The organism is Pseudoalteromonas sp. BDTF-M6, from assembly GCF_018334135.1.
Lineage (GTDB): Bacteria > Pseudomonadota > Gammaproteobacteria > Enterobacterales > Alteromonadaceae > Pseudoalteromonas.
Window position 1 is genome coordinate 345,752 of record NZ_JAGXTQ010000004.1, and the last position, 115,343, is coordinate 461,094.

At 49.0% G+C, this 115,343-nt stretch carries 113 protein-coding genes, 1 tRNA gene and 1 riboswitch (2 of these 115 running past the window's edge); of the genes, 40 read left to right on the forward strand and 74 right to left on the reverse strand.

Annotation, left to right across the window (positions count from 1 at the left end; all coding sequences use genetic code 11):
• Both KD147_RS11450 and KD147_RS11455 read right to left on the reverse strand, forming a co-directional pair.
• Positions 1-31, reverse strand: partial view of a TonB-dependent receptor domain-containing protein gene (locus KD147_RS11450; RefSeq protein ID WP_212547948.1) — the 5' end (the start) only. 1,814 nt of this gene lie to the left of the window's left edge; 31 of the gene's 1,845 nt are visible here — the first part of the coding sequence; it begins with the start codon at positions 29-31; its stop codon lies off the left edge, out of view.
• A gap of 41 nt (positions 32-72) precedes the next feature.
• A riboswitch (cobalamin riboswitch) is annotated at positions 73-228 on the reverse strand.
• An 81-nt stretch (positions 229-309) separates the two neighbouring features.
• Positions 310-792: a YajQ family cyclic di-GMP-binding protein gene (locus KD147_RS11455; protein WP_105253900.1), complete on the reverse strand. Its 483-nt coding sequence runs from the start codon at positions 790-792 to the stop codon at positions 310-312.
• A 131-nt stretch (positions 793-923) separates the two neighbouring features.
• Between KD147_RS11455 and KD147_RS11460 the strand changes: the two genes are divergently transcribed.
• Entirely contained in the window at positions 924-1,277 is a 354-nt protein-coding gene (locus KD147_RS11460) for a VanZ family protein (RefSeq protein ID WP_212547949.1), read from the forward strand.
• Positions 1,256-2,173: a ketopantoate reductase family protein gene (locus KD147_RS11465; RefSeq protein ID WP_212547950.1), complete on the forward strand. Its 918-nt coding sequence runs from the start codon at positions 1,256-1,258 to the stop codon at positions 2,171-2,173. Before KD147_RS11460 ends, KD147_RS11465 begins: the two co-directional genes overlap by 22 nt.
• Here KD147_RS11465 and thiI read toward each other — a convergent pair.
• Together thiI and KD147_RS11475 are read right to left on the reverse strand one after the other, a co-directional pair.
• Entirely contained in the window at positions 2,154-3,611 is a 1,458-nt protein-coding gene (thiI, locus tag KD147_RS11470) for a tRNA uracil 4-sulfurtransferase ThiI (RefSeq protein WP_212547951.1), read from the reverse strand. The genes KD147_RS11465 and thiI overlap by 20 nt on opposite strands.
• A gap of 148 nt (positions 3,612-3,759) precedes the next feature.
• A complete protein-coding gene (locus KD147_RS11475) occupies positions 3,760-4,401 on the reverse strand; it encodes a TetR/AcrR family transcriptional regulator (protein WP_212547952.1) in 642 nt (213 codons plus the stop codon).
• A gap of 150 nt (positions 4,402-4,551) precedes the next feature.
• Here KD147_RS11475 and coaD point away from each other — a divergent pair, with 150 nt between their 5' ends.
• Both coaD and KD147_RS11485 read left to right on the forward strand, forming a co-directional pair.
• Positions 4,552-5,034: a pantetheine-phosphate adenylyltransferase gene (gene coaD / locus KD147_RS11480; protein ID WP_105253904.1), complete on the forward strand. Its 483-nt coding sequence runs from the start codon at positions 4,552-4,554 to the stop codon at positions 5,032-5,034.
• Positions 5,031-6,434 (forward strand): capsule assembly Wzi family protein, encoded by a 1,404-nt coding sequence (locus KD147_RS11485; protein ID WP_212547953.1) that lies wholly within the window; start codon positions 5,031-5,033, stop codon positions 6,432-6,434. The genes coaD and KD147_RS11485 overlap by 4 nt, the downstream gene beginning before the upstream one ends.
• Here the strand turns inward: KD147_RS11485 and KD147_RS11490 are convergent.
• The 10 genes from KD147_RS11490 to argC all read right to left on the reverse strand — a co-directional run bounded on the left by KD147_RS11490 (position 6,399) and on the right by argC (position 14,989).
• Positions 6,399-6,908 (reverse strand): hypothetical protein, encoded by a 510-nt coding sequence (locus tag KD147_RS11490; RefSeq protein ID WP_212547954.1) that lies wholly within the window; start codon positions 6,906-6,908, stop codon positions 6,399-6,401. The two genes, KD147_RS11485 and KD147_RS11490, sit on opposite strands and share 36 nt — an antisense overlap.
• The gene (locus KD147_RS11495; RefSeq protein ID WP_212547955.1) at positions 6,909-7,412 is read right to left on the reverse strand and encodes a hypothetical protein; all 504 of its coding nucleotides are present in this window, start codon (positions 7,410-7,412) and stop codon (positions 6,909-6,911) included.
• A gap of 250 nt (positions 7,413-7,662) precedes the next feature.
• Complete coding sequence (locus tag KD147_RS11500; RefSeq protein ID WP_212547956.1) at positions 7,663-8,202, reverse strand: hypothetical protein; 540 nt, start codon at positions 8,200-8,202, stop codon at positions 7,663-7,665.
• Between the two features lie 38 nt (positions 8,203-8,240).
• On the reverse strand, positions 8,241-8,807 hold the full coding sequence (locus KD147_RS11505) for a hypothetical protein (RefSeq protein WP_212547957.1): 567 nt from the start codon (positions 8,805-8,807) through the stop codon (positions 8,241-8,243).
• Between the two features lie 20 nt (positions 8,808-8,827).
• On the reverse strand, positions 8,828-9,034 hold the full coding sequence (locus KD147_RS11510; RefSeq protein WP_212547958.1) for a hypothetical protein: 207 nt from the start codon (positions 9,032-9,034) through the stop codon (positions 8,828-8,830).
• A 151-nt stretch (positions 9,035-9,185) separates the two neighbouring features.
• Positions 9,186-11,051, reverse strand: a complete 1,866-nt coding sequence (argH, locus tag KD147_RS11515; protein ID WP_212547959.1) for an argininosuccinate lyase — start codon at positions 11,049-11,051, stop codon at positions 9,186-9,188.
• 14 nt (positions 11,052-11,065) lie between these two features.
• Positions 11,066-12,265 carry an argininosuccinate synthase gene (locus KD147_RS11520; RefSeq protein ID WP_105188383.1) on the reverse strand — a complete coding sequence of 400 codons (1,200 nt, stop codon included), beginning with the start codon at positions 12,263-12,265 and terminating at the stop codon, positions 11,066-11,068.
• 9 nt (positions 12,266-12,274) lie between these two features.
• Positions 12,275-13,192, reverse strand: a complete 918-nt coding sequence (locus tag KD147_RS11525; RefSeq protein WP_212547960.1) for an ornithine carbamoyltransferase — start codon at positions 13,190-13,192, stop codon at positions 12,275-12,277.
• A gap of 8 nt (positions 13,193-13,200) precedes the next feature.
• Positions 13,201-13,971 (reverse strand): acetylglutamate kinase, encoded by a 771-nt coding sequence (gene argB, locus KD147_RS11530; RefSeq protein ID WP_212547961.1) that lies wholly within the window; start codon positions 13,969-13,971, stop codon positions 13,201-13,203.
• Between the two features lie 10 nt (positions 13,972-13,981).
• Positions 13,982-14,989, reverse strand: a complete 1,008-nt coding sequence (gene argC / locus KD147_RS11535; RefSeq protein ID WP_212547962.1) for an N-acetyl-gamma-glutamyl-phosphate reductase — start codon at positions 14,987-14,989, stop codon at positions 13,982-13,984.
• A 226-nt stretch (positions 14,990-15,215) separates the two neighbouring features.
• Between argC and argE the strand changes: the two genes are divergently transcribed.
• The gene (argE, locus tag KD147_RS11540) at positions 15,216-16,361 is read left to right on the forward strand and encodes an acetylornithine deacetylase (protein WP_212547963.1); all 1,146 of its coding nucleotides are present in this window, start codon (positions 15,216-15,218) and stop codon (positions 16,359-16,361) included.
• Between the two features lie 76 nt (positions 16,362-16,437).
• Here argE and KD147_RS11545 read toward each other — a convergent pair whose 3' ends face one another.
• The 13 genes from KD147_RS11545 to KD147_RS11605 all read right to left on the reverse strand — a co-directional run bounded on the left by KD147_RS11545 (position 16,438) and on the right by KD147_RS11605 (position 27,734).
• Positions 16,438-17,406 (reverse strand): PstS family phosphate ABC transporter substrate-binding protein, encoded by a 969-nt coding sequence (locus KD147_RS11545; RefSeq protein ID WP_105253916.1) that lies wholly within the window; start codon positions 17,404-17,406, stop codon positions 16,438-16,440.
• An 88-nt stretch (positions 17,407-17,494) separates the two neighbouring features.
• Positions 17,495-18,826 (reverse strand): phosphate regulon sensor histidine kinase PhoR, encoded by a 1,332-nt coding sequence (phoR, locus tag KD147_RS11550; RefSeq protein ID WP_212547964.1) that lies wholly within the window; start codon positions 18,824-18,826, stop codon positions 17,495-17,497.
• Positions 18,827-18,893: 67 nt separating this feature from the next.
• Complete coding sequence (gene phoB / locus KD147_RS11555) at positions 18,894-19,583, reverse strand: phosphate regulon transcriptional regulator PhoB (protein WP_105188390.1); 690 nt, start codon at positions 19,581-19,583, stop codon at positions 18,894-18,896.
• A gap of 436 nt (positions 19,584-20,019) precedes the next feature.
• Entirely contained in the window at positions 20,020-21,084 is a 1,065-nt protein-coding gene (gene fba, locus KD147_RS11560) for a class II fructose-bisphosphate aldolase (protein WP_105213364.1), read from the reverse strand.
• A 145-nt stretch (positions 21,085-21,229) separates the two neighbouring features.
• Positions 21,230-22,408 carry a phosphoglycerate kinase gene (locus KD147_RS11565; protein WP_105253918.1) on the reverse strand — a complete coding sequence of 393 codons (1,179 nt, stop codon included), beginning with the start codon at positions 22,406-22,408 and terminating at the stop codon, positions 21,230-21,232.
• A gap of 41 nt (positions 22,409-22,449) precedes the next feature.
• Complete coding sequence (epd, locus tag KD147_RS11570; protein ID WP_105253919.1) at positions 22,450-23,460, reverse strand: erythrose-4-phosphate dehydrogenase; 1,011 nt, start codon at positions 23,458-23,460, stop codon at positions 22,450-22,452.
• Positions 23,461-23,625: 165 nt separating this feature from the next.
• Complete coding sequence (gene ampE / locus KD147_RS11575) at positions 23,626-24,474, reverse strand: beta-lactamase regulator AmpE (RefSeq protein WP_105253920.1); 849 nt, start codon at positions 24,472-24,474, stop codon at positions 23,626-23,628.
• Between the two features lie 17 nt (positions 24,475-24,491).
• On the reverse strand, positions 24,492-25,064 hold the full coding sequence (gene ampD, locus KD147_RS11580) for a 1,6-anhydro-N-acetylmuramyl-L-alanine amidase AmpD (RefSeq protein WP_212547965.1): 573 nt from the start codon (positions 25,062-25,064) through the stop codon (positions 24,492-24,494).
• A 37-nt stretch (positions 25,065-25,101) separates the two neighbouring features.
• A complete protein-coding gene (locus KD147_RS11585) occupies positions 25,102-25,359 on the reverse strand; it encodes a hypothetical protein (protein WP_105253922.1) in 258 nt (85 codons plus the stop codon).
• Positions 25,360-25,464: 105 nt separating this feature from the next.
• Positions 25,465-26,475: an NAD(P)H-dependent glycerol-3-phosphate dehydrogenase gene (gene gpsA, locus KD147_RS11590; RefSeq protein WP_212547966.1), complete on the reverse strand. Its 1,011-nt coding sequence runs from the start codon at positions 26,473-26,475 to the stop codon at positions 25,465-25,467.
• 3 nt (positions 26,476-26,478) lie between these two features.
• Positions 26,479-26,958 carry a protein-export chaperone SecB gene (gene secB / locus KD147_RS11595; protein WP_105253924.1) on the reverse strand — a complete coding sequence of 160 codons (480 nt, stop codon included), beginning with the start codon at positions 26,956-26,958 and terminating at the stop codon, positions 26,479-26,481.
• A 67-nt stretch (positions 26,959-27,025) separates the two neighbouring features.
• Positions 27,026-27,283, reverse strand: coding sequence for a glutaredoxin 3 (gene grxC / locus KD147_RS11600; protein ID WP_105253925.1), 258 nt, complete (start codon positions 27,281-27,283; stop codon positions 27,026-27,028).
• Between the two features lie 19 nt (positions 27,284-27,302).
• Complete coding sequence (locus tag KD147_RS11605; protein ID WP_105188400.1) at positions 27,303-27,734, reverse strand: rhodanese-like domain-containing protein; 432 nt, start codon at positions 27,732-27,734, stop codon at positions 27,303-27,305.
• Positions 27,735-27,883: 149 nt separating this feature from the next.
• On the opposite strand from KD147_RS11605, the gene gpmM reads away from it, so the two are divergent.
• Genes gpmM through KD147_RS11625 form a run of 4 tightly spaced genes read left to right on the forward strand, consistent with a single transcriptional unit; the run spans position 27,884 to position 32,692 of the window.
• Positions 27,884-29,419, forward strand: a complete 1,536-nt coding sequence (gene gpmM, locus KD147_RS11610; RefSeq protein WP_105253926.1) for a 2,3-bisphosphoglycerate-independent phosphoglycerate mutase — start codon at positions 27,884-27,886, stop codon at positions 29,417-29,419.
• Positions 29,420-29,430: 11 nt separating this feature from the next.
• Positions 29,431-30,585 carry a murein hydrolase activator EnvC family protein gene (locus tag KD147_RS11615; protein ID WP_212547967.1) on the forward strand — a complete coding sequence of 385 codons (1,155 nt, stop codon included), beginning with the start codon at positions 29,431-29,433 and terminating at the stop codon, positions 30,583-30,585.
• A 32-nt stretch (positions 30,586-30,617) separates the two neighbouring features.
• On the forward strand, positions 30,618-31,820 hold the full coding sequence (locus KD147_RS11620; RefSeq protein WP_212547968.1) for a S41 family peptidase: 1,203 nt from the start codon (positions 30,618-30,620) through the stop codon (positions 31,818-31,820).
• Between the two features lie 59 nt (positions 31,821-31,879).
• Complete coding sequence (locus KD147_RS11625; protein ID WP_212547969.1) at positions 31,880-32,692, forward strand: divergent polysaccharide deacetylase family protein; 813 nt, start codon at positions 31,880-31,882, stop codon at positions 32,690-32,692.
• Positions 32,693-32,765: 73 nt separating this feature from the next.
• On the opposite strand, the gene tkt is transcribed toward KD147_RS11625, so the two are convergent.
• Entirely contained in the window at positions 32,766-34,757 is a 1,992-nt protein-coding gene (tkt, locus tag KD147_RS11630) for a transketolase (protein ID WP_105253931.1), read from the reverse strand.
• A gap of 348 nt (positions 34,758-35,105) precedes the next feature.
• On the opposite strand from tkt, the gene metK reads away from it, so the two are divergent.
• Entirely contained in the window at positions 35,106-36,257 is a 1,152-nt protein-coding gene (gene metK, locus KD147_RS11635) for a methionine adenosyltransferase (protein ID WP_105253932.1), read from the forward strand.
• 46 nt (positions 36,258-36,303) lie between these two features.
• Here metK and KD147_RS11640 read toward each other — a convergent pair whose 3' ends face one another.
• Positions 36,304-36,978, reverse strand: coding sequence for an START domain-containing protein (locus tag KD147_RS11640; protein ID WP_212547970.1), 675 nt, complete (start codon positions 36,976-36,978; stop codon positions 36,304-36,306).
• Positions 36,938-38,461 (reverse strand): CYTH and CHAD domain-containing protein, encoded by a 1,524-nt coding sequence (locus tag KD147_RS11645; protein ID WP_212547971.1) that lies wholly within the window; start codon positions 38,459-38,461, stop codon positions 36,938-36,940. Before KD147_RS11645 ends, KD147_RS11640 begins: the two co-directional genes overlap by 41 nt.
• Before the next feature lie 189 nt (positions 38,462-38,650).
• Between KD147_RS11645 and KD147_RS11650 the strand changes: the two genes are divergently transcribed.
• Positions 38,651-39,241 (forward strand): TIGR04211 family SH3 domain-containing protein, encoded by a 591-nt coding sequence (locus KD147_RS11650; RefSeq protein ID WP_105253935.1) that lies wholly within the window; start codon positions 38,651-38,653, stop codon positions 39,239-39,241.
• 50 nt (positions 39,242-39,291) lie between these two features.
• Here the strand turns inward: KD147_RS11650 and KD147_RS11655 are convergent, their stop codons facing one another.
• The gene (locus KD147_RS11655; RefSeq protein ID WP_105253936.1) at positions 39,292-39,774 is read right to left on the reverse strand and encodes an Lrp/AsnC ligand binding domain-containing protein; all 483 of its coding nucleotides are present in this window, start codon (positions 39,772-39,774) and stop codon (positions 39,292-39,294) included.
• Between the two features lie 285 nt (positions 39,775-40,059).
• On the opposite strand from KD147_RS11655, the gene putA reads away from it, so the two are divergent.
• Positions 40,060-43,863 carry a bifunctional proline dehydrogenase/L-glutamate gamma-semialdehyde dehydrogenase PutA gene (gene putA, locus KD147_RS11660; protein ID WP_105253937.1) on the forward strand — a complete coding sequence of 1,268 codons (3,804 nt, stop codon included), beginning with the start codon at positions 40,060-40,062 and terminating at the stop codon, positions 43,861-43,863.
• An 84-nt stretch (positions 43,864-43,947) separates the two neighbouring features.
• Here the strand turns inward: putA and KD147_RS11665 are convergent, their stop codons facing one another.
• Both KD147_RS11665 and KD147_RS11670 read right to left on the reverse strand, forming a co-directional pair.
• Positions 43,948-45,021, reverse strand: coding sequence for a general secretion pathway protein GspB (locus KD147_RS11665; protein WP_212547972.1), 1,074 nt, complete (start codon positions 45,019-45,021; stop codon positions 43,948-43,950).
• A 9-nt stretch (positions 45,022-45,030) separates the two neighbouring features.
• On the reverse strand, positions 45,031-45,954 hold the full coding sequence (locus KD147_RS11670; protein ID WP_105254006.1) for an ExeA family protein: 924 nt from the start codon (positions 45,952-45,954) through the stop codon (positions 45,031-45,033).
• Positions 45,955-46,119: 165 nt separating this feature from the next.
• Here KD147_RS11670 and KD147_RS16950 point away from each other — a divergent pair, with 165 nt between their 5' ends.
• Complete coding sequence (locus tag KD147_RS16950) at positions 46,120-47,226, forward strand: tRNA nucleotidyltransferase/poly(A) polymerase-related protein (protein ID WP_105253940.1); 1,107 nt, start codon at positions 46,120-46,122, stop codon at positions 47,224-47,226.
• A gap of 56 nt (positions 47,227-47,282) precedes the next feature.
• Here the strand turns inward: KD147_RS16950 and KD147_RS11680 are convergent, their stop codons facing one another.
• The 3 genes from KD147_RS11680 to folB are packed head-to-tail and all read right to left on the reverse strand — an operon-like array spanning position 47,283 to position 48,921.
• The gene (locus KD147_RS11680) at positions 47,283-48,086 is read right to left on the reverse strand and encodes an undecaprenyl-diphosphate phosphatase (RefSeq protein WP_105253941.1); all 804 of its coding nucleotides are present in this window, start codon (positions 48,084-48,086) and stop codon (positions 47,283-47,285) included.
• Positions 48,083-48,565: a 2-amino-4-hydroxy-6-hydroxymethyldihydropteridine diphosphokinase gene (gene folK, locus KD147_RS11685; RefSeq protein WP_212547973.1), complete on the reverse strand. Its 483-nt coding sequence runs from the start codon at positions 48,563-48,565 to the stop codon at positions 48,083-48,085. The genes KD147_RS11680 and folK overlap by 4 nt, the downstream gene beginning before the upstream one ends.
• 2 nt (positions 48,566-48,567) lie before the next feature.
• The gene (gene folB, locus KD147_RS11690; protein WP_105253943.1) at positions 48,568-48,921 is read right to left on the reverse strand and encodes a dihydroneopterin aldolase; all 354 of its coding nucleotides are present in this window, start codon (positions 48,919-48,921) and stop codon (positions 48,568-48,570) included.
• Positions 48,922-49,092: 171 nt separating this feature from the next.
• Between folB and plsY the strand changes: the two genes are divergently transcribed.
• The gene (plsY, locus tag KD147_RS11695; protein ID WP_212547974.1) at positions 49,093-49,704 is read left to right on the forward strand and encodes a glycerol-3-phosphate 1-O-acyltransferase PlsY; all 612 of its coding nucleotides are present in this window, start codon (positions 49,093-49,095) and stop codon (positions 49,702-49,704) included.
• A gap of 21 nt (positions 49,705-49,725) precedes the next feature.
• On the opposite strand, the gene tsaD is transcribed toward plsY, so the two are convergent.
• Positions 49,726-50,742 (reverse strand): tRNA (adenosine(37)-N6)-threonylcarbamoyltransferase complex transferase subunit TsaD, encoded by a 1,017-nt coding sequence (gene tsaD, locus KD147_RS11700; protein ID WP_212547975.1) that lies wholly within the window; start codon positions 50,740-50,742, stop codon positions 49,726-49,728.
• Positions 50,743-50,938: 196 nt separating this feature from the next.
• Here tsaD and rpsU point away from each other — a divergent pair, with 196 nt between their 5' ends.
• The 11 genes from rpsU to KD147_RS11755 all read left to right on the forward strand — a co-directional run bounded on the left by rpsU (position 50,939) and on the right by KD147_RS11755 (position 63,045).
• Positions 50,939-51,154: a 30S ribosomal protein S21 gene (gene rpsU / locus KD147_RS11705; protein ID WP_105188416.1), complete on the forward strand. Its 216-nt coding sequence runs from the start codon at positions 50,939-50,941 to the stop codon at positions 51,152-51,154.
• 21 nt (positions 51,155-51,175) lie between these two features.
• Positions 51,176-51,622, forward strand: coding sequence for a GatB/YqeY domain-containing protein (locus KD147_RS11710; RefSeq protein WP_212547976.1), 447 nt, complete (start codon positions 51,176-51,178; stop codon positions 51,620-51,622).
• A 149-nt stretch (positions 51,623-51,771) separates the two neighbouring features.
• Complete coding sequence (dnaG, locus tag KD147_RS11715) at positions 51,772-53,544, forward strand: DNA primase (protein ID WP_105253947.1); 1,773 nt, start codon at positions 51,772-51,774, stop codon at positions 53,542-53,544.
• Between the two features lie 124 nt (positions 53,545-53,668).
• Positions 53,669-55,516, forward strand: coding sequence for an RNA polymerase sigma factor RpoD (rpoD, locus tag KD147_RS11720; protein ID WP_212547977.1), 1,848 nt, complete (start codon positions 53,669-53,671; stop codon positions 55,514-55,516).
• A gap of 86 nt (positions 55,517-55,602) precedes the next feature.
• Positions 55,603-56,481, forward strand: coding sequence for a 50S ribosomal protein L11 methyltransferase (gene prmA, locus KD147_RS11725; RefSeq protein ID WP_212547978.1), 879 nt, complete (start codon positions 55,603-55,605; stop codon positions 56,479-56,481).
• 276 nt (positions 56,482-56,757) lie between these two features.
• The gene (gene dusB, locus KD147_RS11730) at positions 56,758-57,723 is read left to right on the forward strand and encodes a tRNA dihydrouridine synthase DusB (RefSeq protein ID WP_105253950.1); all 966 of its coding nucleotides are present in this window, start codon (positions 56,758-56,760) and stop codon (positions 57,721-57,723) included.
• 26 nt (positions 57,724-57,749) lie between these two features.
• On the forward strand, positions 57,750-58,040 hold the full coding sequence (gene fis, locus KD147_RS11735; RefSeq protein ID WP_010374122.1) for a DNA-binding transcriptional regulator Fis: 291 nt from the start codon (positions 57,750-57,752) through the stop codon (positions 58,038-58,040).
• Between the two features lie 208 nt (positions 58,041-58,248).
• Positions 58,249-59,835 (forward strand): bifunctional phosphoribosylaminoimidazolecarboxamide formyltransferase/IMP cyclohydrolase, encoded by a 1,587-nt coding sequence (purH, locus tag KD147_RS11740; RefSeq protein WP_105253951.1) that lies wholly within the window; start codon positions 58,249-58,251, stop codon positions 59,833-59,835.
• Between the two features lie 106 nt (positions 59,836-59,941).
• Positions 59,942-60,763 (forward strand): class I SAM-dependent methyltransferase, encoded by an 822-nt coding sequence (locus KD147_RS11745; RefSeq protein ID WP_105199446.1) that lies wholly within the window; start codon positions 59,942-59,944, stop codon positions 60,761-60,763.
• Between the two features lie 12 nt (positions 60,764-60,775).
• The gene (gene purD, locus KD147_RS11750; RefSeq protein WP_212547979.1) at positions 60,776-62,059 is read left to right on the forward strand and encodes a phosphoribosylamine--glycine ligase; all 1,284 of its coding nucleotides are present in this window, start codon (positions 60,776-60,778) and stop codon (positions 62,057-62,059) included.
• 155 nt (positions 62,060-62,214) lie between these two features.
• Positions 62,215-63,045, forward strand: a complete 831-nt coding sequence (locus tag KD147_RS11755; RefSeq protein WP_212547980.1) for a DUF2797 domain-containing protein — start codon at positions 62,215-62,217, stop codon at positions 63,043-63,045.
• Here the strand turns inward: KD147_RS11755 and KD147_RS11760 are convergent.
• Positions 62,993-65,521: an EAL domain-containing protein gene (locus KD147_RS11760; RefSeq protein ID WP_212547981.1), complete on the reverse strand. Its 2,529-nt coding sequence runs from the start codon at positions 65,519-65,521 to the stop codon at positions 62,993-62,995. The genes KD147_RS11755 and KD147_RS11760 overlap by 53 nt on opposite strands.
• A 73-nt stretch (positions 65,522-65,594) precedes the next feature.
• Here KD147_RS11760 and KD147_RS11765 point away from each other — a divergent pair, with 73 nt between their 5' ends.
• Positions 65,595-65,870 (forward strand): hypothetical protein, encoded by a 276-nt coding sequence (locus tag KD147_RS11765; protein ID WP_105253956.1) that lies wholly within the window; start codon positions 65,595-65,597, stop codon positions 65,868-65,870.
• Positions 65,871-65,885: 15 nt separating this feature from the next.
• Here the strand turns inward: KD147_RS11765 and KD147_RS11770 are convergent, their stop codons facing one another.
• The 5 genes from KD147_RS11770 to KD147_RS11790 form a co-directional block, all read right to left on the reverse strand.
• Complete coding sequence (locus KD147_RS11770) at positions 65,886-66,818, reverse strand: histone deacetylase family protein (RefSeq protein ID WP_212547982.1); 933 nt, start codon at positions 66,816-66,818, stop codon at positions 65,886-65,888.
• Between the two features lie 100 nt (positions 66,819-66,918).
• Positions 66,919-68,475: a serine hydrolase gene (locus KD147_RS11775; RefSeq protein WP_212547983.1), complete on the reverse strand. Its 1,557-nt coding sequence runs from the start codon at positions 68,473-68,475 to the stop codon at positions 66,919-66,921.
• Between the two features lie 58 nt (positions 68,476-68,533).
• The gene (locus tag KD147_RS11780; RefSeq protein ID WP_212547984.1) at positions 68,534-69,046 is read right to left on the reverse strand and encodes a gamma-glutamylcyclotransferase family protein; all 513 of its coding nucleotides are present in this window, start codon (positions 69,044-69,046) and stop codon (positions 68,534-68,536) included.
• Positions 69,043-69,669 (reverse strand): LysE family transporter, encoded by a 627-nt coding sequence (locus KD147_RS11785; RefSeq protein ID WP_105253960.1) that lies wholly within the window; start codon positions 69,667-69,669, stop codon positions 69,043-69,045. Before KD147_RS11785 ends, KD147_RS11780 begins: the two co-directional genes overlap by 4 nt.
• Entirely contained in the window at positions 69,666-70,445 is a 780-nt protein-coding gene (locus KD147_RS11790; protein WP_212547985.1) for a hypothetical protein, read from the reverse strand. The genes KD147_RS11785 and KD147_RS11790 overlap by 4 nt, the downstream gene beginning before the upstream one ends.
• 211 nt (positions 70,446-70,656) lie before the next feature.
• On the opposite strand from KD147_RS11790, the gene KD147_RS11795 reads away from it, so the two are divergent.
• On the forward strand, positions 70,657-70,986 hold the full coding sequence (locus KD147_RS11795) for a 5-carboxymethyl-2-hydroxymuconate Delta-isomerase (protein WP_105254008.1): 330 nt from the start codon (positions 70,657-70,659) through the stop codon (positions 70,984-70,986).
• Here the strand turns inward: KD147_RS11795 and KD147_RS17025 are convergent.
• The gene (locus tag KD147_RS17025) at positions 70,983-71,906 is read right to left on the reverse strand and encodes an amidohydrolase family protein (RefSeq protein ID WP_212547986.1); all 924 of its coding nucleotides are present in this window, start codon (positions 71,904-71,906) and stop codon (positions 70,983-70,985) included. The genes KD147_RS11795 and KD147_RS17025 overlap by 4 nt on opposite strands.
• On the reverse strand, positions 71,887-72,615 hold the full coding sequence (locus KD147_RS11805) for an SDR family NAD(P)-dependent oxidoreductase (protein WP_105253962.1): 729 nt from the start codon (positions 72,613-72,615) through the stop codon (positions 71,887-71,889). The genes KD147_RS17025 and KD147_RS11805 overlap by 20 nt, the downstream gene beginning before the upstream one ends.
• Positions 72,616-72,689: 74 nt before the next feature.
• On the opposite strand from KD147_RS11805, the gene KD147_RS11810 reads away from it, so the two are divergent.
• On the forward strand, positions 72,690-73,082 hold the full coding sequence (locus KD147_RS11810; RefSeq protein WP_105253963.1) for an acyl-CoA thioesterase: 393 nt from the start codon (positions 72,690-72,692) through the stop codon (positions 73,080-73,082).
• A 3-nt stretch (positions 73,083-73,085) separates the two neighbouring features.
• Here KD147_RS11810 and KD147_RS11815 read toward each other — a convergent pair whose 3' ends face one another.
• Entirely contained in the window at positions 73,086-73,499 is a 414-nt protein-coding gene (locus KD147_RS11815; RefSeq protein WP_212547987.1) for an META domain-containing protein, read from the reverse strand.
• A gap of 178 nt (positions 73,500-73,677) precedes the next feature.
• On the opposite strand from KD147_RS11815, the gene KD147_RS11820 reads away from it, so the two are divergent.
• Both KD147_RS11820 and KD147_RS11825 read left to right on the forward strand, forming a co-directional pair.
• Positions 73,678-75,249, forward strand: a complete 1,572-nt coding sequence (locus tag KD147_RS11820; RefSeq protein ID WP_249319201.1) for a S41 family peptidase — start codon at positions 73,678-73,680, stop codon at positions 75,247-75,249.
• Positions 75,249-75,620: a hypothetical protein gene (locus KD147_RS11825; protein ID WP_212547989.1), complete on the forward strand. Its 372-nt coding sequence runs from the start codon at positions 75,249-75,251 to the stop codon at positions 75,618-75,620. Before KD147_RS11820 ends, KD147_RS11825 begins: the two co-directional genes overlap by 1 nt.
• Before the next feature lie 54 nt (positions 75,621-75,674).
• Here KD147_RS11825 and KD147_RS11830 read toward each other — a convergent pair whose 3' ends face one another.
• From KD147_RS11830 to KD147_RS11845, 4 genes are all read right to left on the reverse strand, one after another.
• Positions 75,675-76,850, reverse strand: a complete 1,176-nt coding sequence (locus tag KD147_RS11830; protein ID WP_212547990.1) for a mandelate racemase/muconate lactonizing enzyme family protein — start codon at positions 76,848-76,850, stop codon at positions 75,675-75,677.
• Between the two features lie 12 nt (positions 76,851-76,862).
• On the reverse strand, positions 76,863-77,630 hold the full coding sequence (locus tag KD147_RS11835) for a class II aldolase/adducin family protein (RefSeq protein WP_105254009.1): 768 nt from the start codon (positions 77,628-77,630) through the stop codon (positions 76,863-76,865).
• Positions 77,631-77,758: 128 nt separating this feature from the next.
• The gene (locus KD147_RS11840) at positions 77,759-78,058 is read right to left on the reverse strand and encodes a c-type cytochrome (RefSeq protein ID WP_442792640.1); all 300 of its coding nucleotides are present in this window, start codon (positions 78,056-78,058) and stop codon (positions 77,759-77,761) included.
• A 158-nt stretch (positions 78,059-78,216) separates the two neighbouring features.
• Positions 78,217-78,759: a DUF2058 domain-containing protein gene (locus KD147_RS11845; RefSeq protein ID WP_105253969.1), complete on the reverse strand. Its 543-nt coding sequence runs from the start codon at positions 78,757-78,759 to the stop codon at positions 78,217-78,219.
• Between the two features lie 211 nt (positions 78,760-78,970).
• Between KD147_RS11845 and KD147_RS11850 the strand changes: the two genes are divergently transcribed.
• Positions 78,971-80,113, forward strand: coding sequence for an MFS transporter (locus KD147_RS11850; RefSeq protein WP_105253970.1), 1,143 nt, complete (start codon positions 78,971-78,973; stop codon positions 80,111-80,113).
• Here KD147_RS11850 and KD147_RS11855 read toward each other — a convergent pair.
• Positions 80,059-80,604 carry a prolyl-tRNA synthetase associated domain-containing protein gene (locus tag KD147_RS11855; RefSeq protein WP_212547991.1) on the reverse strand — a complete coding sequence of 182 codons (546 nt, stop codon included), beginning with the start codon at positions 80,602-80,604 and terminating at the stop codon, positions 80,059-80,061. The genes KD147_RS11850 and KD147_RS11855 overlap by 55 nt on opposite strands.
• Positions 80,604-80,996: a hypothetical protein gene (locus KD147_RS11860; protein WP_212547992.1), complete on the reverse strand. Its 393-nt coding sequence runs from the start codon at positions 80,994-80,996 to the stop codon at positions 80,604-80,606. The genes KD147_RS11855 and KD147_RS11860 overlap by 1 nt, the downstream gene beginning before the upstream one ends.
• A gap of 153 nt (positions 80,997-81,149) precedes the next feature.
• Here KD147_RS11860 and KD147_RS11865 point away from each other — a divergent pair.
• The 4 genes from KD147_RS11865 (at position 81,150) to KD147_RS11880 (ending at position 84,698) form a co-directional block, all read left to right on the forward strand.
• Positions 81,150-81,225, forward strand: a tRNA-Ala gene (locus KD147_RS11865).
• A 549-nt stretch (positions 81,226-81,774) separates the two neighbouring features.
• Entirely contained in the window at positions 81,775-82,638 is an 864-nt protein-coding gene (locus KD147_RS11870; RefSeq protein ID WP_212547993.1) for a DMT family transporter, read from the forward strand.
• Positions 82,635-83,354 carry a glycerophosphodiester phosphodiesterase gene (locus KD147_RS11875; protein ID WP_212547994.1) on the forward strand — a complete coding sequence of 240 codons (720 nt, stop codon included), beginning with the start codon at positions 82,635-82,637 and terminating at the stop codon, positions 83,352-83,354. Before KD147_RS11870 ends, KD147_RS11875 begins: the two co-directional genes overlap by 4 nt.
• A gap of 123 nt (positions 83,355-83,477) precedes the next feature.
• Positions 83,478-84,698, forward strand: a complete 1,221-nt coding sequence (locus KD147_RS11880; protein ID WP_249319207.1) for a methyl-accepting chemotaxis protein — start codon at positions 83,478-83,480, stop codon at positions 84,696-84,698.
• Positions 84,699-84,784: 86 nt separating this feature from the next.
• Here the strand turns inward: KD147_RS11880 and KD147_RS11885 are convergent, their stop codons facing one another.
• Both KD147_RS11885 and proB read right to left on the reverse strand, forming a co-directional pair.
• The gene (locus KD147_RS11885; protein ID WP_105253975.1) at positions 84,785-86,032 is read right to left on the reverse strand and encodes a glutamate-5-semialdehyde dehydrogenase; all 1,248 of its coding nucleotides are present in this window, start codon (positions 86,030-86,032) and stop codon (positions 84,785-84,787) included.
• Positions 86,029-87,135: a glutamate 5-kinase gene (proB, locus tag KD147_RS11890; protein WP_105253976.1), complete on the reverse strand. Its 1,107-nt coding sequence runs from the start codon at positions 87,133-87,135 to the stop codon at positions 86,029-86,031. Before proB ends, KD147_RS11885 begins: the two co-directional genes overlap by 4 nt.
• Before the next feature lie 544 nt (positions 87,136-87,679).
• Here proB and KD147_RS11895 point away from each other — a divergent pair.
• Positions 87,680-89,530 carry a cation:proton antiporter gene (locus KD147_RS11895; protein ID WP_105253977.1) on the forward strand — a complete coding sequence of 617 codons (1,851 nt, stop codon included), beginning with the start codon at positions 87,680-87,682 and terminating at the stop codon, positions 89,528-89,530.
• Between the two features lie 107 nt (positions 89,531-89,637).
• On the opposite strand, the gene rpmG is transcribed toward KD147_RS11895, so the two are convergent.
• From rpmG to radC, 3 genes are all read right to left on the reverse strand, one after another.
• Complete coding sequence (gene rpmG / locus KD147_RS11900) at positions 89,638-89,793, reverse strand: 50S ribosomal protein L33 (RefSeq protein ID WP_099643121.1); 156 nt, start codon at positions 89,791-89,793, stop codon at positions 89,638-89,640.
• A 12-nt stretch (positions 89,794-89,805) separates the two neighbouring features.
• On the reverse strand, positions 89,806-90,042 hold the full coding sequence (gene rpmB, locus KD147_RS11905) for a 50S ribosomal protein L28 (RefSeq protein WP_010364213.1): 237 nt from the start codon (positions 90,040-90,042) through the stop codon (positions 89,806-89,808).
• 336 nt (positions 90,043-90,378) lie between these two features.
• Complete coding sequence (gene radC / locus KD147_RS11910; RefSeq protein ID WP_212547995.1) at positions 90,379-91,053, reverse strand: RadC family protein; 675 nt, start codon at positions 91,051-91,053, stop codon at positions 90,379-90,381.
• A gap of 116 nt (positions 91,054-91,169) precedes the next feature.
• On the opposite strand from radC, the gene coaBC reads away from it, so the two are divergent.
• The gene (gene coaBC, locus KD147_RS11915) at positions 91,170-92,357 is read left to right on the forward strand and encodes a bifunctional phosphopantothenoylcysteine decarboxylase/phosphopantothenate--cysteine ligase CoaBC (protein ID WP_502710228.1); all 1,188 of its coding nucleotides are present in this window, start codon (positions 91,170-91,172) and stop codon (positions 92,355-92,357) included.
• 95 nt (positions 92,358-92,452) lie between these two features.
• Positions 92,453-93,040, forward strand: a complete 588-nt coding sequence (slmA, locus tag KD147_RS11920) for a nucleoid occlusion factor SlmA (RefSeq protein WP_105253980.1) — start codon at positions 92,453-92,455, stop codon at positions 93,038-93,040.
• A 5-nt stretch (positions 93,041-93,045) separates the two neighbouring features.
• Here slmA and zapE read toward each other — a convergent pair whose 3' ends face one another.
• Complete coding sequence (zapE, locus tag KD147_RS11925) at positions 93,046-94,191, reverse strand: cell division protein ZapE (RefSeq protein ID WP_349304694.1); 1,146 nt, start codon at positions 94,189-94,191, stop codon at positions 93,046-93,048.
• A gap of 54 nt (positions 94,192-94,245) precedes the next feature.
• Between zapE and rsuA the strand changes: the two genes are divergently transcribed.
• Complete coding sequence (gene rsuA, locus KD147_RS11930) at positions 94,246-94,944, forward strand: 16S rRNA pseudouridine(516) synthase RsuA (RefSeq protein WP_212547997.1); 699 nt, start codon at positions 94,246-94,248, stop codon at positions 94,942-94,944.
• Positions 94,945-95,032: 88 nt separating this feature from the next.
• Positions 95,033-96,397 (forward strand): MBL fold metallo-hydrolase RNA specificity domain-containing protein, encoded by a 1,365-nt coding sequence (locus KD147_RS11935; protein WP_212547998.1) that lies wholly within the window; start codon positions 95,033-95,035, stop codon positions 96,395-96,397.
• Between the two features lie 257 nt (positions 96,398-96,654).
• On the opposite strand, the gene galE is transcribed toward KD147_RS11935, so the two are convergent.
• The 16 genes from galE to KD147_RS12015 form a co-directional block, all read right to left on the reverse strand.
• Complete coding sequence (gene galE, locus KD147_RS11940; protein ID WP_212547999.1) at positions 96,655-97,668, reverse strand: UDP-glucose 4-epimerase GalE; 1,014 nt, start codon at positions 97,666-97,668, stop codon at positions 96,655-96,657.
• Between the two features lie 18 nt (positions 97,669-97,686).
• Complete coding sequence (locus KD147_RS11945; protein WP_212548000.1) at positions 97,687-98,688, reverse strand: NAD-dependent epimerase; 1,002 nt, start codon at positions 98,686-98,688, stop codon at positions 97,687-97,689.
• A 12-nt stretch (positions 98,689-98,700) separates the two neighbouring features.
• Positions 98,701-99,867 (reverse strand): nucleotide sugar dehydrogenase, encoded by a 1,167-nt coding sequence (locus KD147_RS11950; protein ID WP_212548001.1) that lies wholly within the window; start codon positions 99,865-99,867, stop codon positions 98,701-98,703.
• Between the two features lie 170 nt (positions 99,868-100,037).
• On the reverse strand, positions 100,038-100,913 hold the full coding sequence (gene galU, locus KD147_RS11955; protein WP_283247845.1) for a UTP--glucose-1-phosphate uridylyltransferase GalU: 876 nt from the start codon (positions 100,911-100,913) through the stop codon (positions 100,038-100,040).
• Positions 100,914-100,987: 74 nt separating this feature from the next.
• On the reverse strand, positions 100,988-102,925 hold the full coding sequence (locus KD147_RS11960) for a polysaccharide biosynthesis protein (protein ID WP_212548003.1): 1,938 nt from the start codon (positions 102,923-102,925) through the stop codon (positions 100,988-100,990).
• A 114-nt stretch (positions 102,926-103,039) separates the two neighbouring features.
• Positions 103,040-103,588: a sugar transferase gene (locus KD147_RS11965; protein ID WP_212548004.1), complete on the reverse strand. Its 549-nt coding sequence runs from the start codon at positions 103,586-103,588 to the stop codon at positions 103,040-103,042.
• Complete coding sequence (locus KD147_RS11970) at positions 103,589-104,533, reverse strand: UDP-glucose 4-epimerase family protein (RefSeq protein WP_349304695.1); 945 nt, start codon at positions 104,531-104,533, stop codon at positions 103,589-103,591.
• Between the two features lie 285 nt (positions 104,534-104,818).
• Positions 104,819-105,943 carry a glycosyltransferase family 4 protein gene (locus KD147_RS11975; RefSeq protein ID WP_212548006.1) on the reverse strand — a complete coding sequence of 375 codons (1,125 nt, stop codon included), beginning with the start codon at positions 105,941-105,943 and terminating at the stop codon, positions 104,819-104,821.
• Positions 105,944-106,070: 127 nt separating this feature from the next.
• Positions 106,071-107,180: a glycosyltransferase family 4 protein gene (locus tag KD147_RS11980; RefSeq protein WP_349304696.1), complete on the reverse strand. Its 1,110-nt coding sequence runs from the start codon at positions 107,178-107,180 to the stop codon at positions 106,071-106,073.
• Between the two features lie 4 nt (positions 107,181-107,184).
• The gene (locus KD147_RS11985) at positions 107,185-108,180 is read right to left on the reverse strand and encodes an EpsG family protein (RefSeq protein WP_212548008.1); all 996 of its coding nucleotides are present in this window, start codon (positions 108,178-108,180) and stop codon (positions 107,185-107,187) included.
• Between the two features lie 14 nt (positions 108,181-108,194).
• Positions 108,195-109,301, reverse strand: a complete 1,107-nt coding sequence (locus KD147_RS11990) for a glycosyltransferase (RefSeq protein WP_212548009.1) — start codon at positions 109,299-109,301, stop codon at positions 108,195-108,197.
• 34 nt (positions 109,302-109,335) lie between these two features.
• The gene (locus KD147_RS11995) at positions 109,336-110,553 is read right to left on the reverse strand and encodes a lipopolysaccharide biosynthesis protein (protein WP_212548010.1); all 1,218 of its coding nucleotides are present in this window, start codon (positions 110,551-110,553) and stop codon (positions 109,336-109,338) included.
• Positions 110,543-111,670, reverse strand: coding sequence for a N(5)-(carboxyethyl)ornithine synthase (locus KD147_RS12000; protein WP_212548011.1), 1,128 nt, complete (start codon positions 111,668-111,670; stop codon positions 110,543-110,545). Before KD147_RS12000 ends, KD147_RS11995 begins: the two co-directional genes overlap by 11 nt.
• A complete protein-coding gene (locus KD147_RS12005; RefSeq protein WP_212548012.1) occupies positions 111,663-112,673 on the reverse strand; it encodes an ATP-grasp domain-containing protein in 1,011 nt (336 codons plus the stop codon). Before KD147_RS12005 ends, KD147_RS12000 begins: the two co-directional genes overlap by 8 nt.
• A 59-nt stretch (positions 112,674-112,732) precedes the next feature.
• A complete protein-coding gene (locus KD147_RS12010) occupies positions 112,733-113,689 on the reverse strand; it encodes a Wzz/FepE/Etk N-terminal domain-containing protein (protein WP_212548013.1) in 957 nt (318 codons plus the stop codon).
• A 12-nt stretch (positions 113,690-113,701) separates the two neighbouring features.
• Positions 113,702-115,343 carry the 3' portion of an SLBB domain-containing protein gene (locus KD147_RS12015; RefSeq protein WP_212548014.1) on the reverse strand. The gene runs 1,046 nt beyond the window's last position, so the window shows 1,642 of its 2,688 coding nt (coding positions 1,047-2,688); its start codon lies beyond the right edge, outside the window — the gene reads right to left on this strand; it ends in the stop codon at positions 113,702-113,704.

Here is a 115,343-nt window from a genome sequence, read left to right on the forward strand (position 1 = left end):
AAGACAACGCCACCTTGGTTTTGCTATACATGTAGATCCCTTAACCCGCGCCCACCGCACAGGATTATAATTGGTTAGATAAGCGTTATGGCCGGTCTCCGGACTGATTGGCAAATACCAAAATCACCGTTGCGGGGGCAGCGTAGGATTCACACCTACTTCCCGATTATCCCTGAGCACATAACCAATGGGCGAGTTCTGCAAGGCACCATAACAAGGCGGCGTTATTGTGCGCAGTAAGGAGGGGAAAGTCAATGGACGTCTATACATCCATTGACGAAATAATTACAACCGTAGAGACGGGCTGTTTTAGTCGCGGAAGTTCTTGAACTGGAACGGCTGACCTAGATCGGCTTCGCGCACCACCTGCATGGCGGCCTGAAGATCGTCACGCTTTTTACCCGTTACTCGTACTTCTTCGCCTTGAATTGCGGCTTGCACCTTGATCTTGCTGTCTTTAATGGCTTTTACCAGCTTCTTGGCCACGTCTTTTTCAATACCCTGCTTCATAACCACCTTACGGGTTACGTATTTACCATGCAGGTCGGCTTTTTGGATCTCAAAGCTGTTTACGTCAAGACCGCGCTTGGATGCTTTGCTGGCAAAGATATCAAACAGTTGCATAACTTGCTGCTCGGCTTCGGCGGTTAATTCGATTTGCTCGTTGTTAAGCTCAATTTTGGCATCGACACCACGAAAGTCAAAGCGCGTTTCCAGTTCGCGTTTGGCGTTTTCAACGGCATTTTTTGCTTCGCTCATATCGATTTCAGAGACGATATCAAATGAAGGCATGGGGGCTCTCCTAAACTTAAATTTTTGTGATTATACCCTGAGATTTACAATTTTGTGCATTGGTACACAGTGAATTCAGTTTTTAGTTTGTTATACTGCCTGCGTTTTCACCAGATTTTAAGGTAGTGATAGTGACGCGCCGTGTCTATAAGGGGTTGTTTTTAATTAGCCTAGTTGTTTTTACTTTGCTGTTTGCCAAAGAAGTTAAAGGCGCGGCGGTAAACCTGTTTCCACACATAGATAAGGTCGCCCACTTTGGTATTTTCTTTATCCTTGCTTTTATTATGGATAAAGCCTTTAAAATTCCCTTTATCGTCCAGGTTATTCTGCTTAGCCTTTACGGCGCCGCCATCGAATGGATGCAAGGCATGCTGCCCCACCGTCAGGCTTCTGTCGCCGACTTTGTCGCCGATGCTTGTGGCGCCGCCAGCTACTTTGTTCTGCACTATATTTGGCAAACACGATGGCAAAAAAAGAACAGCTAACGCCGGTTTATATCTTAGGTCCGGGCGCCCTTGGCCTGGCCTTTGCCAAACTTTTTAGTGACCACCGCCCGGTCACCCTACTGACCAAGCCCCACCACCCACAACGGTATCAATACAGTTATCAGGCGCACAGCGAAGCCTTGCAGGTTCAGTCTTGCCCCCTTCCCTCAGGAGAACGGGTGCCACAGCAAATAAGCGAACTCTGGCTTTTTACCAAGGCCCACCAGGTTGTTGAGGCGCTTACGGCACTTCTGCCGGCACTTAAAAAAGACGCCCAGATTATTATCAGCCATAACGGCATGAGCGATTTAAACGAGCTGAACCAGCTGTTGGGGCCGCAGCAGGCGCTCTATTTTATGCTGACCCAACAAGCGGCCTATAAACCGGCGGCGGATAAGGTGGTGCATGTAAGTCAGGGCCTAAGCACGCTCGGAGCCGCCAACAAGGTGGCACAGCAATGCCTGGCAAGACAACTGCCGTTGTGGCAGCAACAAATACCGAATCTGGTGGGCAGCGACAATATCCACCGCGCCCGCTGGCAAAAGCTGCTGGTCAACCTAGCCATTAATCCGGTGGCTACCTGGCGACAGCAGCGCAATGGCGCCCTGCGTGCACCCGAGTATGCCAGCGACATTATGGCGCTGATGCAAGAGGCCATAGGCGTGGCCAGGGCTCAGGGTCTGGATTTCTCTTTGCTGCAGGCGCTTAATTTGGCGTATCGAGTCATGGCGCAGACCGCAGATAATCGCTGCTCTATGCTGCAAGATAAGCTCTTGGGAAGGGAAACGGAAATTGATGCCATGTGCGGCTATGTGTCTAAAACGGCGCAGCAATTAGGCTTGGCTGCGCCGGTTAATCAGCTTTATTATCAGCGTATTAAGGGCGATACACCTTAACGGTTTTAAAGCCATTTTCATGCAGAATAAGGGCCTGCAACTGACTCATCACGCCCTTGGCACAGTAAAGGTAATATTCCTTATCCTGAGGCAGATCGCCGAACTTGGTGGCAAGGCGGAAAAACGGCAGGTGCACGACCTCGATGCCGTCCAGCTCAAGTGGATTGGCGTCTTCTTCCTCCGGCGAACGAATATCCACCACAACCGCACCCGACGGCAACTGCGAGACCGATTCCGCTTCTTTCACTTCTTCCCTGGCCTGGGTTTCTATGTCACGCACATCCATGATGGTGGCGTTGGCCACGACCGTATCAAGTACCTCAAAGTCAAAGTTTTGCTCTTGTTTCTCAATCACATCAAGCTTGGCCTTAACCGTAGGCTTGCGCGAGATCACACCACAGTACTCGGGCATAGCCTCGGCCATTTCCGCGGTGCCGATGGCGCGAGCGATATCGATGATCTCCTGCTTATCGTGCTGAATAAGCGGGCGCAGGATCAGGGTGTCGGTTACCCGGTCTATTACGCTCAGGTTAGCCAGGGTTTGGCTTGAAACCTGACCTATGCTTTCCCCGGTTACCAGGGCTTGAACACCGAGTTTTTCGGCCACCTGGCTGCCGGCACGCATCATCATGCGCTTAAGCACCACACCCATTTGCGAGTCTTCGATATTTTCCAAAATCTCAGCCACCACGGGCTCGAAATCAACGGTGATAAACTTCACCTTGTGAGTGGAGCTAAAGCGCGACCAGATATAATGGCTGGCTTGCTTAACACCGATTTCATGAGCGGCGCCGCCGAGATTAAAGAACAAGAAATGAGTGCGGGCACCCTTGCGGAACATTTGATAACTGGCCACACCCGAATCGAAACCGCCTGACATCAGTGACAGCACGTCTTCTTGCGTTGGCAATGGGAAGCCGCCCATGCCTTTGTGGGCGTGAGTTACTATGTAGGCGCGCTGGTCCTTGATTTCGATCTTTACCGTCACTTCCGGGCGACTCAGTTTTACCCGCGCCCCTTCAACGTGCTGGTTTAAGCCGCCACCTACATAACGCTCCACATCGGTGGAGGTAAAGTCATGCTGACCCTGGCGCTTACAACGCACACAGAAGGTTTTACCGGCGATTTGATCGGCAAGTAACAGCTGAGCCTGCTGGTAGATATCATCCAAAGTGGTAAATTCCACCTCGGTCACTTCGTTAAACAGCACGATACCGGGAATACGGCCCAAGGCGTCAGCCATCTCGGCACGCACCGCGTCATCAGCGCTCAGGGATTCAACCGTGAGGTTATCCCAGTTGTTGCGTACCTTTACCTGCTCATCAATGCGACGCATCATGATCTTGATGTTGTTTTCCAAAACCTTGGTAAAACGCTTGCGAACAGACTTACTCTTGATCGCAATCTCCGGGTGCAACTTAACAATAAACTTGATCATGACTTACTCGTAGCGGCTCAATAAAGGCCAACGGCTAACAGACACATGCCATTTTCCGCGACCATGGATTCAAAGCGCGCGATTATAACAAAACAGCGCGCTTACGGAAATAATAGCGAAGATGTTGCAACTACGCTGCTTTAAGCCACTAGAGGTTTTCCTGACGTAGCTGATAGGTTTGCTTTAATGCCGCTAATTGTTCGCGGCCGGCGTCGGTAGCGAAGGCGGAAAACAGGGTGATCACCTTAAGTAGACCTTGATATATATCACCACGATTAAGCTCGCCACTTTGGCGTCTGGCCTTGATATATGGGGTCCAAAAACTCACGGTCAGCTTAAGCATATGGGTGAGCTCCGCCGCATCTTCATCGGCAATGGCAATAATACCCTTGTTGTTTAACACCAGGACTATGTCTTTTACCTGCTCAAACAGTCTTTGTTGGAATTGAATGTAGTCGGCCTTTAATTCCGCATCGCGGGCGAGAATGTCGGTCATGTTGTCGTAGAAGAAGTGGAAATTCCACATCAGCTCGAACAAGGCATCAAAATAATGGGTTAACTGACTCAACACTTCAACATCGTCTTGCAGCGGCTTGAACTGAGTGTCCAGGTGCTGACGATAGAGCACAAAAATATGCCGCAAGATATCTTCTTTATTTTTAAAGTGATAGTAAAGATTACCCGGGCTTATGCCCAAATGGGCGGCGATATGATTGGTGGTGATGGCGCGTTCGCCGTGGCGATTAAACAATTCAATGCTCGCCTGAATAATGCGTTCCTTAGTACTCATATTTACTTCTACCCAGCTTTTTATCGCTAGCAGTATAAACAATCTTGGCTTGGCTGAACAATGACTCCTTGAATGTCGCTAATTTGGGGCTGGCAACCAAGGCAAAGATTGTTAAAATGCGCTCAGCACCTTAGAAAAATGAGAACGATAATGAAGGTAACCGCACTTTATCCTGGCACCTTTGACCCTTTAACCAATGGCCATCTGGATCTAATTGAGCGCGCAGCAAAAATGTTTGACAGTGTGATAGTGGCAATCGCCCACAACCCAAACAAAAAGCCCTGCTTTAGCCTCGATGAACGAGTCGCCTTGGCACAAAAAATCGTTGCCCATTTGGACAATGTCAGTGTGATTGGCTTTAGCGGCTTATTGGCCGATTTGGCCAAGACGCAAAAAGCGAATGTGCTGGTGCGCGGCATTCGCGCCGTGTCTGATTTCGAATACGAGTTTCAGCTCGCCAATATGAATCGCAGGTTGAACCCCGACTTAGAAAGCGTGTTTCTTACCCCTGCGGAGGAAAATACCTTTATTTCCTCAACCCTAGTCAAGGAAGTCGCATTGCATGGCGGCAATGTATCAGAATTTGTTGCGCCCGAAGTGGCCGCAGCATTAAAGGAAAAACTATCAAAATGACCCTATCTCGTTGTGCGCTAGCTCTTAGCGCCTCCTTGTGTGCCGCTCAGGCTCACGCTAGTCCCTGGATTGATCCCGACTCAGCACTGCTACGCAGCTCGATTGATATGTTGGTAAATCAAGGCGTTATTAACCGCCCCGTAAACACCTATCCGCTGATGTGGAAAGGCATTGCCGGCGATTTACAGGCCGTGTCGGTGCAAGAGTTAACGCCTCAGGCGCGGTTTGCGTATCACCATGTACAACATGCACTGAAATATGCGCAGCAAGGCACGGTTTCCCGCGTGCGCGTATTTACCAATTCCGAGCCGCACACAATTCAAGGCTTTGGCCCTCGAAACCAGGCAAAAAGTGGCATAGAAACCAGTGGCAGCCTCACGGGTAAAACCGCCAGCGCCAAGGTGAGTGTCAGCTACCGCGACGACAGCAATGACGGCGAATATGTTAATTACGATGGCAGTTATGTCGCCGCGCTGTTAGGCAATTGGTCGCTCAGTGCCGAAAAAATTCATCACTGGTGGGGACCCGGTCAGGAAAATGCCCTGGCGCTGTCAAACAATGCCCAAGCCATGACCGGCGTACGCCTAACTCGCCACGATACCAACTACTATGGCCCAAGCTGGCTTGCCTTTATCGGTGCTTGGAACTTCACCGCCATTGCCGCCAAGCAGCAAAGCCAGGTGAGTAAAATTGGCGAAGAAAAAGTCGAAGACGGCGATTTCTGGGGCTGGCGCTTCAGTGCGACCCCCATTCAAGGCCTTGAACTTGGCTTAAGCCAAACCAAGAGCGAATGGTTGCACTACCCCGACTCACTAAGCGGTATGGTGATAAACGCAGACGAACTGGCCGACGAGCAAAAGCTCAGCAGCCTGGATATTAAATACTCGACCCTTATCGGCACGGTGCCCGTGTCCATCTATGGCGAATATGCCGGCCACATTGAATCCGCCCTAATCGCCGAAGACGGCGCCTTTACCTTGGGTGCGCAAACCCACTATGGTACTGAGCAGGCGCTGCTCAGCGGTTATATCGAGTACACGGATACCAGCAGCGAGTGCGTATCGCACTTACCCGAGTACAACTGTAACTATGGCAACCTGGGTATCGCACAAGGCTACCAGCATAGAGAGCAAAACCTAGGCCCGGCCATAGGCGCGGATGCCGAAGCTCTGACGCTTGGGGCCACCTATCATCGCATAGGCGGCTATGGTGCACACCTTAAGCTTGGTCGCATCGAAAAAGAGCAGATGGATACCGATATTTCTCGTCTTGAGATAGGCTATCAGCAGGGGATATTTGGCGCCTTAGTCAATATCACCGGGCATTTGTGGCGTGAGTCCAATGCTCTTGACTCGGATACCCACTCAGCCGTGAGCATGGCGCTGGAATACCGTTTTTAATAAACGGCCAGCGCGGCACAGGCCGAGGAAGTCCCGGTTAACCACCAGCACAATTATCATCAAGGCATCATTCAAATTGATGCCTATCGAATATAGACTCCATAGCCACCAAGGCTCCCTATTGCCCTGAATGACTATATCTAAATGCATCACTATGTGCAGCATGGCATTAAGCACCAACCCCACAGCACAGTAATAAAGCGCAGGTATTTTTACCCGCCTCCCTTGAACAAAAAACAATGCGACTAAAGTCAACAAGTCTGCACTAGCCCAGAAGGGATACTTATAGTAATCCATCTCTACAACAGAGGTAGCAAAGTAAGAAAGGTTAATCGTTAAACAAAGCCATAAGGGCGATCGCGGTCGATACTTAACCTCGGAGTAACTGACAAGGTTAAACAGTAGCGCCATCATAAAGCCCCAGTTTACAAAGGTGCTCAATAAAGGACCCAATTCAGGACCAGCAAAAAGCATTTAGTCTAGTCCTTTATTTAAATTATTATCGCGCCTTACGCAAGCTTTTAACCAACCCCCTAACCGGCAAAGCCCTAAGAAGTCTCTATTAACAACCAGCACGATAATCATTAGAGCATCATTCAAATTGATACCTACCGAATACAGACTCCAGAGCCACCAAGGGTCATAGTTACCTCTGATATTTAAATCAATATAGAGCAAGAGATGCAATAAGCCATTTATGGATAGACCGAAAGCACAATAATACAAGGCAACGATTCGATTACGGCTTCTCTGAACCCAGTACATCACACCGATAGTAATGAAATCTGCTAATGCCCAGGGTAAATATTGGAAAGTGCTTCTTTCCATAAAGGACGTACTAAGGTATGAAATGTTGATGATGGCGGATATCCACAAAGGGGAATTAGCGCGCTTTACAGACTCTGAGTAGCTTACCAGGTTAAAAAGCAGTGCCATCATAAAACCCCAGTTGATAAAGGCTGCGATCAGCTTACCCATTTCACCGGATTCGTAAAATCGCACTAGAATATTAGGGTCCAGTAGCATTGGCTCAACTTTCCGTTGCCGTAGATAAGATTTGCGAGGCTATTGGCACTATTTCACCTAGAAAGAAGGGATTATTAAACGGAATTCAAAAACACTCAGAATATAACACCATATTAACAGTACAGCTAGAAACCCTGGCCTTCTCGAAGAAGTAAGCATCTGAATTTAGTCAATAGAAGCGTACAATCTCCACGGCTTTTTACTAACTATTCGGAGCAAATCCTAGCCATTTCCCTCTTAAGCCCCTTGCAGCACGGCACAATCCTAAAAAGTCCCTATTTATAATTAAGGCAGTGATAATGATGGCGTCAATCACATTGACGCTTAGGGGGTAGAGGCTCCACAACCACCAATATTCTTCAGTCCCTGTAATATAGAGGTCGTAATACACCCAAAGGTGAAGAAGGCCGTTAACGGTGAGACCAGCGATGCAATAGTAGAGTGCGGCTATTTTCTTTTTTCTTAATTGCACCAAGTAGAGAAGTAGTATGGTGGCCGCATCGGCAAGGGACCAGTATAGATACATGTAGCGGTCCCACTCTAGGTAATAGGTGCTTAAGTAAGATAACACCAAGACCATACATAACCGCAAAGGAGACGAGTCGCGTTTTTCCGGGGCGGAATAACTCACCACATTGAAGAGCAGCGCCATCATCAGGCCCCAATTGATGAACACATTGAAAAGCCGAGCTATGTCCTCGAAGCTAAAAAGTAAGAATATTTCTTTTAATGAAAAAGCCACTGTGAATGTTTCTTACTCGAGTCTACTCTGAGGGGGGGTTACTGACTCTGTTGGATCTGAAAGGGTTGGGTAAATTTATTGAGAAACGATGAAGACTGGTTTTTAACCCGCTGTTTAACATAGTTTTTGAGAGAAATAAGACCAAGGATATCTCTATCAACTATCAAAACAATGATCATTAATAAATCTACGATATTTACCCCAATAGAGTAAAAAGACCAAAACCACCAAGGCTCTGAATTCCCTTTAACCGCGAGGTCATAATGCATGCAGAGGAACAAAACAGAGTTAAAAATTAACCCTGACACCACATAAAATACACCTGCTGAGCGATTGGATTTCACGAAATAACAAACTAGGAATATAAGAAAGAGTGTAATTAAATCGTAGATTAGCCAAACTAAGTATATTTCAGAGCCACTAAAAATGTTGTAAAAGTGATCACTAGTAAAATACGAGATGAACATAAGGATGCTGACACCCACTAATTGAATGTCTTTTTTTGCTTTAAAACCTAAAAGCATTAAATTGAAAAACATAGCCATAAGGAAGCCCCAGACTACAAAGCCCCCCATAAAAACCGCTAAACTTTTTTCAAAGTACATCCGTCATCTCGTTATTGAACCTAATTTTCGCTTTTCTTGTCAGGCTGCACAGAACCACCGCCGCGCTGAATTTCCGCTTCACTTGCGGCTACAGCATCACTTGATAAAGTTACTGTATCAGATTGTAGCGTCTGAGTGCTAGTAGTTTGCACTGTAGGTTGTTGAGTTTGCTGCTGTAACTTGGTGTAAGCTTGAGCTTGAATTTGTGTGTTGGCATTAACTTGCATAGTTAATCTCCTTTATAAACTAAGTTAAATTTTTATTAACACCAGTGTCAAAGTAACACACCTGGTGCCGCTGTCACACTACAAAGAATAATCTTAGCGACTAATATAGTTAATGCAGAACGCGTGCCAAAGTTAGCAACGCGTTCTTACTTTAAGCAATTAGCTTACATGGTATCTCACCCAAGGAAGCATGTTGGAGGTAGAAGTCCATGGCAACCTCGTCGCAATTCTCCTTGCGCAGGCAGAGTTCGCAGTCTTTCATCACCTTTTCCGGTAAGCTGTCTTTGCTGCTTTGCTCAAAACCAAGTTTAGCAAAGAAATTGGGTACACGCGTTAATACGATCACTCTTTTCAGCGCCAATTTTTTGGCTTTGATGAGCAAATGATCCACCAGCATACGTCCCTGCCCTTTAACACCGCATTCTGGGTTTACCCCTAGCGAGCGAATCTCTGCCAAGCCGGTATCATAGATATACAGGGATGCACAGCCAGTGACCTTGCCATTTACCTCGGTGACCGCAAACTCATTTATCGAATGCACCATGTCACTTTTAGCACGCGGCAAATTCTCGCCGACCTTGGCCCAGTACTGAATTAACTCGCTGATGGCTTCAACATCATTCAAGTTGGCATCGCGTACCGTGATGCAGTGCTGTTGCTTAGCATGCTTAATGGCGTGCGCAACCTGCTGCGGCGAGGTGCCGCCCAAGGCCTTACGCGCCTGCAAGCAAGCATCCAATTCAAGAACAGGATACACATCCTCGTCGATAACACCGCTGACCGCTTGGAATTGCGCTAGCGTCAGTTGTTCCAGACTTTTACCTTCACCGATAGCTACCTGCACCAATTGACCGACGATATGATGCCCTTCACGGAAAGGGATCCCTTTAGCAACCAGGTAGTCGGCCAGCTCGGTGGCATTGGCATGGCCGCCTTGAGCCGCCGCTCTGGTTTTATCACCATTAACCTTAATGCCGTTGATGCAGGATTGTGCCATATGCAAACAAGCCAACCAGGTTGGTAGCGCATCGAACAGGCCTTCTTTGTCCTCTTGCATATCCTTGTTATAAGCCAGCGGCAAAGATTTAAGTGTCATCATCATGGCACTCATGGCGCCAAACACCCGTCCGGTTTTGCCACGGATCAATTCCAGGGCATCGGGGTTTTTCTTTTGCGGCATCAATGACGAGCCGGACGTGACGTTATCCGCCAGCTCAACAAAACCCGCTTCGCCGGAGTTATAGAAGATCAGATCCTCGGCAAAACGAGACAGGTGCAGCATGGAAATTGACGCCGTGCTCAATAGCTCAACCACGAAGTCTCTGTCCGACACAGCATCTAAACTGTTGCGCGTTGCCTGGGCAAAACCCAGATCCTGAGCCAGTAACTCACGGTCAATGGCGTAGGCGGTCCCGGCCAGGGCACCGCTGCCCAAAGGGCATTGATCCATGCGCTTAACGGCATCTTGTAGACGACCTGCGTCACGCTCTAGCATTTCCACATAAGCCATACACCAGTGACTAAAGAGCACCGGCTGGGCCCGTTGCAAATGCGTATAGCCAGGTAGAACTGTACCAAATTCCCGCTCGGCTAATGCGAGTAGCGACTGCTTGGTGGCAATAAGGGCATCGGCAATGGTACTGGCAGTTTGCTTGCACCAAAGGCGAAAGTCGGTGGCCACCTGATCGTTGCGGCTGCGCCCGGTGTGCAATTTCTTACCGAGATCGCCCACCTTACTTATCAACGCCGCCTCAACATGAGAGTGAATATCTTCTTCACCACTTAGCGCGACACTGCCTGGATTAGCCTGAACCTCTTCAAGCAGTTCATACAATGCCGCCACCAAGCGCTGGTGCTCGTCATCGGTCAACACGTTAACGCGATTTAACGCTCCCGCCCATGCCACAGAGCCAATAATGTCTTGCTCCGCCATCACATAGTCAAACGGCAAAGAATCGTTAAACTGTTTAAATGCTTCATCTGGACCCGATGAAAACCGTCCGCCCCAAAGTGCCATTGCCTTCTCCTACCTTACTTCTTCAACGCCGATATTCTGCTTGATAGCGAGAACAAACGAATAAAGCCTTCGGCGTGTGATTGGTCGTATACATCATCGGCGCCAAAGGTAGCGAAATCTTCGCTATATAGGCTGTTTGGTGATTTCTTCTGCACCGCGACAACCTGACCCTTGTACATCTTCAACACCACTTCACCACTGGCAAACTCGGCAAAAGCCTCGGCCGCCGCCAAAATGCTGTCTTTTAATGGCGTAAACCAACGACCGTCATAGACCAGATGCGCAAACTCGCCGCCCAGAGTTTCTTTCCACTTGCGGCTGGCCTTATCCAGTACCAGTTCGTCAATGGCCTGCAATGCCGCCATCATCACCGTGCCTCCCGGAGTTTCATAACAACCGCGCGACTTCATGCCTACCAAACGGTTTTCCACTATATCGACGCGACCAACACCGTGAGGAGCGGCTAATTCATTCAGTTTCACCAGACACTGATACGGGCTGAGTTGCTCGCCATTTACCGCGACTATTTCGCCTTTTTCTACGCTGATGCTTACCATTTCCGGCTGATCCGGTGCTTGCTCTGGTGAATTGGTCCAGGTCCACACCTGATCGCTTGGCTGACACCAAGGATCTTCTAGCTCGCCGCCTTCATGAGAAATATGCCAGGCATTAGCGTCACGGCTGTAGATCTTGGTTGCCGACGCGGCACAAGGGATGTTGCGCTCGGCCAGGTAATCCAACAGGGACTCACGGCTGGACAGATCCCACTCACGCCAAGGGGCGATCACTTTAAGATCCGGCGCCAAGGCTGCAAAACAGGACTCAAAGCGCACCTGATCATTACCCTTACCGGTACAACCATGCGACAGAGCATCGGCACCGACCTTACGGGCCACTTCAACCTGGGCCTTGGCAATAATAGGACGGGCCATAGAGGTACCTAACAAATAGGTGCCCTCATAAATAGAGCCGGTTTTCAGCGTCGGGTAGATATAATCGGCAACCATTTCTTCTTTAAGGTCAACGATGTGACACTCCGATGCACCCGAGGCAATGGCTTTTTCTTCCACGCCCGCCAGCTCTTCTGCGCCCTGGCCCACATCGGCCACAAAGGCCACCACTTCACAGCCGTAGTTTTCTTTTAACCAAGGCACAATCGCCGAGGTATCCAAACCACCCGAGTAGGCCAATACAACTTTTTTAATAGTGCTCATCTCAAGTCCTTAAAAATTTGGGTTTAATAATGTAACTAACAGGGCGTTTTGTGCATGCATACGGTTTTCCGCCTGTTGAATAATCTTAGAATAGTCGCTGTCCATCACATCCGAGGTAATTTCAAACTCGCGATGAGCGGGCTGACAATGTAAAACTGTTTGTGCGCCAGTCATATTTAGCAGCTGTTTGTTAAGCTGATATGGCATATATTTTTCTTTTACCTGTTCAAGCGGCGTGTTATCACCCATTGAAACCCAGGTATCGGCGTACAGGGCGTTGGCTCCTACCGCCGCTTCAACTCGGTCGCTAACTAGGATCGAAGCGCCCTTACTGGCGGCGATTTGCTCCGCCTGCTTCACAATTTGTGCATCCGGGCTACAGCCTTTGGGGCAGACGGCCACAAAGTCGGTGCCCAAGGTGGCCGCCAACAACATCAGTGAATGGGTGACATTGTTTCCTTCACCTAGGTAAGCCAGCTTAAGTTGACTCACATCGCCATACACTTCTTGCAGCGTCAAAAAGTCGGCTAATGCCTGACATGGGTGGTAAAGGTCACATAAGGAATTCACCACTGGCTTGGAGGAAAACTCACTGAGCTCTTCCAGGGTTTTGTGCTGATTAACCCGAGCAACGATGGCATCGGCCCAGGTGCTGATATTCAGGGCAAAGTCTTTCACCGACTCACGTGAGCCCATGGCACCGTTTTGCTGGTCAAGGTAAACAGCATGACCCCCAAGTTTGTTAATGCCGATATCGAAACTCAGCCGCGTGCGCAGACTCTGCTTTTCAAATAAGGTCACAACCGACTTGCCGGCCAATGCCTGAGCATAATCCTGCGGCTGCGCCTTCATTTCTTGCGCCAGGGATAAAAGCGTTAAAATCTTTTTTTCATCCAGCTCTAGGCCGGTAATAAAATCTTGTTTCATGGTGTTATCTACATAGTGATCTGAGTGCCAACATGCTCCCCTTGGAGCAATGCAATAAGGTTTTCTGGCTTTTGCCAGCTGGAGATGTACACACCCCGTCGTAAATGCTGGGCAGCAAGAAGGCTGGTCTTTACTTTGACCTCCATCCCGCCCGAGATAACTCCTTGTGCAATCAAGTCATCGATTTGTGCTTTATTTAGTTGATGCAGGGCACAGCCTTGTTGGTCCAGCACCGCCTCCACATCCGTCATAAAAATAAGTTCGGCGCCCAGTAACTTAGCGATCGCCGCCGCCGCTTCATCGGCATTAACGTTGTACCATTTCCCCTGCTCATCAAAACCAATGGAACTCACCAGCGCTAAACGCCCAGCATCAATAAGCATTGGTAAAATTGAGTCCGCGCTCGGCACACATTCGCCGACCTGGCCCAGGGCTTTGAGTTTTTGCTCGGCATTAATGCCCGCCTCAAACAGGCTTAAGCCCACCGGTTGCAGCTTGTTTTTAAGGGCCACGCCCAGCAGTTGCTTATTGGCACAACCGGCTAAAGCACCGACGATATAAGGCATTTGCTCCGCCGGACTAATGCGTAATCCCTGATGTTTAGCGGTAGCAAAACCGGCATCCTGTAACCAGCGGTCAACAAGGGCACCGCCGCCATGAACAACCACGAAATTAGCCTGCTGCTGCGAGCCCAGAGCCACAAACAGCGCATCGAGCGCCGCGGGATTGTTCAATACCGCTCCACCGAGTTTGATTACCCAAGTTTTCTTAGTAGTCATCATGTGTTCCTCATACCAAACCGGTGTTAATAGCCAGGCCCGCATTCAGGTTCATGCACTGCAGTGCTTGACCAGAGGCGCCTTTAAGTAGGTTGTCTATGGCGACGCTGACAATCAGCTGTTGCCCTTGTACATGCCAACCGATGTCGACATAGGGTTGATTTTCAATGCCTTTAATGGAAGCCACCTGATTGGCGCCCAATAGGCGAATTAGGGGCTCGTCGGCCAGTACCTGATAGGCGCCGCTGACATCATCCAGCGTTACATCGGCATTGAGGGTGGCGTAAATGGTGGCCAAAATGCCGCGCTTAAAATTACCCAGGTGCGGTGTAAACAGTACGGGATGCTGCAAATACTGCTCGATTTCAGGAGTATGACGATGGTTAAACAAGCCGTAAGGAGCCAAAGAGACTTCGCAAAAATGGGTGCCGATATTGGCCTTGCGCCCTGCACCGGTGACCCCGGATACCGCATTGATGATCACCTGCTGCTCAGCGGCCAACAAACCGGCCTGCTGCAACGGTTTAAGGGCATTTAAACTGGCGGTCGGGTAGCAACCGGCCACGGCCACTAGCTGCGCGGTTTTCAGCGCTTCGCTGTGCCATTCCGCCAAACCATACGCAGCCTGCGCTAATAGTTCGGGATGTTGGTGGGTAAAACCATAGAATTCTTCATATAAATCAGCATCGGCAAGGCGAAAGCCGCCGGATAGATCAAAAACCTTCAGGCCCTTGGCAAGAAACTGGGGAGCCAGATCTACACTGACTTTATGATCTGTACACAGGCACACCGCATCGGCCTGTGCCGCAATGGTGGCAATGGCCGCGTCGTCCATGCCTTGCAATGGCAGGTCCACTATGCCTTTATGCTCTGGGTAAAGGGCGCTAAGGGGTTTATTAAGATCCACACTGCCGGCCGACACATAACAGCCAACAAGTTCAAAGTGAGGATGTGTTGCGACTAATTTGGCTAGCTCTGCACCGCTGTAGCCACTCGCGCCAATAATTACAATATTCATTAATTACACTCAAAATCAGAAAGTAAGTAACGGGCGAGATGCCCGACGAAAAAAAGCGAGTACACAAGGGAGATATGTGTACTCGAACTATCGTCGTGACGTTATGCTAAAGAGGTAGTGAATCATTAAACCAAACCAATATTTATGCTGAAAATGTGAATTGATATTCACTATAAAGACATTTATATTATTATGCAATAGATATGAATAAATATTTGGATTTTATATGTCGAACCCAGATTTTCTTACGCGCTACCAGCAACTTATTGCCGCTCCCTCGATCAGCTCGCTCGATCCGGCCCTAAGTCAAAGTAACCGCGGTGTTATTGAGTTGCTGGCAACCTGGTGCGAATCCTTGGGTTTTCACAGTGAGGTCATCGAGCTGCAAAGCGCCCCCGGCAAATACAATTTACTGGCCAAACGCGGCAGCGGTGCAGGTGGCCTGATGCTCGCCGGGCACACGGATACCGTGCCCTTTGATGAGGGACGCTGGCAGCGGGATCCCTTTAAGCTTATAGCCGAAGACAACAAGCTCTACGGCTTAGGCAGTATTGATATGAAAGGATTTTTTGCTTTTGTTCTCAATGCCATTACCGAGCTTGATAGCAGTAAACAGCAGCGTCCATTATTACTGCTGGCCACCGCCGATGAAGAAACCACCATGGCCGGAGCTCAGGAAGTGGCTCGCTATCCAGATCTCAAACCCGAGCGCTGTATTATTGGCGAGCCCACCGACATGGTGCCCGTGTTTACCCACAAGGGGCATATGACTTCGGCGATTCGCATCATTGGCAAAAGCGGTCATAGCTCGGATCCTGAACGCGGTATAAATGCCATTGAAGTAATGCATCTGGTAATTCAAAAGCTGCTGAAATTAAAAGAGGAACTAAAGAATAAATATTCAGTTTCCGATTTTGCTATTCCCTACCCGACAATGAACCTGGGTCATATCCATGGCGGCGACAATGCCAATCGTATTTGCGGCTGTTGTGAGCTGCAACTCGATATGCGCCCGCTGCCCGGCCTGAGCATCGCCGAGCTGCAAGCCATGTTGCTTGATGCCACCAAGGACATCAACGCACGTTATCCGGGCTCGGTGGAAGTGTGGGATATGCACGATCCCATTCCGGCCTTTGCCGGTACCAAGGACAGCGCCCTGGTCAAATTGGCGGAAAAGCTCTCTCAGCAACCGGCGGTCGCCGTTAACTACTGCACCGAGGCGCCCTTTATCCAACAACTGGGTTGTGAAACCATAGTGATGGGGCCTGGCTCCATTGAACAGGCGCACCAGCCCAATGAGTATCTGGCCATGGAACGCATTGCCCCTTCACAACAGATCATTAAAGAGCTTATCTATCAAAGCTGCTGGTAAGCCAAACCCTAAAACACAGGCATAAAAAAAGCCCCTCAATGAGGGGCTTTGCTATCTAATCAACAAGATTCAAAGATTAGTTTAAGCCTAGCTTCTTAAGCTCGCTTTCAACCATTTTTGCAGAAAGTGGTACATAGCCGTCTTTCTCAACAATCTTTTGACCGGTTTGTGAAAGTACCATTTTGATAAACTCGGCTTCGATTGGCGCAAGCGGTTTATTTGGGTGCTTGTTCACGTAAACGTATAGGAAACGTGATAGTGGGTACTTACCAGTAGCAACATTTTCTAACGTTGCATCTACGAACTTATCGCCTTTCTTCGCTAGAGGTACGGTACGAACACCCGATGTTTTATAACCGATGCCCGAGTAACCAATCGCGTTCACTGATGACGAGATTGACTGTACTACAGACGCAGAACCAGGTTGCTCGTTTACGTTGTTACGGAAGTCACCTTTACAAAGTGCTTTCTTCTTGAAGTAACCGTAAGTACCTGATACCGAGTTACGGCCGTAAAGCTGGATGTCTTTAGCAGCCCAGTCACCTTCTAGACCTACTTCACCCCAACGATTCACTTCTTCTGATGCACCACATTTACGAGTAGATGAGAAAATAGCATCTACCTGGTCGATACGAAGACCTTCGATTGGGTTGTCTTTGTGTACGAATACGGCAAGCGCATCAATCGCTACACGGATTTCAGTAGGCTTGTAACCGTGACGCTTTTCGAATGCTTCGATTTCTTTCGACTTCATCTTACGGCTCATAGGGCCAAAGTTAGCCGTACCTTCGGTCAATGCCGGTGGCGCTGTAGATGAACCAGCCGCTTGGATCTGGATATTTACGTTAGGGTAAATACGCTTATATTCTTCGGCCCAGAAAGTCATCATGTTGGCTAAGGTATCAGAACCTACTGATGAAAAGTTTCCAGAGATGCCGCTTGTTTTTTCATACTCTGCGATAGCTTTATCTGTGGCCATCGCCTGACCTGCAGTTAGGGCACTAACAGCAACGCCCATTGCAGCAACTAAGTTTTTAAATTTCATTGGGTTCTCCAATTTGTGTGTCCCATGTTTCAACTGCGACCATTGTGCAGCGACAAAATGACAGTTAGATTACTCGAAAATGACACTTTTATGACTTTGCCGAAAGTGGAGCATTTTGATTATTTGTTACTATCCAGCTCGGCGCAAAAGCAAACCAAAAACACGACCCCTTACCCACGGTGCTTTCTATATGCAGCTGTGAATCATGGCGTGATAACACGTGTTTGGTAATGGCCAGACCCAGTCCCGAACCACCTGTCTTACGGCTGCGGGCCTTATCAACACGATAAAAGCGCTCGGTTAAACGATTAAGGTGCTCGGGGGCAATGCCCTCACCGTTATCGCTGACGCTAAAGTGGGCGTAGCCATCCTTGCGCTGCCAGCGCACGGTGATCTGCCCACCTTCTGGGGTGTAATGCACGGCATTGAAGACCAGGTTTGAAAAGGCACTGCGCAATTCATCGGCGGCACCGAGAATATCGAGCTCCGCGTCCACCTCAAAGACCAGAGTATGGCCCTTATCCTGATTCAGCGACTGCGCCTCGGTATGAATTAATTCCAACATCTGCGGCACATGCACCGGCTTATCATTGTCATGTTTACGCGCCCCTTCGATGCGGGACAAAGACAACAGCTGATTGACCAACGAGTCCATACGTTGACACTGCTCGATCATGGTGCCATGCGCCTTATTCCACATCGCTGGCGGCGGCATATTGTCACCATCCATCATTTCCAGGTAACCGGTTACCACGGTCAGCGGCGTGCGCAGCTCGTGGGAGACGTTGGCCACAAAGTCCTTACGCATCTGCTCAAGCTGTTTTAACCGGGTGATATCGCGCACCACCATCATGATCTGTGATTGCGCATAAGGCATCACCCTAAACTCCAGCACCTGTTCGCCATTGTGGGCTATGTCCAGCTCCAGGGCTTCTTCATAGGCCCCCTCGGCCATATAACGGCTGAATTTAGGATGGCGGATCAGGTTATCGATACGCTGACCATGATCGGTGGGCCATTGCAGTCCTAATAATCTCAGTGCCAATTGGTTACACCAGACGATGCTGAAGTCCCGCTGCAGCACGATCACCGCATCGGGCACTGCCTCGGCGCCTTCGCGAAAACGACGAATTAAATCCGCTAACTCATTACGCTTTTTGCGGTTGCGCTGTTGCAGGTGGTAGATCCCTTCAAAGACTTGCTCCCAGGCCCCTTCCCCTTCGGGAGGGTTAAAGCTGCGCTGGTTTATTAACCAATCGCTAAGACGATAAAGTTGGCGATAATGCCATAACAAGAGGGTAAAGGCGCCGAGGAAAAGAAGCAAAAAAGGCGCGCCTACAAGCACGCCTATCAGCACCAATGGTAAGAAATACATAAACAAACGCTTGGTTAAGGTTCGCTTATTAACTACTCGATACATACAATATCTCTGCTCTATGCCTGGCTAGGCATAAACCTACTCATCCATGAAAGTAATTGATGGCAGGCTAAACCTTACTGGAAAAACGATAACCGGCGCCACGCACAGTTTGTACTAAACGATCATGGCCCATGGGTGAGATCGCTTTACGTAAACGACGAATATGCACATCCACCGTTCTGTCTTCAACATACACATTTGTGCCCCACACATGATCAAGCAATTGCTCGCGACTGTAAACGCGCTCAGGGTGGGTCATAAAGAAATGCAATAAACGGAACTCGGTCGGACCCATATCCAATTCACTGCCCTGCGAGGTAACGCGGTGTGAAATAGGATCTAGGCGTAAGCCATGCACCTCGATGGCCTCTTCCAATGACGTAGGTGCCACACGGCGAATAACGGCTTTAATGCGCGCCATAAGCTCTTTCGGCGAGAAAGGCTTAGTCACATAATCATCGGCACCGACCTCCAGGCCTCGCACCTTATCTTCTTCCTCACCACGCGCGGTCAGCATGATGATGGGGATCTGGCGAGTGTGTTCGCTTTGCTTAAACTTTTTGGCAATTTGAATACCACTGCCACCTGGAAGCATCCAATCAAGTAGCACCATATCAGGGTAAGGCTCAACCATGGCCGCTATCGCAGAGTCGTAATCTTCAGCTTCGATAGCCTGAAAACCATTCTGTTCTAATACAAACACCAGCATTTCGCGGATTGGTGCCTCATCATCAACAACAAGAACTTTACGTGACATTCCATTTATCTCTAATCAGTTTCATTGGACTGATGTCATTATTATGACTTTTTGTGACAGTTTTATGAAAGACTACACCCTTAATGGTGATCTCGCAAAAATCCTTTTGATCCGCAGGGATCAGCGTTTTACTAAGCAAGCTTGGCAGGATCAGATTTGTACTAAGCAGGCTATTAGGGATCAATATTTTACTAATTGATCCCACCAGGGATCAGTTTTATACCAAGTATGACTAAGCCCTCTTCAACTAACCAACTGATAATTGCTCACTTCTTAATCAGCGCATCAAGCCTGAGCGCGGCAATCGATAAAATATTGATCCGAAAACGCCCCCGTGTTGATAAAAATCTGATCCCAAGGATCCTTCCTTGATAAAACCTTGATCCAAAAAAGCCCCGTGAAACACGAGGCTTTTTATTGGACTAAGTCGCTAAAATTACTTAATTTTAGGGCTTAGCTCACCGCTTAGGTAACGTAGGTGCATGTCATCAAGCGAGATAGGCTTGATCTTGCTCGCCTGACCCGCTGTACCGAATGCTTCATAACGCGCCACACAGATCTCTGTCATGGCTTTCGTTGCTTCGGCAAGGAACTTACGTGGATCAAAGTTCGCTGGGTTCTGAGCCAAGTGACGACGAACCGCACCTGTTGAAGCCAAACGCAGATCCGTGTCGATGTTTACCTTACGAACACCGTGCTTGATACCTTCAACGATCTGCTCCACTGGCACACCGTAAGTTTCAGGGATCTCACCGCCGAACTCGTTGATCACCGCTAGCCATTCTTGTGGAACCGACGACGAACCGTGCATTACTAGGTGCGTATCAGGAATACGGCTGTGGATTTCTTTGATGCGGTCAATCGCAAGAATATCGCCCGTTGGTGGACGAGTGAACTTGTAGGCACCGTGTGAGGTACCACAGGCGATCGCCAGCGCATCAACACCGGTTTTAGCAACGAAGTCTGCCGCTTCTTCCGGATCGGTCAGCAGTTGGTCGTGAGATAGTTTACCTACCGCGCCAATACCGTCTTCTTCACCCGCTTCACCGGTTTCCAGTGAACCTAGAACACCTAGCTCACCCTCAACAGATACGCCACAGGCGTGGGCCATTTCTACGGTGCGACGAGTTACGTCTACGTTGTATTCATAAGATGAAGGCGTTTTACCATCGTCAAGCAATGAGCCATCCATCATGACCGATGAGAAACCAAGCTGGATAGAACGCTGACATACCGCCGGTGAAGTACCGTGGTCTTGGTGCATTACTACCGGGATGTGTGGCCACTCTTCGATTGCCGCCAAAATCATATGGCGAATAAAAGGGGCACCCGCGTATGCACGCGCGCCGGCTGAACCTTGCACAATAACCGGGCTGTTTGTTTTATCGGCCGCTTCCATGATGGCACGCATTTGCTCTTGGTTATTTACATTGAAGGCAGGTACGCCGTAACCAAATTCCGCCGCATGGTCGAGAAGTTGACGCATACTGATCAAAGCCATTTCGCTTATCTCCAATTTTTGATAGCACCAGACTATCGGGTTTTTTGAACGGGATGATGCTTGGCTTTACCAAAGGTTTTACCAAGCGGAGCCCTAAGCTCCAAACACAAGGCCGGCGAAAGTGAGAGGCCGGCCTTAGAGTATCTTATTGTTTTGCTCGCTCTTCTAGCATAGCAACCGCAGGTAGTTTTTTCCCTTCCAGGAACTCCAAGAAGGCACCACCACCGGTAGAGATGTATGAGATCTTATCAGCCACATGATATTTATCAATGGCTGCTAGAGTGTCACCCCCCCCGGCAATCGAGAAGGCATCCGACTCGGCGATCGCTTTGGCAATGCTTTGAGTGCCGTTACCGAACTGGTCAAACTCAAATACGCCAACCGGGCCATTCCATACAATGGTACCGGCTTTGGCAATGATATCGCCAAGCTCTTTCGCCGTGTCTGGGCCGATATCGAAGATCATGTCTTCATCGGTCACTTCCTGCACGTCTTTAAGCTGAGCAACGGCCGATTCCGAGAACTCGTTACCAACCACTACATCAACAGGCACCGGAATATCGCCGCCGTTAGCACGGGCTTTCTCGGTTAGCTTTTGCGCTTCGCCAATCAGGTCTTGCTCATATAAAGATTTACCTACCGGGTGACCGGCTGCAGCAATAAAGGTGTTAGCGATACCGCCACCGGTAACCAATTGGTCCACTACATTTGATAGTGAATCAAGGACGGTTAGTTTGGTTGAAACCTTAGAACCACCAACAATGGCCACCAATGGACGTCGTGGGTTATCAAGGGCCTTACCTAGCGCGTCTAATTCCGCAGCAAGCAATGGGCCTGCACAGGCTACAGGCGCATGCATACCCACACCGTGGGTTGAAGCCTGAGCGCGGTGTGCGGTGCCGAATGCGTCCATTACGTACACGTCACATAAAGCGGCTAATTGCTTCGCCAGCGCTTCATCGTTGGCTTTTTCGCCTGGATTAAAACGCACGTTCTCGAATACCACCACTTCGTTGTCAGCAACGTCGACGCCATTTAGGTAATCTTTGGCTAAACGAACATCTTGCGACAGTTTGTCGTTAAGGTAATCAACAACCGGAGCCAGAGAGAATGCTTCATCGTATTGGCCTTCTGTAGGACGGCCCAGGTGCGACATAATCATCACCTTAGCGCCCTTGTCTAACGCCAATTGAATGGTCGGCAAGGCGGCACGTAGACGCGCATCAGAACTTACCTTACCATCTTTAATAGGCACGTTTAGATCTTCACGGATCAATACGCGTTTGCCTGCTAAATCCAAATCCGCCATCTTAATGACCGACATTCTCATCTCCTTAGTTATACGTTTTATACAAAGTTAGATGCTTATTTTTGCATCCACGCAGCCGAGGTATCGAGCATTCGATGAGCGAACCCCCACTCGTTGTCACACCATACTAGTAGTTTTATCAAACGTTTATGACTAACCCGTGTCTGTGTACCGTCGATGATGCAAGAATGTGCATCATGGTTAAAATCGACCGACACCAGAGGTTCTTCGGTATAGTCTAAAATGCCTGCTAAGCGCCCGTGCACCGCCTTGGCAATGGCTTGATTAACATCACTGAGCGAAACATCGCTATTGACTGTCACGCTCAAATCCATGGCGGTCACATTAATGGTCGGCACGCGCACCGCAATGGCCTCAAAGCGGCCATGAAATTTAGGTAAAATGCGTTCGATGCCACGCGCTAATTTTGTATCCACCGGAATTATAGACTGACTTGCGGCACGTGTACGGCGCAAATCGTCATGATAGGCATCGATTACCTGCTGATCATGCATCGAGGCATGAATCGTGGTGATAGCACCGGACTCGATACCGAAGGCATCGTCCAGCACCTGGATCACCGGGACGATACAGTTGGTGGTACATGAGCCATTGGACACTATGGTCTGCTGGGCATTTAATTCATGATCGTTAATGCCATACACTATGGTGGCGTCGACATCGGCATCGGCAGGTTGTGAAAACAACACCTTCTTGGCACCGGCATGCAAGTGTTTTTGCGCATCAAGACGAGAGTGATAGACCCCGGTGCACTCAAGCACAATATCCACCTCGTGCTGCTGCCAGGGCAAGGCAGAGGCATCTTCTTCACAATAAAGGGCAATCTTGTCGCCATCGACGATCAAGGCCTGCTCGGCGAGCTCCACGGGAAAGGCAAAACGCCCATGGGCCGTGTCGTATTTTAGTAAATGAGCAATGCCTTCTGGCTTAGCTAACTCATTGATCGCAACAATTTCAAATTCGCTGCGGCGTCCGCTCTCATATAAAGCTCGTAAAATATTGCGACCGATGCGGCCAAAGCCATTAATTGCCAGCTTAATTGCCATAACTACAGACTACCGCCTTGAAAAGTTGCCCAAATGCAGGTCTTAAAAGAATGGCCGCTATTGTAATAGACCTAGGCCTTGAGTGTAAGGGGGGAGTATAAATAAAAACCGCTGTGACTTAGGTTGTAAACCTGTGTGGTAGACAACCTAAGCTTATCCTCGGCCCTAAGACAAACCGCCAAACAGGGTAAGTAAGGCGATTAATGCTAAGAAGAAGAGCACATTACGTTTTACCAAACGCATCATACACTGGGCTTCTATAGTGCAGCCATAGTGCTCAATCTCAATTTGTTCGGCGGCCAAGGCGGTTTCGGTGATCACCTGGCGGTTTGACACCGAGAAATCGAGCACGTGGCGCAACCAACATTGGGTACCCTTGGAAAAGTTACCTATCACCAGATAACCTAAGCTGGCCACCCGAGCTACCGGCCACTCAAGCCAGTAGAGGATTTTACCCAGGGCGTGATGCCAGGGCGACAGCTCATGCTCTGTTTGTTCACTGAAATCGTGAAAGCTGCGCACCAGGGCATAAAACAAGGCCCCCGCCGCCCCGAGAAAAACAAACCAGAAAATAACCGTACAGTAAAAACGAAAGTTCACCCAGGCCAGGGTTTGCGCAAAGGTTTCACCATTTTCTTCATCTTCGGTGCGTTTTTGTCCCATTTGCAAGGCGTACAGAGTGGCCGCTTCGCCATCATCCCGAGTCAGGGCATTTAAATACCCCTTGTAATAGCCGCGCAGAGTGGCGCAACCGAAACAGGTGAGCACCACTGTGGTATTCACCAGCAACTGCCACAGGACAAAGTCACTGAGATTAGCCAGGGCAAAAACCAAGGCACTGGGGATCAATAACCACAGGATCATTCCAGCTTCTTTACCAAGGCCGCTAAAACGTTTGAGTAGCGAAACGCTTTGCCCTTGATACCAATGGGCATAGGTGGCAATTTGCCAGTTCTTTGAGCGCGCTCCGAGGCGTTCGGCGATAAGCGCAAATATGATAGCGATCAGAGTCATAGCGGCAATAACTTAACTTATATTTCCTTTAGTCTATCGCAATTACCGCTAAATGTAAGGTCAAAAAAGTATGTCCAATCAAACGCTTCGCCCGGATCTGTCTTACGTCCAGGGGCTATATCACTGTGCCCGACAATGCGCTCGCGGGTGATCTGCGGGTAGCGTTGTATGATGGCCTGGGTCAGTTGCGCCAGGCTCTGATATTGGGCTGGGGTGTAATCACTGTGGTCTGTGCCTTCAAGCTCAATACCTATGCTGAAGTCATTACAGCGCTCACGCCCGGCAAATTGTGAGACGCCCGCATGCCAAGCCCGCTCGCTAAAGGGGACGTATTGGCGCACCCGCCCCTGGCGGTCAATTAAACAATGGGCCGACACCCTTACCCCTTGCAAGGAACTAAAACTGGGATGGGCATCACAATCGAGGCAACCGGCAAACAAGGCATCAATATGGGGCGTGCCGTACTGTCCTTCGGGTAAGGAGATACAGTGGATCACCAGCAGTGACACTTCCCCTTGTGGTCGCGCATCAAAATGCGAGCAGGAATACTGCCGTGCGTGGGCGTATACCCCTTGTTCATTAATTGCCATAATCCTTCCCCTACAGCTTTACCGCCATGGTAAAAGTCTAGGGTTGATGGCGCAAGGGCAAAGCAGGTGAAAAGTCACAGATGCCGTGAGGATCAACCGTTACCAGCTCATTATTACGGTGTAATACCGCCAATTGCGGGGGCGGGCAATCGGTCCGTACAAAATCCAGCTGGAAGCCCAATTTGGTCAGGCTGTATACCTTATTAACCTGCTCACCTGTGAGCCTGGCGAAGTGTTGATTGAAGGTTCTTTTACCGTGACGGCGCTCCGTGCCCACTAGCTTTGTTGTTGCCATAATGTCCATCCTTTAGACGTTAGCTTGACCTTTAAGCATAGAGCAAAAAAAAGCACGGGCAAAATCCGTGCTTTTTTCTGTGACTGAAAGAACCTGGTCGGGCACTTACTCGGCGCGCTGTTCGCGCCCTAGCAAAGCCATGGCGGCTTCTTTCACGTCTTTGTTTTCATACAGCACCTGATAGATTTGCTCGGTGATCGGCATCTCGATACCACAGCGCTTGGCCAGCATATAGACTTCTTTGGTATTTCTATAGCCTTCAACCACCTGGCCGATTTGCTGCTGCGCCGCTTCCACATCCAGGCCCTGCCCTAAGGCTAAACCAAAGCGTCGGTTACGCGACTGGTTATCGGTGCAGGTCAGGATCAAATCTCCCAACCCGGCCATCCCCATAAAGGTTTCCGACTTGGCTCCAAGGGCACAGCCCAGGCGACACAATTCGGCTAAACCTCGGGTGATCAGCGCGGTACGGGCATTGGCGCCAAAACCAAAGCCATCAGAGATACCTGCACCTATGGCGATGACATTCTTGACCGCACCACCAAGCTGGATACCAATAAAGTCATTATTGCGATACACCCTGAATGAGCGACCACAATGAAGCAGACTAGATAAACGCTCGCAGAAGCTATCGCTGGTCGCCGACACCGAAATCGCCGTGGGTAATCCCGCGGCCATTTCTTTAGCAAAGGTAGGCCCAGACAACACCGCCAGTTCCACCTTATCGCCCAGTTTTTGCGTGGCCACATCTTGCAATAAGCGCCCGGTTTCTGGCTCAAGGCCCTTGGTTGCCCAGGCAACCTTGGCGTCGCTGCGCAACATAGGGGCAATGGTTTCCAACAGCCCGGCAAAGGCATGGCTGGGAACCACCACCAAAACGATGTCGCTGCTTTGCACCGCTTTTTCTAGCGAGCTTTCAAGGGCCAAGGTTTCAGGGAAAGGGATATCGCCGAGATACTGTTCATTTTTGCGTTCGCGAGCGAGCTTTTCGACTTGCTCGGCGTCACGGCCCCATAAGGTCACCGGATGGCCGTTACGGGCGAAACAAATAGCAAGGGCGGTGCCATAAGACCCCGCCCCTAGAACAGTAACAGCTGAAGGTGCTGTTATGCTCATAACTTATGCGTCAGCTTGTTGTGCTTGCTCTGCAGCACGTTGCTGCATGTATTGGGCAAATAGCGCGTCAAAGTTAACTGGAGCCAGGTTCAACTGTGGGAAAGTACCACGGTTAACCAGGTTCGACACGGCCTCACGAGCATAAGGGAAAAGTACGTTCGGGCAGAAAGCGCCAAGCATATGTGCCGTTTGTAACTCTTCTAGTTCACCGATAGTGAAGATACCAGCCTGTTGGATTTCACATAGGAAAGCCGTTTCTTCGCCGATAGTCGCGGTTACTGTGAGTGCCAACACCACTTCATAGATGCCGTTCTCTAGCTTGTTTGAACGCGTATCAATGTCTAGCTTAACTTCTGGTTTCCACTCTTTTTGGAAAATAGCCGGTGAGTTAGGCGTCTCGAAAGATACATCTTTAGTGTAGATACGTTGAATTGAGAATTGCGCTTGTTGTTCTTGTGCTGCGCCTTGATTTTGCTCTTCCATTGTCGTTCCTATCAATCTGTTGATGGTACTGAGCCGCCTTCGCTGCGGCTCGATACCTAATAAGTTGTTATACGTTTAATAACGCGTTTAATTCGCCACGAGCTTCGAGTGCCATCATATCGTCGCAGCCGCCTATGTGCTGGTCGCCGATAAAGATTTGCGGCACTGTGTAGCCGCCATTTGCGCGGGCGATCATCTCGTCACGTAGCTCGGGCTGAAGGCCAATATCATACTCGGTATAAGTGACACCTTTTTTATCTAGCAATGCCTTGGCACGCTGACAAAAGGGACAATAATCTTTGCTGTATAAAACTACATCGCTCATAACTTGCTCTTAATATTTCTTAGCGGCCCGATACCTGAGGTAATCCGGCACTTTGCCATGACTGCATGCCACCTGAAAGGATAAATACACTCTCAAACCCAGCTTTTCCTAGGTTGTTGGCAATGCCTGAGGCCGTCATACCCGTAGCGCATACCAATATAATGGGTTGGCTTTTATGCTTTTCAAGCTCTGCAAAGTCACTTTGTTTCGCTTTTTCCGCGCTAAGGTGGATGGCATTGGCAATACGCCCCGCCGTAAAGTCTTTCTGGGCGCGAATATCAACCACGACCGCGTCCTCGCGATTCACCAACAAGGTGAGCTGCTGCGGATTGATCTGCTTAATGGCCGAAAACTTACTTTTAAACCATCCCGAAATAAGCATAAACACGATAACCAACCAGATAATGCTTAAAATCGGATGATTACCGATAAATTCTATGTATTGTTCCATACGTTTTACTTTGTTAGTTCAAACCTTGAGGGCGGCACAAGTATACACATTTGCCTTGCACTTACCAATTAGTGAAATATTTTCTACTGCGATATTGCGCAAAAAACGGTAGGATATTAACAGCACGTGCACATTACCCAGGAGATACAATGACACAGCCCAAAAAGCCGCTCGTTTTGATGATTCTAGACGGATGGGGTTATCGTGAAGAAAGCGAAAGTAACGCCATTTTGGCCGCTAACACCCCGGTTTTAGACAAACTTTGGCAACAATGCCCACATACGTTAATTTCCGGTTCCGGCATGGACGTAGGCCTTCCCGATGGGCAAATGGGCAACTCCGAAGTGGGTCATGTGAATCTCGGTGCCGGTCGCGTTGTGTACCAGGACTTTACCCGTATCACTAAAGCCATTGACGATGGCACCTTTGCCACTAACCCAGCGCTGGTTAACGCCATTGATGCCGCCGTAAATGCGGGCAAGGCGGTACACCTAATGGGGCTGATGAGCCCAGGTGGCGTACACAGCCATGAAGACCATATTATCGCCGCCATCGAGCTTGCAGCTGAGCGTGGCGCACAAGAAATTTATGTTCATGCCTTCTTAGATGGCCGCGATACGCCACCACGCAGCGCCGAAGCCACCTTGAAGAATATCGACGCCGCCTTTGCGCGCGTAGGTAAAGGCCGCATAGCCAGCCTTATCGGCCGCTACTATGCCATGGACAGAGACAACCGTTGGGAGCGTATTGAAAGCGCCTACGACTTGATGGTCTTGGGTGAAGCCGAATATCAGGCTGCCGATGCCGTAAGCGGATTGCACGCCGCCTATGAGCGCGGTGAAAACGACGAATTCGTTAAGGCAACCGTGATTGGCGATACTGCCGCCACCATTAATGATGGCGATGCGGTGTTGTTTATGAACTTCCGCGCCGACCGCGCCCGTCAAATGACGCGCACCTTTGTCGATGCCGACTTTAACGGTTTCAGCAAAAAGAAAACCCCACAGCTGGCCGCCTTTGTCATGCTCACCGAATACGCTGCGGATATCGACGCGCCGGTGGCCTTCCCACCCGAGCCGCTTAACAATGTGCTAGGCGAATGGCTGGCCAAGCATGATAAGACTCAGCTGCGTATTTCAGAAACCGAAAAATACGCGCACGTCACCTTCTTCTTCAGCGGTGGCCGCGAGCAGGAATTTGCAGGTGAGAGTCGTGAGCTGATCCCATCGCCGGATGTGGCTACCTATGATTTGCAGCCGGAAATGAACTCTGAGCTACTGACCGATAAGCTGGTCGAAGCGATTCACAGCGGCAAGTACGATGTGATCATCTGTAACTACCCCAACGGCGATATGGTTGGTCACTCGGGTGTTTTCGAAGCGGCAGTGAAAGCCTGTGAAGCCGTTGACCATTGTATTGGCCGTGTCGTGGAAGCCTTGGAACAAACCGGTGGCGAAGCCTTGATCACCGCCGACCATGGTAATGCCGAGCAAATGCAAAATGCACAAACCGGCCAGGCGCACACCGCCCACACCAGCGAACCGGTGCCCTTTATCTATATCGGTCGCGATGCCGAGCCGGTAGCGGGTAAAACCTTGAGCGATGTGGCCCCGACCATGTTGCACCTACTAGGCATGGAGCAGCCTGCAGAAATGACAGGCTCGCCGATCATGCTGTTGCGTTAATCGTTACGCGTATGTTTAGGTTTATCCACCTAGGCTCACACACAGGAGTGTCGCTGCTAGGCGCGGCACTCTTGTCTTTGTGCGCCCTACCCGCCAGCGGTAATGAAAACCGCACCAAGCAAGACTTAACCGAAGTTCAGCAAGAGCTGAAGAAAAACCAGCAAAACTTTAAAACACAAAAACAGTCCCTGGGCTCTTTACAACAACAACTAAAAAAATCAGAGCAAGCCATAGCCAATAATGCCAAAGAGCTCAGAGAGCTCGATGGCCAGATCAGCGCCAATCGCAGGCAATACACCGAATTACAAACGCAGGCTGAGCAATTAGAGCAGCGCCGCAAAACCTTAGACATCGCCTTGGCGGCGCAGCTAAAAAGCGCCTACATGGTCGGTGGTCACGATTACTCCAAGTTACTACTCAATCAGCAAAACACCGCTAAATTAGAGCGCACCATCAGTTATTATGACTACCTCAACAAGGCGCGCTTAAAACAACTGGATGAACTGCGCCAAACCCTCGAAGAAATCGAACAGAACCAATTGGCGCTGGCGCAAAACCGCGAGCAACTCGAACAACTGCGCAGCCAAGAAGAACAGCAAAGGCAGCAATTGTTGGCTGCGAAATCCGAGCGCCAAGCTCAGGTACAGGCACTGCAAAGCGAATTAAACCAGCTGCAAAGCTCTATCGCCTATCTAAAGGACAACGAACAAACCCTGATCACCACCATAGAAGAACTTGAAGACTCCAGGGCTCGCCAGGTTGCCATGCTCGGCCTTGGCAGCAGTAAAGGCAAACTAAGCTGGCCCACACGGGGGCCGTTAAAGCATCGCTTTGGCACCCGAAAACGCCCCGGCTTTAATTGGAAAGGGGTAGTGATCGATGCCAAAGAAGGCAGTAACATCAACAGCATCGAAGACGGTCAGGTGGTGTTTGCCGACTGGCTGAAGGGCTTTGGTTGGGTCATGGTCGTTGACCATGGAAAGGGCTACATGAGCCTCTACGGCCATGCTCAAGCCCTGCTCAAGGAAGTGGGCGATCAGGTCTATCAAGGTGAGACCATTGCCCTGGTTGGTCAGAGCGGCGGTCAGATTGATCCTGGTCTATACTTCGAGATACGTCACAAAGGACGTGCCGTTAACCCAACTACCTGGTGCAGGTCCTCCTAAATGAATAGCGGCTGCGCCACAAGGGGCAGCCTATGTTTGCACATATCGCACTCATTTTTAGGCACTTTTCAATCTGGTGCATAGCCATTGCGCTAAGCATTTTCAGTGCCTCAGCAGCGGCGCAGGAGAGCCCGCTCGAAGAAGTTTTATTCCATATTAACCACTTTTATGTCGAGGAAGTGGACCGTGCCAAACTGGATCATCATGTGCTAAGCAGCCTGCTTAGTGAGCTTGATCCCTACAGCGAATACCTCGACGAGAGGGAATTAAAACGCCTGTTTGACGTCACCAATGGCGAATATAAGGGCCTGGGTATCGAGGTCGAAAAACGTCAGGACCATGTGGTGATCGTTTCGGCGCTGCCCAATTCTCCGGCCCAGGCCGCTGGTTTGCTTGGTGGTGATATTTTATTGGCAATCAACGACGTCGCTGTGCTCGATAAGTCACTAGAAGACGTTTCAAAACTGATCAACAGCCGTGAAAATGGTGAGGTCACTTTGGCCATTGCCCGCGCCGGACATTCACAACGGCTCGATTTTCACCTCACCCGTCAGCCCATCCATATCGAAAGCGTGAACAGCGAGCTGCAAGCGAACCGCACCGGGTACTTGCGCATTAACAGCTTTAATAACCACAGTTATCATGACGTCGCCCGCCATATCACCAAGATGCAGCAGCAAAGTGGCACGGCATTGAAGGGCCTGCTGATCGATTTACGGGATAACCCAGGCGGCACCTTCGATAGCGCTATCAATATCGCCGACCTGTTTCTTTCCACCGGCACCATAGTCTCAACCCGAGGCCGCTTTATTGAGGCCAATCAACGCTTTGTTGCCCAGCCTGGAGATATTTTAGAAGGCGCTCCCATCGTCGTGCTGATTAACCAAGGTTCGGCCTCCGCGGCGGAAATAGTGGCTGGTGCATTAAAAGATAATCACAGAGCCAAGGTGGTGGGAACCCGCTCTTATGGCAAGGGTTCGGTGCAATCGCTGATCCCATTAGGCGATGGCCGCAGTGCCTTAAAACTGACTACCGCCAAATACTATACCCCGGCGGGTATTTCAATTGAGGGGACTGGGATCACCCCGGATGTCGCAATTTTGCAACCAGACCTTTCCCAATCAAATAAAGAGGTTATAATCAATTTAGCGGCTGGGAAAAGTGCCAATAGCAATCTTACCGCTTTATTGGACACACAGTTGATAAAAGCCCAGCAACTGCTAGAAGAATACTAAACAATAATAATAGTGAGCCAATGCACAATGCATTGGCTCGAATAAAACCAATCGCATTAATGAAATTGGTTAATAACATCAACAGAAGAATAAATATTACTGTGCACACACTTAAATGGATTGCTGTGGTTGTGCTGCTGGTTTGCCCATTGGTAAGTCAAACGGTACAAGCAAAACAGGTGGCCATCGTTATCGACGATATTGGTTATCAACGTAATGATATAGCCGCCTTAAACTTACCCGGCCAGCTCACTTTTGCCATCTTGCCGTTCACTCCCTATGCGACACGCTTTGCCACCCTGGCCAATGAGCAAAATAGAGAAATATTACTCCACGCGCCCATGCAATCCCTCAATGATCTTACCCTTGGCCCCGGCGCCCTGACCATGAATATGCCCAAGGAAGACTTTCAAAGCCGTTTACGCGAGGCGTTAAGTAGCCTGCCAAATATTAAAGGGGTGAACAATCATATGGGCTCGCTCTTAACGCAGCAAAACATGCCGATGAACTGGACCATGGAAGTGCTGAAGGAGCAGGACCTGTATTTTCTCGACAGCAAAACCACCCCGCACTCCAAAGCACAAAGTATTGCCACCCTTTATGGCGTCGAGAACATAGCGCGACATGTATTTTTAGATAATATCACCAGTGAAAAACAGCTACGTTTTCGCTTTGATCAGCTCAAGCGCATCGCCAAACGACATGATTATGCGGTGGCCATTGCCCACCCTTACCCGGAAACCTTTGCCTTTTTGCAAAGTGCCCTAAATGAGCTTAAAGCGGAAGGCATTGAGTTAGTGCCACTGTCACAGCTAGTACAGCAACGCACCCTGCGCCTGGCTCAAGCAAAAACGGCGAAGACCAGCGAATAACAATAGCTCGTTTTTCTGAGGACATAAAAAAACCGCGCCATGCGCGGTTTTTCTTATGTCTTTAAACAAGCGATTAGAATTGGCTGTTAGCCGCAGCTACCACATTGTCCACGGTGAAACCGAACAGCTTGAACAGCTCACCCGCAGGCGCCGACTCACCAAAGGTAGTCATGCCGATCACCTTGCCATTTAGGCCTACATACTTGTACCAGAAGTCGGCGATGCCGGCCTCAACGGCAACGCGACGAGTCACCGCCGCCGGTAGTACAGATTCTTTGTACGCTGCGTCTTGCTCATCGAACAGATCCGTCGAAGGCATAGATACCACACGCACCTGCTTGCCTTGTGCACGCAATTCGGTGGCTGCGTCCATAGCCAGCTGTACTTCTGAACCGGTAGCGATCAGAATCACCTCTGGGTTACCGTCACAGCTTAGTACATAGCCACCCTTCTTAACGTTTGCCAACTGCTCTGCGTTACGCTCTTGCTGGGCTAGACCTTGACGAGTAAATACCAGTGAGGTTGGACCGTCTTTGCGCTCGATCGCTTGTTGCCAGGCGATAGCCGACTCAACCTGATCGCAAGGACGCCAGTTAACTAGGTTAGGGGTATAACGCAGGCTCGCCATTTGCTCTACCGGCTGGTGCGTAGGACCGTCTTCACCCAGACCGATTGAATCATGGGTATACACGAAGATGCTTGGTGTTTTCATCAGCGCCGCCATACGTACGGCGTTACGAGCGTATTCCATAAACATCAAGAAGGTCGCACCGTAAGGAATAAAACCTTTGTGCAGTGCGATACCATTCATGATCGCCGACATACCGAACTCACGCACACCGTAGAAGATGTAGTTGCCGTTGGCATCATCACTGGTCAAGCCTTTAGAGCCGCTCCATAGCGTTAGGTTTGAGCCGGCCAAGTCCGCCGAACCACCCATAAACTCAGGTAGCATAGGACCGAAGGCATTCAGGGCATTTTGTGATGCTTTACGCGTTGCCGGGTTATCCGGGTTTGCTTGCAGCTGCTCGATGTAGGCTTGTGACTTTTCAGCCCAATCCGCAGGTAGCTCACTGTTTTGACGACGCTCAAATTCCGCTGCTAGTTCAGGGAACTCAGCCTTATAGGCAGCAAACTTATCTTTCCAGCTTTGCTCTTTTTGCTGACCCGCTTCTTTTGCGTCCCACTGGCTGTAAACGTCCTGAGGGATCACGAAAGCGTCATGGCTCCAACCTAGGAATTCACGTGCCGCTTTAATTTCTTCATCACCTAACGGTGCACCGTGGCAGTCATGGCTGCCCGATTTATTCGGTGAGCCGTAACCAATCACTGTTTTACAACAAATAAGGGTAGGCTTGTCTGAGTTAGCACGACCTTCTTCGATGGCCGCGCGAATCGCTTCGCTGTCGTGACCATCAACGCCACGCACCACGTGCCAGCCATAAGACTCAAAACGTGCAGGAGTATCATCGCTAAACCAGCCTTCTACCTCACCGTCGATGGAGATGCCGTTGTCATCCCAAAATGCGATCAGCTTGCCAAGGCCCAGAGTACCCGCCAATGAACAGGCTTCGTGCGAGATACCTTCCATCAAACAGCCATCACCCATAAAGGTATAGGTGTAGTGATCAACAATGTCGTGACCTTCGCGGTTAAATTGCGCAGCCAGGGCTTTCTCGGCGATAGCCATACCCACTGCATTGGTGATCCCTTGACCTAATGGACCCGTAGTGGTCTCAACACCCGGCGCATACCCATACTCTGGGTGACCCGGTGTTTTTGAATGTAGTTGACGGAAGTTTTTAATTTCTTCCATAGGTAGGTCATAGCCGCTTAGGTGTAGCAGCGAATAAATCAGCATTGAACCATGGCCATTGGACAGGATAAATCGGTCGCGATCAGCCCACTGAGGATTAGTAGGGTTGTGCTTTAAATAGTCGCGCCAAAGGACTTCGGCGATATCGGCCATGCCCATAGGGGCACCCGGGTGACCTGATTTAGCTTGTTGAACGGCGTCCATAGACAAGACGCGGATGGCGTTAGCGAGTTCTTTGCGAGATGGCATGAATTCTCCTACCTTTAAGTGTATTTGCGCTGGAAGATTCGCCTTTGCTCATGCTAGCGAAGGCAAAATAGGTGCCCATTTTTACTTATTCATACGCCCCCTGCAAATAAAACTTATGGCCAAAGCGGGTGACTTTAGAATTACTCATCAACTAGAGTAAAAACTTTAGCTTATTTAAGGGCAAGCAATAGGCTTGGAGAATGGAAATAAGTAATTTGGACGTCTAGGCGTAAAATTGCTATGCAAGGTGCGATCATTTAGCTAGAATACGCGCCTTATTTTTATGCTGCGCTGCGCCCAGAGGTTGGTGACGAGTTTGGGAAGCGCGAGACTTGTGAGAAAAGACCAATGGCAAAACATTTATTTACTTCTGAGTCAGTATCCGAGGGACATCCGGATAAAATCGCTGACCAAATTTCAGATGCGGTATTAGATGCTATTTTGGAGCAAGACCCGCACGCCCGTGTCGCTTGTGAAACCTATGTAAAGACCGGCATGGTTATGGTTGGCGGTGAGATCACCACCAGCGCTTGGGTTGATATCGAAGAGCTTACTCGTAAAACAGTACGTGAAATTGGTTACACCCATTCAGATATGGGCTTTGATGCGGATTCATGCGCCATCCTAAACACCATTGGTAAGCAGTCTCCAGACATCAACCAAGGTGTTGACCGTGCACGCCCAGAAGATCAAGGCGCCGGTGACCAGGGTCTAATGTTCGGTTACGCCTGTAACGAAACAGACGTATTGATGCCTGCTCCTATTACTTATTCACACCGCCTAGTACAGCGTCAAGCGCACGTTCGTAAAAACGGCGAGCTACCTTGGCTTCGCCCTGATGCAAAGTCTCAGGTAACCTTTGCCTATGAAAATGGTAAAGCGGTTGGTATCGACGCAGTTGTTCTTTCAACTCAGCACTGTGACACCATTTCACAAGACGCCCTGGTAGAAGCTGTGATGGAAACCATCATCAAGCCAACACTTCCGGCCGAGCTTATCACCAAAGCCACTAAGTTCTTTATCAACCCTACCGGTCGTTTTGTTATCGGTGGCCCTATGGGTGACTGTGGTCTGACTGGTCGTAAAATCATCGTAGATACTTACGGTGGTATGGCCCGTCATGGTGGTGGTGCCTTCTCTGGTAAGGATCCATCAAAGGTTGACCGTTCAGCAGCTTACGCAGCCCGTTACGTCGCGAAAAACATCGTTGCCGCCGGCCTCGCAGATCGTTGTGAAATTCAAGTGTCTTACGCTATCGGTGTGGCCGAGCCTACCTCTATCAGCGTAGAGACCTTCGGCACAGGTAAATTAGACGAAGAGCACCTAATTGCACTTATCCGCAAGCACTTCGACCTACGTCCTTACGGCCTGATCCAGATGCTTGACCTTGAGCGTCCTATTTATCAGCCTACCGCTGCTTACGGTCACTTCGGTCGCGACGAATTCCCATGGGAAGCGACGGACAAAGTAGAAGCATTAAAAGCAGACGCGGGCTTCTAAGGCAACCGCAAACCGCATAGAAAAAAGCGCTCACTGAGCGCTTTTTTTATTTCTGCTTAAAGCCGGAGCAATCACCTTCTTGCAAAGGCAGAGGTGACATGACCTGGGTTTTAGGCAGCACCCGGCGTAAATTCATCAGCGTCTTGTAGACACTGTTTAGCGACACCCTGTTACTCAGCCAGGTAGGAATGGCACCGCCCGGGTCGGCCACGACCTCATATTCCAACACCAAACCATCCGTTCGCGGCGTTAGCGTCCACAGCGCTTCTAACTCTTTGATACGTACTCGCCCTCTCCCCACCTCTTGGTCGGGGTCCAGACTCTGGATTAACAAGCGTGAGCTTTGCCCCTGCAGGGCTTGGTAACAAGATTCGGTGTAGAGCTCCCTGTCGGCCACCGGCCAGGGCGAATTTAGAAGGGTAAAGACCAGGGTTTGATTGGCACTGGGACTGCCGAGTAAGTTAACGCGCTTAACGCCCTCAAGCCAGTCGGGCGCATGCTTGGTGTCGTGCAACAGGCTGATAAACTGCGCCTTGGTGGCCTTGGCAATAAACAACTTTGCCTTTATGGCATAGTGTCCTTCCGCATTTTTATAATAGTGCACCTGGTATTGCTGCGAGTGCTTCCAGGTGCGCCAATTTGCTTGCTCCGCAAAGGCGTAGCTTTGCGCGCTCAGTAGACTAATCGCGCCAATAAGGCTGAATATTACGCGTTGCTTCACGACTTTGCTCCATGGCACCCAGTAGACTTTCCGTTTTCTGTGCCAGCCAGGCCTGGATTTTCGCCAGCTCCTCGCTGTCCTTGCCTTGGCATAGTTGGCCAAGGTAATTAAGAGTGAATAACTCGAAGGTGCCATGAATGATATCCAGCCAGGGGGCTCGGAAATTCATTCGCGCACTTTCATCGAACAAGGCGCCTAAACAACACCCGCTCAATAAATTACGCTCAAGACGATGTTTTAAGTTCAAGTATTCACTGCTTGAAAGCGGCGAATCATTGTCGACTAAGGCGCGCATTTCATGCCAGTCAAACTCCAGCAAATGGGCGGCGATCTCATGGATGTTTTTCTCTGCGGCCTGGAATTGCGACTGTCCCCAGGACTGTCGCCAGCCGCGCTCGGTTAACCAGATGGTGAGATCTAACAGCAAGAGATTATAGCGTTTGCTGGTAAAGACCTTTTGCACTTCGTCAATGCTCGGTTGAATCGCTTTTAAATCGTCTATTACCTGCGCCAACTCGGGTGCCGCATTGATCTTTTTATAGTAAGCGTGCTTTTTCGAGGTAAAGGTTTTCAGTTGGATGGCGGTTTCCACCCAGCTTAATTCACTTAACAGCCATTTCAGCTCTGAGCGTAAGCGCTCGGTGTCCTGCTTTTCAACGATGTCGCTAAACAACCACAGGCTATGGCGAATAAGGCTGACTCCGTCGGTAATGCGTTTCAGGGTTTTTAAAGTAGGCTTTTGGAAATAGCATTCCTCGTGCTTTTGCACAAAGGTGATGCCATGGCTTAGACACTTCTCCAGCGCCCGCTCCTGTGAGTCGGCGTTGCTCAATGCCACCATGTCGATTTCCTTACTCGCCACCAGCGGCTGGTCATCGGCCAAACGGTAACCGCGCGCCGCCTTGGAGTAGAGTCCCATGCGCAGCGGCAGGTTTTCAATCAGTTTTTCAGCGAGGGAGAAGAGTTCGCTGCGCTCGCCTTTAATCAATTCAATTTCTAATTCGCAGATCGGCTCAACGCTGGCATTGGCGGCCACCTCGCCCTTATCCAACACCACTTCAATCAAGGTGCCGGCCTGGGTTTCTAACAGCCAGGTACGGCGAATAAAGTTGGTACTAAAGAGCGGGTATAAGTTATCGGCGATGGCCTCGACCTGCACCCCGTGCGGCCAAATGCCGGCATCGAATTCACTCAACTCGGGACGGTTGCCTTCAATGGGCAAGTTAAACTCTGGACGCTGATGCAAGCCCCCGACATTGTCGCCGGCAAGCTTAATGGTTTGCTCGCATTGACCATCGCAGCAGCGTGTACGTAGACCTATGTCCAAGGCCCGCAGTTCACGACTGGGAGTATCAAAGTAGGCGTTTTGCAGATTACGTGAAGGCTTGTTGGTTACGGTTTTTGCAAACTGTGTGATAAGTGCTGGAATTGACGGAATGACCGCCTCAGAAACTAAAAATTTCAGCTCTATTTCAGTGTCCATGCGTTATAGAAGACCAATGAAATTGACAAGAAGACAACATAAACAAAGCCGTCAATGAATGCAAACTTTTTGCATGCTTTTAGGCCCTTAGAGACAGGGCTGGGTTACAAAATCGGCCTTGCCAATCGCCACGTCAGCCAATACTATGCCTCAATCAACATCTTATTTACGTAAACAAGGTTTAGTTGCATGCTAAAACACCTGTGTGTTGCGCTACTTTTTATTTCCAGCGCACTAATCACCAAGACGGCCCATGCCGCACCAAGTACCGCTTATATCAGTGACGATTTATACATTTTCATGCACTCTGGCGCGGGTAAAAACTATCGTATTGTCGGCTCTGTTAATGCCGGCACCGAAATCAAGCTGGTTACCGGCACCGAAAATAACGGCTTTTTCGAAATTGTCGACGATAAAGAGCGCCAAGGCTGGGTAGAAAGCAAGTTCATCAATCAAGAGCAAAGCCTTAAGGTAAAACACCAAAACCTGGCCGAAGAGTTGGCCAGCACCCAGCAGAAGTTACGTGATGTGCAGGCTCAGGTACCACAATTACAAAGCATGAACAGCGATTTAACGTCGCAATCCGAGCAATTACAGGCCCAGCTTGATCAAGCCATTGCCGAGCGCGACGCCATTCAAACCAAACAGCAGAATCTGCGCGCCAAAGAAAAGCGTCAGTTACTGACCTATGGCGGTGCCATTGCCTTTATCGGTTTATTCCTGGGGATCATTTTAACCATCTTCCTATCGCGCAGAAAGCGCTACGATGGTTGGGCGTAAACTCGCCTTTACATGACTTACAATAAAAAAGAGCGCTTAGGCGCTCTTTTTTATAACTCAATTCGCAAGCCGGTGTCTTCTTTCACCTTTTCAATCACCATATAGGTATGGTGTGTGCCCACCCCGGGGATATCAACCAAATCGCCAAGCACCTGACGGTACTCATTCATATCACTCACCCGCACCTTAAGCAGGTAGTCATAGCCGCCAGCCACCATGTCACACTCCACGACTTGCGGGGTGTTCATGATGTGCTCCTTAAAGGTTTTAAACACCGAGGTATTGGAGGTTACCAGTGACACCTGTACATGAGCCAAGAGGCTTTGGTTAAGCTTTTGCTCGCTCAGTTTGGCGTAATAGCCCTCAATAAAACCATCTGTTTCCAGGCGTTTAACCCGATCCAGGCAGGGACTGGGACTTAGGTTCACCTGTTTAGCCAGGTTTACATTAGAGATGCGACCATTTTTTTGCAGCTCATCAAGGATGGCTAAATCGATTCTATCTAGGACTCGAGACTTGGCTATAAACGACATAACAGAATTTTATACGGGCAAGCTACAAATATACCCTGTAAATTATCGTAATTGCCAAAATTAAACCAGCATATTCTGCGGTATTTTCTTTAGAATGCCCGCGAATGTGTATTCCTTAAGAGCGCAATCTTAACCGCACACACTGAATATCCACGTAGGTAAAATCTACACTCTCGCAGTTAGAACCTACAATGTAGTAATTGTCGTAACCGAGGCCCCACCATCTCACCTTGTGGTGTAGGGTACAGTTGCTATGTTTAGACTCCGTTATTTTGAGGGTTGCTTATGTTATTTGAAGGCAATTTGATTACTGAATGCCCTATTCGCCAGAAAATCCGTGATTTTTATCGTATTGATGAGAATGAAGTTATTGATCACATTCTTCCTCTGGCCGAAGTAGGCGTTACGGCACGCAGCCGCGCATGGGAGCGCGCTCGTCAAATGGTATTGAATATCCGTAAGGACCAAGATGGTCAAAGCGGTGTTGATGCATTATTGAATGAGTTCTCTCTGTCGACTGAGGAAGGGGTGGTGTTAATGTGTTTGGCGGAGGCGTTATTGCGCGTGCCAGACAAAGCAACACAAGAAGAATTAATTCGCGATAAGCTAGCCAAGGGAGACTGGAGCTCACACTTGGGTAGCAGCGACTCACTGTTTGTTAACGCTTCATCTTGGGGCCTATTGGTAACCGGTAAAATGGTTAACTACAGTGACAAAAATAAAGAAGACCAATTTGGTCTACTCAAGCGCACCGTAGGTCGTTTGGGTGAGCCGGTGATCCGCAAGTCTGTAAACTTTGCGATGAAGATCATGGGTAAGCAATTCGTTATGGGTCAAACCATTGACGAAGCCATCGAACGTGCAGCAGAAACCGAAAGCAAGGGTTACGTGTATTCGTACGACATGCTGGGCGAAGGCGCTCGCACCATGCGTGATGCAGAACGTTATTACAACAGCTATGTCACCGCGATTCATGCCATAGGTAAAGCGGCCAACGGTCGTGGCCCGGTGAAAAGCCCGGGTATCTCGGTAAAACTTTCGGCAATTCACCCACGTTACGAGTTCACTCACCGTGAACGCGTGATGGAAGAGATCGTACCTAAGCTTAAAGACTTGGCGCTACTTGCCAAGCAATACGACATCGGCCTTACCGTTGATGCCGAAGAAGCGGATCGCCTCGATATCTCATTAGACATCATCGAAGCGGTATTCAGCGACGCCGAGCTTGGCGACTGGCAAGGTTTTGGCCTAGCCGTTCAAGCCTATCAAAAGCGTGCAATCTTCGTTATCGAGTGGCTAACCGACCTAGCTCGCCGCGTTGGCCGCAAGCTTATGGTGCGTTTGGTTAAGGGTGCCTACTGGGATACCGAAATCAAAACCACACAACAAGATGGCTTAGATCACTTCCCGGTATTTACCCGTAAAGCCACTACCGACGTTTCTTACAAAGCCTGCGCCATTAAAATGATGGATGCGCGAGACGCTCTTTACCCTCAGTTTGCAACCCATAACGCCTACACAGCGGCAACCATTTTGGAAGTAGCCAAAGGCGACAACGAAGGGTTTGAATTCCAGCGTCTACACGGCATGGGCGAGTCTTTATTCGACCAAATCGTGATCAAAGAAAAAATCCAGTGCCGCGTATATGCACCGGTTGGTCAACATGAAGACCTGCTTGCTTACCTGGTACGTCGTCTACTTGAAAACGGTGCTAACTCGTCATTCGTTAATGCCATCGTTGATACGTCTAAGCCGGTTGAAGAATTACTGCCAGATCCGGTAGAAACCCTGCAAGGCTTGCGTAACAAGTACAACAAGCAAATCAAACTGCCGATTGAACTATACGGTGACGAGCGTCCTAACTCCAAGGGTATGGACCTAACCGATATCAATGCCATTACGCCATTAAAAGCGAATCTGGATGCCTGGTTTGCCGAGCACCTTATCAGCGAAGATCAGGTTGCCGAAGGAAACCTAGCGGTGCGCAACCCTGCAAACCACAAAGAGATCATCGGTCAGCATCGTTTGCACAGTGGCGACGATATGCAAGCCCTGCTTGAAAATGCCGAGAAAGAGTTTATTTCTTGGTCGGCTACCCCGGTTACCGAGCGCGCCAACTTACTACGTCGCATTGGTGACATTCTTGAACGTCACCACGATGAACTGGTTGCCTTGTGTATCAAGGAAGCAGGTAAGGTGACTCAAGATGGTATCGATGAAGTACGTGAAGCCGTTGACTTCTGTCGCTACTACGCTGCCCGTGCCGAAGAGCTAGCAGAAGATGAGCGCTTTGAAGCCCGTGGTGTGGTGCTATGTATCAGCCCATGGAACTTCCCTCTGGCCATCTTCCTAGGCCAGGTGGTAGCTGCGATCGTGACCGGTAACACGGTTATCGCCAAGCCAGCTGAGCAAACCAGTCTAATCGCGCTGCGCGCCATTGAGCTAATGCAGTCTGTAGGCCTGCCTGAGCACGTTGTTCAGCCGGTGATCGCCCGCGGTAGTGAAGTGGGTAAGCACATAGTGCCTGATGAGCGCATTCAAGCCGTAATGTTCACCGGTTCAACGGAAACCGGCACGCTGATTTCGCAAACACTTGCAGCGCGTAACGATATCCAGGTACCACTGATCGCCGAAACCGGTGGCCAAAACTGTATGATCGTTGACTCTACAGCCCTGCCTGAGCAGGTTGTAGACGATGTGATTAATTCTGGCTTCCAAAGTGCCGGTCAACGTTGTTCTGCACTGCGCGTATTGTTCCTTCAAGACGACGTTGCCGACGGCATTATCGAAATGCTTAAAGGCGCGATGGCCGAGCTCCATGTTGGCGATCCGGCTTACCTATCTACGGATATCGGTCCGGTTATCGACGACAAAGCACTGAAAGCGCTCACCGCGCACGTTGAGTACCTAAAAGGCAACGCCACACTGCACTATCAGTGTGAAATCCCTGATAACAACGAAAACGGTGCCTTCTTCTTTGCACCACGTTTGTATGAAATCAAGGATTTGTCGGTACTTAAGCGTGAAGTATTTGGTCCTGTTGTTCACATCGTTCGCTTTAAAGCGGGTGAGCTGGATAACGTGATTGATCAAATCAATAACACGGGTTACGGCCTGACAATGGGCGTTCACTCACGTATCGAAGAGCGTTGTGAGTACGTTGCCCGTCAATCGCGTGCAGGTAACGTCTACGTTAACCGTAATATGATCGGTGCTATCGTTGGCGTGCAGCCATTTGGTGGCCGCGGTCTTTCTGGTACGGGTCCTAAGGCCGGCGGTCCTAACTACCTGCTACGTTTGGTTAAAGAGAAGGCATCTCCAGAGAACGTGCAGATGACCAACCTACCAGCGGATGAAGCGGATCTACACCACTACTCAGGCGCCAATGAAAAAGTAGAGGCGCTTATGGCAACCTCTATGCGCGATGAGAAAATCTGGCGTGCAACGGCGCTAAACGACCGCGTATCGGCACTGCGTCAGCTATTGGCAAAAGTGGCTACGGTAGAGATCATCGACGAGCTAGCAGACGACCTGGCCAAGACCTTAAGCGATGCACGTACGCAGCTTAACCGCATTGAAAAGCGCATGAAGCGTCCTAAGGTATTGCCTGGACCAACGGGTGAGTCGAACATTCTTTACCTAGAACCTCGTGGTTGCGTGGTGTGTTATGCCGATAAGAGTACTTCGTTCAACTTCTGGGCGATCTCGATTATCACCGCGCTGGCCGCGGGTAACACGGTTATCACCGTTGCTTCAGAGCTCTTCTATGAGGAAGCCTTGGCATTCCGCGACAAGTTCATCGCAACCGGTGTAGCCGAGGGCGTACTGCAGGTAGCTAAGCCGAACCAGCTACAAGCCATCTTGGCTCACCCTCACCTAGCCGGTGCGGTTGTAGCGGCACGCTCATCTCGCTTGGGCTACTTCGCACAGCAGTTAGCTAACCGTAAGGGTGCTATCCTGCCGGTGATCAGCGCCGAGTACTACGATACCCTGATCAACCGTCTACTGACGGAAAAGACCATCAGTATCGATACCACGGCATCGGGTGGTAACACCTCGCTGATGACCCTAGTAGAAGACGAAGAATAAATCGTCAGCTACTGAAAAAGGCGCCAATTGGCGCCTTTTTTATTATTCTCTCAACGCCTAAACGCCGATAAGCCGGTGCCTCTCTTAAGGCCAATCCTGCATCGCTTCCAGTGAGAACTCATAGTTATCGACGCTTAGAATTGTCTGCTCCGGGGTGATCTCCACCACCCGCAAACGCCCCACTGTATCGCCTTCATACAACTCATAACCATTGAGCTTAATCCAGCGTCTATCCTGCGCGGTAGCATAAATATGGGCTTGATAGACCAAAGGTGGAATACGGCTCTGAATTGCGTCCGGCAGCAACTCGATGGGCTCTACCATGGCACTGCTGCGCGACGCGGTGGTGACGGTATCATCGTTTTGCATGCCTTCGGTGGCGGCAACGGCGTCGGCAAACGCACGTTTTAGATCGTTTGACACCCCTTGTAACTCGGCATCGTTATAGCTGGGAGTCGAAGAGTAGTTCTGCTGGGTTTGCTGATAATCATTATTGCCCTGCTCCATTGGCTTACCCACCACCTTGTATTGGCTGGTATCGACCTGCTGCGCCGCAGGATTAAAGCCCTGTGGGTACTGGCCTGCGTTTGCCATCATTGGATTGCCATAGGCGGGCACCCATTGCATATAAGTGCCGGGACCATAGGCCTGTGGCATTTGTCCCATCACATACACGGGCACCATTTGCTGATAGGGCTGAGCGAATTGCACCGGCACCTGCAGGGCATTTACATTAACCTGCCCCTGCGGTAGCCCCTGCAGTTGCCCCTGCTGTGAATTCATCTGAGCAACCCGTTGGCCATTCTGCGGATTATCGGTTGGCTGTGCTTGAGACAAAGCCAACTCGGCATTCACCTGAGCCGGAGAGGCCGATTGCGCCGTACCGACATTCGCATTGGTCGGCTGCTGCCCCTGTGATTGCATCTGCGCTTGCATCTGTGTCTTGGCCTGCACCAATAGCTCATTGCTATTATCCTGCCACCATTTGCCGGCAAAATAACCAACAACCAGAACCACGGCGACTACCACCAGGGCGACTAAACCCCAACTTAGGCGGCGATAAAAATCTAGCGCCTCTTGTTGCGATGTATCGGGCTCAGATTCTAGGGCACTCGATTGATTTTGTGATTGTTTTAATGCGTCTAATAACAGCGACATAGTAGAGCCCTAAATAAAGTAAGATAAGCCAATGCCCACGGCGAAGAGCATCATAACCCCGCCCAGGGTAAAAACAAAACGTTTACCGCGGCTCTCGGTACCGTTATTTTTCTGACTTGGTAAGGTCTCCGGCAAGGCTTCCTGAGCTGCCCGAGTGACCAATTTTTTGCTGACCTGATTTACCTGGGCCGAATAGGCACCGAGCAAGGCGCGCTCGCATAACAGGTTGATCAAGCGAGGAATACCGCCGGTCAGTTGGTGAATTTGCTTTACCGCGGCACGATCAAAAAGGATCTGCCTGCCACCGGCAATTTTAAGGCGGTGTTTAATATAGGCATCGACCTGGGCCAGCGTCAGTGGTAACAGGTGGTATCGGGCGGTAATGCGCTGTGCAAGCTGGCGCAACTCATTACGACGCAACAAGGCCTGCAATTCCGGTTGGCCAACGAGAATAATCTGCAACAGCTTTTTATGGTTGGTCTCTAAGTTGGTAAGTAAACGCAGCTGCTCCAATACCTGCGGCGCCAAATGTTGTGCTTCATCGATGATCAGCATGGTATGACGGCCATTAACATGGTTGCTTAGCAAACGGCCCTTAATGCGGTCTGTCAGCGTCTTCAGGGTGGCGTTTTGGTGATCATACTCGATCTCCAGTTCATCACAGATACTCGCCAACAATTCCAGCTCGGACAAGGTGGGGTTTAGAATAAAGGCCACCTGAGTCGAGTCCGGCACCTGCTCAAGCATGCACCGGGTTACCGTGGTTTTGCCGGTGCCCACCTCGCCGGTCAGCAACACAAAGCCGCCGGACTCACCCAAACCATGCGTCAGGTGCGCCAACGCTTCATTATGGCGCTCACTGAGATAGAGATACTCGGGGTTTGGGGCGATGGAAAAGGGTTTTTCGGTTAAGCCAAAGTAATCTAGATACACAAATAGGTCCTTAGTTTTTGCCACAGGCCTTACCCGGAAAACCTCCCTGGTAGGCACTAAGCGCTGCGGTTTAATTAAATTATCACTCGCACTTCTTATAATGGCAAAAAAACCGCCATGATAAAACTCTGTTACAATCATCTTTTTAGCCGCTCGGGAAAACGGATGCAAACATATTTAGTCGGTGGCGCTGTACGCGACCAGTTATTAGGGCGACATGTCAAAGAACGCGACTATGTGGTGGTGGGCGCCACCATCAAAGAAATGAAACACCTTGGTTACACTCAGGTCGGGAAGGATTTTCCGGTATTTTTGCATCCGCAGAGCAAAGAAGAATATGCCTTAGCGCGCACCGAACGTAAACAAGGCCAGGGCTACACCGGTTTTATTTGCGACTTTAATCCGGATATTACCCTAGAGCAGGATTTAGAGCGCCGCGACCTCACCGTCAATGCCATCGCCCAAGACGAACAGGGACAGCTAATCGACCCTTTTGGTGGCCAAGACGACATTGAAAAACGCTTGCTCCGCCACGTCAGCCCCGCCTTTAGCGAAGATCCACTGCGGGTGTTGCGGGTGGCCCGTTTCCGCGCCCGCTATCACTACCTGGGCTTTAATGTTGCTGAAGAAACCCTGACCCTGATGCGCAACATTGCCCATAGCGGCGAGCTTCAAGCGCTGACCCCAGAGCGAGTGTGGATGGAATGGCAAAAGGCTCTTGACGATGGTTATATCCATGTTTTTATCGACACCCTCGCCCAATGTGATGCCCTTAGTGCACTGAGCCCAGCTTTAGCTACCTGCTGGCCCACGGAAAAACAGCGTTTAGAAGCGCGCATCGACTATGGCCGCACTCACCACTGTGCTCCCCCCTGTCAGTTTGCGCAAGTGATGCAACCGCTGGATGACACAGCAAGACAGGCGTTTTATGAGCACTACCGAGTGCCAAAGCAATATATCGAGCTGGCCGAAGCACTGGCCAATCATGGAACCCTACTCGGACAAGCGAATTGGCAGGCCAAAGAGCTGATTACGCTTTTTAATCGATTGGATATTTGGCGTCGTCCACAACGACTGGACGATTTAGTTCAGGCTTATGGCTGTGCCCAGTTGGGCGATTTTGGCGGCCAATCCCAACTGCTCGAGGCGGCCGCGGCGGCGCAACTGGTGAATGCGCAGACCTATATTCGCCAGGGCATCCAGGGAGCGGCCATAAAAACGGCGCTGGCCCAGGGACGAGTTGAGGCCATAGAGAACATTTTGGCCCCATGAAAACAAGGGGCCAAGTTTATTTCTTACTCGCCAAGGAGATAAAAGGAAAGCCTGGGCTATTGATATAGCAAAAACGCCAAGAGGCCAAAGCCCAGAAGCAGGCGGTAAATCACAAAGGGGAACATGCCCATGCGTTCGATAAATTTAAGGAATAAGAAGATACAGGCATAGGCGGCCATAAAGGATAAACCGGCGCCAAGGATCAGCGCTTGCCAGTCTACCGCTTGTTCGCCGGTGGCCAACTGAATGGTTTTAATTAACCCCATCCCACCTATCACGGGTACCGACAGCAAAAACGAAAAACGCGCCGCACTTTCTTTGGTGAGACCCAAAAACAGGCCCGCGGTCATGGTGATACCCGAGCGTGAAGTACCGGGAATAAGGGCAATGGCCTGGGCACAACCGATCAGCAAGGCCGACTTCCAATTCAGTTGATAGATATTCTTCGTTTGCTTGGCCTTAATATCTGCCAACCAGAGCACTAAACCAAAGAAAATGGTGGTAATGGCTATGACTATGGCCGCTCGCAGATGTTGCTCAATCAGGTCTTCAAAGAGCTTGCCGGCTAAGCCGGCGGGAATGGTGGCCAACAGAATATACCAGCCCAGCTTGCTGTCGTCGGTGGCTCCCTGAGAGCCGAAGGATTTAAACCAGGCAACCAGGATATCGCCTATTTCCCTACGAAAATAAATCATCACCGCCATGAGCGAACCAACATGCACGGCCACGTCAAAGGCCAGGCCCTGATCCTGCCAGCCCAATAACTGCGAGGGTAAAATAAGGTGGGCGGAGCTCGAAATGGGGAGAAATTCTGTCAGTCCTTGAATCACAGCCAGTACAACAATAGCTAGAATACTCATTCGATAGTGACCTTCCATAGGTTTTGTTTTGATTTATCATAGTCTTGCCATAGTTTGGCAATGGTGGTTTGAGTAACGGGGTGCACCAGATCTGGGGCGAGCTCAAACAAGGGCCAGAGTACAAAGGCATTTTTGGTGATCTCATCGCGCGGCAGCTGCGCCGGTGAGTCACAGATCATGTCGTCATAAAACAACAGATCTAAATCCAGGGTACGGGGGCTAAATTTTTTATCGTCGGGGGTGCGGCCGTTATCACGCTCAATCTGCTTAAGCAGGCTACAGACCTGAGCCAAGCTCATATCCGTGTCGGCCCCAGCCACAGAATTATAAAAGTTACTGCCGTTAAACCCCACGGCTTCGCTTTCATACACATTTGAGTGTTGCAACACGCCGAAATGTTGGCGCAGCGCGCTTAACCCATTAAGAAGGTTTTCGCGCTTATTGATATTGGAGCCTAGGCTAATATAAATGCGGGCCATAACTAACTTTTACTACGTACGATTTTAACGCCAACGGTTTGCGCCGCTGGCACCGCAGCGGGCTTGCTGACGGTAATGGCCACCTTGGGCGTGTTGAATTCATTAAGGATAAGCGCGGCCAGTTGCTCTACCAGGGTTTCCAACAGTTCCACCGGTTTAGCTAAACAGTGCTCGGTAACACGCTGACTGACCTGGGCATAGTCTATGGTAAAAGAGAGATCGTCACTGTGGGCAGCCTGGCGTAAGTCACAGTCCATTTCGATATCGAAATAAAGGCTTTGTTTACTTTCTTTCTCAAAGTCGTACACTCCTATAATGGTGTCCACTTTAAGTTGTGAGATATAGACTTTATCCATATGTGCAACTCCAATGCCAGCTGGTCGGATACCCAAAAAGGATTAGAATCAGTACCCTGACCTTGCGTAACCGCGTTTACCCGGATGCGCTTGGCATAAAAAAGCTCGGCGCACACTCATAATGAGCGGCGATAATAGCTTAAAACGTACAATTAAAAAATAAGGATGACAGTGTTAGCGGCGTTAATGTGCATTTTTGCCTACCTTCTCGGTTCGGTCTCTTCTGCAGTACTGATCTGTCACCTTTTTGCGCTGCCCGATCCTCGTCAAGCCGGTTCAAAAAACCCCGGTGCCACCAACGTCTTGCGTATTGGCGGCAAGCTTCCTGCGATCCTGGTATTAGTGTTCGATGTTCTTAAAGGCACGATCCCGGTCTGGAGTGCCTATTTTATGGGCATCGATCCCATCCATTTGGGCTTGGTCGCCGTGGCCGCCTGTCTAGGACATATCTATCCGCTGTTTTTCGGTTTTAAGGGCGGCAAGGCCGTGGCCACCGCCTTTGGCACCTTATTACCCATAGGTTTATCCCTTGGCGGCTTGCTGATCCTCACCTGGGCCTGCGTTGTCGCCCTGACCCGCTACTCGTCTCTGGCCGCCCTAGTGACCGTCTCCCTGGCCCCCTTGTACACCTGGTGGATTAAACCCTTGTACACAGAGCCGGTGCTGTTTTTAACCGTGCTGATAATCTTTCGCCATCGCACTAACATAGTGCGCTTGCTTAAGGGTAAGGAGCCCAAGGTGGGGAAAAAGAAAGAAAAAGAAGAAGTAGCGCCGGAGAAATAATCGCCGGCGCTTCAGGCCCTACTAGCGAATACTAGGCAAGGTGTCTATCGGCCAGCGTGGCTGAACCCGGGTATCCAGGGTGGCCGTTTGTCCTGCTTTAAGACGCTGCATGCCCGCATAAGCGATCATCGCGCCGTTATCCGTACAAAATGCCGGACGCGGATAAAACACTTCCCCTTGCATGCCCTTCATAACCTGCTCTAATTGCTCACGCAAATAGGTATTGGCACTTACACCACCGGCAATCACCAAACGCTTGATGCCGGTTTCCTTGAGCGCGCGTTTGCACTTGATCGCCAAGGTATCGATAACGGCAGTTTGGAACGCATGGGCAATATCCGCCTTGGTTTGCTGATCGTCGCCTTCGCTGCGAATGGTATTAGCGGCAAAGGTTTTCAAGCCGCTAAAGCTAAAATCCAGACCCGGTCTGTCGGTCATCGGGCGTGGAAACTTAAAACGATTCGGCGTACCCTGCTCGGCCAATTTCGCCAATAAGGGGCCGCCCGGATAATCCAAGCCCAACAACTTGGCGGTTTTATCGAAGGCCTCGCCGGCGGCGTCATCCACCGATTCACCTAATACTTCGTACTCGCCAATGGCACTGACCTTCACCAGCAGGGTGTGACCACCGGATACCAACAAGGCCACGAATGGGAATGCGGGAACCTTTTCTTCCAACATGGGGGCAAGCAGGTGACCTTCCATATGGTGCACGGCCACGGTAGGCAGCTTCCAGCCATAGGCCAGGGATCGTGCGATCGACGATCCTACCAACAGTGCGCCCACCAGGCCTGGGCCCGCGGTATAGGCCACACCATCGAGATCCTCTGGGCCACAGCTCGCCTCGGCAAAGGCCGCTTCAATCAAGGGCAGAGTCTTACGCACATGATCTCGCGACGCCAGCTCAGGCACCACACCGCCGTAGTCGGCGTGCATTTTTACTTGGCTATAGAGTTGGTGGGCCAACAAACCTTGTTCGTCATCATAGATGGCGATCCCGGTCTCGTCACAGGATGATTCAATCCCCAAAATGCGCAATGTCTGTCTCCTCGCAGGGCGATGTGGCTGATAAGGCCGCATATTCTACTCCCTTGCTGCAATTTTACCAGTATTGTGATATTTATTCTTTACACACCGGGGTAACTCGGATTACAATGCCGCACCATTTTTGAACCACATGATCATTATTTGATCGAATGAGTGCAGCTCATTAAGTTAGGTAGGTGAGATTTTAATGCCAGTAATTAAAGTAAGAGAAAACGAGCCGTTTGACGTAGCCCTACGCCGCTTCAAGCGTTCATGTGAAAAAGCAGGTATCCTTTCAGAAGTTCGTCGTCGCGAGCACTATGAAAAGCCAACCGCTGCGCGTAAGCGTAAAAAAGCGGCTGCTGTTAAGCGTCACATGAAAAAGCTTTCTCGCGAAAACGCACGTCGCGTTAAATTATACTAATCACTGTCCGGTCTTGTTGTCATGAGTCTATTAGATTCGTTAAAAGATGCACAAAAAGACGCGATGCGTGCCAAGGACAAAATGCGCCTTGGTGCTATTCGTTCAGTACTCGCTGCAGTTAAACAGCGTGAGATCGACGAGCAAATCACATTAAATGAAGCCGATATTACGTCGGTTGTTGTTAAACTAGTGAAGCAACGCCGCGATTCTTATACTCAGTATAAGGATGCCGGTCGTGACGATCTTGCCGATGTAGAAGCAGCGGAAATGAGTGTTTTGGAAGAGTTTCTACCAAAGCAGCTGAGCGAAGATGAAATCAGTCAACTGATTGATAAAGCCATCGCCGATACCGGTGCTCAAGGCATGCAGGACATGGGTAAAGTGATGGGCGTGATTAAGAGTCAAGCTGAAGGCCGTGCCGATATGGGCAAACTATCAGGTCTTATCAAACAGCGTCTTAGCGCCTAATTCGCGAAAGCAAATTCAAGCAAACCGAGCCTAGTGCTCGGTTTCTTCGTTTTTAGGCCGGTAAAAATCAAGGCGTAAATTTATAACCCCTTTTCTTATCGCCCTTGATATACTAGTTTGGTTCTCTCTCTTCTTCTTAGGTGTTGCTAATGGCAGGTAAGATCCCCCGACAATTTATCGACGATCTTTTAGCGCGTACCGACATAGTCGAGTTGATCGACTCCCGTGTTAACCTGAAAAAAGCGGGCAAGGATTACCAGGCCTGCTGTCCATTCCACAACGAAAAGAGTCCGTCCTTTACCGTCTCCCAGGATAAACAGTTTTATCACTGCTTTGGCTGTGGCGCCAACGGCAACGCCATCAGCTTCGTAATGGAGTACGACAAACTCGATTTTGTTGATGCCATCGAAGAGTTGGCCAGCCTGTTGCACCTGGAAGTGCCCAGAGAGCAAGGCAATCACAACCAAAACGATCGTCCGCCCGTCTCCCAGGAGCAAAAACGCTCCGACTACGATTTAATGGAGCAAACCGCGCGCTATTACCAGCAGCAGTTGCGCCATCATGCCAATGCCCAATTGGTCATTGACTACCTCAAGGGTCGTGGCTTAAGCGGGCAAACGGTGAAAGACTTCGGCATAGGCTATGCCCCCAGTGAGTGGGAAGCGCTGTGTCAAACCTTAGGGAAAAACCCGAAACAAAAGCAACAGCTGATCGAGCTCAAGCTGGCGACACAAAAAGACAATGGTCGCACCTTTGACTTCTTTCGCGATCGTCTCATGTTCCCTATTCGCGATCGTCGTGGTCGTGTTATCGCCTTTGGCGGACGCATTATGGGCCAGGACGATAATGGCCCCAAATACCTGAACTCGCCGGAAACCCGAATCTTCCATAAAGGCTTTGAGTTATATGGCTTTTATGAAGCCAAGCAAGCCCATAAAAAGCTTGAGCAGTTACTCATCGTTGAAGGCTATATGGATGTGGTGGCGCTGGCCGAGCACGATATTAAATACGCAGTGGCGGCCCTGGGTACGGCGACCACCAACGAGCATATGCAAATGTTGTTGCGTGCCACGGATAAGGTGGTGTGTTGTTATGACGGCGACCGCGCCGGTCGCGATGCCGCCTGGCGGGCCATGGAAAATGCCCTGCCCCATTTAAAGGACGGCAAGGCACTGAAGTTTGTGTTTCTGCCCGATGGCGAAGATCCAGACTCTTTGGTACAACAAGAAGGCAAGGCCGCATTTGAACAGCGCCTGGTTGATGCCAAGGACTTTAGCGACGTCTTCTTTAGTCGCTTAAGCGACGATATCGATCTCACTCAGGACGCCGGCAAGGCCAAACTGTTAAGCCTGGCTCTGCCCTTGATTGAAAAGATCCCCAGCGAATTCTATCAGGAAAACCTGCTGGAGCGCCTGGCCCGCTTTATCGGTCGTACCCGAGAGCAGCTTAATGCCAAGCTAAAAACACCGCGCCAACAACATAGGGTTGAAAGCCAGTTTAAGATGACGCCGATGCGCACCGCCATCGCCCTCATGCTGCAACATCCGCAACTGGCGGACAAGGTCGACTATATGCCGGAGCTGGCCAGCCTAGGATTACCCGGCCTGGAATTGTTTTTAAGCATTCAAAAGCATTGCCTGGATAACCCCGGGGCACGCACAGCGCAACTGCTGGAGCATTACCGCGAGCGCCCGGAATACGGCGCTTTGACCAAGCTAGCCGCTTGGCCTCACCAAATAAACGATGAGGTATTGGAACCTCATTTCCAACAAACGGTCAAATTCATTGAAGATCAGTGTTTAAATCACCGTTTAGAGTCCTTATTAATAAAGGACAAGACCCAAGGTTTAAGCGTGGCAGAACGGCGGGAATACGCCCTGCTGACTCAAGCACTTAAAGGCAGCGAAGTGCTCGAAAGCTAGCCAGAAATTTCTCGGTCTGTTATACTACGCTATTCACTGCGTCAAACCGGCTTGGGGCACCCAGCTTAGGTTCTTAAGCTGACGCCTGTTGTATTAATTTATCAGGGTGGAAGAGCAAATCTCTATGGATCCAACTCCTCAGTCACAACTAAAACTTCTGATTCAGAAAGGTAAAGAGCAAGGTTATCTGACATTCGCTGAAGTGAATGATCACCTTCCACAAGACATCATTGATTCGGATCAGGTCGAAGATATCATTAGCATGATCAATGACATGGGTATCAAGGTTTGCGAAAGCGCGCCGGATGCCGATGAATTGATGATGGCGGAGACCACCACCGATGAGGATGCGGCAGAAGCTGCCGCCGCGGCACTCGCCACCGTAGAAAAAGAAATCGGTCGTACCACGGATCCGGTACGTATGTACATGCGTGAAATGGGTACCGTGGAACTATTGACGCGCGAAGGCGAGATCGATATCGCCAAGCGTATCGAAGAAGGTATCAACCAGGTACAAATTTCTGTCGCCGAATACCCGGAAGCCATTTCTCACCTGCTTGAGCAGTGGGATATGTTCGAAGCGGAAGAAATCCGCCTGAGCGACATCATTACCGGCTTTTTCGATCCTAACGAAGATGAGACGCAGATTTCCGCCACCCATATCGGCTCGGAACTAAGTGACGATGACTTAGACGACGAAGACGATGATGGCGATGACAGCGACGACGATAGCTCGGAAGAAGAAACGGATAACGGTCCAGATCCGGAAGAAGCGCGCGAGCACTTCGAAAACTTGCGCACCTTGTACAGCAACGCCCGCGTAATTTTCGAGGAAAAGGGTCGTTCACACCCGGATGCGAAAGCCGCCATCATTGAGATCGGTGAGCTATTCCGCACCTTTAAACTAGTGCCTAAGCAATTCGACCGCATGGTTAATAACATGCGCGACATGATGGATAAAGTGCGTGTACAAGAGCGCATCATCATGAAGCAAGCGGTACAAGTTGCGAAGATGCAGAAGAAAACTTTCGTTAAGCACTTTGCTAACAACGAAACAGACGGCGCCTGGTTAGACCTTGAAATCGCTGCTGGTGAAAGCCACTCAGCCAAGTTGGCCGAGTTGAAGCCGGAAATTGAGCGTTGCATCAATAAGCTTAAGCATATTGAGCAAAGCACAGGTTTATCAATCGAGCGTATTAAAGACATCAACCGTCGCATGAGCATTGGTGAGGCGAAAGCACGTCGCGCCAAGAAAGAGATGGTTGAAGCGAACTTACGTTTGGTTATCTCAATCGCGAAGAAGTACACCAACCGTGGCCTGCAATTCTTGGATTTAATCCAAGAAGGTAACATTGGTCTGATGAAGGCGGTTGATAAGTTTGAATACCGTCGTGGTTACAAGTTCTCGACTTACGCGACTTGGTGGATCCGTCAGGCAATCACGCGTTCAATCGCTGACCAAGCCCGTACCATTCGTATTCCGGTACACATGATTGAGACCATCAACAAGCTAAATCGTATCTCACGTCAGATGTTGCAGGAAATGGGTCGTGAACCGAACCCGGAAGAACTTGCAGAACGCATGATGATGCCGGAAGACAAGATCCGCAAGGTATTGAAAATTGCCAAAGAGCCAATCTCGATGGAAACTCCTATCGGTGACGATGAAGATTCGCATCTTGGTGATTTTATTGAGGATACCACCATTGAATCGCCAATCGACTCGGCGACCATGGAAAGCCTCAAGGGTGCGACGCACGAAGTACTTGCCGGCCTGACGGCTCGTGAAGCCAAGGTACTGCGTATGCGCTTTGGTATCGACATGAATACCGACCACACTCTAGAAGAGGTAGGTAAACAGTTCGACGTAACCCGTGAGCGTATCCGTCAGATCGAAGCTAAGGCACTGCGTAAATTGCGTCACCCTTCACGCTCAGATCTACTGAAAAGCTTCTTAGACGCGAACAAATAACACGCGTCTGACTAAAGCATTACAAAGGCCGCTTTTTAGCGGCCTTTGTGTATCATTTATTCAATTCATCCAACATGGGGATTAACATGGCTTGGATTCAAATTCGCATTCGTGCCACCGAATCAACGGCTGACGCCATCAGCGAGCACCTAATGGATATTGGTTGCCCATCGGTCACCTTTATGGACACCAAAGACACGCCCATCTTCGAACCCCAACCGGGCGAGGTCAGATACTGGGCTGAAACCACGGTAATTGGCCTATTCGAAGCCAACCATGATATGCAGGCTGTGGTTGATTACTTAAAGGTACAACCTGAGTTGCAAGAGCAGTTCCACTACAAAATAGAGCAGCTAGAAGATAAAGACTGGGAACGGGAATGGATGAAGAATTTCCAACCGATTCAGTTTGGCGAACGCCTATGGATTTGCCCAAGCTGGTTAGATGTTCCAGATCCATCCGCGGTCAACGTCATGCTCGACCCGGGTCTGGCCTTTGGTACAGGCACCCATGCCACCACGGCCTTATGTTTACGCTGGCTTGAGAGCCTGGATTTAAGCGGCAAAACCGTGGTCGATTTCGGCTGTGGTTCAGGCATTTTAGGTATCGCCGCCATTAAACTCGGCGCCGCACGCGTTATAGGCATAGATATCGATCAGCAGGCACTGGATGCCAGTATCGATAATGCCGAGCGCAATGGCGTGGCCGACCAACTTGAGGTTTACCTGCCAGAGAATCAGCCGAGCTTTGAGGCCGATGTGGTCGTCGCAAATATTCTTGCCCAGCCTCTGCGCGAATTAAACGAGGTGATCCTCAGCCTGTTGAAATCAGGGGGCGAGCTGGCACTATCTGGGGTCCTTGAGGAACAGGCGGATTCTGTAGCCAGTTGCTATGAGCATAAAGTGACCCTAGATCCGATTGCCCAGCAAGGTGAATGGGTGCGGATCAGCGGGATTAAAAAATAACCGCTTTGGATCCTTGACTGCGCAGCGGACAAAAGTCCCTGCGCAGGCGCTTTCGCACTCTTTTTACACTGTTTACGCCCCATCAACACCCCGCCACATCAGCCCTGTCAAGCCAGTGTTCATAAAACACACAAAAAAATCTTTGCCCTCCCTCGTTATAAAATGTCAATACAAAAAGTTTAAAAAAAAAGCACTTTTGTTCAATTTATAGCCTTTGATTTTGCCTCAAAAAACCGTAAACTTAGCGCCCCTTGAAACGAGGTAAATTGTAACGCTGTGCAAATTGGTCCTTACCAGTTAGAAAACAATTTGATGGTTGCACCGATGGCGGGGATCACCGATCGCCCCTTTCGGCAATTGTGTCGTCGCTTAGGCGCGGGACTGGCCGTATCAGAAATGTTGTCTTCCAATCCCAAGGTGTGGCAAACCGCCAAATCCATGGGGCGTATGGATCATAGCGGCGAATCGGGTATTCGCTCCGTGCAAATTGCGGGGGCTGACCCAGAGCTGATGGCGCAAGCGGCGCAGTTTAACGTTTCCAATGGCGCGCAGATCATAGATATCAATATGGGCTGCCCTGCCAAAAAAGTGAATAAAAAGCTAGCAGGCTCTGCCCTGTTGCAGTACCCCGACCTAGTCGAAGCCATAGTGAAAGCTGTGGTGGAAGCGGTAGATGTGCCCGTCACATTAAAAATCCGTACCGGCTGGGATGTGGACAACCGCAACGGCGTCGAGATTGCAGCCATAGCTGAACACAATGGTATTCAGTCATTAGCCGTACATGGTCGCACCCGCGCCTGTATGTACAAAGGCAATGCCGAATACGACACGATCAAAGCGATCAAGGGTTCAGTGTCAATTCCTGTGGTTGCTAACGGTGATATCAGTTCACCGCAAAAAGCGAAGCAGGTATTAGAGTATACGGGCGCAGATGCCATCATGATTGGACGAGCCGCTCAAGGTCGCCCCTGGATTTTCCGGGAAATTGACCATTACTTAAAAACCGGAGAAATACTCCCGCCCCCGGCTATTACCGAGGTGCGTAGTATTCTGATGGAGCATTTAGTTAATCTCCATCAATTCTACGGTGAGGCCATGGGGCCGCGGATTGCTCGAAAGCATGTTGGATGGTATTTGCAAGCCCACGACGAAGACCGTCAGTTTAGGCGAGTATTTAATGCGCTAGAAACACCTGAGACTCAGGTGGATGCACTGAATGAATACTTTGAAACTTATTGCTAATCCAGAAAGAAAGAGACAATACAACGATGTTTGAACAAAATGTGACTTCTCCTTTTATTACTAACGCTCACGTTCAGTCACAAGAGAAACCACAGCCTCTTCGCGACGCTGTTAAAAAAGCTGTTCACCACTATCTTAAACAGCTTAACGGCCAGGACGTACAAGACGTTTATGAACTTGTTCTTTCTGAGCTTGAAGCGCCACTTCTAGAAGAAGTAATGACCTATACGCGCGGTAACCAAACCCGTGCCGCCATCTTACTGGGTATCAACCGTGGTACTTTACGTAAGAAGCTGAAAAAGTACGGCATGAACTAATTTATTCGCAGCTTTGAGCTGCACTGAAAAGCACCCTAGGGTGCTTTTTTATTTTCGCCCATACGCGAAAGCGACCGATGCGTCGGTCACGGTGTTATACAAAAACACCATCATTGTTTAAAATAGGGTTCTAAATAACCCCTTGCCTAACCCCAAGGCGAACGCCTTTGGCAAGATTATCTACTCAACTGAGGTAACAAAAACTACCATGGATACACATCGTCCAATTCGTCGCGCGCTCCTGAGCGTATCTGATAAAACGGGTATCGTTGACTTCGCTCGTGAGCTAGCCGCTCAAGGCGTCGAAATTCTTTCTACCGGTGGCACCTGCAAGCTACTTGCAGACAACGGCATCAAGGTAACTGAAGTATCTGATCACACCGGTCACCCTGAGATCATGGATGGCCGCGTTAAAACATTGCATCCAAAAATTCACGGCGGCATCCTAGCCCGTCGCGGTCAAGACGAAGGCGTCATGAGCGATCACAACATAGATGCAATCGACATGGTAGTTGTAAACCTATACCCATTCGCACAAACAGTAGCAAAAGAAGACTGCTCGCTTGAAGACGCGATTGAGAACATCGATATCGGCGGCCCAACCATGGTTCGCGCCGCAGCGAAGAACCACAAAGACGTGACCATTATCGTTAATGCCGCCGACTACGGCCGCGTTATCGACGAAATGAAGGCGAACGAAGGTTCTACCTCACACGCAACGCGTTTTGACCTGGCCATTGCCGCATTTGAGCACACGGCTCAGTACGACGGCATGATCGCCAACTACTTCGGTAAAATGGTGCCTGACTACACCGAAGAAGCTGTGGCAGACACAAAGTTCCCGCGCACCATCAACATGCAGTTCACCAAGAAGCAAGACATGCGCTACGGTGAGAACTCACACCAGGATGCAGCCTTCTATGTTGAAAACGACATTGAAGAAGCCTCGGTTGCCACGGCCAAGCAAATCCAAGGTAAGGCGCTTTCTTACAACAACATCGCCGATACCGACGCAGCCCTTGAGTGCGTAAAAGAATTCGATGCGCCGGCCTGTGTGATCGTGAAGCACGCTAACCCATGTGGTGTATCTGTGGGTGAAAACATCCTTGAAGCCTACGACCGTGCCTTTAAAACCGACCCGACGTCGGCATTTGGCGGCATCATCGCCTTCAACCGCGAGCTGGATGCGGATACCGCAGAAGCCATCATCGCCCGTCAGTTCGTAGAAGTGATCATCGCCCCAAGCATCAGCGAAGAAGCGGCGCAAATCGTCTCTGCTAAACAAAACGTGCGTCTACTTGAGTGTGGTCAATGGCAAGCGCAAACCACCGGTGTTGATATCAAGCGCGTAAACGGCGGTATCCTGGTACAAGACCGTGACCAGGGCATGGTAAGCATGGGCGACCTTAAAGTGGTTTCTAAGCGTCAACCGACCGAGCAAGAGCTAAAAGATCTTATGTTCTGCTGGAAAGTAGCCAAGTTTGTTAAATCAAACGCCATCGTATACGCCAAAGACGGCATGACTATCGGTGTGGGCGCCGGCCAGATGAGCCGCGTATACTCGGCGAAAATCGCCGGTATTAAAGCAGCCGATGAGAACCTTGAGGTTAAAGGTTCGGTTATGGCTTCTGATGCCTTCTTCCCATTCCGTGACGGTATCGATGCTGCGGCCGAAGCTGGCATTACTGCGGTGATCCAGCCGGGTGGTTCAATGCGTGATGAAGAAGTGATTGCTGCCGCCGATGAGGCTGGCATGGCAATGGTCTTCACCGGCATGCGCCACTTCCGCCACTAAGAAACTCACCGCCAGGGCCATTTAGGCTCTGGCGTGTTTTCGTAGACTATTCAAATCAATCTGCTATTTTGTGTTAACACATAATAAATATCACAAGGATTCGATTATGAAATTTGGCTTTAAAACCGCGCTAACCGCGGCCATCGCGCTTTCACTAAGCGCCTGCGTAAGCACCAGCACCAGTGAACAACTGACTGAAGCCAGCCAAGGCGAGCTAAGAAGTGCACAAGCCCAAGCCAGAGATCAATATCGTCACCCGGTAGAAACTCTGACCTTTTTCGGTATCGAGCCGAATATGACAGTGGTTGAAGTCTCTCCAGGCGGTGGTTGGTACACGGATATTCTCGCCCCTTTACTTAAAGACGAAGGCACCTTGTATGCCGCCCACTTCCCGGCCGACTCGGACGTGAAGTATTACCAGCGTTCATTGGCTGGCTTTAAGGAAAAGATGGCCAATACCCGTGCCTATTCCGACATCCGACTCACCGAGTTTTATCCCGGCACGCACCATAATATCGCCCCGGAAGGCAGTGCCGATATGGTGCTGACATTCCGTAATCTGCATAACTGGTATATGAATGCCGACGAGCAAGGGGTAAAGGATGCCATGCGCGCCTTTTATACCGCCCTTAAACCAGGAGGTGTGCTAGGTATAGTGGATCACCGTTTACCGGAAACACGCGATAGCGGTAAGGCCAAGCGTTCGGGTTATGTTAAAGAGAGCTGGGTGATTGCGCTGGCACAAGAAGCTGGATTTGAACTGGTTGCGAAAAGTGAAATCAATGCCAATCCGAAAGACTTCGCCAACCATCCAAAAGGCGTGTGGACATTGCCACCAAGCCTGAGTCTGGGTGAAGAAGATCGCGCTAAATACGAAGCGATCGGCGAAAGTGACCGGATGACGCTGAAATTCATCAAACCCCTATAGGATTTATAAGCCATGAATGTACTAGTCATTGGCAGTGGCGGCCGCGAACACGCACTTGCGTTTAAGGCCGCTCAATCAAACAAAGTAGAAAAAGTATTTGTTGCTCCGGGTAACGCCGGCACCGCACTTGAGCCAAAGTTAGAAAACGTGGCCATTGGTGTTGAAGACATTGGTGCACTTATCAAGTTTGCGAAAGAAAACAAGGTTGAACTGACTATTGTTGGCCCTGAAGCACCGCTTGTTATCGGTGTTGTTGATGCCTTCCGAGAGCAAGGCCTAGCAATATTCGGCCCAACGCAAGGGGCAGCGCAACTTGAGGGCTCGAAGTCATTTACTAAGGACTTCTTGGCACGTCACAATATCCCCACTGCGTTTTACAAAACCTTCGAGCAAATCGAGCCTGCACTTGAGTACATCAAAGAGCAAGGCGCTCCTATCGTTGTTAAGGCCGATGGCTTGGCGGCAGGTAAAGGCGTGATCGTGGCCATGACCGAAGCGGAAGCGGAAGAAGCGGTACGCGACATGCTAGCCGGTAATGCCTTTGGTGAAGCCGGTAGCCGCGTGGTTATCGAAGAGTTCCTTGAGGGTGAAGAAGCCTCTTTCATCGTTATGGTCGATGGTAAGAATGTATTGCCATTTGCGACCAGTCAGGACCATAAGCGCGCTTACAACGGCGACCAGGGCCCTAATACCGGTGGCATGGGTGCCTACTCTCCAGCGCCGGTAGTGACAGCTGAAATTCATGATCGCATCATGAATGAAGTGATCAACCCGACCGTTGCAGGCATGGCTGCGGAAGGTCACCCTTACACGGGTTTCCTATACGCCGGTCTTATGATTGCTGCAGACGGCACGCCTAAGGTAATTGAGTACAACTGCCGCTTTGGCGACCCAGAAACTCAGCCTATTATGCTGCGTCTACAGTCGGACTTGGTTGAGCTAATCGAAGCCGCAAACCGTGAAGAGCTGGATAAGACCGACATCCAGTTCGACCCGCGCGCCGCAGTTGGCGTGGTACTGGCAGCCAAAGGCTACCCAGGTTCATACCCTAAAGGCGATGCCATCTCGGGCCTGCTTGTTGAATACCCGGAAGGTGAGAAAGTCTTCCACGCAGGTACCAAGCAAGACGGTGACAAGGTAGTAACCGCCGGTGGCCGCGTACTCTGTGCCACCGCACTAGGTGAAACGGTTACCGCAGCACAACAGCGTGCCTACGAACTGGTTAAAGCCATCGATTGGGACGGCGTTGAATACCGCACCGATATCGCTTATCGCGCCATTGCCCGCGAAAGCTAATCTGGCCGCCAAGGCCTATTGAAAAAGCGAAGCTCCGGCTTCGCTTTTTTATTGTCTGAAGTTTATTCGCCCAATCGCTGCAATCCCAGCTAGCCGAAGACAGTGCCGCGGTGGTCTGATACCATAAGCCCATACTTTTGCCATTGGGACGCAATATGCAAGGCACACTAAAGAAAATGAAAACCCAGCTCGGTGATGAGCAGAACCCGGCGGTGCAATACCAGCTTCCCGTTGGCGACGAACTGTTACCACTGAACGACTTGATAGGCAAAACCCTGACCTTAACCTACAGCGGTAATATTTTCTGTTCCAGCTGCGGTAAAAAAACCAAAAAGAGCTACTCTCAGGGCCATTGTTTTGTCTGTATGCGCAAGCTTGCCAGCTGCGATATGTGCATTATGAAACCGGAAACCTGCCACTATGATCAAGGCACCTGCCGCGAGCCGCAATGGGGCGAAGAAAACTGCATGATCCCCCACTATGTGTATCTGGCGAACACCTCAGGGCTCAAGGTAGGCATCACCCGTCACACCCAGATCCCGACCCGCTGGATAGACCAGGGTGCCACGGCAGCCTTGCCTATTATCAGGGTGCAAACACGTCTGCAATCCGGTTTAGTGGAAGTCGCCCTGGCGGAGTTTATTGCCGATAAAACTAATTGGCGCAATATGCTTAAGGGCACTCAGGTTGATGTTGATCTACTCGCCGCGCGGGACGAACTCTTGCCGCAGATCCAGGCCAAACTTGATGAACTGGCCGAGCTGTTCGGCGCCACCGCGGTGGAAGTGCTGGATGAAAAGGTTGTCGAGATCACCTATCCGGTGGACACCTACCCAAGCAAGATCAGCTCCTTTAATTTCGATAAAGAGCCAAAGGTAAGCGGCGTGCTCCTGGGAATTAAGGGCCAATACCTGATCTTTGATACCGGCGTTATCAACATTCGTAAATTTGGGGCGTACGAGGTTGAGGTAGACTATAGCGCTTAGCAAACTCCTCGCTACTGCAAGGCTTACCCAGTAAAAAGCCTTGCAGATAGTCACAATGCAATTGCTGTAAGAACTGGTGCTGACAAGGCTTTTCCACCCCTTCAGCCACCAGGGTTAGATTCAAGTTCTTGGCCATGGCCACTATAGCGCTAACGATTTCGCTGTTACCATATTCATCCGGCACCTTGGCGACAAAACTGGAGTCGATTTTCAGCTTGTCGATGGGCAGCTTGGTTAAATAGCTCAACGCCGAATAACCGGTGCCAAAATCATCCAGGGCAATTTTTACGCCCAATAACTTCAGCTCCAACAGCACCTGTTTGGCTCGAGAAAACGACTGAATAAAGCTGCTTTCGGTGATCTCCAGCTCCAACTGGCTGGCATCGATTTGGTAACGGTCAATGGCCTCGCGCAAGGCTTTTACCAGTCCATCCTGACAAAAGTGCGCCGCCGAGATATTAATGGCCAGCCGCCCTTGCCAGCGCTTGTCTTGCTGCCACTGCGCCAGCAAGGCACAACTGCGATTGATCACCCAGCGGTCAATATGGGTAATTAACCCCAACTCCTCCGCCAAGGGAATAAACTGACTGGGAGAGATCATCCCCAATTGCGGGTCTTGCCAGCGGATCAGCGCTTCGGCACCGGCCAAATCCCCACCCTTGGCACGAAATATCGGCTGTAAATGCAGGGCAAATTCATTGTGCTCCAGCGCCTGTTTAATACGACTGGTCATGGTCAGACGCTCTAACGAGCGCGCATTCATGGTGGCCTTATAAAGCTGATAGGAGTTACGCCCCAGGTCTTTGCAGCGATACATGGCTACATCCGCATGCTTAAGCAGGGTTTCCATTGAACCACCATCATCCGGGTACAGGGAAATACCGATGGAGGTGGTAACCGTGATGCTCTTTTGCGCCAATGAAAAGCTGGCATTAAATTGCGCCAGCACCGTCTCGGCGCAGCGGATCACCTCATCAAGGCTGTCTACCTCATTCAGCAACAGGGTAAATTCATCACCGCCCAAGCGCGCCAGGGTATCACCGCTGCGCACACAGTGCTGCAAACGCTGCGCCACCTGTTTTAGCAGCTCATCGCCTATGCTGTGCCCGAGGCTGTCGTTGACGCCCTTAAAATGATCCAGGTCGATAAACATCACGGCCAAACGTTGCTGTTGACGCTGACTATGGGCCAGGGCCACGCTCAAACGGTCTTTAAACAAGCGGCGATTGGGCAGCCCGGTTAAGTCGTCAAAATAAGCAAGCTTAGCAATCTTACGCTCCGCCGCCTTGCGCTCGGTAATATCGGTGAAAATACCGGCATACACCAGGTTTTCATCGTCCTGCTCCTGAATGGCGATAATGGTCAACCATTCCACATAGGTATCACCATCCTTGCGACGGTTATGTATCTCTCCCTGCCAGACGCCATCACGGGCCAGGGTCTGCCACATACTGTGATAAAAGGCTTCATCATGGTGACCCGAGCTCAGCAGCTTGGGGGTTTTACCCACCACCTCCTCGGCGCTATATCCGGTCAAACGGCTAAAGGCCGGGTTCACCTGCAAGATCACTCCGCTATGATCGGTGATCATGATGCCATCCAAGGAAGCGGCAATGATTTTATTGGCCAGATAGAGATCCTTTTTTGACGCCTGCAACGCCGAGTCGCGCTCTGCCAGCACCGCCCTCAGCTCGGTTAAATAGGCCGACTCAATCTCCGTGTTGATATGCTTTAAGGTCAACACCCCCAGTTCGCAGCGGCTTTGATTGTCGACCACCACCAGATGGCGAATGCGGTGCTGATGCAGTTTATGATAGGCACACAGCAAGGTGTCTTTGGGGGTCACCGTCACCAGCTCGGTGCTGGCATATTGCCAGCAAGGCTGTTGCTTATCGCGGCACAGCAGCATATCGAGCACATCGGCGGCGGTGATAATGCCTAGCTCCCCCCGGTGCTTAACCAACACCGCATGGGTGTTGGATTTAGCCATTTGCTGGGCTACCTGGGTCAGGGTACTGTCCCCCTGCACACAAGGCACATGGCGGTCAAAGTGCGTGCCGATGATTTTCAAATGAAGGTAATGCTCAAGGCCCTGGCTGTCGACGATATTTCCCAGGGATAACAAGCCGCTCGGCTGCTCATTTTGGTCGACTACCAGCAAATGACGAATGCCAAGGTTAGCGCACTTTAACGCCGCATCACTGAGTTTGGCCTCGCTGTCGATGCAATGAACCGGTGTAGACATCAGCTCACTGATAGGCTGGCGGGTATAACCCTGGTTTTGGGACTGCATACGCACACAATCGGACTCGGTCCAAATGCCCACCACCTTGTCGTGCTCACGCACGGCAATGGCGCTGACATTGTGTTGACGCATTAAGGCAACTACGGTTAATACATCCTGTGTTGGCGTACAAAAATAAAGCGGTGAGGTTCGTGCGTCCTTGACCCTGTAATCCCTTGTACTGAGTTGCATTGTTTATCCTGCTGATTGTAACATCACGATACTAATGAATACGGCTCTTACAGAGCTTGACCTAGGACAAAAAATGCCCAGTTTAGATTTCCCGGTGCTGGCCGTTGAATCAGACTTTATTACCCTGTGCCAGAATGCCAAAGAGCTTAAGGCCGCGGATAACGGCCAGCTGCTGTTTGTCCTCGATAGCCGTCATCACTACTTTGATGCCAAGGGTCAGCCCATAGACAGTCAATGGCCACTGCTGTGTACCGCCCTGCAAGATTATTTAAGCGCCGAAGGGCATTGCTGCGTGGCCAAATTACAGCTTCAGGATGAGAGTCAGATCTGGCCTTTGCTCGACGACTAAATAGGGAGCGGGCTGTTATAGCCCTTCATAGGCTGCCAGTTGCCCCCGCAAATAGTGCTCAACACCGCGGGCCAGGGCGGATAAATGGTAACCCCCTTCTAAAAACGACACTATGCCCAGCACGCCATGAGCCTTGGCAAACTCGCCGATACGCTGACTGAACCAGGCGTAATCCTGCTCGACAAATTTGAGGGCCGCCATATCGTCTTCCAAGTGACCGTCGAAGCCGGCGGAGACAAAGATCAGTTGCGGGGCAAAATGAGTTAAGGCGGGTAGCCACTGACTTTCGACCAGGCGGCGCAAGTCATTGCCATCACTGGCCGGCGGCAGGGGCGACTGGATCAGATTTGACCGCTCTACCGGCTCGGGATTGGGATAGAGAGGGTTTTGGAACAAGGAGCACAAGAGTACATTGCGCTCATCGGCAAAGATGTTTTGGGTGCCATCGCCATGGTGCACGTCTATATCTAAAATAGCGATGCGCTGTATCCCCTGTTGCTGCGCGTAACGCACGGCGATGGCTAGGTTGTTATAAACGCAAAAACCGGCACTATGATCTTGACTGGCGTGGTGGCCAGGGGGGCGCACCGCACAAAAGCCGGCGTCAATATGTCCCGCCAACACCTCATCCACCGCCGTCAACCCTGCGCCAACGGCCCGCTCTATGGCCTGCATCGATTCAGGGCATAGGCGCGTATCGCCATCAAGATCCGCATAGCCAATATCCGGGATACATTGTTCTACCAGGGAAACCAACTGCTCCGAATGGACACTAAGAAAATCCTTACGCTCGGCCTTACGCGCCTGTAATTGGGCGATTTCCAAATCCAGGCCACTGGCGAGTAGGCGGTCTTGAATAACATCAAGGCGAGCGGGCGAGTCGGGATGATCGCTGCCCATTTGGTGGCGGCGACAGGCGGGATGAGTGATAACGGCGATACGGGACATAGGCTGGCTAAATTAAACACTTTAATCAACAGCTTAACAAAGTCGCAGTGCCTTGACCCTGCGACTTTGGTGTTAGCTCGCTAGTAGCTGTGTTCCATGACTAGCGAGACAACTTTTTCGGGCGTAAATCCAGGTTACGGAAATCAAAGCTAAAATCGGTGACCTCGGTGGAGACGGCATGCATTCTGGCGCTGCGCACCTTGTTTTGCTCATCCAAAGTAAAGTGAATAAAGGCATCCGCTTCGAGCAGAGGTTCATCCCACTTAACAATAAAGCTGTTGCCGCTGTGATGCTGCAATTCACCCTTTAAGCGCTTGGTGTGAGTAAAATCGATACGCAGCTTGCCATCGAGTTGCTCGATCACCACATCACCATACCAGGCATCATGAAGAGTCCCGGTATAGTAGATAGGCGGTAAGGCGCTTTGGTAGTCCTCAACTAAGGCCGCCTTAGCATTGGCATAGGCCTGCTCCTTGCCTTTGAAGTGACGCTCGGCAAAACGCTCAACATAGTCTTTATCTTCAAGTTCCAGAGCTTGTTCAAAGATTTCCTCGGTCACCGCCGAGAGGGCCGCAAAAGCCTGCTGGTTTGACAGCACCACGACGCCTAGCTTTTTCTCCGGCAACAGGGAAACCTGCGACACCATACCGAGAATGCCACCACCGTGACCGACGCGTTTATAACCGTGGTAATCGACAATAGACCAACCTAAGCCATAGCCGCTGAACTGTTGTCGTGTGGCCGCAAAGGCCGCCTTGCTCACGGGGCGATTAATATGTGGCTGCCACATTTGCTGTTGTTGCTTGGCGCTAAACAGGGTCTCGCCATTGGCCATGACCCCGGCGTTAAGCTGGGTATTCAACCACAGGCTCATTTCCTTAACGTTAGAAGCAATGGCACCGGCACCGCGAAAATCTTCCAGGTAATTGACAAAGAATGGGTGGAGCTTGCCGTTTAAAGGAATATGGCCGGTGGCATAGTTGTCGTTATCGTCATCGATACGGGAAAAACCGGCGCGCGACTGTTTCATGCCCAGAGGCGTTAGCATCTTTTGCTCGATAAAGTCCTGCCAGGACATGCCGCTGACGCGCGCAACCACCTCACCGGCGGTGACAAACATCAGGTTGTTGTAGGCATAGGTGCTGCGAAAGCTGGACTGAGGTTTCAGGTGTTGTAGACCTGCAATGATGTCGTGCACCGATTTGTCCGTGTCCGGCCAGATCATCAGATCACCCTGCCCCAGTCCTAAACCACTGCGATGACTAAGCAAGTCGCGAATCGTCATCTCACGCGTGGCGTAGGCGTCATACAGGCGAAACTCGGGAAGATGGTCTATTACCTTGTCATCCCAGCTTAACTTACCCTGGTCCACCAGCATGGCCAAGGCCGCGCTGGTAAAAGCCTTGGTATTTGAGGCGATGCCAAACAGGGTCTCCGCGGTCACTGGCTCTTTGCTGTCGAGATGACGTACACCAAAACCCTTGGCATATACCAGCTCCCCCTCGGCAACCACGGCCACGGCCATGCCTGGCACATCAAAGCGAGCCATAGACTGCTCAATGGCGGCGGTAATTTTTTGTTCTTCGAGCTTGGCTTGCGCCGGGTTATTAAACCCCAGCAGCACGGCACTGCACAGCAGCAACGTTTTAAATTTCATTATTATTCCTTGTTGAGTTACTTCTAAATCCTGATCTTTCAGCAGCGCCTATTGCGCCCTAACTGCCACCCTTCTCGACTTGGTCGGCGTGGATCTGCATTTCCCGCAGGTGCCGCTCGCGATTGAGATCCTCAATGCTGGCTTGGCGGCCAATCTCGGCAATGTAGTGCTGTGGCAGGCTGGCCTCTTGGGCACCACGATACACATGCTGTAAATACCAATCGAACGGCAAGGCCACCTGATCCAGGGTGTTGGCAATATAACAGTAGGCCCGAACCTGCTCTTGCTGATCGACTAAGGTCACCTCAATATGCTCAACGTCATAGCGTGGCCCCTCAATTTGATGCAGGAACTCCTGCTGCTCAACATCGAGTAACCACACCACACCATACACGCTGGCGTCGCTATCGCGGTGAATGGTGCATTTCCCCGAGCCATCCAGGCTCAGCATATCAAAGCCCAGACGATAGCCTGGCAAGTGTGCCACTCCCACACGTTGTGCATCGGGCAAGCGCTCGCCAAGACGCTGTGCCGACATATTGGAACCGAAAGCAAAATAATATTGTGTCATAACAACACCACCTGAATCGCTAATACTATTAATACCACGCCGATAGCGCGGTCAAACCAGAACCCCTTGGCATTAAAAAACCCGCGAACCTGCTGCTTAGAAAGCAACAGCGACAACAGAGAAAACCAGGCCCAGGTTGCCAAGGCCATATACAGACCATAGCCTAATTGCACCATTTTTGGCGTTTGTACCGATACTACTAGGGTAAAGAGCGAGAGAAAAAACAAGGTCGCCTTGGGGTTCAGGGCATTGGTTAAAAAGCCGCGTCTAAAGGCCACCAGCAAGTTCTGATGCAGCTGCGGTTGCGGCTGAGCCTGCTCAGACTCCCCCGTCGCTGGCTTGCTTCGTAGTGCCTGCACGCCTAAATAACCAAGGTAGAGAGCGGCCAGATATTTCAGCACCATAAACAAGGTCGGTGCCTGAGAGATCAACAAGGCAACACCGAGCAAACAATAAAAGATATGCACCAGAATCCCGGCGCCCACCCCGGCACTGGTAGCCAAACCGTTAGCGCGACCATAACTGACACTGTGTTTGAGTACCACGGCAAAGTCTGGGCCAGGGCTGGCAACGGCAAAAAAGTGGGCAATGGCGATGGCGGCGAACTCGGGCCAATAACTCATGCCTGCTCCTTAGTGAGCAGAGATAGCAACAAGGGATCGGGGCTGGTTTGTGCCAGCGCCTGCAATGTTTTTGTCGCCTTCTTAAAATAGCTACGCAGGTGTCCTTTTAGATGCGCTGCCCCCTTGTCGATGCCCTTAATATGACAAAACAGCGCCAACAGAAACACCTGTTGCTGCTCGGACAGCTCACTGGAGCGATTCGCGTAGGGGTTATAACACTTGCCGCACCCACCGCGGAATTGATACACGGTGTTACTCAGCATAACCCCAAAGCCAAAGAAGCTGGCCAGCACTTCGGTGGCGGCATCCACATATTGCTCACCGCCAGGTGGCAAGTGACCGCCCTGATAAATCATGACCCGCGCCATCCCTTGTGCAAAGCTGGCGATCAGATCCTGTGGCTGATTGATCTGTTGCGGGTTATAGGACAGCTGCACCTGGCCATCGTCACTGACTAATTGAGCCTGTGGGCCGCGTAAACAATTCGCAAACTCAATACGCGGGAAGCGCTGCGGCTGACTGAGTTCGGGAGCGACCAATACCAGAGGCCACTTTTCAAGACCAGCGTACTGTTTTACCTGGGTAAAAACCTGCTCCGCCATTTGCGCCACACTGTGACTCTGACCGGCGAAAAACGCATTGGTGGGCAGCACCAATTGCGTGTGCTGGCGAAAGTAATCACCATCGAAATGCTCATAGGCCCATAAAAAGGTATCCAAGAGCCATTGCTGCTCTTGCTCTTGAAGTAACGGCGAAGGTTTTAACCAGCTCAACATAGTCATTTTTATTGCAACTTAAGTTCTTACCTGCAAGCATACCAACTCAGTTAAAAAATAACAGCCGGGTGCGATGACACACGCTCGGTGAACAAGGCGCCAAGGCTTCGCTCTATGGGCTTTGCTGAGAGAAACTGGCATTTTTATAAAAATGTGCTAAACCAGTTTAGTACTCACTGGCGCTACTTATGTAATGTTAACGAGTTTTACCATGCCCCATATCATCATAGAACATTCCGAAGACCTGCCGGTGTTACCACAAGTATTAGTGGACAAGGTGCACCAGGCTACCTATGCCAGCGGCCTATTCGAACTCGCGACCATCAAAACCCGCGCCATTGCCTACCAACATTATGAATTGGGCGATGGTAAGGATGGCTTTATCCATATATGTGCCTACATTATGGCCGGGCGCACTCGGGAGCAAAAGCAGCAACTCAGTAGTCAATTACTGGAATGTTTGCGCACCTACTGCCGCCGTTCAGATTGTTTAAGCGTGGATGTGCGTGATTTAGATCCAGAGATCTATATGAAGTGCTAAGCGCCGGGAATCTGTGTCTCGGTGCTGTAAAGTCGCTGCGCATTAGCACAGGCCAACGCACTAAAATGAGGTAACCCCATGGCTTGGTAATCCTGCCACAGCTCTTCGTAGCTCGTATTGAATAAACAGAGGGGGAAATTGCTGGCGAGCATGACACGCCGGTATCCCAATTGTGATATGGCCGTGCGAATCACCTTTTGCTGCCAGTTTACATCACCATCCGGGTAAGTAATTTCCCAGCCGCAACATTTAAGATAGATATTGTCGCATGCGGCACACAGGATTAGACCTGCCACCCAGGCATCCCAGGTGTCTGGTGTCACCAAGCCGGCATGATTGATCACTATATTCAGCCTTGGGTTGGCCTTGGCATGGGCCACCACAGCCGCCGCTAGCTCGGGCTCGCACAGGCTGAACTGGGCCTCAAAAAGTAAGCCTTGCGTGGCAAGGTGAGCGAGGTTTTGGCCAACATTTGGGCTTAACAGCCGTTTACCCTCGGACTCTTCGGTGATATCACGAATGCCGCGCAATAAGGGGGATTTTAACAGCTCCAAAGAAACGGCAAATTGCTCAGGTGCTTGGTCTATGGCCGCATAACTGATTGCCGGCCCCTGGAAGTCTTGCTCTTGCAACCAACTTAACTCCCTGCCGGGATGCTGGTTATCGAAGCCAGCCTCAATATGGGCCACGCCCTTGATTACCCAGCCATCACCGAGTATCAAGTCAGCCCTAGAGAAGTCACGCTGGATAAAGCGCTTTTGTGGCCAAAACGGCGGTCCCTGTTGTTTAAGCCAATAATAATCCCCGCGGGCATAAGCAAAAAAATGCACATGGGGATCAAACACAGGCAGTGCCAAGGGCTGTGCCGAAAGCGTTGCCGCTAGGGAAGCCACGGCCTCATTACTGCGCCGTATAGCCACCGTCGATCACTTGCAGCGAACCTGTAATAAAGCTGGCGTCCTCACTGACCAAAAACGCCACCAGATTGGCCACATCTTCCGGCTGTCCTAAACGGCCAAGGGGTTGCAAAGCCGACTCTTCGGCCACCACAGCATCCTTATCGGCACCGGTATTGGCACAGTAGTTATCGATTGCACTGTGGAATAATGGCGTTTCTATGGTACCCGGACACACGGCATTAGCACGAATGCCAAATTCGGCATAATCCAGCGCCGTGGTTTTCGCCATGGAAGCGAGTGCCGCTTTCGACAGGTTATAGGCGAAGGAGTTGCGTTTACCCACCAAGGCCTGATCGGAAGAAATATATACGATAGCCCCGCGCTGGGCGTCACGCATCAGCGGTAACACGGATTGCGTAGCGGCAAAGGCACCTTTAATATTCAGGGCAATCACCTCATCGAGCATGGCCTCTGAGGTTTGTTCTATGTTGGCACTGCGATGGATACCGGCGTTGCAGACCAAGACATCCACTCGCTCTTCGCGCTCACAGATATCCGCAATCACCCGCTGTACACTGGCCACATCGCGAACGTCACAGTGGCGATACTCGCCCTGATCGGAAGTGACAATATCCAGGTTGTAAACTCGATATCCTTGGTTTACCAGCTTTTCTACAATGGCCAGACCAATTCCCTTGCTGCCACCCGTTACAATAGCGACTTCACTCATATTCATTTACGCCTTGATGTACATATCAGCTAATACTAGCATCAGCGCTAAATAAAAATATAGGATTAAAAATAATGACTTTTCGTCTTGATATGAAAGTGCGTGACTACGAATGCGATTTGCAAGGGATAGTTAATAACAGCGTGTACTTCAACTACTTAGAACACGCCCGCCATGAGTACCTGCTAGCACAGGATGTAGACTTTGTGGCCCTGGCCAAAGAGGGCATTAACCTGGTGGTGGTACGCAGCGAAATGGATTACAAGGCCTCACTGGTGCCGGGCGATGAGTTCTATGTCAGCGTCGAGATGGTGCGCGAAAGCCGCCTCAAGTTTGCCTTTATCCAAAACGTGCATCGAAGCCGTGATGACAAACTGGCGTTAAAGGCCAAGGTTATCGGCACCTCGGTTAACGCCGATGGGCGCCCCTTCTTGCCCGAGCAATTAGAGCGTTTATTTACGGCTTAGGGCTTACTGGTTAGGCGCAGCGCCAAGAATAAAGGTAAGTGTATGAGTCCCTGTTAAGGTCAGGGTCTCATTTTCCATTTGCAGCAAAGGCGACGATTTTAAGGTACTCAGTAAAGCTTGCTCGTTACTCTGAGCCTCTCCCTCACAGACCCGATAGGTCATTCCCAAACCACTCACCTGCAGTCTTTGCTCTTCCACCGCGGTGCTGGCGAAAAAATCATTGCAACCTGTGTGGCCATTTAACTGCAGCGCATCGATAAAGCCAACATAGGTGTTATCGGTGGCAACCGCTTGACCATCTATGCTGGTTAAATACCAATGTTGAAATTTCAGGGCATCGGCCGTGCGCTGGTCGTTTGCGGCACACGCCGTCAATCCACTTAGTAACGCCGCCGCTAATATTAAATTTTTTCTCACCTTTGCGACCTTAGACTCGCAGCTGCTTATGGGTTCCAATGCTAAAGCAAAGACCGCCAATTTGCACCGATAAGACCGCAAGAAAGTGCTAGAAATCATAACTTTTAACTTCCTTTTTACACCCACATACGCTTTAGTATAGAGTTAGTAACAGAGCACCTAAAAAATGGATTTCACTATGACGACCCAGCTTATTAAACCTTTACTTATTAGCGCCTTGAGCGCCTCACTGCTCGCCTGTGGCGGCGATGGTAGTTTTAACGGCAGCGATGACAGTACTTCTTCCGGTTGGACTCAAGGCGTTTTTGCCCCGTCGAGTCAATTTAAAGGACAATGTAATGCCCTCGACGAGAAAAACTGGCTACGCTCTTGGAGCAATGAAACCTATTTGTGGTATGACGAAATCACCGACCGCGATCCCGCTTCCATTGTTGGTGTTATCGATTACTTTAATACCTTAAAGACCAATGCCACTACCGCCTCCGGAGCGGCTAAGGATAACTTCCACTTTAGCTTGCCTACCGACGAATACCAGAAAATGCAGGAAAGCGGTGCCGTGATGGGCTATGGCTTTAACTTCAAACTGCTCCGCAGTGCTCCACCGCGCGAAGTGGTGGTTAGTTACACTGAGCCTGATACCCCGGCAAGTGCAGCAGGAGTGAGGCGCGGCTGGGAAATCGTTGCCGTTAATGGTGTCGATATGATCAACAGCAATGATGTTGATGCCCTAAACAGCGCCCTGTTCCCAAGCACTAAAGGCGTACAAACCGACTTCACCTTTAAATTGGTTGGTTCAAATGAGGAGCGCAATATCACCCTGACAACCGGCGAATTTATCCAAGATCCGGTGATGAATGTGAGCACCATAGCCACCAACACTGGTAACGTCGGTTATGTCCAGTTTAACGACCACAATGCCCCGGCGGAACGCCAGCTGTATGATGCCTTTAATCAATTGGCAGGTAGCAACATCAGCGACCTGGTAATCGACATGCGTTACAACGGCGGAGGCTATTTGGCCATGGCGGCACAGCTGGGTTATATGGTTGCGGGCGCAGAAAACACCAGTGGCCTTATTTTTGAAAAAACCATTTTCAACGACAAATACCCAACCACCAACCCGGTAACCGGCAGACCGCTGACGCCTTATCCCTTTATCGATGAGTATATTGCTTTCGATCCGGACTCGGGGATCAGCGAGGGCACCAAGTTGCCAAGCTTAAACCTTGAACGTGTCTTTGTCCTTTCTTCGAGCAACACCTGCTCGGCCAGTGAAGCGCTGATCAATGGCTTGCGCGGCATTCCTGCAGCGCGTGGTTTTGAAGTCATCCTCATTGGCGGTAATACCTGTGGTAAGCCTTACGGTTTCTACCCCACAGATAACTGCGACACCACCTTCTTCACCATTCAGTTTACCGGCGTAAACCATGCCGGCTTTGGTGAATACTCAGATGGTTTTGCACCACAAAACACACCGAATGCCGAGCTTGCTCCCGTCTATGTACAAGGGTGTGCCGTGGCCGATGACTTCACCCACCTGCTGGGAGACAAAAACGAAGCCATGCTGGCGGCAGCGCTGAGCTATCGAACCTCTGGCGTCTGTCCTGCCCCCACCACGGCGGCGGGCTTAAAAGGCTATGCTGTGCAAAGCTCAGCCTCTGAGGCGGGTGTCAGCCTCAGTGACAACCGCTGGCAGACCCAGTTGAAAAATAATCGCGTAGTGACTCCCCTACCTAAGGAGCTAAACTAATGCGTAAGTTTTGGCCTCACAGCCTGCTGGCGGCGCTCACACTGGCCACCAGCAGTGGCTGTAACAGCACGGTCAATCAAGACGAGTTGCGCCCGGCATTACTGACCGAGCCCAGCCAGCAAGAGGTTGCAGCCCTGGTCGCAAAGGCCTTGAACACCGAGGAAGTGAATGTCGGCGAAGAGGTGTTTATGCAAAAAAGCTCCTTGGTACTCGAGTCGCCGCCCTTTACCGATGCGCAGGGTAACCCCCTGATGGGTAAGCAACTTGAGATGCCACAGCGCTTTATGCTGCTCACCGATGGTCAGCTGTGTTATTTGCAGCATCTTAATAGTGAACAGCTCCTGCCCGCACCGACTCTTTCTTGTCGTTAATAAAAAAAAGCGCCGGCTAATACCGGCGCTTTTTTCTTACCCATTTTTGAATATCTATTTTATCTCTACCCGAGCCGAGCGCATCACCACCTCATCGTTAAGCTCGATACCAATACCCGGCTCCTCGCTCACCTTAAACTTGCCGTTGACCGGCTGTGGGTCTTGAATACACAGCTCGCGGTTCCATTTTTTAATGGCATAGGTGTGATGTTCATGAATTAAGAAGTTAGGGATCGCCGTCTCCAGGTGCAGGGACGCCGCGGTCGCCACCGGCCCACCACAAACATGAGCCTGAATACGTACATCGAAAATATCGGCGTAATCGCACACCTTTTTGGTTTCGGTAAACCCACCACACAGGCCGATATCCGGCTGCAACACGTCGATGCTCTGATCTTCCAGATACGGGCGTACCCCCCAACGGTTATACAAGCGCTCGCCACCGGCAATGGGCACGGCGACCTTGTCCGCCACCTTGGCATGCAAGGAATGATTCAGGTAATTCACCGGCTCTTCGTAATACATACAGTCGAACTCTTCGGCAATTTCACCAATTTGAATCGCCGATGTGGCGCCGGGCAGACTGTGACATTCAAAGATAATATCAACTTCGTCACCTACGGCCTCGCGGATGGCTTGCATGCGCGCACGATACAGCTTCATTTCCGCACGGGAAATTATCTTGGTGCGATCATAATAGGTGTTGCCGTGCTTATCATACTGAATGGGGTCCACCTTCACTGCATCATAGCCCTCGGCCACGGCTTTAAGTGCCGCCTCGGCATACTCTTGCGGCTGCACCAGAGCTTTAAATTCGCTGTCCCAGTCAAATTGCAGCTGTGATGCATAGGTGCGCAGCTCATCGTTCACCTTACCGCCCAGCAATTGGTAAACCGGCAGGCCTAGCGCCTTGCCCTTGATATCCCACAGTGCCGTATCTATGGCACTCATGGCGGCATACACTACGGGACCACCGCCCAATCCCCAGAAGCTTTCACGCAACATGCGCGACCACAGCAGCTCGGTTTGAAACGGGTCATGGCCGATCAAAAAGGCCTCGGCCATTTCCTTAATCATGGCCGCCGCGGCACTATGGCCGAGATCATAAGCCAACCCTGCCTCGCCAACACCGCTAATGCCCTCATCGGTGTGAATACGAACAAACACGGGCGTCCACGCCGGGCGATCTGGGCAGTGAATGTCGAAAACTTCAACGCGATTAACTTTCATATTCTTTCCTTCTTATTCGGCAAAGCCAGGGTCCAGGCGATAGGCCTTACGCAGCATGGCCGGCCAGGCCTTTTGCCCACCGGTGCTGCCACTGTGTACCACGTTGGCCTGATGATAAATATTGTCGATAATGGCTTGAGGAACCCGCACCGGGTTCTGCTTCATGCTTTGTATGGCCACCTGAATCTCACAGGCGCGTTGCAAATCATAAAAGCGCATAAAGGCATCGCCCACAGTCGGCCCCACGGTTAATCCCCCATGATTCACCAGCAGCATATGATTGGTATTACCTAGGTCGCGTTGCAAACGGGCTTTTTCATCCTCGTTAACCGCTAACCCCTCATACTCGTGATACGACAAAGATGGCAGGGAAAACATCGAGTGCTGTGAATAGGCTTGTAGTCCGCCTTCGACGCTGGCCACGGCGATGGTTTCCTTGGTGTGCAGGTGGATCACGCAGTGGGCATCATCGCGCACTTCATGAATGGCGCTGTGGATGGTAAAACCGGCGGGATTAATCTCATGCGGGGTCTCATCTAAAACCTCCCCTTTGAGATTTACCTTCACCAGATTCGAGGCCGTCACTTCGTCAAAGCTTAGACCAAAGGCATTGACCAGGTACTCGTCTGTACCGGGAATGCGCGCCGACATATGGGTGTAAATTAAATCGCCCCAACGCATATGCTCGACCAGCCTGTAACAGGCGGCCAGATCAACGCGCAAACGCCACTCTTGTTCACTGACCTTATCTTTGAGGTTTAATTTAGGTAACTGGGGGATCTGGGTCATGCACCACTCCACACGCTTAATAGATGTATAGAAGTCTAAACACTTATAGACCGCCATTCAACAAAAAACCACCGCAGAGTAAACTCATACGGTGGTTTTTTTGATACGGATCGCGAGCGTTATTTAACGCTGGCTAGATACTCGGCAATAGCGGCAAATTCTTCGTCAGAAACATTGGCTACCATGGCTTTCATCGCCATTGACATACCATTTGAGCGAGCACCAGACTTGATGTCTTTCATTTGCGCCACTAGGTATTCTTTGTTTTGGCCAGCCAGCTTAGGATAAAGAGCCATAATGGGTGCGTTGCCATCGGCACCGTGACAGGTGTGGCAGTTTTTCTCTGTGTATAACGCCTTGCCGTCTGCTGCTTGTGCATTCATCGCCATCGCAGACATTGCAATCGCACCGGCTCCCATAAGTACTTTAGTGATCTTTTTCATAATATTTACTCTTATAATTGACGGTAAAACAAGAGGGGATCCCCCCTCATTAGCAATGAGTGTAGACCCTTGTTCTTTACTGTAGCAACTAAGAATTAACAGACACTGAGCATCCAACAATCAAAAATAGCGTGTTACCACATCAGATCATCAGGAACTTCGTAGCCTGCGTAAGGATCGTCCTCATCGACATCTTTATCATCGTTTTCGACATGGAAAACAATATATTTTTCATCTACTTCAGCAATTTTACGTGCTGGCTCATCCTGCAATACGTAAAACTTTCCTTCAAGTACACAAATGGCTAATCGGCCACCGGCCAGGGCTTTTTGCGTTTGCGCATTCACCTCAATTTCCTTGACCTTGTTTTCATAGGTAAAGTTAAAGGTCAATGGGCCGCGAATTTCGTCCTGGTTGTGATGCTCTAAAATCTGCTTCACACGGGCAACCTGTTCACGCTCTTTCAGCTCTTCCTGACGCTGCTCATTTAGCTGCGCCGCCTTCTCTTGCTGTGCCTTTTTGGTTTGCTCGATATGCTTTTGCAAATCACTTTGATCGCTAGTGGCACCTTTTTTCTTCTTTTTCTTTTGTGCTTTGCGCTTTTCTGTTTTTGCCACCTTTGCCTTATGCTCGGTGGTTAAGCCTGCTTTTAGCAGCTGATCTTGTAAAGAACCCATAATTGTCACTTATTACCAACAAAACGAATTAAGCTTATTCTATACCAATTGCATCAAAATTTTGACCACCGAGAAAGAATATTGCACCTAGGTGACAACGCGGTGACGGTAACATGAGCGAATAGTGCAGGCTTTGATTAATCGCAAGCTTTCCCCCTGCCCTTGGCGCTATGATACACTCCCTCGCGCCTGATCTTCGACGTCCCTTATTATGTCCTATTGGTTATTGCTGTGTTGCTCCGTGGTGATATTTTTTGTGCTTTATGCCGTGCAGCCCCTGCTTGCATTGTTTGCTCAGCAATACCAGGTGAGCCCGGCCACTGCCGGCTCGCTGATGACCTTGACCATGCTGCCTTTAGCCATAGCCCCCTTGTTTTATGGCGTCTTGCTTAACCGCCGGAACCTCTATCGCGTGCTGCAATGGGTGATGCTGGTGCTGGCCTTTAGCAATGCCTTGGTGCCCCTGTGCACCGAGTTTTGGCAGTTACAGTCGCTGCGCTTGTTGCAAGGCCTGGCTCTTCCTGCGGCACTCACGGCCATGACAGCCAGCATTGCTCTGCGCTTTAAGGGCGAAGATATCAACGCCAAGATGAGCGGCTATATTGGCAGCACCATTGCCGGCGGCTTTTTAGGTCGCGCTTTGGCGGCAAGCTTTGCCGAATACCTCAACTGGCAGAGCTTCTTTTGGCTGAACTCCCTGCTGTTACTGGTGCTGGCACTGCTGATTCGCGCTAAGTCCGACCCTGTCTCTCAGGCCCACACGCCATGGCGGGGCAATATAAAGGCGCTGGCCTCGATGCGTATTATCAGCCTCTACGGGGCGGTGTTTTGTATGTTCTTTTGTTTTGCCGCACTGCTGAACTACCTCCCCTTTATACTGCGCAGCACCTATGCCATGAGCAGTACAAAAAACATTGGTTTGGTATATAGCGGCTATTTGCTTGGCGCCCTGGCAACGCTGCTCACTCCCTATTTGCACAAGCGCTGTAACAACGTATTTGCCTTGCTCGGCGGCGTGTTTTTATTCTATTGCGCCACCATAGCAATGATGTTTTACCAGCATTTACCCGTGTTTTTAATCGCCTTTACCTGTTTCTGCGCCGCCATGTTTATTATTCATGCCAGTGCGGCTCCGCTGGTGAATCGCCTTAGCAGTGCCAGCGCCAGCCTCACCAATGGCGTGTATGTGTCGTTTTACTACAGCGGCGGCGCCTTAGGTTCATTTCTACCTGGGTTGCTTTACCAGGAATATGGTGAATATGCGTTTTTGAGCTGTCTGTTGTTGGTGTGCTTAGTGGGCTATGGCTTGATTGTGCTACCGCAACGTTTGGCAACGGGAAGTACCAAGGGCTGACGTTGCCAATGCGCAAACAGGGCCTTGAGTCCAGCCTTTGGCAGCAACCAGGTCTGTTTGTTATCAAAGGGGTGGCAATGGTATAGGGTGTCGTCTTGGGGATCGCCGGAAGGATCGGACCAAATAGTCTCATCCAGCCACAACTCCACCTCTTGCTCTGGATCATTCATCAGCGCCAGCATGGACACACACCCTGGACGCACTCCCAGGTAGCGTAGCAGCCGCTCATCGGAGGCAAAACCCAAACGGGAAACCTGTTGCGCCTTCGACAGCGCCTTTAAATCCACCAGCGCATCATGGGCGGTGATCAGCAAAAAGTGACGACGGCCGTAATTGTCGCGCAAAAACAGGTTCTTCAAACGCATGCCGGGGCGATGTAAGGCGATTTCATCAGCTGCACGAGCGGTGGCCAAAGGTGGATGAGTCACCTTTTCACAGTCGATATTCAGCTGTGACAACAGCGCGGCGAGTTCTTCTATGCTGGCCGCCACTACAAACAAACTCCGCGTAGTTGCACGCTAAAGTCGCGCCATAACACTTCATTGATTTCGTAGGCATTGGGGCAGTACTTGCGCTCTTTGAGCTCTTTTTTAAGTGCCGCCGCCGCCTCATCTTCGAGTTGTAATTTAAGCACACGGGACTCATCAAAGTGTTCTTGCTCGATATAGCGTTTTAGCTGCTGGCGACTGATGGGTTTACTGGAGTCCAAAGCCGCCCTTTTATTGGCTTTGACTGTCATCACATAGGCAAATATCTTACGCCCCTGATCATCAGTCTTGGCGTAAAAATCTTGACTATGTACTTCATATTGACGCTCATCCGGGGCGGAAGAGCAACCCAGTAACAAGGCGGTAAATAACAAAAGAGACAGAGCACTTTTCATAACTTCGGCTGTTTTTCTTATACTTACTGGCTACTGTAACAAAGCCCGAAAATTTTTGGTCGATTTATCGCGATTTTTTTCTGCTCCATGCTTGACCGGGAGCCCATAATTTATAAAATAATCTGCGTTCCTTCGGGAACTCACCTAAGAAGTGGGGCTATAGCTCAGCTGGGAGAGCGCCTGCCTTGCACGCAGGAGGTCAGCAGTTCGATCCTGCTTAGCTCCACCATTTCTTTCTATATCTAATTTATTGGTAGCATCCCTGCGACCACCCAGCTCGGTATCCTTACCTCACGTTCAAAACTAAAAAAGCAGTGCTTTTTTCGGGCGTTTTTCACCCTGCTTAGCTCCACCACTTTCTTACTAAATACCTTTTGAGTAAACCAGGCATCCAAGCCCATCCCCCAACTCGGTATCCTTACCTCGCGTTCAAAACTAAAAAAGCAGTGCTTTTTTCAGGCGTTTTTCACCCTGCTTAGCTCCACCATTTCTTTCTATATCTAATTTATTGGTAGCATCCCTGCGACCACCCAGCTCGGTATCCTTACCTCGCGTTCAAAACTAAAAAAGCAGTGCTTTTTTCGGGCGTTTTTCACCCTGCTTAGCTCCACCACTTTCTTACTAAATACCTTTTGAGTAAACCAGGCATCCAAGCCCATCCCTAGCTAATTATCCCCCTAGATTAGCCCTTAGTCGCATTTGCATGAAAATGCCTGATACCTTCATATCTCTGCCTTAAATGCCATGATATGCTTGCAAAAAAGTAAGCCGTGCCATTATGAATTCCCATAAGCAAAGTCTCATTTATCTGCATATTGCCGTCCTCTTATTTGGTGGCACCGCCCTATTTGCCAAGTTGATCCATCTCTCGGCCTTAGATATTACCGTCTATCGCACCGCGGTGGCCGCGGGTGCCCTGGCTCTGCTGCTTGGCTTTCAGGGTCAGCGCATACGTTTAAATAGCCGTAAAGATTATGCCATTGCCCTGGGCTTGGGCATGATTGTTGGTATCCATTGGGTTACCTACTTTGCTGGCATGCAACTGGCGGGGATCACCATAGGCATCATCGCGTTTTTCAGTTATCCGGTACTCACTGTTTTAATAGAACCCTTGTTTCATCGCCAGTGGCCAAGCGCCAAGGATATAGTCAGCGCCTTAGTTGTTAGTATGGGCATTTATCTCCTGGTGCCCGAAGCGGATCTAGGCAACGATGTCACCCTAGGTATTGTTACCGGGGTCTTTTCGGCGCTGTGCTTTGCCCTGCGCAATATTTTTCAAAAGCGTTATTTCACTCATTACAGCGGCCCGCAGACCATGTTTTACCAAACCCTGGTGGCGGCGCTGATGCTGTGCGCCTTTGTCGAAGTGCCGGTGGCGGCTATCCCCGAGCGCGACCTTGCCCTGTTGCTCCTGGTGGCCGTGATCTTTACCGCTGCACCCCATGCCCTATTTGCCGCCTCATTAAGGGGGCTCAGCGCCACCACCGCAGGTCTTATCTCCTGTTTACAACCCTTGTATGCGACGATTTTGGCGTTTATGCTGCTGCAAGAGCGCCCCGATATGGCGACATTAATCGGCGGCCTGATGATAGTCAGCGCCGCTCTATTTGAAACCTGGTCAGTCTCGAGGCAACCCAAATGAAGGTTTTTGCACACCGCGGAGCCAGCGGCAATTATCCTGAAAATACAGAAATCGCTATTAACTCGGCGTTAGACGTAGGCGTTGATGGCATTGAGGTCGACCTACAAAGTTGTTTAGATGACTACGTCATCATTCACGATTCCTGGTTAGACAGAACCACTTCGGGGCAAGGCAAGGTCAATGCCACCCCGTTTAGCGCCATTCAACAAGTGGATGCCGGGCAAGGGCAAAAGGTGCCGGGACTGCAAGACGTGATCAACTGGGTGGGCAACAAGACCCTGTTAAACTTAGAGTTAAAGCATACCTTCTCTCTGGATAAGCTAGTCAGCACCTTGGAGCACAATGTTGCGCAAGGCCGGCTCAATCGCGAGCAACTTATTGTCTCTTCTTTTGATCACCATCAACTACTTTGGTTGAAGCAGAACCTGCCCTGGGTCAAAATTGGCGCATTAACATCGTCTATTCCTTTGGGCTACGCCGAATTTGCGCAGCGCTTAAATGCCTACAGCCTGCATTTGGACAAAAACTTTGTTAATCATCAGTTTGTCGCCGATGCCAAGGCGCGGGGGCTGGAGGTCTATGCCTACACGGTAGATAAGGATGAAGACATTTTAACCATGCAGGCACTCGGGGTAGATGGCGTCTTTACTAATTATCCATGCCACACCAAGCAACTATTGGCGCAACAAAGAGACGCCCAAAAGGGAACCGCTTAGCCAGACTTTACGTCATTGCGCACTATAGTTTTCCTGCTCCCGGCCGATAAGAATCTAAGCGATTTTATTTCGCCAACCCTGGGCAGGAAATATCCGCTCTACAGGCACATGGAGCAGCATTTAATGAGTCGGTTTATGCGCATTTACAACTATATTGAACAAACCTTTTTTTACACCCTGACACGCAAGATTGTTGGTAACCTCAGCTTTTTGCTGCTGTTACAACTGCTCAGCCTATTGTGGCTTTATCAGGCGCTGGCGGCGAGCGGCCAAGGACTGGGGCTATTTATTGTGCTCACCTTGGTCATTCTTAGCGGCTTTGTCTTCACCATTTTCTATATGCGCCATCTCATGGTCCGTCCGGTGCAGGCAATGCGCGACACCCTGATCCAAATAAACAGTCAGGACGCCACCCTCAATGCCCGACTGCCGCAATTTACCTTTGACGAATTTCGCGAACTCAGTGAGCAATATAATCAATTTGTGCATCACCTCGGCGAGTTGCTTACCAGCACTTACCATGGCGCGACTCAAGCCGCTAACAGCAACCAGCAAATCAATCTGTCGATGCAAAACACCGCCGAACTCGGCGCCCAACAACTGCAATTTAGCAATGATATTGCCGCCGGCACCGCTCAGGTTACGCAAAGCCTGGAGCAGATAGTCGCCAGCACGGACGCGGTGTTTAATGCCAACAGCGATAATTTAAGTTTTGTGCAGGGGTCGTCTCAAGAGCTCGGTCAACTGGTGGCAAAAATCCAGCAAATCACCCAGCTCTTGGCGCGCTTTTCCGATACCGTAACCGGGTTAAAAGAGAATTCGGAAAACATTCGCAATATCCTTAAGATGGTCGAAGGTTTTGCCGACCAAACCAACTTACTGGCGCTGAATGCCGCCATTGAGGCCGCTCGAGCCGGAGAAGCCGGTCGCGGCTTTGCCGTGGTTGCCGACGAGGTCAGAAGCCTGTCGCTTAAAGTCAGCAACGCAACTGGGCAGATCAGTGATTTTATCAACCAAATGAACAGCCTGGTGGCCGATACCAGCGAAGAGTCGCTGTTGCTGATAGACCACTCCTCACAAGCAGAACACGCCATCAATAGCACCGCCAATGGTTTTAGTCAGTTGGTCAGCGACTTCGAACAAAATCAACGCCAACTGCAAGAGATAGTCGCCGCGGTACATGAGCTGGAGCAGAGCCAGGCACATACGCAAAAATCGGTGGAGCATATCAGTTTGCTGGGACAAGACGCCAAAACGCAAATAGATCAGGCCGCGGAGCAATGTGCCCACTCCGAGCATTTAACTAGAAGTACCCAAAGCGACTTACAGCGCTTTGTCAGCTAAGCTTTGTCAGCTAAGCTTTGTCAGCCGAGTCGCAACCCGCATAAAAAAAGCCGCTCTTAAGCGGCTTTTTACATTACAGACCCGGTTTAATCGCGCACCTGGCCGATGCCATTTACCAGGTATTTTTCCGTGGTAAGTGACTCCAGTCCCATAGGGCCGTAGGCATGCAACTTGGTGGTGGCAATGCCTATTTCGGCGCCTAATCCCAACTGCGAACCATCGGAGAAGCGTGATGACGCATTCACCATGACCACAGAAGCATCTACACTGCGCTGGAACAGCGCTGCCGTTTGCTCGTTTTGGGTGCAGATCACCTCGGTGTGAAAGCTGCCGAAACGATCGATATGCGCCACGGCGGCGTTAAAGTCTTCTACCATGCGCACGGCGATTTCTAAATCCAGGTATTCTTCACCGAATTCGTCTTCATTGATGACCTTGGCACCGTCAAAATACTGCGCGGCCTGGCTATCGGCGTTAATACGAACACCTTTTTCGGCCAACGCCTTGGCGGCAATAGGCAAGAATTGCGGGGCAATATCCTGATGCACCACCAGCCCTTCCAAGGCATTACATACACCGGTGCGTTGCGTTTTACCGTTTAACAGCAGATTTAGGGCAATATCCAGGTCGGCATCTTTATCCACATACAGGTGGCACACGCCCTTAAAATGCTGGATCACCGGAATAGTGCTGTTTTCGGTGACAAAATTAATCAGGCCTTCACCGCCGCGAGGGATGATAAGGTCGATTGTCTCGCGCTGGCGCATCAGCTCCATCAGCAGGCCACGGTCCGGATCCGGGATCACCGAGATCAACGCCGTTGGCAAATTATGCTGTGCCAGCACCTGATGCAGTACCTCGGCGATAGCCATACTCGAAGCCAAGGCTTCTTTACCACCGCGCAGAATAACCGCGTTGCCGGATTTAAAACACAGGGCACCGGCATCGGCGGTGACATTGGGACGCGCCTCATAGATCATGCAGATAACCCCAAGCGGCACCCGCATTTTATTAATTTTTATGCCATTGGGGCGCTCGCCCAACGAGCGTAACTGACCCACAGGATCGTCTAGCTCGGCAATGGTCTCTATGCCAACGGCCATATCTTCAATACGCTCATCGGTCAGGGTCAGACGGTCAACCATGGCCGGGGCCAGGTTATTGTCTCGGGCCTGGGCAAGGTCTTGCTCGTTACGTGTTTTGATCTGCTCTTTATTGTCACGCAGTGCCTTGGCCATGTCGCGTAATACGGCATTTTTACTCTCGGTATCAAGCAAGGCCAGTACCTTGGCGGCCTTGGCTGCTTGGACGGAAATATCCTTTACTAAACTCATGATTTCTCCAATACTGCGATGTCTTCATCTGAAATAATCGGGCCGATTGAATCCTGCACCTCATCGCTGAATTCTGTGCTTTCGTTCTCGGCTATAAAGTTCAACAAACAACTACTGTAGTTGGCCTTGGCCTTGGCGAGCCTAGTACCATCGTCGCTACGCACTAAAATGGTGTCGCCTACCGCAAACTCGCCCCTCACCTCGACTATTTCATGGGGATTAAGCTGCTCGCTGTTTTTATCCAAGGGCTCAGAAAAACTCCCTTCAATCACCACCTCGCCCTGCTCGCTGGCGGTATGTGTACGCCAATGAATTGCTTCCTGCATTGGCTTTTCGTAAGGCTTGAAGATAGTACCCGGATTCTCCCCATCAAGTAAACGATTAAAAGTTTGCTCCTTAAAACCATTTAGAATGAAGGTGGTGATCCCGTGCGACGTCGCCTTCTCTGCTGCTTCGATTTTGGTTTTCATGCCACCGGTACCCACGGCACTTGTGGCACACCCAGCCATGGCATAAATCGACTCATCGATCTTGCCTATCTCGGGCAACAACACCGCATCGCTGTGCAAATTCGGGTTTTTGTCGAATAAACCATCAACATCGGAGCAAATCATCAAGGCATCGGCATCGGCGGCCCCCGCAACCATGGCGGAAAGGTTATCGTTATCGCCCACTTTTAGATCGTCCGTGGTCACGGTGTCGTTCTCATTAATAATGGGCAGCACACCATGATCAAGCAGGGTAAAGATGGTCTCGCGAATACTTTTATAACGCTCACGGTCACGCAAGTCACCATGGGTTAGTAATATTTGCGCCGACGGGAAGTCGAAAAATCGGTCCCAGGTCGCCATCATCTCGGTTTGTCCAGCCGCGGCCATGGCTTTTTTCATGGCCACAGAACGGGCTTTGTCGGCCGGAAACAGATGCGAGCCGGCAGCCACCGAGCCGGAAGAGACTAAGATCACCTCAATACCTTGCGCACGGCAACGAACGATGAACTGCGCAATACTGAGCAGGTAGCGGGAGCTGCAACCATTTTGCTCCGGCGCAATTAAGGCGCTACCCACTTTGAGTACGATACGTTGCCATTTAAAATTTTGCATGTGCTTCGAATTCCTTACCAACAGTTATAAGCCAGCTCATAGCGTCGCCTATCGCCTTGCGATAGCACGAACTGGAAAAAGGCCTAATTTAAATATATTAAAAAGCCACTATGGAGCGGGCCGTGATTAACTAGGGTTGGCCAGCACAGCGACTGACGCATAAGGCTTAGCCACAACCCAAGGGAGTTAAGAAAAAGCACTAACAGTTGTGGTTTTGCCTGCTCAATTCTGAGCAAAACCACAATTAATTAGCACTCTAATATTTTGTCTACGAACGTTATTATGCGGATCTGCAGTTAAATATCAAGGATTACTGGGCTATAGAGAACATAAAACCCATTTATAATACGTATTTTCAAGGCAAAAAATCGCTAGATGAAAGTCAAAAAACCAACAAAAAGATTAGACGTGATATTAATTTCGAGACCAAAGCCCAATATTGGGATATGGGTGCACGCGGCGTAGGGATTTTACCTAGCCGACATTGTCATCAACGCTCACTTACCTCATACTTAAGTTTCACGGATAGACAAAAAGGGTCTTTATGTCAGCAATTTATATTGCAGGAATTGCGCTATGCAGTGTTATTGCGCAGTGGCTCGCCTGGGCCTTTCGCGTTCCCGCCATTTTATTTCTTCTTCTTATCGGACTCATACTTGGGCCTGCCACTTCCTTACTCAAACCCGATGAACTCTTAGGTGAACTGCTTTTCCCCGTGGTGTCCTTATCGGTGGCGGTGATCCTATTCGAAGGCGCATTAACCCTGCACTTTCGCGAGCTAAAAGGGATAGGCAAGGTGGTGCGAAATCTCTGCTCGGTGGGGATGCTGCTGACCTTTGCGGTAGTCGGCATTAGCGCTTACTGGCTACTTGAACTGGACTGGCGAGTAGCTGCGGTACTTGGCGCCGTACTAGTGGTAACCGGACCCACTGTCATAGCCCCGCTCCTCAATGCCATGCGCCCGACCCAGGACATCGACCGAGTGCTGCGCTGGGAAGGGATAGTGATTGACCCCATTGGCGCCTTATTCGCGGTGTTAGTGTTTGAAGCCGTAATGCTGGTTGGCCAAAGCGATGTATTTAGCCACACCATTGGCGCCCTGATCACCACCTTGAGCGTCGGCTTTTCACTCGGTGCCGCCGCCGGCTGGATCACCACCCAGCTGATCCGCCGCGAATGGCTGCCTTATGATCTGCATAAATTCTTTACCCTGGCTCTGGTGCTGATCAGCTTTACCGTTTCTAATCACCTAAGCCATGAGTCGGGCCTGTTGGCGGTGACCGTATTTGGTATCTGGTTAGCTAACCAGGACGATTTGGAAATAGACTCGGTGCTGGAGTTTAAGGAAGACCTGTCTATGATCCTGATCTCCACCCTGTTTATCCTGTTAGCGGCGCGCCTGGAGTTGTCCGATTTAATGGCCTTGGATGCCCAGGTATTTATTTTTCTCGCCATCGTCTTATTTGTGGCACGGCCACTCAATATTTTGCTCTCCACCTATGGCAGCGACTTACCATTTAAGTCACGCTTAGTACTGGCCTGGATAGCACCGCGAGGCATAGTGGCGGCGGCAGTAGGCTCGGTATTCGCCCTGAGCATGGCCGAGGCCGGTATTGTCGATGCAGAGAAAATGGTGCCCCTTATTTTTACCGTGATCATAGTGACCGTGGTGCTAAACAGTCTCAGTGCTGTGCCCTTGGCAAAACTGCTGGGAGTACGCCAACCGGCCCCTTCCATCCTGCTGATTATCGGTGCTAACCATGTTTCTCGCGCCATTGCTCGCGGCTTAAAGGAGCAGGAAATCGATGTGCATCTCTCCGATCCGGCCTGGGAAAACTGCAAAATGGCGCGTATGGATGGCCTGCCCTGCTACTATGGTAACCCGCAATCTGAGCATGCTGAGCGTTACCTGCCGCTGACCAACATCAGCAAGGTATTGGCCTTGTCACCAAACCGCCACCATAATGCCCTGGGTATTCAATACTTTAGCCACTTATTGGGAGAGAAGAAGGTATTCTCACTCAAGTCATCGCAAAGCCATGCCAAGGCCAATAAGGACAGCGCCACCTTCTTGTCACGGCAGATCCTCTTCGGCGACAATGGCTCTTATGCCAAGCTAAGCAGCCTGATAGCCAAAGGCGGTAAGGTCAGTGCGACGCGTTTAAGTGAAGAGTTTGACTGGCAGCAATACCAGGAGTTTAATGCCGAGGCCATTCCCCTGTTTATTATTGGTGCCGAGAAATCGGTGCGTATCATCACCGAGGATATGGAGCGGCCGCCGGAAGAAGGAGAGAAGGTCGTGGCCTTGCAACCACCGAAAATGTCTTTGATCAAAGATCAACATAACGCCCCGACCAAGAACCCGCAGTTACAGGCGACTAAAAACCCAGGCTAAGGCCTGGGTTTTCTGCACCTTATAGCGCTGCTCACTTTTTTCAGGTAACAAAAAACCCGACATGAAGTCGGGTTTTTTAGCATATGCTGTTAAAGCAGAGAATCAAATTACTTGATTTTCGCTTCTTTGAAGATCACGTGTTTACGAGCTTTAGGGTCGTATTTTTTGATCTCCATTTTTTCAGGCATGTTACGCTTGTTCTTGTCGGTAGTGTAGAAGTAACCAGTACCGGCAGTTGAAACTAGACGAATCTTATCGCGCATGACTTAGGTTCCTTAAACTTTTTCGCCGCGAGCACGGATTTCTGTTAGAACCGCGTCGATGCCTTTCTTGTCGATAATACGCATACCTTTAGTAGTAGTGCGTAGTGATACAAAACGTTTTTCGCTTTCAACCCAGAAACGGTGAGTTTGTAGGTTAGGTAGGAAACGACGCTTAGTCGCGTTGCGCGCGTGTGAGCGGTGGTTACCTACCACTGGGCGCTTACCTGTAACTTGACAGACTTTAGACATGTCTATTTATCTCCAATAACTTCGCTCGAGCTTAATTTTCCCTTATGGCCTTTTTGTATACTGCCCCGGGATAAATCGAAGGGCGCTCTTTATACAGCATAGACAGGCAAAGATCAAGAAACCTGATCTCAGAATCAGCTCATGTATGAATTTTGATAGCGGCCAATTATAGAGATCTAGGCGGCAAAGGGAAAGCAAAAACTGCATTTAAATTGCACTAAAGCCGTTTATTTTTGCGCTTTACCCTGTACGTCACCAAAACCCATTCCATTCACTGCCTGAGTTAGGCACCTAGCGGCACCTAGTCACTAACAAACAGCAGGGTGCCGGCGATGTTTAGAGCAGCCCCTGCTCGGCAAAAGACACGCAGTGGCTACCGCCTACGACCAAATGATCCAGCACCCGAATATCCACCAGCGCCAGACCCTGGGTTAGTTTATGGGTGATCAGCTTATCCGCCTGGCTGGGCTCGGCCACGCCGCTGGGGTGGTTATGAGCGAGGATCACCGCTGCCGCATTGTGCTTAAGCGCCGCCTTCACTACCTCGCGCGGATAGACGGACGCCGCATCTATGGTGCCCTGAAACAAGACTTCCCTGGTGATTAAACGGTGTTGCGCATCTAAAAACAGCACCAAGAACTGCTCCCGCTGCTGAGTTTTGAGCTCAAGCAATAAAAAGTCACGCACCGCTTGCGGTGAATCAAACAGGGTGTCGCGCTCTAAGGCGCTGAGCAAATGCCGTCGTGCCAGCTCGATGGCCGCCTGTAATTGCACATACTTAGCCGTGCCCATACCGCGCCAGCGGCAGAACTCATCATGCTCGGCGCTCAACAAGGTCGATAGCCCCTGACTGTGGCCCAGCACCTGTTGCGCTAACTCCACGGCATTGGCGCCGGGTACGCCGGTGCGAAAGAAAATAGCCAGTAATTCGGCATCGGATAAGCTTTGGGCGCCCTGCGCAAGCAGCTTCTCGCGCGGCCTTTGAGTATGGGGGATATCGGTGATACGCATAAGCACTCCTTGCTTCGCTAATTGCTAAACTATAGTGCAAGGGGCCGACATCTGGTATCTTTTACCCCAGTTTGAGGCGTTAAGCCTTTTAAATATCAACTGAATTATTGTTCGCTATGCAAAACAAAAAAGTGGTCCTTGGGATCAGCGGCGGCATTGCCGCCTACAAATGCGCCGAGTTAACACGCCGTCTAAAAGAGCGCGGTTGCGAGGTTAAAGTGGTGATGACCGACAGTGCCAAGCACTTTATCACGCCACTGACCATGCAGGCGGTGTCCGGTGAAATGGTGTCGGACTCCCTGCTCGATCCCCAGGCCGAGGCGGCCATGGGCCACATCGAATTTGCCAAATGGGCGGATCTGATTTTAGTCGCCCCGGCGACGGCGAACATCATTGCCAAAATGGCCGCCGGCATTGCCGATGATCTTCTCACTACCTTGTTGCTGGCCACCGATGCCGACGTTGCCATCGCCCCGGCGATGAATCAGCAAATGTATGCCCACCCGGCCACCAAAGCGAATTTAGCCACCCTAGCTCAACGCAACGTCGCCATTTGGGGCCCGGGCAGCGGTGAGCAAGCCTGTGGCGATGTGGGCGCTGGACGTATGCTTGAGCCGATGGAATTGGTTGAGCTGATCTGCACTCCCGCGCACGAGCAGGTGTTGGCGGGCAAAACCGTCACCATCACAGCCGGACCAACTCGCGAGCCACTGGATCCAGTGCGCTATATTTCCAATCACAGCTCGGGGAAAATGGGTTATGCCCTGGCCGAAGCGGCACTGGCCCTGGGTGCTAAGGTGAATTTGATTTCCGGTCCGGTAAGCCTGACGCCACCAAGCCAATGCCAGGTGTATGGCGTCCAAAGCGCACTGGACATGCACCAGCAAGCACTGGCCTTGGCGCCGCAATCGGATATTTTTATTGGCTGTGCCGCGGTGGCAGATTATCGTGCCGCCGATATTGCCGAGCAAAAAATGAAGAAGCAAGGGGATGAACTCACCCTCACCCTGGTGAAAAACCCGGACATTATTGCCGACGTGGCCGCCTTAACCAAACAGCGTCCATTTACCGTTGGTTTTGCCGCAGAAACCCAGGATGTCGCCACTTATGCCAAGGGCAAATTACGCAATAAAAACCTGGATATGATCTGCGCCAACGACGTGGCAAAACAGGGACAGGGGTTTAACAGCGACAGCAACGCCCTCACCTTGTTTAGCGCCGACAGCGAACTAAGCCTGCCATTAACCGACAAGCGTAAGTTAGCACTCACTGTCATGGAAAATATTGCCGCAAAGTTGATTTAAAGCACGCAAAAGACTGGAAAGGGATTTCAGAAAGCATTAATATGGCGTTCATAATAAAGGTCAAAGACCACTAAAGAGCTTTAAAAAGGAACGCCATGGCTGCCACACGCCGCACTAATCGCAAAGAGCAGATCCTCCAATCACTTGCGCAAATGTTAGAGACTAGCCCGGGTCAACGTATTACCACCGCCAAGCTGGCAGCTGAGGTGGGGGTATCGGAAGCGGCGCTGTATCGTCACTTTCCGAGCAAGGCACGTATGTTTGAGGGCTTGATCGAGTTTATCGAAGACACCCTGCTCTCACGCATCAACATCATTTTAGAAAACGAAAAAGAAACGCAAAGCCGCGTGTATAACATGCTGATGCTGGTGTTGGCTTTTGCCGAGAAGAATCCGGGCATTACCCGCATTCTTACCGGCGATGCGCTACAAGGGGAAAATGAGCGTCTGCGTGAGCGCATCCAAAGCCTGTTTGAAAAACTGGAAACCCAGTTTAAGCAGGTACTGCGCGAGCGAAAACTCCGCGAAGGCAAGGCTTTTGCCAGCGATGAAGGCACGCTAGCCAACCTGTTTCTCGCCTATGTAGAAGGTAAGATGAACCAGTTCGTACGCTCTAACTTTACCGCCAAGCCCAGCGCTCAATTTGAGAAGCAGTGGCAAGAGCTGCAAAAAATCTGGCTTTAACCGCCTTATTCAGCGCTGACCCTAGGTAGTGGCCAGCGCTGCATCTCTATCAGGCGCGACTGAGTACGGGCAAATTCAAACGCCAACCGCTCGCCCTGGTATAAATGCGTCAGCTCCCCCTGAGCGGCGATGACAACCAATTTTCCGGTGTCGTAAAACTCATCCACCAGCGCAATAAAACGCCTTGCCTCATCATCAAGCAGAGCATGACTAACCTGTTCAAGCTCGCGTATGTAGCCTTCCTCAATCCCCTGAGCGGTATTCTGCTGCACTTTCTCCACGCCCATCAAAGGCACCTTGTCCACATAGAGCACATCGAAACGCTGGGCGAGAAACATATAATCGGCACTGGAGCGCCCCAACCCACAGAGCTCAAAGAAATCAATACAGGCAGCACACTCACCAAGGGCTTGAAAACGCACGGCCCTATGGTGGATCAATAAGGCCTTGCTGTGGGCAGCTTGTTTTTGCTCCTTGCTAAAACGCTGTAACAGACGCTCGGGCTGATACTCGATAAAATGCCGAAAGCCGTTAAAACCATGCAGACGATAATCTTGCTCACCGCTGACATCACAGACCTGACAATGCGCTTCAATTAAGGCAATTGTCGGCTCAAAACGAGCGCGCTGCAGACCATTGCGGTATAACTCACAAGGCTGGCAGTTACTGGTTGCCACCAGTACCACGCCTTCGGCAAACAAGGCCTCGAACAAACGCGCCATGATCATGGCATCACCGATGTCGCTGACAAAGAATTCATCAAAGCAGAGCAAGCGTGTCTGCGCCGCATAGTCCTTGGCAAGTTGTCGCATGGGATTTGTAGTCCCTTGCAATGCCTGCAAGCGCTCATGCACCCAGGCCATAAAGTGATGAAAGTGTAGGCGCTGTTTATTTGCTATCGCTACCTGCTCATAAAATAAGTCCATTAACATGGACTTACCCCGCCCTACCGGACCATGTAAATAAAGGCCATGAATGATGCGTTTGCGCTGCCAGAAAAAATGAGGTGATTCCTGTTCAGCCTCCAACTGCGCCGCCAGCTTTGCCAGCGCCTTGATCGCACGCAACTGCACGGGATCGGCGAGGATCTGATTATTGCCAATAAGCTGGTTATATTGGGAGAGGATTTTACTCAAGGTGGCTGTTTTCACTATGCTGCATGGGCTATACTCGCGCCATTGTAACCAAGTTTAAGCCCGTCCCCAATGAAGTTCCCCTGCCGATTAGACAAGTTTATTAGCAACCTGGCGGAAATCCCGCGCACCCACGCCAAAGCGGCAATCAAGAAAAAGCGTGTTACCGTTAACGGAGAAGTTACCAGGCAGCTTGATCAAGCAGTGACTGAACAAGATGAAATCATGCTCGATGGTGAGCTCATCACCTATCAAGGGCTGCGCTACTTTATGCTCAATAAGCCGGAAGGCTTTGTCTGCGCCAACAGCGATGAGCTCCACGCCACCGTTTTCGAGCTGCTTGATGAGCCTAATCTGAGTGAGTTACACATTGCCGGACGCTTAGACATAGACACCACGGGTCTGGTGTTGATCAGTAATGATGGTCAATGGAGCCACCAGATCACCAGCCCGAAAAAGCAAAAATTCAAAACCTATCTGGTCGAGCTGGCCGAGCCGCTTTCAGAGCAAGCGGTTAGCGAGCTAGAGCAAGGCGTACAGCTCCATGGTGAGCGCGACCTCACCCTGCCGGCCAAGGTCGAAGTGCTGGCGCCATACCAAATTCGCCTGCATATAGTCGAAGGCAAATACCATCAGGTTAAGCGCATGCTGGCCGCGGTTGGTAATAAGGTGGTGACCTTGCACCGCGAAGCCATTGCCGGCATTGAGCTTGACCCGGATCTCGCCCCGGGTGAGTATCGCCTCCTGAGCGAAGAGGAAATCGCACTCTAGCGCTAAGTGTCCTCAGGAAAAGTCCATTGCACTGGTGTGCGGTTCACCTATAGTAATAGGTATGTACCGATTAAGCCTATGAGTAGCAATGGAAATCATTCACCACGGAGCGGTAAATGGCGTGACTGGCTCTTGCCACCAACTCAAGGTGAGCGAGCGCGAGTCATTATTGGTCGACTGCGGCCTGTTTCAAGGGCTTGAAGCGCACCAAGAGCTCGGCATCGAATTTGATATCAGCACGGTGCGGGCCCTCCTAGTAACCCACTGCCATATCGACCATGTGGGTCGCATCCCCTACCTGCTTGCCGCCGGTTTTAGCGGCCCCATTTACGCCTCCGAAGCCACCGCCGCCCTGCTTCCCCTGGTGATTGAAGATGCCCTAAAGCTCGGCGTCACCGAGGATGAACACTTGGTTGCCACCTGCTTACGGCTGATTTGCAAGCAACTGGTACCCATCGCCTTTAAACAGTGGCAGGCACTGGAGCACTTTAAGACACCAGTTCGCTTTCGCCTGCAACGGGCCGGACATATTCTCGGCTCCGCCTATATCGAAATCGATGTAGGTCAAGGAAACCAGGCGCAACGAGTGGTGTTTTCCGGAGACTTAGGCGCACCCCACACGCCCTTGCTGCCAGCGCCTAAACCGCCCTATAAGGCCGACACCCTGGTGATTGAGTCCACCTACGGCAATACCCTGCATCAGGGGCGTAAAAACCGCAGTAAACGACTTAAGGAAGTGATTGAAAAAGCGGTGCGCGATAACGGCGTAGTGCTGATTCCCGCCTTTAGCATAGGCCGTACTCAGGAGCTACTCTACGAGCTCGAGCAGATCATCCACAGTGCCCCAAAACGTTCTTTTTGGCAGGACATTGAAGTGATTATCGACTCACCCATGGCCGCCAACTTCACCTGCGAATATAGACACTTTAAATCGCTCTGGGATAAAGAAGCCAAGGCACGTGTGGCCAAGGGCCGCCACCCCCTGAACTTTGACCACCTGTATACCCTGGATAGCCACCAGGAACACGTACAAACCCTTAACTACCTGAAGCAGAGGCAAAAACCGGCAATTGTGATTGCCGCCAGTGGCATGTGCAGCGGCGGGCGCATAGTAAATTATCTAGAAGCTTTTTTAGGGGATCCCCGCACCGACGTGATCTTTGTCGGCTATCAGGGCCAGGGAACGCCCGGACGAGATATTCAAAACTACGGCCCGCGCGGTGGTTATGTGGTGTTAAATAAGCAAAGGATTGATATTAAGGCGCAGATACACACCATTAGCGGTTACAGTGCCCATGCGGATCAGGCCAATTTAGTGCGATTTGTTACCGGTATGACGAAAAAGCCCGGGCATATCAAAATAGTGCATGGCGATACAGAGGCAAAGCAAGCGCTGGCGGATAAACTTAAAGAAAGCCTCAAAGGCGAAGTGAAGATAGAAATCGCAACCTAAGGCCTTGTAGGTCGGCCTTTAGGCCGACAAATATGCACATAATTAGTTTTGTCGGCGCAGAGCACCGACCTACAAAGGGGGCGCAAATGCACGTTGTAGGTCGGCCTTCAGGCCGACAAATATGCACATAGTTAGCTTTGTCGGCGCAGAGCACCGACCTACAAAGGGGGCGCAAATGCACGTTGTACGTCGGCCCTCAGGCCGACAAATATGCACATAATTAGTTTTGTCGGCGCAGAGCACCGACCTACAGGTTATTACTCATAACCATTGGGGTTTTGGCTTTGCCAGCGCCAAGCATCCTGCATCATTTGCATTAAGCCGCGCTCTGCCTGCCATCCCAGCTCATTCAAAGCTTTTTGCGCACTGGCATAACAGGTGGCGATATCGCCATCACGACGCGGGGCAATTTGATAGGGTACGGGTTTATCCGACGCCTGCTCAAAGGCCTGCACCATTTCCAATACCGAGTAACCGTTGCCGGTTCCCAGGTTATAAATATGCACGCCGCTGTGCTCAAGAAGCCAGTCCAGGGCTTTAAGGTGACCCAAGGCCAGGTCGACAACATGAATGTAATCGCGCACTCCAGTGCCGTCTTTGGTAAGGTAATCATCCCCAAATACCGCCAGCTTCTCCAGCTTACCTACGGCTACCTGAGAGATATAAGGCAAGAGGTTATTGGGAATGCCGTTAGGGTCTTCACCTATTTGCCCACTGTGGTGGGCGCCAACCGGGTTAAAGTAGCGCAAGATAGCAAAACGCCAACGAGGGTCGGACTTGGCTACATCTTCTAAAATCTGCTCCACCATCAATTTAGAGGTGCCATAAGGGTTGGTGGTGCCGCCTACCGGAGCGTTTTCATCTATGGGTAAGGTTTGCGGGTCGCCATAAACCGTAGCGGATGAGCTAAATACCAAAGAGAACACTTCGGCTTCGCGCATCGCTTCAATCAGGGTAAGCGACCCCTGAACATTATTTTGATAGTACATCACCGGCTTGCTCACCGACTCACCCACCGCTTTAAGGCCAGCAAAATGGACCACGGCGGTGATATGATGATCGCTAAACACCTTATCCAAGGCTGCTTTATCGCGAATATCACCTTGAACAAAGGCCACCGTCTTACCCGTTAGTGCCTCAACGCGACGTAGCGACTCTTGCGAGCTGTTGCTCAGGTTATCAAAGACCAGCACTTCACTGCCCTGTTCGAGCAGCTCAAGTACCGTGTGTGAGCCGATATAGCCAGCTCCTCCGGTGACCAAGATAGCCATACCTTTTCCTGCGTTGAATTAGGCGTAAAAGCCTTTGTACCATTTAACCAACTCCTTCACCCCGGAGGTAACATCGACCTGAGGGCGATAGCCGGTTGCGGCAAAAAGATCTTCGGTATCGGCATAGGTTTTATACACATCGCCCGGCTGCATTTCGCGGAAGTTTTTAACAGCTTCGATGCCCAGCTCATCTTCAATGGCCTTAATAAAGTCCATTAAGTTAATCGGGCTGCCGTGGCCGATATTGTAAACCTTGTAAGGAGCCGAGCTAGTGGCCGGCGAGCCAGACTCAACCTTCCATTGGGGGTTAGGCTCGGGCACCACGTCGGCAATACGCACCACGCCTTCGACAATATCGTCGATATAGGTAAAGTCACGCCACATATCGCCATGGTTATTCACGTCTATGGTTTCGCCGTTAAGAATTTTCTTGGTGAAAATATAAGGCGCCATATCCGGGCGACCCCAAGGGCCATAAACGGTAAAGAAACGCAGCCCGGTAGTTGGCAAGGCATATAAATGAGAATAGCTATGAGCCATTACTTCATTAGACTTTTTGGTCGCCGCATAAAGGGAAACAGGGTGATCAACCGAATCACTGGTAGAAAAAGGCGTGGTTTCATTTAAGCCGTAAACCGAGCTGGATGAGGCATAGACTAAGTGCCCAATCTGATTATGACGACAGGCTTCCAAAATGTTTAGATGACCAACCAGGTTGCTTTCGGCATAGGTATGAGGGTTATCTATGGAATAACGAACACCGGCCTGCGCCGCTAAGTGAATAACGCGGTCAAACTTTTCCTGCTCGAACAGCTGCGCCAACGCCTGCTGCTGAACAAGATCTAACTCAACAAAACTAAAACGTTCGTGCTTAATATGCTCAAGGCGCGCCTTTTTTAGGGCCACATCATAATAATCATTGAGGTTATCTATACCAACAACCTCATGGCCCTGTGCCAGTAGCTTGTCACTTACCGCGGCGCCGATAAAGCCCGCGGCGCCCGTTACTAAATACTTCATAGCTAACCCCTATTAATCACTACCAAACAAGTCGCGAGTGTACACCTTATCCGCGACATCGCTCAATTCATCGGTCATACGATTGGAGATTATGACATCCGAGCGCTGCTTGAGTTCCTCAAGCGAGGTGGTGACCTTAGAATGGAAAAAGGTATCCGACTCGAGCGTAGGCTCATAAATCAGCACTTCAATACCCTTGGCCTTAATGCGCTTCATCACGCCCTGAATCGCCGATGCCCTGAAATTGTCTGAGCCAGCCTTCATCACCAGACGATACACACCTACAACCTTAGGGGCGCGCTTAATGATTGAATCGGCAATAAAATCCTTACGGGTGGTGTTGGCATCAACTATGGCGCGGATCATATTATTGGGCACATCTTTATAGTTGGCCAACAACTGCTTGGTATCTTTTGGCAGGCAGTAACCGCCGTAGCCAAATGAAGGGTTATTGTAATGGCTGCCAATACGCGGGTCTAAGCCCACCCCTTCAATCACCTGACGGGCATCCAAACCGTGCGACTCGGCATAGCTATCCAGCTCATTAAAATAGGCTACACGCATGGCAAGGTAAGTGTTGGAGAACAGCTTAATGGCTTCGGCTTCGGTAGAGTTGGTCAGCAACACATCCACATCGGGTTTTTCTGCACCTTGCTGTAATAAGGTCGCAAACTTAGCGGCGCGCTCACTTTGCTCACCAACAATAATACGTGATGGATATAGGTTATCGTGCAGCGCCTTGCCCTCACGAAGAAACTCTGGCGAAAACAAGATATTATCAACGCCAAAGCTTTCCTTTATGATTTTGGTGTAACCTACGGGCACGGTTGATTTGATAACAATAAGCGCAGCTGGGTTGATGCTTAGCACGTCTTCAATCACCTTTTCCACGGTTTGAGTGTTAAAGTAATTGGTCTCAGGGTCATAGTCTGTGGGCGTGGCTATAACCACATACTCAGCCCCTTGCAGCGCCACTTCTTTATCCGTGGTCGCGACCAGATTAAGCGGTTTATTTTTCAAAAAGTGGCTTATTTCATTGTCGACTATGGGGGATTCTTGCTTATTTAATAAAGCAACCTTGTTACTGTCGATATCTAGGGCAACCACTTCATTGTGCTGCGCCAATAGTACCGCATTAGACAGACCGACATAACCGGTGCCAACAATAGTAATTTTCATAAAACCTATAAATCCTTCTTCAAGGGCCATCAGCAAGAGGAGCAGACAGCAACCTTGTTTACTATAAACAATAAGAGACTTGCGTGCATTCGGGCTTAAAACTCGACAAAAGTACCCAATGCGACAGAAGGTACCTGAACAGGCTGCAAGCTTAGCCTCCAGCCAATGTGTTAAAGACTTTTTAGGTGCGCCATAAACGCATCGCCTAATTCCGGATGTTGCTGCGCATAGCGCACAAACGCCTTAAGATAACCCAGCTTGTCGCCACAATCATGTGAAACGCCACTCATGTGAAACGCCTCTACCGGCTCTTGCTCAATAAGCATATCGATGGCGTCGGTAAGTTGTATTTCATCACCGGCACCCATGGGGGTTTTCTTCAAAAGCGGCCAGATATTATGAGATAGCACATAGCGACCAACCACGGCTAGGTTTGAAGGCGCTTCTTCCACCTTGGGCTTTTCTACCATGTGTTTGATAACGGCGCTTTCACCTGGTTCAATTTGAGCACCATTAATATCGGCAATACCGTATTTGCTTACATCCTGCGTAGCTACCGCCTCAAGCATGATTTGGCTGGTCTGAGTGTCCTTAAAACGCTTGATCATGGCGGCCAGGTTTTCACTGCTTTGATCGGCGCTGAATTCATCGAGGATTACATCCGGTAAAATCACCGCAAAGGGGTTGTCGCCGACAATTGGTCTGGCACACATAATGGCATGGCCCAAACCTTTAGCTTCGCCTTGACGTACATGCATTACAGTTACGCCTTCTGGGCAAATAGAACGCACTTCATCAAGCAACTGACGCTTCACCCGCTTCTCTAATGTTGCCTCCAATTCAAAACTGGTATCGAAATGGTTTTCAATGGCATTTTTAGAAGAGTGCGTTACCAGCACTATTTCTTTAATCCCGGCGCGGACACACTCACTGACTATATATTGAATAAGTGGCTTATCTACCAAAGGAAGCATTTCTTTAGGGATGGCTTTAGTCGCCGGCAACATGCGGGTACCTAGACCCGCTACTGGAATTACTGCTTTCATATGATCCATATACTTTTCTAATATCTCAACAGCGAGCATACAAACTCGCTCCCAAGATTACCATGACAAGTTGATTAACGTTTAATTTTAATGATATCCGCTCTAAGCGATTGCTGTTTTTGCCGCTCTAACCAAACAAGATCGCAAATGCTGTCAGTGGGGGTAAAGGCCGTAGGCGCTTTTAATAATGTTTCTCGAATTTGTTTGTGGTCGAAGTTGTGGCATGCTTCATCCAAACGCTGAATAATGACCGCCAACTCACCCCAATCCAACATAACTTCTTGTGCCGTCATAATGCGCTCATGAGTGGTACCTTCAACATTATCGCCGATCAGCAGCTCTTCGTAGAGCTTTTCACCGGGCCGCAAACCTGTACAAACAACCTCAATATCGCCATCGGGATTAGAATCCGAGCGTACCGTTAGGCCGGATAAGCGGATCATCTTGGTGGCAAGATCCTTAATCTTAACTGGCTCTCCCATATCCAGCACAAACACATCGCCGCCGCACCCCATGGCACCGGCTTGAATCACCAACTGTGCGGCCTCGGGAATCGTCATAAAATAGCGAGTAATGTCCTGGTGAGTTAGGGTTACTGGTCCTCCTTGCTTAATCTGCTTTCGAAACAATGGCACAACGGAGCCGGACGAGCCCAACACATTACCAAAACGAACCATGCAAAAACGAGTGTCAGACTGCTTTTTGGCTAGTGCCTGTAGTACCAACTCGGCCATGCGCTTACTAGTACCCATAACATTGGTTGGGCGTACTGCCTTATCGGTAGAGATAAGCACGAAAGTTTCCACACCGCACTTGATTGCAGCCTGGGCACAATAAAGAGTCCCAAATACGTTATTACGCACACCTTCAACGACATTGTGCTCAACTAAGGGCACATGTTTGTATGCTGCAGCATGATAGACGGTTTGTACACCAAAGCTTTCCATCACCGCCTCTACACGGTTTTGCCTTTGCACCGAGCCCATAATAGGCAGCAGCTCAACATTAAGTTGATGTTCTTCAATATACTGGCTAAGTTCTCTTTCTATGGCATATAAACCATATTCAGAGAGCTCAAATAACACCAACTTGCTCGGGTTGTTGCGGACAATTTGTCGACATAGTTCAGAGCCGATAGAGCCACCTGCACCAGTTACCATTACCACTTTATCGGTAATATCCGCTTGCATGAGCATGGCTTTAGGAGCCACAGGGTCACGACCTAGCAAATCCTCTACCGCCACATCCTGCACCTGCTCCAAAATGGTACTGCCAGAAACTAGGTCGGCCATACCAGGAATGGACAGCACCTCAACAGCCAAGGGCTCAAGTTGATTTAATATACGCTTACGCACCGAAATGGGAGCGCTGGGTAAGGCTAGCAACACCTTTTCTATATGCTCATGACTAAGCAGCTCTTGCAATTGTGCGGGAGGAAAAACAGGATAACCCTGAATAAGAGTTTCTTGTTTGTGAGAGTCATCATCAAGAAAACCAACAACGCGATATTCTGGGCCATGAGTTAATGCTGTCGCCAACTGACGTCCGGCAGAGCCGGCGCCGTAAATAAGTACAGGGGCTTTACGGTAGCCGCTTAAACGACCAACGAGAGCTCTAACTACAACACGACTCCCACCAACTAGTAACAAGGCAAAAGAACCGTAAATAACAGGCACAGTACGAGGAAGGCTAACCCCAGTGAAGAAAGCTAAAGCGACTAAGGCAATGCAAGATACAAGCACGCCGCCTATAATTGCGCCAAGCGCCTGCACCGACATATAACGCAATACTGCTCTATAAAGGCCAAATTTAACAAAGGCAAAAATACTGAGTGGAACTAGAAGCGCTAATACCCCCCACAATCCCCCTTCGGAGATAGGGCTCAGAGTATCTAAACGTATTAGAATTGACGCCCAAAAGGCGACGGCAATAAAAATAGCGTCAATCGTAAGGGTCACAAGCCGCTTCTGCGGACGAGGCAATGAAAAAATGTAATTTAGAAACGTGTTCACTGATTGGCCTTTGTTTATTCCTTTATAAAGCGTCTACATTGTAACAGCTAATTTAGGAACGGTTGTGCAAAAATGTTACTGCAACCCACCGTCCCTCACTAAAAAGCCGAGACACTACTTCACACGGTCTCCCTGACCACTACCAGTAACAGTCATCATTATGTATTTAAAGTAATTCCCTAAAGACATTGTTTCTATCATCTGTTTGTCGGTCCTGGCCAATAAAGCGGGTGTCGACATATCGACCTCACTCACTTGCGATAACCCTGTGATACCGGGCCGTACATCGAATACCCCCAAGGCATCGCGTTCAGTGGTTAACTCTTCTTGGTTAAATAACCCAGGACGAGGGCCAACAAGACTCATTTCACCTTTAAGCACATTCCATAACTGTGGTAATTCGTCCAGCTTGGTTTTACGTAGGAAATGACCAAACTTAGTTATTGAACGAGCGCTTGCCAAGTGGCTTGCTACCGAGGCCGTATCGACCTTCATAGTCCTAAACTTCACCAGAGTAAACGGCTTCTTATTTTTGCCAACTCGCTCTTGCCTGAATAAAGGTGAGCCTGTATCAAGCATCCCTATAACGAATAAAATCAACAAAAATGGGGATGCTATAAACAAGCCAAAAAGTGCTAATAAAAAATCCAATAACCTTATCATTTATTTTCCTAACGACTTACCTTTCGCAGCCAATTTAAAGCCTGCTTCTAAAGAATATGGTGGTTTCCAATCGAGTGTATCCATCGTATGGCTAACATCGACTTGAAGTGAGCCAATGAGGCGTTCAACAACATCTTTTTTATTCAATACCTTTCCGGCTATTTTATAACACCAAAGTGGAATCGGCAGTGTAAAATTAGTTTTGTCTTGCACTGTTGCCATCAAGGCGACCATCTCAGCCGTAGATAAATCATGGTTGTCCGACACGAGAAAAACCTGATTCGCGGCCTTGGCATGGTTTATACATACATTAATTAGATCGACAAGGTTGTATACCGAGACAAAGCTTCTCTTATTACTCTTAATACAGCGAAATGGTAGTGGGTAACCTTTTTTCACAAAATTCATTAACGATGAAAAATTACCCTTCCCCCCTTCGCCATAGACCAAAGGAGGCCTGATAATTACAACCTCCATTCCTGTATCTCTGCTTATGTGAAGCAATTGCTCTTCAGCTTCTGCCTTGGATATACCGTAAGGATCCTCTGGCGCGCGGTCATCCTGAACTGAAAAGGGCCTCCTGCCAGTTGTACTCTCACCGTTAACTTTAATGGAGCTGATAAAAATGAATCGTTTTACACCTGCCTCTGCTGCCTGAGTAGCTAGCTTTATAGTTGCATGCGTATTAAGTTCACGAAAAACGCTTAGTGGATCCGATTCTTTTTCACTCATAACATGGACACGAGCAGCGGCATGAATGACTACATCACAACCCAAAAGTGAAGATGAAAAATTGAATTCCTTGTTTAGCTGGGCATGAACATACTTAAACCCGTTTTGTGTGGGTTTACTCCGCCCCACTAAAGTTACTTTGTGCTCATCAGAAATCCTAGACAGTAAATGCGTCCCCAAAAAGCCCGAATATCCTGTAATTAAAATATTCACCCAAACTCCTCTCATATGACAACATTTCTATAAAACCCTAATGCTGTTTGTGCCAAAACCTGTTCTTCTCTACCGCAACTTGATAAAAAGGTTTGATTTAGGATTTAAAACGCTAACGAGCCTATGATTTATTATAAAACACTCGATATAAACCTTATCACTTCCCATTCAAGACAGATCGCACTTTTATAACCGACCTCTTTTATAAAAACAATTTATTATAAAATACAATAGGTTAAGTGAATTTTAAGTAGCCTATAAGCTAGGTGGCATTTCAATATCGCTCTATATCGACTCATAAATATCCAAATGACGTGCAACGACATTCTTTACATCAAATTCATTTACGGCATAATCGCGAGCTCTCGCCCCCATTTTAACTCTAATACTTTCATTAGTTAGTAAAGTAATAAAGGCGTCAGCCAAAGCCTTAGAACTTCTAATTGGAACAAGTATACCGGTTTGGTTTTCAATAACCGCATCTCTGCATCCAGGGTTGTATGTAGTTACAACAGGGCGGCCACAAGCAGCTGCTTCGATCAAGACTTTAGGAACCCCTTCACCATAATAAGAGGGCATAGTTACAATATGTGACTGCGCGAATAGATTAGGAATGTCATCCCGATGTCCCAAAGCCTTTATCAAACCCTCAGCGACCCAACTATCAATCTCTCCCTGAGTAACAGAATTCGGGTTCCCTAAATCAACATTACCTATGAGCCAAAAGTCGATATTTGGTAATAATGCCTTAACTCTTCGAGCCGCATCAACAAATTCATAAACACCTTTTTCCTTCAGCAGCCGACAGGCCATTGAAACTACTTTTTTACCACTCGCTGGCTCCGGCCGGTACCTATATGTTGATAAGTCGGCACCGGATCCTTTTATTAACGTTGTAGCATTATCTGGCAGGCTAACTATACGCGATAATACGCCCTGATCAGATAAATTCTGAAAAATAACAACCTTTCTTTTCCCTAACAGCGCTACTTTATAAAGTAAAGAAACAACAAATCTAGTTAACTTAGCTTTTAAGCCTCTTGCAGAAAAAACATAGCCAAGCCCTGAAATTGCCGCCACGAAATAAGGCGGTTTTAACATAGCCCGCATCGAAAAACCGCAGTAAATCACAGGCTTAATAGTTACCGCATGAACTATATCTGGCCGCATTTCATTAATCAGGCGCCGGATACTTAAAAGAGTCTTCATTTCATTACTCAGTGAGCTACCACTTCTAGAAAAGTTAATGTCGTGACATTTTATACCGAGGCCTTCGAGATATTCCTTTTTAGTAGAAAAGGAGCTAGCCAAATGCACATCATATCCTAGTTTCATAGCCTCTTGAGCTATAGGTAACCTATGTGATACGAAGAACCAATCAACGTTCACAACAAAAAGTAACTTCCTCATACTATAAAATTCTCATTCTACTGCTATTTGGCGCTAAAATTAAAAAAGTAAAATAACCCCAACCATATAAAAAGACCACTACAAAATTAGAAAAAATAATAAAAATAAAACTCAACTTTACAAATAGTTACCGTCGCCAAATATCTATATAATTTTCAATCATTTTATCCAAGCTAAATTTTTCAGCTATTCTATCTCTCACCGAAATACATCTTTCATTCCATTTAATTTTATCCCTCATTTCATCCCGTGCGAAAATAACAGCTTGAGCAAACCCTTTTGCATCCATGGCAGGTACAACCCAACCAGTATCGCCAATAATCACGTTCGCATCACCAACGTCAGTGGAAACACACGGAGTACCGCAGGCCATTGCTTCAGCTAGGACATTTGGAAAAGCCTCTGACCGACTAGATAATAAATGTAAGTCCAATGCATTCATAATATTTGGAATATCAGCTCTTGGCCCCATCAGAAAGAGCTTATCACTTAAACCTAAAGTGTGTATTTGCTCTGCTAATATACGATTATCCGGCGTCATACCGGGACCAACTAATAAACAATTAAAATCAAAGTCGAGCATTGATAGGGATTTAAGTAAATTACTATGATCTTTAGCAGGATCAAAACGCCCTATCATTCCCAAAAGAAGTGAATTGTCAAGACAAAGCTCATTTCGGATAGCATTTCCTGAAGCATTATCTATAGAGAACTTCGATAAATCGTAGCCATTGGAAACCACTACCAATTTGCTAACATCATATCCTTCTTTGGCATGTATTTCTCGCGATTTTTCTGCACAGCACACTATAAGCTTTGGAACAAAAGAACTAAATTTCGCACAAAGTTTAGAGACAAAAATAGTCGAACGTTTACTTTTACCTGGCTCTAAAACTGTATGATGAATTCCCCAAAAAACATTTTTTATTCCAGACAAACGTGACAATATTCCACCAATGAGGTTCGCATGATACATCCACGTTTGCACAACATCTGGTTTCTCCTTCTTTAATATACACCACAATTTCCATAACCCAGAAAGACTCACTTTCCCAGGAGGCATATTTAAACAAGATACTTTTACATTGTTTTTTTTCAATAAAGGAGCGTACTTCCCGCCCCCCATTAAAGAAACTACATAATGTTGATTTTGGACTTCACCTTTGCATAAACGATATAATACAGCCTCAGCCCCACCATCATTAAGAGCTGTAATAATGTGCACAATCTTTTTCACTGATTCACCCTGCATAACCCCAGCCTAACCATGGTTGATTTATTCTTAATAACCATGAAAAAACGACAAAAAGGAATATATAAATAAAAAAAGCCATTTTTCTCCATGACGTTAAACTCAGGCTAGATAAAATAACAACAATAACCATGCTTTCAAAAATTCTGCCTGTTACCTCAATGAAAAAATAAGTTGAGAGATAAAAAGAAATTACCAATATTGAAAATGAGTTGACTCTACTAAAATACCGTCCTTGACAAGTATAGATTAACAAAACCCCAAACCAAAAAAGGAAGCCAAGGCCACTTCCACCTCCCCCCGAAAATTGGTATGAATCTGCTTGCCTTGCGCCTAAAAAACCGGCTATATAGCCTAAACCCAACCCAAAAAAAATACCGAGCAGACAGGTAGCTAAAACTTTCACATCGATAGCAAACCTACACCTAGTTAGAATTAAAGAAAACAGATATAAAAACAAAACGAAGAAAAAACTAGCGTGAATAAATGGTGTTATGGACAAAATGAAAATTTTTGATTTCCTTTCACAACAAAACCATCCGAGGAGAAAAATACTTATAGCTAAGCCTTGCCTTAGGTGCATAACAAATTTATCTATAACTTGAGGAAAGAAAAGCAATGCAACTAAAAACCAAAAATATTTTGGATTTACCCTAAGAATAATAAAAGAAGTAACAAAGGAGGAAAAAAATATGATAAAAGAAACTACCTTCTCCGGCTCCATGAAAAAGCCAAGCAAAGAGTTAACCATCAGCCAGACAGGCTCATTAAACAAAAAAGAAAGGACCCCTCCCGACATATAACGCAAAATCAAAGAGTTGGAATTTCCAGCATAATTTAGATAGTTAATTCTATCTAAAATAGCACCGTCCATTGGTATAAAAAAAACTAATAAAAAAGAGTAAAGTATAGCTATAAAAAAAACACAAAAATTAAAAAAAGCTTCATTATTCTTATTAATAACTACCAAATTAAAATTATTCATTTCATGCCCTAAAATCAGAGTGCTCTAATTATATCTGCGAACCTTTCCGCAACGACTGAGCTCTGATTTCGTTGAACAGTCTCTCTTACTGTATCTACATTGAAATCACAAGATAGCAATTTTGTTAGTTTTAATCTAAAGTCTTCGATATCCTTGTAATTACATAAAAATCCATTAATGCCTTCCTGAATTATCTCACTTGGGCCACTCGGACAATTAAACGAAACCACAGGTGTTCCAAGAGCAATAGATTCTACCAACACATTAGGAAACCCTTCATATATTGAAGTCAAAAGAGTAGCCTTAGCATTTGTATAATAAGGAATCATATCAACCTTAAACCCTTCAAAATCCACTTTATCACTAACACCTAGTTTCATGGCATATTGCCTAAGATCCTGCTCTAAACTTCCCTTTCCTACTATTTTCAAACGTAATTCAGGAAAGTCATTTGCCAACCTTGAAAAAGCTTCTATTGAATAATGGAAAGCCTTTTGCTTTTCTAACCGCCCAACACATAATAGATAACTTTGTTTTTTTATTTTTTTAAATTCACTTCCATTAGAAAATTCCTCTATATCCTGAGAAACAGGATTATAAATAACGCCAGTTTTAGAAGAAACACAAGGAAAGTTATTTACTAAATCATCCTTCATAGCCTCACATTGATTAATAATATAATCAACATTAAAATAAAAACTCTTTATAAGAGGGTTAACTATAAACCTCAACCAAAAACCTGATTCTTTTTGGAAAATCTCGGAAAGAGTGTTGATATTTCTAGCTGCAATTTTAAATTCCCTCATTAAAAAACAACGAATGAAAACCAAAATTATTGACAACTCATAATTAAAAACTAAAAACTTATCTGGTTTCTCTTTTAATATATAAAGAGATAATGGTAAAAATGAATTCCGAGCATTCTTAGTATCTAAATCTACCAAGTTAACCCTATTATCTAATCTATTGAGATACACTTGGTCGTCTAAGTGCAATACGACCAGATCAACAACCCAACCTTGATTCACTAGCCCATTAGCAACATTAACACATACTCCTTCAGCGCCACCTCCAGCGAGTGAACTAATTAAAAGTGTAACCCTATTTTTTTCAATATCCATTTATAATGACCAACTTATAATGAAAATATAAAATTTACTTTTCTCTAACCTTAAAGTAGCAATATAAATAATCCAAAAAGAAAAGCCCTCTGGCTATAGATATGGAAATAGCTCCCCCAAGCATCCCCCAAAAATATATACTTATGGCACAAACAAAAAATGAGAATAAAGATACTCTAATAGATATATTTCGATACAACCTATCAAACCCATTCGGCAATAGATATCCTCGACTTATTGAGTTCGATAACCCTACAAAAACAATACCGAAAGAAAGCATCATCAAATATTCATTGACTTCGCCAAATCCACTCCCTAGAAAAAAACCAACCCCCCACTCACCAAATAAAAATATAAACAGGACTGGAAAAAAGGATATCAATAAGTTTGCCAAAACCAGTTTTTCAACCAGACTTTCTTTTACTCTAGAAACAATTGGATAGGCAGCCTTTACTAGCACCTCCTGCAGCGTAAATACAACAGATACCAAACGGGAAGCAATAGCAAAACTAGCGAACTTATCGGAAGCATACACTGTACCTAAAAACAAAGCAGGGATGCTGTTATATAGATTTGGTGCAAGCACACCTAAAAAAACATCACGACCCTCACCCAGTGTCTTCTTGATTGGGCCAAAAAACCTTAATTTTAAGCTAAATTCTTTATGGGAATATAACGTTAGGTAGAGTCCACCAAAAAAGACAGGCAGAGACATAGATAAAACCAGCAAATTTATATCACTAGGTTTTCTTACAAAAAAAACGATAACTAAAAAATTTATAAGCTTAACGCTTAATGATATTTTCATTAATTTATCGACACGCCCCATACCTTGAAAAAACCAAGTTGCTGTAAGCGAATACCCTAGTAAATAAAGCGTTCCTCCCAGGAGGGTAATACTGACACTAATAGAAGATTCTTTTTTAAAGAATAAATAGTAAGTAAAAAACAAAAACAAATAAAAAAAACAAAGAAAGAACCTAAGCCTCTGTGTTTCACAATATATCTTTTTATATTCTTTTATATTATCACGAAATCTTGCTATTTTTCTAACAGCAGTGAAGTGAGTTCCATAATCAACAATAGTATGACCAAAATACAAAACTGTGATCAACAACAAATAATCACCATATTGACTAGCCCCTAGAGTTCTAGTCAATATGGGCATTGTAACTATTGGGAGCAAAAGGCTAAGTAAATCAACCAGCCCAAAACTAGCTAAATTTCTAACCAACTCGCGTTTATGTGACATTATTTATTTTTAAATATGGGGGGGTTTTATCTCTGTTCTGAAACTTTATTATTTTATCATTTAAAACAATACCATTTTTAATTTCAGTTGCTTTCATCAATATCGGGTTATTCATCCAACTACCATCAACAAAGTGTTCAATAAAATCAATTATAGACTTCGTCACTTCAAAAGAAGCGGAATCCCAATATAAGGTTGGCGTATGATCTACGCTATAGTAATTTATATATTCTCCATGCTTAAATTTTGGAAAATCAAAACAAGTTGGCCTAGCGAAATAAAAACCCATCCCTTTATCGCAACTAATATCGATAATATCCATTTGTTTGTTAATAAAATCAATTTGCCCTTTATCAATAAACATTATTGGATTTGTGGGATCTTGTAATACACAGTTCACTACAATGTCATATTGTGACAGAACTTCTGCAGCTAAAGAAAAGTCTCGATACTTAGCACTTTCCAATAAAGTACTTCCCTCAACTCTCTTCATTCTTTTGTATTTGATACTTTCTATAGGTGCATTTAATAAGAATTCAGCTCGTTGACTATAGACAGTTATATCAACGATACCCAGAGATTTTAAGCTATTTATGGCTCCTCTAGCTGTTGCTCCAAATCCAAGAACTGCAGCCTTTAAAGGACGGCCAAAACAGCCAGTCTTACCAGTTAGCATCATCATATGCTGTACAGCTGCATAGCCTGCAAGCTCATTATTTTTATAGAAAATATGTGTATTATCCGCTCCACCATACATAGCTTCCCACGCAATTAATGTCATTTTTGCATCTATGGCAGCTTGTGCTATTTCAACCCCTTGGACGCAATGAGGCCATCCCCAAAGTATTTTACCTTCTTTAAAATACTTAAAATCTTCTTTTTCAGGCTTGGGTAATATCCATACATCGCTTTTTTCAAATAAATCCGCTCTGGAAGCCACGCCTCCGAATTGTTCTAATATCTGGCTATCATCCACACCTAAAGCTGACGCATAACCCTTTTCAAATATTAATGATTTTTTTATTTCATTTGGGATTTTATCAAAAAAAGCGGGGTGAAGTGGAATTCGCTTTTCGTGTTTTTTACAAGATGTACCAAAAATTCCAATCCTAATCATGCCTAATCATTCCCCCTTCCAATAAATTAATAAAATCTTCTACACGTGGATTCCAACAAGAATTTTTACAATGCTGACCTTCTTCAAACAAAAACTGTCCGTTTTTTAAATTGAATTTACCAGGCACTCCATCGATTTTCATCTGATAAGGCCTATACGCCCCAATAATTGCTTGCATTTCATTTACATAATACTGACCATCCCTAGTTTCAAATACATCTAATGCCATGCATCTCATCCCCATCTTTTCTGTCGTATTATGCAGTAACCATAACAACTCTTCTGGAGGCTCTTCCCAGCCAACCAATTCAGAGCCACTAGCAAGCCCATTAGTTCCAAGTAATTTTTGATGACCCATGTAGCTATTTCCTATGCGGATCATCCTCCACTCCCACTTTATATCTAAATATTCTTGCATGATTAGATAATGTTTTTGCGCTCTTCCAAACCTAGGCAAAGGTATTCCTTTCGTTTTTCGAAAAGGAGCCCAACCAAGCGCTAATTCAGGATGGAATTTACCAAACACCCTGAAAATTAATTTTTTATATTGTTTCTCATTTCTTATAATTTGAATTGAACTTCCCCCAGCTCCAATATTACTTTTTGAAACCATTGGAAATTCACTATTTTTTATACTTTTTAGCGCGTTTTCCTTATCCATAAAAACTTTCGTTTTAGGATGTTGAATATCATACCCCTCTAAAAACAAATGCATATTACGTTTATTTTCGTATATATATAGTTCTGAAAAAGATGGATATATCGGCCTTTTTAAATGCTTATTAAGGAAGAAAACTCGTTCATCAAAAATATTCTTATGCTCTTGATAGCTACATGGCGGTCTCACAAGATAGCCATCAATATCATCCGTGCAGGAATCCTTCCAACTTGGTGACATAAAGTCTATTTCAACATAATCAACATGATTATCGACACATGCAGATTTAATACTTTCTAATTCCATTCCAGGATAGCAAACTATCCCAATTTTATATTTCTTCATTTCATCACTTAATAATTAGCACTAGAAAAGGCTAAACAAAATTAAACTTTATAAAGATTCTAAATTTTTACATTTATTTTCAATATACAACTTCTTAAAAAAACAAGCAGAAAGCTAAGCAAAGCTCCTAACAAAACACCAAAAGTACAAATAAGAGCTCTTTTAGGCTCATATTTCCTTTCATTTACGACTGCTGGATCAATCATTTTTAATGCATATTCATTTCGAACACTGGCCAGCATTTTTGTTTGCTGTTGCTGTTCGATTAACTGATAAAATACTTTCTGCATATCGGCAACCGAGGTTTCTTTCAAGGCCTTACTAAGATATTCAATACTATTATCGGCATCTGCAATATCGTTTGCTCGCATTGTATTATTGAGCTGCTCAATTAGCTTATCGGTAAGCTCTTTGGCTACTACTGGCGAATAGTGCTTTACAGATATAGTCACTAACCCTGTTTCTTTGTCTTTCGAAACATTTAAGAATTGTGTAGTAAATTTATCATGCACTTCCAACTGACTAGGTTCTGGCAGTTTCGGCGCCTTTACTTCACGTACCCAAAGCCCCTTTTCGGAATCATAAACCTCAGGATCGTATATAACCCTGTCATTTGCCTGATCCCAACCATTCGCCGCCATAATCACGGGCTTCAGATTATGTTCTTTTACAAATTCACCAATAAAAGAGCGACTTTTTAGCAACTCCAGTGCGATCGTGGTTTTATCAGCTGTGCCGCTTCCAAGGTTTACACCAGCAAGAGAGGCTAAACCACCAAACTGACCCGCTAACCCTGAAAGCCCACCACTTTGGTTATCTTCAGCGGGAGCTAAAAGTGCCTCACTTTTGTATATGTTCGGCAGGCTCAATGCGTACACGACCGCTATAACAGCTGCAACTAGGGTTGTGCCAATAATGATCCACTTACCTTGCCACAGTGCTAAGAACAACTCTTTTAAGTCGATCTCATCATCGGCAATAGTGCCTTGTTGAGTCTCGATATTTTGATTAGTCATTGGTGCTATTCCTTAAATACCGCTAATAGCCGCAACACCTACACCGAGCTGATAGAAGATCTGCGTGGCTGTGCTCCAAAGGGTTAGATTATCCATATGCGCTGTATCCATAGGCACCACTATGGTGTCTCCTGGCTCCAATTGCTTACTGGTATTAACGGCAAACCAACCTTTTCTTTCGGGGATATAGACAGAGCCATTAGCCTTAATGACGTAGATGCGCTCTTCATCGGCTCGCGCCTTGGTGCCGCCGCTAAGACGGATATAGGCATCCACATCTGTATTGGCATTATAAAGGTGAGATGTCGCATAGTTCACCTCACCAATTACACTAATTGAGTCGCGTTTAGAGGGGATATAGAGCGCATCACCATCTTGCAGTACAAGTTTTTGCTTATCGGCCAGAATATCATCCAGGCTGATAACTAAACGTCCCAGGGTAGGCATCTGCGATAAATCAACTATCAAGCTAGTCATTTCATCATATGAAAGGTTGACGCTATTCATTGATTGCTCAAAACTTTTTGACGCCAGATCGCGACGTAACTCGTTTGTTAAACGCTCAATTTGAGCACGTTCCTGCTCTTGAATGGTTTTACGCGTAAAGACCGCTGCGTCTATTGCTGCGAAGTCAGAGAAACCACCCGCTCGTTCAATCACGTCTTTCATGGTTTCACCACGACGAATAGTGTATTGCCCTGGGAAAACAACCTCACCTTCCAGGGTAACCTTAATATTCTCCTGCCAATTTGGAATGGTTAGAATATTAAGACTGTCTTTACTATGTAAAAGTGGGTTTTCCTCTAAAGTGCCCTCTAAGGCTCCTTGAAGGTTAAAGGTGATATGCTCAATGTCATCATTTGTGCCGGTTTTAGAGCGTGTGATTTCAGCCTTGTCTAGGTATGCTGACTCGGTTAGGCCACCACCGGCGGTAATTAATTCGATAACAGCCATATTATTGGCAAGCGGATATACGCCAGGGAAGCGAACATTACCATTTACTTCTACCAGCTTGATGCGCTCACCGGCACCTGCTTGTAGCTGTAACTTTTTAATAACCTTATCAAGCAGTTGATTACGGCTAAAGGTTGCGTATTCAATTTCCTCTTCTTCTTCATTTGAGCGCGCAGCAATAAGATCGGTGAGCTTTTGCTTACCTTTTAGCTCTGTCTCTACTTCTTCACTAAAGAGTGGCTTTTTCGCGCCTACGAATTCTTCGAACTGACGTTGTTCAAACAGGTGCCACAATTTTACCTTTTTCTGTAATTCCTGCTCTTCTTCTGTTAACGCCAACTGCTTTAACGCATCTTGTTCTTCTTCTTTTGACTCAAAACGGCTAAAGACTATGACCTTATCGCGCGGGTTTAGTATCAGATTATGAGCAAGATCACCTGCAACTGCCTTAGCCAGGCTGAATTGATACACATCGATATTGCCATATACATCCACTTCTCGAAGCAGAATTGCATAATTCAAGTCAGCCTGCGGCAATAGCGCACCACGGATTGAACCTATGATATCGCCAATACGCTTGCCCTGATGCCAAGAGTATTCACCCGGGCGTGTAACGGCCCCGATTACAGTCACCGCTTGGTTATAGGCACTGCTGGCTTCGCTAACACGTACCACGTCTCCGTCTCGTGGTGTGTAGCCG

Coding starts and splice junctions, on each gene's coding strand:
- KD147_RS11870 (WP_212547993.1), top strand. CDS start 81,775: ATGAATTCCCATAAGCAAAGTCTCATTTATCTGCATATTGCCGTCCTC.
- KD147_RS11975 (WP_212548006.1), bottom strand. CDS start 105,943: ATGAGGAAGTTACTTTTTGTTGTGAACGTTGATTGGTTCTTCGTATCA.
- purH (WP_105253951.1), top strand. CDS start 58,249: ATGGATACACATCGTCCAATTCGTCGCGCGCTCCTGAGCGTATCTGAT.
- rpmG (WP_099643121.1), bottom strand. CDS start 89,793: ATGCGCGATAAGATTCGTCTAGTTTCAACTGCCGGTACTGGTTACTTC.
- tkt (WP_105253931.1), bottom strand. CDS start 34,757: ATGCCATCTCGCAAAGAACTCGCTAACGCCATCCGCGTCTTGTCTATG.
- phoB (WP_105188390.1), bottom strand. CDS start 19,583: ATGTCACGTAAAGTTCTTGTTGTTGATGATGAGGCACCAATCCGCGAA.
- prmA (WP_212547978.1), top strand. CDS start 55,603: ATGGCTTGGATTCAAATTCGCATTCGTGCCACCGAATCAACGGCTGAC.
- galU (WP_283247845.1), bottom strand. CDS start 100,913: ATGAAAGCAGTAATTCCAGTAGCGGGTCTAGGTACCCGCATGTTGCCG.
- KD147_RS11620 (WP_212547968.1), top strand. CDS start 30,618: ATGTTTGCACATATCGCACTCATTTTTAGGCACTTTTCAATCTGGTGC.
- KD147_RS11475 (WP_212547952.1), bottom strand. CDS start 4,401: ATGAGTACTAAGGAACGCATTATTCAGGCGAGCATTGAATTGTTTAAT.
- KD147_RS12000 (WP_212548011.1), bottom strand. CDS start 111,670: ATGATTAGGATTGGAATTTTTGGTACATCTTGTAAAAAACACGAAAAG.
- KD147_RS11455 (WP_105253900.1), bottom strand. CDS start 792: ATGCCTTCATTTGATATCGTCTCTGAAATCGATATGAGCGAAGCAAAA.
- KD147_RS11625 (WP_212547969.1), top strand. CDS start 31,880: ATGAAATTGGTTAATAACATCAACAGAAGAATAAATATTACTGTGCAC.
- KD147_RS11995 (WP_212548010.1), bottom strand. CDS start 110,553: ATGTCACATAAACGCGAGTTGGTTAGAAATTTAGCTAGTTTTGGGCTG.
- argC (WP_212547962.1), bottom strand. CDS start 14,989: ATGAATATTGTAATTATTGGCGCGAGTGGCTACAGCGGTGCAGAGCTA.
- grxC (WP_105253925.1), bottom strand. CDS start 27,283: ATGAGCGATGTAGTTTTATACAGCAAAGATTATTGTCCCTTTTGTCAG.
- KD147_RS11680 (WP_105253941.1), bottom strand. CDS start 48,086: ATGAGTATTCTAGCTATTGTTGTACTGGCTGTGATTCAAGGACTGACA.
- KD147_RS11830 (WP_212547990.1), bottom strand. CDS start 76,850: ATGAAAGTTAATCGCGTTGAAGTTTTCGACATTCACTGCCCAGATCGC.
- KD147_RS11545 (WP_105253916.1), bottom strand. CDS start 17,406: ATGAAATTTAAAAACTTAGTTGCTGCAATGGGCGTTGCTGTTAGTGCC.
- putA (WP_105253937.1), top strand. CDS start 40,060: ATGTTATTTGAAGGCAATTTGATTACTGAATGCCCTATTCGCCAGAAA.
- coaBC (WP_502710228.1), top strand. CDS start 91,170: ATGCAAAACAAAAAAGTGGTCCTTGGGATCAGCGGCGGCATTGCCGCC.
- KD147_RS11880 (WP_249319207.1), top strand. CDS start 83,478: ATGAGTCGGTTTATGCGCATTTACAACTATATTGAACAAACCTTTTTT.
- KD147_RS11845 (WP_105253969.1), bottom strand. CDS start 78,759: ATGGGTTCTTTACAAGATCAGCTGCTAAAAGCAGGCTTAACCACCGAG.
- radC (WP_212547995.1), bottom strand. CDS start 91,053: ATGCGTATCACCGATATCCCCCATACTCAAAGGCCGCGCGAGAAGCTG.
- KD147_RS11840 (WP_442792640.1), bottom strand. CDS start 78,058: ATGGGAGCCGGTGCGATTGCAATGTCTGCGATGGCGATGAATGCACAA.
- KD147_RS12010 (WP_212548013.1), bottom strand. CDS start 113,689: ATGACTAATCAAAATATCGAGACTCAACAAGGCACTATTGCCGATGAT.
- KD147_RS11805 (WP_105253962.1), bottom strand. CDS start 72,615: ATGAGTGAAGTCGCTATTGTAACGGGTGGCAGCAAGGGAATTGGTCTG.
- fis (WP_010374122.1), top strand. CDS start 57,750: ATGTTTGAACAAAATGTGACTTCTCCTTTTATTACTAACGCTCACGTT.
- KD147_RS11565 (WP_105253918.1), bottom strand. CDS start 22,408: ATGTCGGTCATTAAGATGGCGGATTTGGATTTAGCAGGCAAACGCGTA.
- KD147_RS11755 (WP_212547980.1), top strand. CDS start 62,215: ATGCAAGGCACACTAAAGAAAATGAAAACCCAGCTCGGTGATGAGCAG.
- KD147_RS11820 (WP_249319201.1), top strand. CDS start 73,678: ATGACGACCCAGCTTATTAAACCTTTACTTATTAGCGCCTTGAGCGCC.
- coaD (WP_105253904.1), top strand. CDS start 4,552: ATGAAGGTAACCGCACTTTATCCTGGCACCTTTGACCCTTTAACCAAT.
- argE (WP_212547963.1), top strand. CDS start 15,216: ATGTCGAACCCAGATTTTCTTACGCGCTACCAGCAACTTATTGCCGCT.
- ampE (WP_105253920.1), bottom strand. CDS start 24,474: ATGACTCTGATCGCTATCATATTTGCGCTTATCGCCGAACGCCTCGGA.
- thiI (WP_212547951.1), bottom strand. CDS start 3,611: ATGATCAAGTTTATTGTTAAGTTGCACCCGGAGATTGCGATCAAGAGT.
- KD147_RS11895 (WP_105253977.1), top strand. CDS start 87,680: ATGTCAGCAATTTATATTGCAGGAATTGCGCTATGCAGTGTTATTGCG.
- metK (WP_105253932.1), top strand. CDS start 35,106: ATGGCAAAACATTTATTTACTTCTGAGTCAGTATCCGAGGGACATCCG.
- gpsA (WP_212547966.1), bottom strand. CDS start 26,475: ATGAGCATAACAGCACCTTCAGCTGTTACTGTTCTAGGGGCGGGGTCT.
- folK (WP_212547973.1), bottom strand. CDS start 48,565: ATGGCCCGCATTTATATTAGCCTAGGCTCCAATATCAATAAGCGCGAA.
- argB (WP_212547961.1), bottom strand. CDS start 13,971: ATGACTACTAAGAAAACTTGGGTAATCAAACTCGGTGGAGCGGTATTG.
- KD147_RS11850 (WP_105253970.1), top strand. CDS start 78,971: ATGTCCTATTGGTTATTGCTGTGTTGCTCCGTGGTGATATTTTTTGTG.
- KD147_RS11785 (WP_105253960.1), bottom strand. CDS start 69,669: ATGAGTTATTGGCCCGAGTTCGCCGCCATCGCCATTGCCCACTTTTTT.
- KD147_RS11510 (WP_212547958.1), bottom strand. CDS start 9,034: ATGCAAGTTAATGCCAACACACAAATTCAAGCTCAAGCTTACACCAAG.
- galE (WP_212547999.1), bottom strand. CDS start 97,668: ATGGCTATCTTGGTCACCGGAGGAGCTGGCTATATCGGCTCACACACG.
- phoR (WP_212547964.1), bottom strand. CDS start 18,826: ATGTATCGAGTAGTTAATAAGCGAACCTTAACCAAGCGTTTGTTTATG.
- KD147_RS11765 (WP_105253956.1), top strand. CDS start 65,595: ATGCCCAGTTTAGATTTCCCGGTGCTGGCCGTTGAATCAGACTTTATT.
- ampD (WP_212547965.1), bottom strand. CDS start 25,064: ATGGCAATTAATGAACAAGGGGTATACGCCCACGCACGGCAGTATTCC.
- secB (WP_105253924.1), bottom strand. CDS start 26,958: ATGGAAGAGCAAAATCAAGGCGCAGCACAAGAACAACAAGCGCAATTC.
- dnaG (WP_105253947.1), top strand. CDS start 51,772: ATGGCAGGTAAGATCCCCCGACAATTTATCGACGATCTTTTAGCGCGT.
- KD147_RS11860 (WP_212547992.1), bottom strand. CDS start 80,996: ATGAAAAGTGCTCTGTCTCTTTTGTTATTTACCGCCTTGTTACTGGGT.
- KD147_RS11585 (WP_105253922.1), bottom strand. CDS start 25,359: ATGGCAACAACAAAGCTAGTGGGCACGGAGCGCCGTCACGGTAAAAGA.
- rpmB (WP_010364213.1), bottom strand. CDS start 90,042: ATGTCTAAAGTCTGTCAAGTTACAGGTAAGCGCCCAGTGGTAGGTAAC.
- KD147_RS11655 (WP_105253936.1), bottom strand. CDS start 39,774: ATGTCGTTTATAGCCAAGTCTCGAGTCCTAGATAGAATCGATTTAGCC.
- KD147_RS11465 (WP_212547950.1), top strand. CDS start 1,256: ATGGCAAAAAAAGAACAGCTAACGCCGGTTTATATCTTAGGTCCGGGC.
- rsuA (WP_212547997.1), top strand. CDS start 94,246: ATGAAGTTCCCCTGCCGATTAGACAAGTTTATTAGCAACCTGGCGGAA.
- KD147_RS11770 (WP_212547982.1), bottom strand. CDS start 66,818: ATGTCCCGTATCGCCGTTATCACTCATCCCGCCTGTCGCCGCCACCAA.
- KD147_RS11615 (WP_212547967.1), top strand. CDS start 29,431: ATGTTTAGGTTTATCCACCTAGGCTCACACACAGGAGTGTCGCTGCTA.
- rpoD (WP_212547977.1), top strand. CDS start 53,669: ATGGATCCAACTCCTCAGTCACAACTAAAACTTCTGATTCAGAAAGGT.
- purD (WP_212547979.1), top strand. CDS start 60,776: ATGAATGTACTAGTCATTGGCAGTGGCGGCCGCGAACACGCACTTGCG.
- KD147_RS11875 (WP_212547994.1), top strand. CDS start 82,635: ATGAAGGTTTTTGCACACCGCGGAGCCAGCGGCAATTATCCTGAAAAT.
- argH (WP_212547959.1), bottom strand. CDS start 11,051: ATGGCACTTTGGGGCGGACGGTTTTCATCGGGTCCAGATGAAGCATTT.
- KD147_RS11485 (WP_212547953.1), top strand. CDS start 5,031: ATGACCCTATCTCGTTGTGCGCTAGCTCTTAGCGCCTCCTTGTGTGCC.
- KD147_RS11935 (WP_212547998.1), top strand. CDS start 95,033: ATGGAAATCATTCACCACGGAGCGGTAAATGGCGTGACTGGCTCTTGC.
- KD147_RS11605 (WP_105188400.1), bottom strand. CDS start 27,734: ATGGAACAATACATAGAATTTATCGGTAATCATCCGATTTTAAGCATT.
- KD147_RS11745 (WP_105199446.1), top strand. CDS start 59,942: ATGAAATTTGGCTTTAAAACCGCGCTAACCGCGGCCATCGCGCTTTCA.
- fba (WP_105213364.1), bottom strand. CDS start 21,084: ATGGCTTTGATCAGTATGCGTCAACTTCTCGACCATGCGGCGGAATTT.
- KD147_RS11495 (WP_212547955.1), bottom strand. CDS start 7,412: ATGGGTAAGCTGATCGCAGCCTTTATCAACTGGGGTTTTATGATGGCA.
- gpmM (WP_105253926.1), top strand. CDS start 27,884: ATGACACAGCCCAAAAAGCCGCTCGTTTTGATGATTCTAGACGGATGG.
- KD147_RS11810 (WP_105253963.1), top strand. CDS start 72,690: ATGACTTTTCGTCTTGATATGAAAGTGCGTGACTACGAATGCGATTTG.
- KD147_RS11965 (WP_212548004.1), bottom strand. CDS start 103,588: ATGATAAGGTTATTGGATTTTTTATTAGCACTTTTTGGCTTGTTTATA.
- KD147_RS11780 (WP_212547984.1), bottom strand. CDS start 69,046: ATGACACAATATTATTTTGCTTTCGGTTCCAATATGTCGGCACAGCGT.
- KD147_RS16950 (WP_105253940.1), top strand. CDS start 46,120: ATGCAAACATATTTAGTCGGTGGCGCTGTACGCGACCAGTTATTAGGG.
- KD147_RS11825 (WP_212547989.1), top strand. CDS start 75,249: ATGCGTAAGTTTTGGCCTCACAGCCTGCTGGCGGCGCTCACACTGGCC.
- KD147_RS11490 (WP_212547954.1), bottom strand. CDS start 6,908: ATGCTTTTTGCTGGTCCTGAATTGGGTCCTTTATTGAGCACCTTTGTA.
- KD147_RS11885 (WP_105253975.1), bottom strand. CDS start 86,032: ATGAGTTTAGTAAAGGATATTTCCGTCCAAGCAGCCAAGGCCGCCAAG.
- proB (WP_105253976.1), bottom strand. CDS start 87,135: ATGCAAAATTTTAAATGGCAACGTATCGTACTCAAAGTGGGTAGCGCC.
- KD147_RS11775 (WP_212547983.1), bottom strand. CDS start 68,475: ATGAAATTTAAAACGTTGCTGCTGTGCAGTGCCGTGCTGCTGGGGTTT.
- KD147_RS11945 (WP_212548000.1), bottom strand. CDS start 98,688: ATGAAGTATTTAGTAACGGGCGCCGCGGGCTTTATCGGCGCCGCGGTA.
- KD147_RS11990 (WP_212548009.1), bottom strand. CDS start 109,301: ATGGATATTGAAAAAAATAGGGTTACACTTTTAATTAGTTCACTCGCT.
- KD147_RS11645 (WP_212547971.1), bottom strand. CDS start 38,461: ATGGACACTGAAATAGAGCTGAAATTTTTAGTTTCTGAGGCGGTCATT.
- KD147_RS11710 (WP_212547976.1), top strand. CDS start 51,176: ATGAGTCTATTAGATTCGTTAAAAGATGCACAAAAAGACGCGATGCGT.
- KD147_RS11950 (WP_212548001.1), bottom strand. CDS start 99,867: ATGAAAATTACTATTGTTGGCACCGGTTATGTCGGTCTGTCTAATGCG.
- KD147_RS11650 (WP_105253935.1), top strand. CDS start 38,651: ATGCTAAAACACCTGTGTGTTGCGCTACTTTTTATTTCCAGCGCACTA.
- rpsU (WP_105188416.1), top strand. CDS start 50,939: ATGCCAGTAATTAAAGTAAGAGAAAACGAGCCGTTTGACGTAGCCCTA.
- slmA (WP_105253980.1), top strand. CDS start 92,453: ATGGCTGCCACACGCCGCACTAATCGCAAAGAGCAGATCCTCCAATCA.
- KD147_RS11665 (WP_212547972.1), bottom strand. CDS start 45,021: ATGTCGCTGTTATTAGACGCATTAAAACAATCACAAAATCAATCGAGT.
- folB (WP_105253943.1), bottom strand. CDS start 48,921: ATGGATAAAGTCTATATCTCACAACTTAAAGTGGACACCATTATAGGA.
- KD147_RS11760 (WP_212547981.1), bottom strand. CDS start 65,521: ATGCAACTCAGTACAAGGGATTACAGGGTCAAGGACGCACGAACCTCA.
- KD147_RS11520 (WP_105188383.1), bottom strand. CDS start 12,265: ATGAGCACTATTAAAAAAGTTGTATTGGCCTACTCGGGTGGTTTGGAT.
- KD147_RS11525 (WP_212547960.1), bottom strand. CDS start 13,192: ATGAAACAAGATTTTATTACCGGCCTAGAGCTGGATGAAAAAAAGATT.
- KD147_RS11985 (WP_212548008.1), bottom strand. CDS start 108,180: ATGAATAATTTTAATTTGGTAGTTATTAATAAGAATAATGAAGCTTTT.
- epd (WP_105253919.1), bottom strand. CDS start 23,460: ATGGCAATTAAGCTGGCAATTAATGGCTTTGGCCGCATCGGTCGCAAT.
- KD147_RS12005 (WP_212548012.1), bottom strand. CDS start 112,673: ATGAAGAAATATAAAATTGGGATAGTTTGCTATCCTGGAATGGAATTA.
- KD147_RS11790 (WP_212547985.1), bottom strand. CDS start 70,445: ATGTTGAGCTGGTTAAAACCTTCGCCGTTACTTCAAGAGCAAGAGCAG.
- KD147_RS11795 (WP_105254008.1), top strand. CDS start 70,657: ATGCCCCATATCATCATAGAACATTCCGAAGACCTGCCGGTGTTACCA.
- KD147_RS11505 (WP_212547957.1), bottom strand. CDS start 8,807: ATGTACTTTGAAAAAAGTTTAGCGGTTTTTATGGGGGGCTTTGTAGTC.